Origin of the sequence: Kribbella sp. NBC_01245 (assembly GCF_036226525.1) — a bacterium.
Taxonomy (GTDB): Bacteria; Actinomycetota; Actinomycetes; order Propionibacteriales; family Kribbellaceae; genus Kribbella.
Window position 1 is genome coordinate 1841230 of sequence record NZ_CP108487.1, and the last position, 115343, is coordinate 1956572.

Here is a 115343-nt window from a genome sequence, read left to right on the forward strand (position 1 = left end):
AACGCCGCCGCGGTCAACCCGGACTTCTCGAACCGCGCCTTACTAACGTTCCGAGTCATCACCCCAGCCGCCGCAACCCGCTCGAACACGGTCGGATGCGGCTGCCACCGGCGCGGATCCACCGGCGAATCCCAAGACAACGCGTTCAGCAGCCCACCCGTCTCAGGAACGATCGAGCTGTACCCAACGATGCCGTGCGCTCCCGGCGGCAGCCCCGTACCGAGACTGCTGAGACTGACCGCAGTCGTCGACGGCACACCCGCCGTAAGACGCCGACCAGTCGGCAGCAACGACGCGAGGTACGGCGCGGCGTCCGCGTTGGCGTGCAGGAGGTTCCAGCCGAGGCCGTCGAGCAGCAGTACGGCGTACCGCGGGTTCTCGGGGAGGTCGAGGGTGTTGGTATCGCCTGGGACCTTGAGGGCGCCCGCGACGGACGGCAGCACGTCCGCGAGGGAGGCGCCGCCGTACTCGGGTCTGACCGTGTCCATAGGTCAGCGCGCAGCGGTGGCCGCGGAGAGCGCGGTGGAGAAGTCGAGGACCTGCTGGATGCCGTCGGCGCCATCGACGGCCGCGCTGATCCGCAGCGAGATGTCGTCGGCCGCGACGGAGCCGGTGAAACCGTGATCGGCTTCGCAGTTCGGGTCGGCGCAGACGGCGGGCTCGAGGTCGACGCGATTCACCATGCCCCAGCCGATCGTCAGCACCACTTCACCGGTCGCGGCGGCCGGGTCGGAGCCGTTCGACGAGTAACCGGCCGGGTTCGGCACGACGCGGTTGACCACGACCGCGTTCACCCGCTGCAAGGGGATGGCCTCGGTCGAGGTGGACGCATACGGCGCGCGGATCAGGTCGTCGGCCGCGTGCTCGTCAGTGTGGCCCACGATCAGCCGGGTCGGGGTCAGCGCCAGGATGGTGATGTGGCGCCGGACCTCGTCGCGGTCGAACGTCGGCTCGTGCTGCAGCACGAAAGCCCGGATGGGTTCACCGGCAACCGCCACGGCGAGTGAGTCCGATACGACGTCTGGGTAGTAGCCACACCGATCGATCGCGGCACGCAACTCGGTTGAGGCGTCTGCGAGCTCCGGGACCGGCGCATTCAGGTCACGCATGACCTCATCCTCGCACGCGCCGGGCCCGTCACCCGTCAGTTACCCCTTGCGGTCAGTTCGCGCTGGCCTTCCGGAGCACGGGCGCGCCGGCGGCTCCCGCGGCCGAAACGAGCACCAGACCGACGATTACCTGACCGGCCAGCAGCAGCGCGCCAGCACTGCCTTCGCCGAGCGGCAGCGTGCCCGCGTTGGCCAGGAGGCCACAGAAAGCGCCCATCGCGATGGTCGGCAATCCGACCACGATGACCGGCAGTACGGCGGCCAGGCGGGCGGAACGCTCGATCACCTTCAGCGGTACGCCGGACCGTCGCAACGCCTTCGCCGGCCCCGCCTGGTCCAACGCCGTGCCGACCGCGCCTGCGGCGGTGGACGCCGCACCGGTGACGAAGACCACGCCGAGCAGGAGCAGTACGCCGATCTTGAGGTCGAGCAACATCCCCGCGTCGAACAGGTCGCGCTCCGCGTCAGTCATCGGCACACTCCCCGGCGATACGTCGTACAGCGCCGTGCGAGTCTGCTCACGCTCGGCCTTCGGGAAGGTGACGTAGACCTGCTGCTCCTTGCCGTACGACTGGCCGGCCTCGGCTTTACCGTTCAACCCGGCGTCCTTGAGCCGCTGCTCCACCAGTTGGTCCGCCACCTGGGCCGACTGCGCCCGCACGGTGACCTCGAACGCGTTGTCCGCGCCATTGCCGTGAAGGTTGAACGGCATCACCACCGAGAGGAAGCCCGACACGAATCCGGCCAGTACGAGCGCCGCCACCGGCCGGAACGCCGCCTTCGGGTCATCCGCCAGCCGTCGCCCGGCGAGCAGCGTCGCCGGGTTGTTCGCCGTACGAGCCAAGATCCGGCCGAAGCGGTCGATCACGAACGGCCCGCCGATCCGTACGGCGAACGCGCCCATCGCGATCCCGATGATGATCGGCAACAACGCCGCCGTGTTGCCGCCGACCATCAGCAGCAGAATCGGCCCGGCCGCGAGCAGCACCAGCCGGAACGGCGTGACCTTCTTGCGGGTATGACCACGCGTGACACCGAGCGGCGTGATGCTCACCCGGCCCAGACCGATCATCGCGCTCAGCACCGACAAAACCGGCACCAGGATCATCACGAGTACGACGAGCCAGGGCGACACGGTCAGATCGCTCACGAACCACCTGCCGCCGCCGAGCGGGATATGCGCGATCAACGGCGAAAGCGCGGTGTAGGCGATCAACCCGGCGGCAGCGCCCGCCACCGCGAGGATGGCCTGTTCCACCGCGCTGAGGCGGAGGACCTGCGTGCGAGTGGCGCCGGCCAGGCGGAGTGCGGCCAGTCGGTGTTCGCGTCGTTTGGCGGCGACGCCCGCGGCCTGACCGACGAGGCTCAGGACCGGGAAGATCACCAGGGCCAAACCGAAACCAACGAGCCAGATCAGCACCTGGATCCGTTGGTCCATGGCATCGCCGCTCCAGCTGGTGACCTCCATGCCAGTGTCGTCCGGCCTGGCCTCGACGCCCCGGATGACCACCTGTTCGTCCGGGGAGGAAAGGCCCGCATCACCGATGACGCCGGTGGGCTTGGGCACGTGGTACCGCTGGCTGAGCTGCTTTCCCAGCTCGCTCTTCCAGAGTTTGGCCGTGGCCGGGGAGACCCAGACCTCACCAGGTTTCGGCGTGTGCGGCAGGCCCGGCGGCGGGACCAGCCCCTGGTTGCGGCTCTGGTCGGTGACCGCCAGGTCGAGCCGGAGCACGGACTTGCCGTCGGCAACATCCTTGACCTCGTAGATCTTGCCGACCACCGGAGCACCGTCGGTCGCACGCGTTGCGCGCCAGCCGATCCGGTCGGAGCGGTCGAGCAGGCCGAGCGAACCCGCGATCAGGAACGTGATGAGCAGGCTGACGACCGCGGTCGCGCCGAAGGCGGCCAGGTTCGCGGCACGACCACCTTGGCCTGGCCGCCGGACGAACCGGACGGCGAGTTCCCACATTCTCATCGCTGGCTCACCCGGCCGTCGACGATGCGGACGGTCCGGTGGCAGCGGGCCGCGACCTGGTCGTCGTGCGTGACGACCACGACCGCCGCGCCGCGATGTGTGGCGGCGCCGATCAGCAGGTCGATGACGTGCGCGCCGGTCGCCGCGTCGAGCGCGCCCGTCGGCTCGTCGGCGAAGACCACCTGCGGCTCGCCGACCAGCGCACGGGCGATCGCGACCCGCTGGGCCTGACCGCCGGAAAGCTCACCGGGACGACGTTTCGACTCGGCGGCGAGGCCTACCTGCGCGAGCACCGTACGGGCGCGGGCGATCGCCTGGCGACGCGGTACGCCGTCGACCATCAACGGCAGCGCGACGTTCTCCTCGGCGGGCAGCTCGGCCAGCAGTTGGTTGTCCTGGAAGACGAACCCGAGCTGCTGCCGCCGAAGCTTGGTCCGCGCGGCGTCGCCGAGGTTGTCGACCCGCTGCCCGGCGAGCCAGACCTCACCGCTGTCAGGCGTGAGAATGCCCGCGAGTACGTGCAAAAGCGTCGTCTTGCCGTTACCGCTCGGGCCCATCACGGCGAGCGCTTCGCCGGCCCGGACCTCGACGTCGACCCCGGCGAGGCCGACCACCTCGCCGTAGTACTTCACCAAGCCTCGGCCGCCGAGCACGGCCTCCGTTGGGACGTATGGGGGCTGGGTCTGGACCGCCTGGGGATTCTGGAAGCTCATACCCAGAAGCCTCGCGAAATCGGCCTCGGCTCTCATCGGCCCTCGGTCGCGACTTCCCGCGACGAATGACACCCCTGGACGGACCCCGGCGTCATCCCCAGGTACTACACCCGCTCATCCCGCGGGGTGATCCCTCACCGCCGACGGGTAGGCGGAGCGATAACTCTGCAACGTGACGGCAGGCGTGGTGACGGCCTCAGCGGCCAGCATCCCTCGTACGACGGCCCGGGCCAGCGTCCTCGCGCCCGCGGCGAAAACCGTCTCCAGTGATACCAGGTCGGCGAGGTTCGACACCGACCACTTCGCGACCTCTGGTGGCGCTGTCGACAGGCCGAACACCGTGTCGCCGTCCAGCAGGGTGTGGATCGGATCAACCGACCGCGCCAACCCGTCATGCCCGACCATCGCGAGCCGGGTCGCCCCCACCTTGTCCAGCGGCGCGTCCGTCGCGATGACCGCGATGACCGTGTTCATCCCCGGCAACGGCCCAGGCGGTGCCTCCGGCGGACCTTCCACCGGCGTCGCCAGGCCCGCGAACTCACCGTCGATCCCGGCCCGCTCCCCCAGCATTCGCCCGGTCTCGTCCACCGCCGACCCGACGGCGTTGACCACCACCAGCGCTCCAACGGTAAATCCGTTCGCCAGCCGCACGCTCGCCGTACCGACGCCGCCCTTCAACCGCCCGGCCCGCGCCCCCGCCCCGGCACCAACGTTGCCCTCGGCAACCGGTCCGGCCGCGGCGGCCGAGATCGCGCGCCGCCCCCAATCGGCATCGGGACGCGCCCGGAACGAACCACCCCGGCCCAGATCGAACAGCACCGCCGCCGGCACGATCGGCACCACCTCGCTCGGATCCGGCCCGACCCGGACTCCTTCGCCGCGTTCCTCCAGCCAGGCCATCACGCCCGAGGCGGCGTCCAGGCCGTACGCGCTGCCGCCGGTCAGGACGATCGCGTTCACGCCGGGATTCGAGTTGACCGGATCGAGCAGGTCCGTCTCGCGCGTGCCCGGCGCGCCGCCGCGAACGTCCACCCCGGCAACCGCCGTACCGGGCAGGTAGATCACGGTCGTACCGGTCAAATAGGGCTCGTCCGTGCGCTCGTACTGCCCGATCAGGACACCCGGCACATCGGTGATCGCATTCTGCATATGCCTTGTCTATCAAGGAAAATCCGTTGCGGTGGGAAAGTACGGTGAACCCATGCGATCCGTGAATCTCGCCGGCCTACTGGCCGAACCGGAAAGACTGCGCACCTTCGCCGCCATCGTGCTCGGCGCCACCCAGCCCGAGCAGATCGCCACCGACGCCGGCTTGTCCGTCGGCACCGTGCGCACGGCCGTACGACGCCTCCAGGTCGGCGGTCTCGTCACCACCGGCCCGGGCGGATTCGAGCCGGTCGCCGACGCGTTCAAGGACGCCACTCGCGCCGATCGCCCGGAGCGCGAGCCCCTCGACGACGACCCGGCGACCGACGCGCTGCTGCAGGCCTGTATCCGCGACGGCCGGATCACCACGATGCCGACGTTCCCCGCCAAGCAGAAGGTCGTGATCGGGTATCTCGCCAGGCTGTTCGAGCCGGACCGCGACTACCCCGAGTCGGAGGTCAACGAGATCCTGCACGCGTGGTACGACGACCACGCGCAGCTGCGCCGATTCCTGGTCGACTGGGGCTTCCTCACCCGCGCCAACTCGACGTACCGCAAGGTTTGACCACCTCTGCCCTGCAAAGGTGACGAGTCCGGACACTCGGTCTACAAGAACTCTCAGTCGGTACGGGACATCGACGACATATTCGTGCCGAGTTACTGGAGATGACTATGACGGCGATCGATGAATGGACGCGGAGCATGCGCGATTCGCTTCTCGAACTGGAGCGGGTGTTCGAGCCTCGCTTCGGGTATCCGTTCGACCCGGCGAACAACTTCGTAAGCGAGCCTGGATCGACCGTTGATCTTCACGGCCGGCTGCCGGACGCCCTTGTTGACTTCTACTCGACCGTGGGCGAGGTGTCCCTTCCGGATGTCCATAACGGCTACTTCATTCACCCTGTCCAAGCGGTCCTGGATGCCGACGAGACACTTCCTGCTCGCGTCGAGGACGGCGTCGGCAAGGAGGTGGTGACCTTTGGGTCTGATGGCGGCGGAGGCTTGTTCTGTGTGGCAGTCCCGGACGGCGCCGTTTACTACCTTCCGACCGGGCGAGTGGACGATGGGGTGTTCTATGGCGGAGGGGACAAACCCAGTGTCGTCGCCACAGACTTTGCGGGCTTCTTGGCGCGGCTCTTGGCGGTAGTGCGCGAGTTTGCCGCCACTGGCAGTACGGCCGGCATCAGCTGAACCCGGGCTGCTTAGCCGAGGCGGCGGACGGGGGTGTCTTGGCGGGGTTTTTCGTTTGGCGCGATGCGGATGGCGGTGTCGAGCACGGTGGCGCCGTCCGGGCCGACGAGCACTGAGCGCAGCTCGATCCGGACGACTTCCTCGAGGTCGAGCGCGAGTCGGCCGACGCGGTGCAGCAGGGCCTCGATCGAGGCGATGTCGACCGGATCCGTACCGCGGTAGCCGAACAGCATCGGCGCCGCCCGGACCTCGCGGACCATCTCGGCCGCGTCGGCCAGGGTCAGCGGCGGCATACGGTACGAGCGGTCGCCCAGGAGGTCCGTCGCGACACCCGACAGGCCGAACGACACGACCGGCCCGTACGACACGTCCTCGATCGCGTCGATCACGACGGGCACGCCCGGCGGCACCATCTTCTGTACGACGAATTGCGCGCGGCCCGGGTCCGACGCCACGCCGAAGGTCGACGTCATCTCGCCCCACGCCTCGCGCATGTCGCCCTCGTCGTGGATGTGCCGCCAGATGTCCGCGAGGTCGGGCCGCATCCGCCATTGCTCGGCCGTCGCCTTGAGGATGACCTCCCAGCCGAGATCCGCGGCACGCGCGACGGCCTCGTCCGCGGACAACACCGGGTACGACGGGAGGACGCTGACGTCGTAGAAGCTGAGCAGGTGCTGCCGCTCATCCGGATCGAGGTCGGCGCCTTGCGGATTGCGTTGCAGGTATTCGGCGACGAACGCCTCGGCGCCGGCCGTGTCGATGTCAGGCAGGTCCGGGATATCGCTGTCGGCCCGCAACCGCCACTCGCCGTACCCCGTCGCCTTCGCGAGGGCGCCCACGGCGTACTGGGGTGAGGAGTACGACGGGATGGACCCGCGCGCGGCGCCGCCGTGTTCGTCGGGCACACGGAGTAGATCGGGCACACTCCGCGAGGCCATGAACGACGAGACGACGGGCTTGTCCGAATCGGCGGCGGCCGTCGCGAGGACGCGCGCCACCTCCTCACCCGTGGTGTGGATCGGCGGCGCGAAGATCACCACCACCGAGTGGACCCGGTCATCGGCGAAGACCTCGCCGAGAACCGTGCCGAAGTCGTCCGCGGACGCGTTGGCGCCGAGCGTCATCGGGTCGCCGACGATCTCGAGGCCGTGCATCGCGGCGGCGTCCATCGCGAGCAGGGTGAGCGCGTCGGAATTGCTGACGATCGCGACGTTCCGCCCGCGCGGCAACGGCTGGTGCGCGAGCAGCTGGGCCACGTCGAACATCTCGCCAGTCGTGTCGACCCCGATCAGGCCGCTTTGACGTAGCAGGGCGTCGGAGGTTGCCGGGGGCAACTGGCTGCGCCGTACGGTATGCCCGAGCGGTACGCCCTGGGTGGCGCGGCCGGAACGCAGCGCGATGACAGGTTTGCGACCCGCGAGGCGACGGGCTACGCGGCTGAATTTGCGCGGATTGCCGAGGGATTCCAGGTAGAGCAGGACGACCTCGGTGGCCTCGTCGGAGTACCAGTACTGCATGAGGTCGTTGCCTGAGACATCGGCCCGGTTGCCCGCGGAGACGAAACTGGACAGACCGATACCGCGCGCGACCACATCCGCCAGGATCGCGACGCCGAGTGCGCCCGATTGGCAGAAGAAGGCGACGCGGCCGCGATCCGGCATCAACGGCGAGAGTGTCGCATTGAGGGAGATCGCGGGGTCGGTGTTGATCAGGCCGAGGCAGTTGGGGCCGATGACGCGCATGCCGTAGGACCGGGCCAGCCCGACCAGGCGGCGCTGGCGGCGACGGCCCTCCTCCCCGACCTCGGCGAACCCGCTTGAGACGACGACCAGCCCGCGCACGCCTTTGGCCGCGCAATCGAGCACCACGTCGACCACGGACTCAGCAGGTACGGCGACCACGGCGAGGTCGATCGAACCGTCGATATCGCGGATGGCCGGATACGCCTGCACGCCTTCGACCTCACCACCCGCGGCGTTCACGGCGTACAGCTTGCCGGTGAAACCGCCGTCGCGGAGATTGCGCAACAGGGCGTTGCCGATCGTGCCCTCACGGCGACTGGCGCCGATCACGGCCACGCTCGACGGGGTCATCAGGCGCTCGATCGACTTCGCCTCGGACCGCTGCTCGCGCGACTGCATCACGCCGAACGACGTATCGGTGGGCGCAATATCGAACTCGACCACGATCACGCCGTCCTCGAACTCGCGCGCGACCTTGTACCCGGCTTCGGTGAAGACGGTGATCATCTTGCGGTTGTCCGGCAGCACCTCGGCGGTGAACTTCGTGATGCCCTGCTCGCGGGCCGCCTGCGCGAGGTGCTCGAGCAACAGTTGCCCGAGGCCCCGGCCCTGATGCGCGTCCTCGATCAGGAACGCCACCTCGGCCGTATGCGGGTCGGTCCGCTCGTAACGCCCGACGCCGATCATCTCGTTCCCGACGGTGACGATCAGCGCGAGCCGCCCCTCGTAGTCCACCTGCGTGAACCTCGCCACATCCCGGCTGGACAACTCCGGGTACGGCGCGAAGAACCGGTAGTACTTCGACTGCTCCGAAACGCGGGCGTAAAACGCCACCAGCAACTCCGCGTCATCGGCCGTAATCGGCCGCAAATGCGCAGTCGAGCCGTCCCGGAGCACGACGTCCGCCTCCAGCACTCCCGGATAGTCCACCCGCTCCACCCCAGTCACGCCGCCAGCGTACTCACCCCCACCCCCATCCCCCCGCAATATCCACCTCCCCACCTCCAGCCCTCCTCGCCCCGCCCCCTCGTCACGGTCGGACCCGAAATGCGGACCCCAACCCTCTTTGCCCCGCGAGTGGTCGCGTCATACCCGCCCACTCGCGAACCCATGACGCCCACCTGTGGATCCCCCAGCCACGGTCGGACGCAGAATGCGGGCCGCCACCGGTGAACACCCCGGCCCGGTCGGACGCGAAATGCGGACCTCCGGGCGAATCTGGGGATAACTCTCCCGCGAGGTGCCTTGTTGTGTCGCGCGTGTGCAAACACAAGGAGGCACCTCGCGGCAGTGTTTTACACAAATCGACCCGAACGTGTGCGCTTCGAGGCCGGGAGCCGGGGGCTCAGCGTCCACAGGCCGCATTCCGCGTCCGACCGTCGCACGAGTTTCCACAGGGGGGCCGCATTCCACGTCCGACCGTCGCAGGCGTTTCGGCACGAGCGGACTCGTCAAGACGCGACCACTCGCGGCGGAGTTCGGGCACGGCCCGCCCAGCGCGTGGATGGTCGGCGTCAGCCCAGCCACGGTCGGACGCAGTATGCGGGCCACCACCGGGAGACCGCCCTGCCACGGTCGGACGTGGAATGCGGGCCGCAACCGGTCGACAACCCGGCACCGTCGGACGCGGAATGCGGACCTCGGGGCGGATCTGGGGATAACTCTTCCGCGAGGTGGCTTGTTGTGTGGCAGGTGTGCAAGCGCAAGGAGGCGCCTCGCGGGAGGGTTTTGCACAATTGGCCTGGATGTGTGCGCTTTGGGGCTTGGTGCCGGGGGCTCGGCGTCCACAGGCCGCATTCCACGTCCGACCGTCGCACGAGTTTCCACAGGGGGCGCATTTCGCGTCCGACCGTCGTAGGGGTTTCGGCGCGAGTGGGCGCGTCGAGACGTGGCCGCTCGCGGCGGGGTTCGGGTACGGGTTTCCACGAGGGGCGTATTTCGCGTCCGACCGTGGCGAGGGGGCGAGGGGTGGGGTTGTTGAACGTGGGTGGCTGGTGGGTAATAGTGCGGGCATGAGCGCGGAGCTGAGTACGTCGGAGACCACGCGGAGCTTCAGGGCGGCTCGGGACTTTTTGGTGGCGCATCGGGAGGAGTACGAGACGGCGTATCGGGAGTTTCGGTGGCCGGAGTTCGAGCGGTTCAACTGGGCCAAGGACTGGTTCGACGCGCTGGCGGTGGAACAGCCCGAGGTGGCGGCGCTGACGATCGTTGAAGAGGACGGCGCGGTTCGGACGCTGACGTACGCCGAGATGGCCGAGCGGTCGAGGCGCGTGGCCGGCTGGCTTTCGGCGAACGGCCTCAAGCAGGGTGATCGCGTACTGATCGTCCTAGGCAACGTCGTACCGCTGTGGGAGATCATGCTGGCCTGTATCCGGCTTGGCGCCGTAATGATCCCCGCGACAACTCTCCTCACTGACGCCGACCTAGCCGACCGCATCACCCGCGGCGAGGTCCGCTGCGTAGTAACCGCCTCGGCGGACATAGACCGCTATGCCGGCATCGCCGACCAGTGCCTTCGCGTAGCCGTCGGAGAGCTCGACGGGAGCCACGCCCAGGCAGACGCTGCCGCGGGTTGGCTGAGGTACGACGAGACCGTGGAGTACGCGGACGACGTACCGGATGTTGACACCGCTGCGGACGACCCGATGCTGCTCTACTTCACCTCCGGCACCACTAGCCAGCCGAAGCTCGTGGAGCACAGCCACGTCAGCTATCCCGTCGGACACCTCTCGACGATGTACTGGATCGGCCTGCAGCCCGGAGACATCCACCTCAACGTCTCGTCACCCGGTTGGGCCAAACACTCCTGGAGCAACGTATTCGCGCCATGGAATGCAGGAGCGACCGTCTTCATCTACAACTACACCCGGTTCGACGCGGCCAAGATGCTCGACGTGCTGGCGACGTACGGCGTGACCACGTTCTGCGCTCCCCCGACGGTCTGGCGGATGCTGATCCAGGCCGACCTGTCCGCCGTCGACGTGGCGATTCGCGAGTGCATCTCGGCCGGTGAGCCGCTCAACCCCGAGGTGATCGAGCAGGTCCGCTCGGCCTGGGACATCACCATCCGGGACGGTTTCGGCCAGACCGAGACGACCGCGCAGATCGGCAACTCCCCCGGCCAGCCGGTCAAACCCGGGTCGATGGGCCGGCCGACGCCCGGTTACGCGATCGCCCTGATCGACCCGGCCACGGACGAGATCGGCGACGACGGCGAGATCTGCATCGAGCTCGGGCCGCGACCGGTCGCCCTGATGCGCGGTTACCGCGACGCGCCCGTGCTGACCGATGAGGTGATGCGCGGCGGTTTCTACCACACCGGTGATGTCGCCAGCCGGGACGAGGACGGCTACATCACGTACGTCGGCCGGGCGGATGACGTGTTCAAGGCGAGCGACTACAGGATCTCGCCGTTCGAGCTCGAGTCGGTGCTGATCGAGCACCCGGCCGTCGCCGAGGCGGCCGTGGTGCCCTCGCCCGACCCGGTCCGGCTCGCGGTGCCGAAGGCGTACGTCGTCCTCGCGGGCGGGTACGAGCCGAGCCGGGAGCTGGCCGGCGAGATCCTGGCGTATTGCCGGGAGCACCTCGCGGCGTACAAACGGATCCGGCGGATCGAGTTCGCCGAACTGCCGAAGACCATCTCCGGCAAGATCCGCCGGGTCGAACTGCGCACGAGCGAGGCCGAAAGAACCGATCGAGGCGAATACTCGTACGACGAGGCCGATTTCCGGGACGAGTAAAAACTTGCGGCACACGTAAACCTGGCGGCGGTCCGGCGAGTAGAGAAGGTGTACGCCGACACGTCAGGGGTGGGGATGGGCCGACCGGACTGGGAGTCCGAGTACGTCGACTTCTTCGTGGCACGGGCCCCGGCGCTGCGCCGAACGGCCTACCTGATGTGCGGTGACTGGCAGATCGCGGAGGACCTGGTCCAGACCACCTTCGTGCGGCTCTACGTGCATTGGCGCCGCGTCCGCCAGGAGACGGTCGATGCGTACGCGCGCCGGATCCTCACCAACTTGTTCCTCTCGCGACGGCGTACGGCGCATCGCGAGCTGGTGACGGCCGAACCGCCTGACCGGCACGACCCCGCGCCGGAGTTCGGCGGCTGGCTCGAACTGGCCGACGCGCTTTCCGGCCTGACCGACCGCCAGCGCGCGATCGTGGCCCTGCGGTACGTCGACGACCTGCCGGTGGCGGAAGTCGCCGAGTTGCTGGGGATCGCCGAAGGCACCGTGAAGAGCCACCCGAACCGTGCGCTGCAGGCATTACGGTCGGCGCTGGAGACGCAGCTCGAAAGGCCGACGCGATGATCGACGACCCGATCCTCCGCGACGCGCTCGACGCCCATCTGCGAGGCGAACCCCCGATGCGGCTCACGCCCGAGACGGTGGTGCGGTCCGGACGCCGCCGCCGGGCCGTGCGGCAGACCGCCACGGCGGCGTTCAGCGCGTTGACCGTTGCCATCATCGCCCTCGGCATCCACGCGGCAGCCACGTCGAACATCAGCCAGCCCGCCAAACCCGACGTGAGCTCGCCGTCCGACGTAGAGCAGCCAGAACTGCTTCCAGGCATCGGGAACGACCCGAAGTACACAGACTCACTTGCGAGCGTCATACCGTCTGTGGTCCGGGTATCGCTCCCGTACTCGCCACTGTCGCTCAGGAACATCTACCCGAGCGACTGGCTCCGTGACAATGCCCTGGCGCCGGAGCAGGCTCACAACGCCACCGACTGGCATGCGATCTACCAGGTCGGTCTGCAGCCCTGGCACGAGTTGTGGGTCAGTGCGTACCTCAATCCGCCGGACAAGGCTTCGACGGCTGCTAAGGCCCATGCCGCCTGCAAGTCGGTCAGGCCGATCTGTTTGGTGTCAAAGGCGTCCGACACCAACCAGGTGTCGTCCGGCTCCTACTTCGTCGTACAGGTGACTTTCATCGGCAACGGCACTTGGGCCCGCTCAGTCATCAACGTGCGGTACGGCGATCGCTCGGTGACGGTCCAGGAGCAGGTTGTCGCGACGGGTCTGGCCGACGCCAAGAAGAAGTTCGCCATTCCGCTCGGCCGGATGAAGCAACTCGCGGAGGATCCGAGGCTGTTCGTCCCTGAGCCGCAGGTGCGTCCACCAGCAGGGCGCCGCTGAGGCGATCACCGTTGCTCGACGCGGCCGAGCAGGACTGAGACGCGCACCTCTTCGACGAACGGGCCCGGTCCGATCGCGCGTTCGACCTGCTGCGCGAACGACGGCCGGTCGGCGCGCGCGGGCAACAACTCGACCGGCAGGGCCGAGCACACCCCGCCGACGATCTGGTCGAGCGTGAGCTCGTCGGCGTACTCGACCTGCGCCGCGCATACGACGTACCGGGTCTTCTCCAGGCCGGCGCGATAGACCTCTTGGGTCGCGTCATCCGTGCCGCAGGCGTACGTGAGTTCGGTATCGAGCCAGTGTTCGAGGTATCCGCGCAACGCCTCGGACCATGGGGTGTCCTGGAGCCAAAGCGGCGTGCCGTTGGTGACGATGGCGATGCCCCCGCCGTCGCGGATCAACGGCCGCGCGGTACGGAACAGGTCCTCGTGGTTCATCCAGTGCAGCGCCTGGCCGATTGTCACCGCGCCGAGCGCCCGGCGTCCGATCAACGCGCCCAAGGCCGGCAGGTCCTGGTCGGAGCCGATCATCCAGCTGGTGTTGCGCGGCGCTCGCGCCTTCGCGTGCAGCAGCATGTCCGGCTCGGGGTCCATCCCGACCACCGCGCCGACTCGCTCCGCCAGCGGCAGGGTCAACTGGCCGGTGCCACAACCGAGATCGAGTACGACGTCGTCGCCGGTCAGCGCGAACTCGTCGACGATCCGATCGAGGATTTCGGCCGGATACCCGCGCCGGTATCGCTGGTAGAAGTCCGCCACCTCGCCACTGAAACCAAGAGCCGTCGCCATACCTCCCAGCCTGCCGCCTGGGTTGCCGCGATTCGGCCGGTTTAACTGACAGCAGACGGTGTTCAATGACCTGATGTGGCATGACACCGGGCTCGGCCTCGCGGCGGTCGTGGTACTTCCCCTGCTCGTGGTGATAGCCATCGTCGCGTCACGGCTGGCGTCTCTTGAACACGAGCGCGGTCTGCTGACGGCAGCACTGCGTGCGCTGGTGCAGCTCGCGGTGGTGGGTGCGCTTGTCGGGTTCGCCTTGCAGTCGATGCTCGGCGCGCTCGCCTTCATCACGGTGATGCTGGTCGTCGCCACGATCACGAGCACCCGGCGGTTGTCCTCGCTCGTGCCCGTGCCGGGGTTGTTCCTGCACTGCGCGATCGCCATCGCCGTACCGGCCGCGCTTGTGTTGACACTCCTCCTGCTGCCGGGCGTCGTACCGCGTAACCCGGCGACTCTGCTGCCGACCGGCGGCATCATCATCGGCGGCGCTATGAACGCGACTACGCTGGCCGGGCGGCGATTGCTGTCTGAATATGCCCATCGGTACGGCGAATTCGAGGCGGGTCTGTCGATCGGGCTGCTGCCCGCGCAGGCCTTCCGTCTCGTCGCGGGTCCGACCGCCGGCGACGCGCTGCTGCCCGCCCTCGATCAGACCCGCACGGTCGGATTGGTCACGCTGCCGGGAGCCTTCGTCGGGATGGTGCTGGGTGGTGCGTCACCGACGGCCGCGGCCGCGTTGCAACTCGTGGTGCTGATCTCGCTGCTCGCCGCCCAGGCGCTCGCCATCCTGACCATCAAGGAACTCCTCGCCCGCTCGCCCCTTCCGGACGGGCGTACCGTGAACGCATGACCGAAGACGGATCCATCTTCCAGAGAATCGACGAACTCGTCGACGAGGAGCGCACCCTCCGCAGCAAACTCGCCGACCGCGAGATCACCGCCGAGGAGGAGCACAGCCGCCTCAAACACCTCGAGTCCGAACTCGACCGCTGCTGGGACCTCCTCCGCCAACGCCGAGCCAAACGCGAATTCGGCGAAGACCCCACCACCGCCGAACCCCGCCCCGCCGACGTCGTCAACAAATACCTCAACTAGCCCCACCACACCCGGCACCCCGGCCCTGTCCGGCGCTTCGGCGCGCGCGCCCCACGGGTTGCGTTGATTCGTCTGCATCCGCTCGCCCACTCCGCGGCGGGTCAGATGTACGGCAACGTAGGCGGGCGGATTCGGACGAATCAACGCCGACGCCTGCCCGGAATCAGCTATCGGGCCGGGTTTTTGGTGGGCACCCGTCCCCCTGAGTTCTTCCGAATTGTCAGGCCGGCCCGGGCCGCGTCAAGGGTCTAGATCGGCTAGCGCCGACGCTGACGCGCCCTTGACCCGACCCGAACCGGCCAAAGGCAGCGGGCTATCAGGGGGACGGGTGAGGTCTGACCGGGTGTGGTCTCCCGCGCGCTGCCGCGTCGGGTGGTGCTGTCACGGATGGTCGGCGGGGCATCTTCCTGAGCGGACTGGACGTTTTCGGGCCCTGAAAACGTCCAGTCCGGTCAGGAAGATGCGAGCGGCCTTCGATGTGCGTCGAGTCGTGGATTGGGGTGTCGGAAAGGCTTTGCTGGCCGCGCAAATCCACGACTCGGCGAGTGGCGGACCGCCACGCAGGCACAACCCGCGGGTGAAGCGGTTCAACCCGGCGAAACCGCACTTGTGCCTGCCTGCCGGTCCGGCCCGGACACCAGCGCAGCCACAACCCTCGAATGAAGCGCTTCAACCCGGCCGAATCGGCGGTTGTGGCTGCGCTGGTGAACACAGGCGGACCGCCAGCACCACACAACCCACAACTGAACCGTTTCAACCAGGGCGAAACGGCACTTGTGTAGGGCTGGCCGTCCGCTGCGGACCTGCACAACCACACGACGCCCCGAAAACGCCCGTCTCGGCAGAAACCGGCCGTCGTGTGGGCGTGCACGTCCGCGACCGACCGCCAGGTCCACAAGCCGACCGACCAAACGCGACCACTCGCCGCAGACCTACGCGCAGGCACGGCAAAGACCCTCCCGCAGCACACACGAATGACCAGACCCGACCACTCGCGGGCAGAGACCTCGCGCCAGCACAGACGAGTGACCGGACGCGACCACTCGCGGGCGGAGGTCTCGCGGCGGCGCAGACGAATGGCCAGGGGCGGCAGCACTTGGCGAAGAGTCGGCGCGGGAGCGTGCTGCGGATCGTGGCGCGGTAGCGTTCCGCAACCACCGCACCCGGGCAGACCCCACCCGTCCCCCTGATAGCTGCCGCCCTTGGCCGGTTCGGGTCGGGTCAAGGGCGCGTCAGCGTCGGCGGTAGCCGATGAAGCCCTTGACGCGGCCCGGACCGGCCTGACAATTCGGAAGAACTCAGGGGGACGGGTGCCCATCGAAAGACCGAACCAGCGTTGATGCCGAGCAGGCGATTAGCGTTGATTCGTCCGAATCCGCCCGCCTACGCCGGTGGCCAATCGACGCGCCGCGGAATGGGCGAGCGGATGCAGACGAATCAACGCAGAAGGGAAGGGGTTCGAGGGGTGAAGGGGGCGAGGGGTTAGGGGGTTTTGACCAGCGTGGGGGTGGGCGCGAGCTTCCGGGGGCGGGACCAGCGGGTCATGGTGGGGCGTTCTACTAGGGCGTAGAGGGCCCAGCCGGCTAGGAGGGTGGCTAGGAAGAGGGCGAGGGTTACGAGGAGTGCGACCGGGGTGGAGAAGGGGTCGGACGGGAAGAGCGTGCGGCCGTAGAAGATGACTACGCCTTGGCAGATGTAGAAGCCGAAGGAGATTTCGCCTAGCCAGCGCCACTTTCGGCCGTTTACGCCCGTGTTCTCGCCCCGGATATCCGCCGTCGCGAACGCCCCGATGACCAGCACGATCGGCAGAATCGTCGCCACCGAAAACCCGTAAACGAACGGCGCCTTCAGCGCAACGACGTACCCGAGAATCATCGCCGGAATCGACCATCGGATGTCGATGCGCGGGAAGCGGCCAGCCATCACGGCACGCGCGACCAACATCCCAACGATGAACTCGAACAAGCGCGGCACCGGGAAGATGTAGCCGAACCAGAACTGGGTCACCGAGATCGGCGTGATCGGCGACTTAGGCGAGTCGGAGATGACGTACTGCGTGACGATCTGGACGAGCACCATGCAGACCACCATCACGCCGGTCCACAGCCACAGCCGGTTCGCCGCGATCCGCCGGATCGGCCTGATCAGCAAGGGAAACGACAGGTAGAACAGCAATTCGCTGCACAACGTCCACGACGGCGGGTTCACGCTCACGTACACATCACCCTGCGGGAACATCGAGTGCAGCAGAAAGATGTTCGGGATCCACGCGCCCGGCCGCGTGATCGCCCCAGCGAAGAGCACCATCGCCAGCGCGAACATGACCAAATGGTTCGGGAAGATCTTCAGCAACCGCCGCCGGTAGAACGGCAACGCGCCCTCCCCCGGCGTCGCCGACCACGTGATGACGAAACCGCTCAGCACGAAGAAGAACGACACCCCGAGATAGCCGGCCTTGCTGAAGAGCACCTCCAGGAACGACGCGAGGCCCTCGTTGGCGAACGGGTTCACGGCGGTGTTCGGCGGCACCGGCGAGTTCGACAACGTGACGTGGAAGCAGAACACCAGCAGCGCCGCGATGAACCGCAACCCCGTCAGCGAATGCAGCGGCGGCCTCTTAGCGACGACTTCAGGAGCCATCGGACACCGCCTGCGGGGTCTCGTTGCGATAGACCATGACCTTCGCGTCCTTGGCGACGTAGTAGTTCTGCACCGAGTACGCGATGGTGGCGAAGTCGAGCCGCCCGTCCCCGTTGAAGTCGGCCGTCGCGATCCGGGCCACCGACTCGTCGGCAACTCGCCACTTCGCCCAGATCCCCTTCTGCGCGTCGATCGCCTTGTAGTAGATGACGCCCTGCCACGGCCACGGCCCACGCAGCGCGACCAGGAACTCGTCATCCCCGTCGCCGTCGAAGTCCGCGCACACGATCTGGTGACCCGGCCCCTCACCGTTCTCGTTGGGATCGCCGAAGACGTCCAGGATCGTGCGCTGCCAGACGCCCGCCTCGTCCTTCACGTAAACGCCGACGGTATTACCGTGGAATGGCTCCAGCGCCGCGACGTACGCGAAAGGATCGCCGCCGAGGGCGCCCGCGTTGAGGTCACCACTACCGCGGAAGCCGGTCTGCTCGAACTGGGTCAGCTCGCCGGTCCCGATCAGCTCCTTCTGCCATTCGCCGATGGCCTCGTCGAACCACAACCAGGTGACGCCTTCGTCCGAAGCGAGCAGGATCGACTCGAGGTCCGAACCGGGGATCAGACCCGAGCGCTTCTCCGCGCCGTGGATCATCCGGAACGACGTGTCGTCGATGACCGTCTTCTCCCACTCCTCGGCGGCGTACACGTCGTCGGGCTGGGTGAAGAGCACGACCGGCAGTAGGGCGTGGACGTCGGCCTTCGCGACGATGGGCAGGCCGATCACCTCGAGCCGTTCGGTCTGGGTGAAGTGCCCGACGCGCAGGCGGTGCATCCCGGTGGCGCGGCCGATGTAGTGCTTCTTCCAGCGTTCTTCGGACTTGCCGGCGTTGCCCGGGTTCTCGATCCAGTCGATCTTGCCGCCGGCCTCATCCGGGTCGTGGATGGTACCGATCGGGCCGTACAGCTCGTAGCAGACGACGACATCGGGATGACCGTTGCCGCTGATGTCCGCGTAGTCGGCGCCGACCGGCATCCGGTAGCCGTCGGTCACGAGGCGGCGGGGCCAGCCGGGCTCGTTGGCGTACCAGTAGATCTCGCCGAGGCGAAGGCCGTACCCGAACAGGTCCGGGCGGCCATCGCCGTCGATGTCCGGCGCCTCCAGCCAGTAGCCGTCCCGGAGTTGCTCGGCGACGATCTCAGCGGTGAATTTGGGCGGTGTCACCATGATTTCCCTCTCCTAAAAATCGAACTGATCTAGACGGCGTGGTACTCGACGGCAAGCCAGACGCAGTCCGTGTCAGCGCGGTACTGATGCCACGGATACGTGAAGCCGCCATCCGGGCGACGACGGCAGAACGGCACCGGCGGGGTGTGGCCAGGGCTCATCAGCAAGTCCTCGTACAAGGTGTCGTGGTCCTTCGCCTTGAACTTCTGCATCCGCCCATAGCCGTGGATCTGCGAGTGGATCTCGATGAACTCGTGCACGTTGTGGATCGCGCAATCCGTCCCGGCCGGCGCGAACCACAGATTGACCGACACCCGAAACGGCCTCACCCCAGCGGGAACCGGCTCCCCCAGCGCCTCAGCCGGGTCGAACTCGAAAACGCCGAGGTCCTCCAGCGGACCGCGGTAGAGCAGCGTCTCGCGCGGAAATCCCGGAAGCAGGTCCGCGAAGAGATGCCACCCCGGCTCGTCCACAATCCCGGCTATACCGTCCGAGTCGAGCACCTTGAACACCAACGCCGACTCGCCACTTTCCACCACGGTGTCCTGCAAAACCGTCGACGAGAACGCCGGAATAGGCCGGACCCACGAACCCGCGTACAACGGCGTCAACCGCGGGTTCACCACAATCGCCCGGCCCTCGATCGCGAAGTCCTTCGGCCCATCGACGTACGACGCCTCGATGAACGCGTTGGACCAGTCCAAAAGGCGTACGTCCCCGCCCATCACGCCACCGACGCCACGAGCTCGGGTGCCGGCAAGATCCGGCTACCAGGTACGAACGGCATCACCGCGGGCCCGTCCCCGAAGAAGTGCGCGAGTGCGCCGACAACCCGATCGGTCGCCTTGCCATCGCCGTACGGGTTGGCCGCCGTCGACATCCGTGCGTACAACTCCGGATCGCGCAGCAGACCCTTGACCTCCGCGGCGACCCTCTCGCGCGTACGCCCGACCAGACGCGCCGTACCAGCGGCCACGGCCTCCGGGCGTTCGGTGATATCGCGCAACACCAACGTCGGCTTGCCCAGCGCGGGGCCTTCCTCCTCGGCGCCACTGCTGTCCGACAGGATGATGTCGCTGCGCAGCATCAACCGGCAGAACGAGACGTACGGCAGCGGGTCCACGATGTCGACGTTGGGCAGACCGTCGATCTCGGCCAGCATGGCCTTGCGCACAACGGGATTACGATGCAGCGGTACGACGACCCGCACCGCCTCGTCGGTCGCGACCTCGCGGATGGCGGCGCCGATCTCGTGCAGCATGCTCCACGATTCGCGGCGGTGTGCCGAGGCGAGGATGACCCGGCGCGGGTCCTCGTCCAGGTCCTCCAGCGACGGGTGTCCGTAGTCGACCGCCTGCCCACTGGCCCAGCGCAGTGCGTCGATCACGGTGTTACCGGTCACGACGATCTTCGACTCGTTGATGCCCTCGCGAATCAGGTTCGCGTAGTTCCCGGGCGTAGGCGCGAGGTGCAGCTCGCTGATCTGCGCGACCAGGCGGCGGTTGGCCTCCTCGGGGAACGGCGAGTACAGGTTGCCGCTGCGCAAACCGGCTTCGATGTGCACGACCGGGATCTGGTGATGGAACCCGGCCAGGCCGCCGGCCAGCGTGGTGGCGGTGTCGCCGTGCACCATCACGGCTTCCACACCGGCGTCGGTCAACGGGCCGGCCAGACCGCTCAACGCGCGGTGCGTGACCTGCGAAAGCGTCTGCTTGTCGGTCATCACGCCGAGATCGACATCGGCGCTGATACCGAACGCCGCGAGCGTCTCGTCGAGCATCTGGCGGTGCTGGCCGGTGGACAGCACCAGCGGGTTGTATCGGGGATCGTCCTGCAGCGCCCGGATCACGGGCGCGCACTTGATGGCTTCGGGGCGGGTGCCGAGGATGACAGCTACCTTGCGCATGGCGTCCTTCTTCCGGCCGCGGAGCAGTGCCCGCGGCAATGGGATGACGAGAATGTGAACGTTTGACTGGTACTGGCTGGGTCAGGCTCGGGCGTGTTCGGGCCGCCCGCGCGCAGGCATACTTGCGGGCATGGACAAACCTGCTGAGTTGGGCGACTTCCTGCGCACGCGGCGCGCGCGGCTACAGCCGACGGCCGTCGGCCTGACCTCCTATGGCGCTCGCCGGGTCCCGGGGCTGCGCCGCGAGGAGCTGGCGCAGCTGGCCGGCGTGAGTGTGGCGTACTACACCCGGCTCGAGCAGGGGCAGAGCCAGAACGCGTCGGACGACGTCCTGGACGCCATCGCCCGCGCCTTGCAGCTCAGCGAGGACGAGACGATGCACCTGCGCAACCTCGCGCGGCCGCTCCGCCGCAAGCGCCGTCCGGCACCTCGCCCGGAGGCGGCCCGGCCGGGCACCAAACAGCTGATCGAGGCGATGGACGGTATCGCCGCGGTGGCGATGGACCGACGCAGCGACGTACTGGCGTGGAACGAGTTGGGTCATCAGCTGCTGGCCGGCCACTACGACGCCGACAGCCCGTACTCCGCCGAGACCCGGCCGAACCTGACCAGGATGCTCTTCCTCGACGAGCACACCCGCGAGCTGTACTCCCGCTGGGACGAGGAGGCCAAGCGCTCGGTCGCGTCGTTGCGACTCGTCGCGGGTCGCCATCCGGACGACCTGCACCTGGCCGAGCTGATCGGCGAGCTGTCGATGAAGAGCACCGAGTTCGCCGGGCTCTGGTCGCGCCACCCGGTGCTCAACTGCACCTTCGGTACCAAGCACTTCCAGCACCCGGTCGTCGGTCAGCTCGAGCTCTCCTTCGAGGTGGCCCAGCTTCCCGACGACTCGGCGCACCGGATCCTGATGTACAGCGCGACCCCTGGAACGGCGTCCGAGGCCGCACTGCGGCTGCTGCTGTCGGGTGCAGACGACCTGAGCGGCTACAGCGCCGACAGGGCACACCGGGAGGTTTGACATCGGACGGGTCCTCACAAGGGGTCAGGCCGGTTGGATGGACAACGCGTGGCGGAAGTAGTTGGTCGGGTCGTACCGCCGCTTGACCTGCTGCAGCCGCGGGTAGTTGTCCTTGAAGTAGAGGGTTGACCACGGCACGCCGGACTTGTTGTGCCGGCTGTCGGCCATGTCGTTGTCGGGGTAGTTGATGTAGCAGCCGTCGGAGTTCGTGCCGGGGACAGGGACTCCCCCGGTCGTCGCGAAGAACTCCGAGAAGATGTCGCGCACCCAGCCGACGTAGAACTGGTCGTCGGACTCCTTCTCCCAGAAGGTCTGGAAGCACATCTTGAAGATCGTGTCGCGCTGGGCGTTGGCGGTCGCGTTCGGCCGGACGGCGTTCACCTGGCCGCCGAAGGAGAACAGCACCAGCATCGTGTCCGGGTTCTGGAAGTCCGGCCGGGTCATGTGCTTGTAGACGGCCGCGATCTGCTGCTCGGTGAAGTTCTTCAACATGTACGCCGACTTGTGCACGCCACGCGAAGTCGGGTTGGTGATGGTCGGGTTGTTCGTCCCCACCAGCCGGGTCGCCTGCAACCACGGCAGCACGCGCGGTTCGGCGAAGCCAGGCAGTACGCCGATCTCCGCCAGCGGTTTGGTCACCTCCTGCGGCGTGATGTCCACGCCTTCGGTGATGGCCGCCAGGTAGTCGTCGAGAATCGCGCGGGCGTTCGGAATGTCGTTCGGAACCTGAGTGAACATGCCCAGGCTGCCGTGTGCCTTCGAGCTCACGTTGAACAGGCTGCTCAGGTGCACGTTCGGCGACTTGGGCGAGGCGTTGCGCTCGTGCCAGGCGCCGAAGTTCTTCAGCAGCCGGGTGAACTTGGCCTGCGTCAACTGCTCCCACGGGAACTCGATCGCGCTGATCAGCACGGTCGACGGCGGGTTCATCAGCTGGTCGGACGGATTGTTGCCCTTGGCATCGGGTGAGCGGAACCAGTACTTGGTGACAACACCGAAGTTGCCGCCGCCGGCACCAGTGTGGCCCCACCAGAGATCGCGGTTCGGGTCGTTGGGCTCGCGCGTCGCGACCACCGTGCGGACCTGGCCACCGTGGCCCACGACAACGACCTCGACGGCGTACAGGTGATCGACGGTCAAGCCGTGCCCCCGCGACAGCAGGCCATAGCCGCCGCCCGAGATGTGCCCGCCGACACCGACGCTGTAGCAGATACCGCCGGGAATCGTGACGTTCCAACCCTTGAAGAGCGACTCGTACACGTTGATCAACCGGGCACCCGCCTCGACCGCGAAGGCCTTGCGGACCTGGTCGTAGTACACCCGCGTCATCTGCGAGACGTCGAGCACGACCTCGATCTCGGGATTGCAGACGAAGTCGGAGAAGCAGTGACCGCCACCGCGGACCGAGACCCGCTTGCCGGCCCGAACCGCATCCCGCACGGCCCGCTCGGCATCCTCGGTGGACGTGATCAACCGGATGTAGTCCGGCTGGGAGACGAAGCGCTGGTTGTTACCGGTCGACAGCTCGCGATACCGCGGGTCATCCGGCCGGATCGTCGGCCCACCCGGTACGGCGCTCGCCGCCGCCGCGTCGGCACCGGCGGCCGCCGCGACCTGCGCCGCGGCGGTGGTGTCCGTCGCCGGTCCGGCAAAGGCCGCGCCGCTCGACGCGGCGGCCACGCCACCGACCGCTGCCGCGGCGGTGCCGAAGAGAACGGATCTGCGCTGCACACCTGTTTCGGGCATGGTTCAACCCCTCATTGGCTCGATTAGGAAAAGAAAACCGGAACGCCCTGACAGCTTCGGGACAGACCTCGCCCAGCGATTCCGGAGTGATTTTCAAATCCGCAAATATCCCCAGTGCGAATCCGAAAGTAATCGCCCGCCCCCAGCGGCCGTAAGTCACTCACTTACTTCAGTACCAGAATCTCTGGATCATCACAGTTTCGTCAAGCTAACTCTGAGGAATGCACTGTGACGAAGATCACTGTAAATTCGCCGACAATCAATTGTGCTCTAAAATACGCGCCAGCCTCCCGAAATTGTTACCAGAGCGTTCACTCCAGATTTCCGTACGGCGTTATGGTTTTACGCACGCAGAAAAGCCCGCCGACAGGCAAACGCCTATCGACAGGTGGAGTAATTCAACATTTGTTCATTCGGCTATTTCGGCCCATACCAAAATGGCCGTCGCCCTCCCCAAAGGGCAGCGCCGATCGGCCCAACCCCAGGGGCCGCCGTCAGCCTAAGTCAAATCACACGCCGGCGACCGTTTCGGTCCGTTCTGCGGACAGGGTGGTGCCTTGCACGCCGCGCGCCCGGCGATCCAGTGCGCCCGAAAACGCTGCTACCGCAAGGCCTGCCAGCGCAAGGCTGGCGCCGACCCAGTTGGGTGACGTGTAGCCGAGCTGTGCGCTGATGGCCAGACCACCGAGCCACGCGCCGATCGCATTCCCCAGATTGAACGCGGCGATATTGGCAGCCGAGGCCAGCGCGGGTGCGCCCTCGGCCTTGTCCATCACACGCATCTGCAAAGCCGGCACGGTGGCGAATCCGGCGATACCGAACAACAGGATCGTCACCACTGAAAGCGGCTTGCTGTGCGCGGTCCATACGAACACCAATAAAACGCTTGCAAGAGCCGCCAGGATGACATAAAGGCTCGGCATCAGATTGCGATCGGCCGCCTTACCGCCGAACACATTACCCAGACACAGACCGGCCCCGAAGACGATCAACAACCAGGTCACCGAACCCGACGAGAATCCGGCCACATCGGTCATCATCGGAGCGATATAGGTGAACGACGCGAATACACCGGCGAAACCAAGCGTGGTCATAAGTAATGCCAGCCACACCTGTGGTCTGCGGAATACCGCCAGCTCGCCCCGGATACTGCTCTCCTCCCGTGGCTGCGGTGGCACCAGCACGATCAGGCCGATCATGCCGACAATGCCGATGGCCGTGACCGCCCAGAAGGTCGAGCGCCAGCCGAACTGCTGGCCGAGAGCGGTTCCCATCGGCACACCCAGCACATTCGCGATGGTCAGACCGGTGAACATCATCGCGATCGCGCTGGCGCGTTTGTTCGGCGCGACCAGGTTGGCCGCCACCACCGAGCCGATGCCGAAGAACGCGCCATGGCACAACGCCGTGACGGCCCGGCCGGTCATCAGCAGCGCGTAGCTGCCGGCGATCGCGCAGACCGCGTTGCCGAGAATGAACACGCTCATCAGGCCGACCAGCATCGTCTTGCGCGGCAGGCGTGATCCCGCCAGCGTCATCACCGGCGCACCGATCACCACACTCAGCGCGTAACCGGAGATCAGCAGTCCGGCCGTCGGGATGGAAACACTCAGGTCGGTCGCGATCTCCGGTAGCAGGCCGACGATGACGAACTCCGTCGTACCGATACCGAACGCACCGATGGCCAGTGCGAGCAGGGCGAGATTCACGCGGGTCTCCCTCGAGATCAGGTGCGGCGGCCCCATCGTGCCGCAACGACTCGCGCGCTGTCTGACCCTACGAGTGTTAGGCACCCCAGTAGTGGGCTGCACAGGGTTCTGGTTGCCGAGCGCCAACTCCAGGAGTCTCGACGGCAGGAGCAAGTCCCATTGGAAGGAACACCTGCATGTCCACCGTTGAAGAAGTCGGCAGCGACACCAATCCGCCCGATCTCAACACCGAAACGAGAATGACCGGCCGGCAGCGGCTGGCGCTCGTCCTGTTGCTCACGGCGAGCTTCACCCTCGCCGTCGACTTCTCGATCCTGAACGTGACGCTGCCGACGATCGGCGCCGACGTCGGCTTCAGCCTGGAGAACCTGCAATGGATCGCGACCTCGTTCGCGCTCTGCGCCGCCGGATTCACCCTGCTGTTCGGTCGCGTCGCCGACCTGTTCGGCCGTCGCCGCCTCTTCCTCGGCGGCATGGCGCTGCTCGGTATCGCCTCGCTCGTCGGTGGTATCGCGACCTCACCCGCGATGCTGCTGTCGGCCCGCGTCGCGCAGGGCCTGGCCACCGCCGCCGTCACCCCAGCCGCGCTGTCGCTGCTGACCACCTCGTTCCCCGAGGGCCGGCTGCGGGAGAAGGCCCTCGGCCTCAACGGCGCGCTGATGGCGGCCGGCTTCACCACTGGCGCGATCCTCGGCGGCGTACTCACCGACCTGCTGAGCTGGCGCTGGGCCTTCTTCATCAACGTGCCGGTCGCCGTGGCCGTGCTGTCGCTCGCGCCGATGGTGCTCAAGGAGAGCCGTCCGGCCGAGCGGCCCAAGCTCGACATCCCCGGCGCCATCACCGTGACCACGGGTCTGCTCGCCATCGTCTTCGGTCTGACCACCGCCGGTGAGAAGTCCTGGACCGATCCGCTGGCCCTTGGCTCGCTCGCCGTCGGTGCCGTACTGCTCGCCATCTTCTGGGTCGTCGAGCAGAAGGTCGCCGCGCCGCTGGTGCCCGTCGCGTTCCTGCGCAAGGCCAACATCGGCTGGGGCAACTTCGCTGGTCTGCTGGCCTTCATCACCGAGACCTCGCTGGTCTTCCTGCTCACGCTCTACCTGCAGAAGACGCTCGGCTTCACCCCGCTCGGTGCGGGCCTATCGTTCGCCGTACTCGGCGCCGGCACCGTGATCGGCGGTATGGTCGCGCCCAAGGTGATCGGCCGGATCGGTTCGAAGAACGCGATCGTCGCGGGCTTCCTGCTGCAGGCCGTCGCCACCGTTTCGCTGGTGCTGCTCGGTCAGGACTCGGCCTGGATGGCGCTGCTCCTGGTCGCCACGTTCGTCGGTGGTGTGGCCAACCTGGTCGCCATCGTCGGCTTCATGGTCACCGCGACCACCGGCATGCCGGATGAGGAGCAGGGGCTCGCGACCGGTCTGGCCACGATGAGCCAGCAGGTCGGTATCACCATGGGTATCCCGATCATGAGCGCGATCGCGACCGCCCGGGTGCACTCGCTCGGCGGGGAGAACGCATCGACCGTACTGAGCGGTGTCACCACGGCGATCTGGGTCAACACCGGGCTGTGCGTGCTCGCGGCCGCTCTCGTCGCCGTGTTCCTGCGGCAGGCGAAGCGCGCCTGAGCGTGGAGGTTTCGTGGGGTTCGCTGGTCGTCAGAGATGTACCCGCACGGATCTACCGCCCGGTCGATGACTGGCGTGGCTGGCTCGTCTGGGTACATGGCGGCAGCTGGACCCGTGGGTCCGTGGCCGGGTGGCACGAAGTCTGTGCCGACCTGGCCCGGCTCACGGGCAGCACCGTGATCAGCGTGGACTACCGGCTCGCCCCTCGGCATCCGCATCCCGCCGCTCTCGAGGATGTGCTCAGGGTGCTGGAATGGGTGACCGCGCAGGCCAGTGACGAAGAAGTATCGGTCGGCGGGGACAGCGCCGGCGGCACCATCGCCGCCTGCGCCGCGCTGACCTGGCGGGACCGCGGCCGTCAACTGGCGGCCCAGGTCCTCGCCTATCCCCCGATGGACCCGCAGTGCCGCGCGGCGTCGTACGACTGGGAGGTCTTCCCGACCCGGGCCGGCCTGATGGCCTCCTGGCGGGCCTATCTGGGCAGCGAAAACGGCTCTGGTTACAGCAGTCCGTTCGAGGCGGACGACTTGAGTGGTACGGCGCCGGCGCTGCTGGTCGTCGGGGAATACGACCCTGTTCGCGACGACGTCGAGGAATACGGGATGCGCCTGCTGACCGACGGAGTCGCCGTACGGCTGGAAGTGCTACCGGGCGTACCGCACGGCGCGATCCTCGCGCCCGGGCCGATGCGCGACTGGGTCGGATCGGCGTTCAGAGAATTGAGTTCGACCAAGGAGACACAATGACCAACCCGCATAACGAGGCCCTGCTGCGGCACTTCGCCGATCTACGCGATCGCAAGCACGGCGAAGCGGCCGTAACCCGCGAGGACAAGGAGAAGCTGTTCGCCGACACCGTCGAGTTGCTCGACCCGGTCGCGCGGCAAGCGCTCGACGAGCTGAACGCGGACCTCTTGCTCGGACAGGGCACCGTCACGGCCAGCGGTCTGGGCCGGACGCCGGACGGAGGGGTTGCGGCGATCTGGGCCCTGTCGTGGGCCGAGCAGCTCGACGCCGGGATCAACCCGATCGCGATCCGCGCGCACTACGGCCGCGGATTCCACCACCCGCATCTCAGTGGTGCGACGGTCGGCGAGTGGCCGCTCAACGTCTTCACGCCGGAGCAGGCCGCCGAGGAGTTGCCGACGATGCGGGCGATCGCGGCCGCGGATATCCACAATCTGGTGTTCCAGGCGGACTACCGGATCGTGCCGGCGACGATGAACGGCAGCCGCGTGTGACGCCGCGGCTCTCGATCCTCGACCAGTCCCCGATCGGCGAGGGCAGTACGCCAGCCGAGGCCTTGCGCGCCTCGGTCGAGCTCGCGAAGGCGGCGGATGCGCTCGGGGTGACGCGCTACTGGGTGGCCGAGCACCACGGCTCCCCCGGTTTCGCCGGTACGGCGCCGGAGATCCTCGTGCCGATCATCCTGGGCGCGACCCGGCGGATGCGCGTCGGTTCGGGTGGCGTGCTGTTGCCGCGTTATCCCGCGACGAAGGTGGCCGAGGTGTTCAGCATCCTGGCCGACCTCTATCCCGGCCGGGTCGACCTCGGCCTCGGTCGGGCCGGTGGACCGCCGGAGCATTTCCCGCAGGACGTGGCCGACCTCAAGCGCTGGCTCGGGGATGACCCGCAGATCTGGTTGCTCGGCGCCGGTACGACGTCCGGGGAGCTCGCGGCGGAACTCGGTACGGCGTTCGCGTTCGCGCATTTCCTCAATCCGCCACCGGGTGTCGAGGCGATGGAGGCGTACCACGCGCAATCGCCCGCGCCCGTCTCAGCCTTGGCCGTGCGGGTGCTCGTGGCCGATACGCAGACCCGGGCCGACGATCTGGCCCGCAGTCTGCTGTTGTGGCGAAGCCGGAAGGACCTCGGTGACGATCGGCCCCTGCCGTCGATCGAGACCGCGCGGAATCACCGATGGACCAGCACCGAGTTGGAGCGTGCGTCGTACAACAGTCATGCGTTGATCTCGGGAACGCCCGAGCAGGTGCGACCGGTTTTGCTGGACCTGGCGCAGCTGCACGGGACGGACGAGCTGGTGGCGAACGTACTCACGCATGACCCGGCAGACCGGCTGCGGACGTACGAGCTGCTCGCGGAAGTGCTCGCGAGTGCCGCCGCTCCGACCAGGGGCGGCACTCGCCTCGTCAGTCCTTGATGCCGGATTGAGTGACGCCCTGGATCAAGTAGCGCTGGAGGAAGGCGAAGATCAGGACGAGTGGCAGGATCGAGACGGCTGCCGCCATGAACAACTGGTGGATGTTGATCGTCTGGGCCGTGATGAAGGTGGACATCGCGACCTGGACGGTCCACGAGGACGAGTCCTGGCCGATCACCAGCGGCCAGATGAACGAGTTCCAGTTGCCGATGAAAGTGATCGCCGCGATGGCCGCGAAGAACGGCAACGAGTTCGGCACGACGATCCTCCAGAAGGTGCCGAGATAGCCCGCACCATCCACTCGCGCGGCCTCCTCCAGCTCCCGGGGAAAGCCCAGGAAGTACTGCCGGAAGAGGAACGCGGCGAATCCGCTGAACAGCGTCGGGATGATCAGACCCCGCAACGAACTCACCCAACCGAGCGACGACACCACGATGAAGCTCGGAATGAACGTCACCGCCGCCGGGATCATCAACGTGCCGACGATCGCGTAGAAGATCTTCTCCGCGTGCTGGTAGGGAATTCGGGCGAGCCCGTAGCCGGCCATCGATGCCAGCAGCAACTGTCCGCCGGTGCCGAGAACGCCGACCACGGCCGAGTTCCACAACGCCCGCGCCATCGGCACGTTCTCGTCGCTGAACAACTCGCCGAAGTTGCCCCACTGCAGATCCGTCGGGAAGAACTTCCAGTCCGGCGCGGTGATATCGGCGTCGGTCGACAACGCGTTCCGCAATACCAGGTAGAACGGCAGCATGAACAGGATCGTCGCGATGATCAACGCGATCCAGCGCAACACCGCGCCAACGACGCCCAGCGGCGTACGGGTGTAGCCGATCGGCTGCGGCGTGCCCGCGGTCCTCTCGAGAGCAGCCATCAGTCGTTCGCCTTCCCGAAGCCGAAGATCTTGTTCTGCAACAGGGTGAGCAACATGATGATCACCGCCAGGATCAACGCACCAGCGCTACCGCGGCCGAGGTCCTGGATCGAGCCGAGCGAGACCGTGTACAGATAGACCAACGGCGGCCGTGCGTAGTTCGCAGTGCTGCCGATGAGGTTGTAGAACTCGTCGAACGCCTGGTACGCCGCGATCAGGTTGAGCAGCAGTACGGCGATCGACGTCGCACGCAATTGCGGCAAGGTGATGAACCGGAAGGTCTGCCAACCAGGCTTGGCCCCATCGACGTACGCCGCCTCATAGAGCGTCGGCGAGATCCGTTGCAGGCCGGCGATGAACAGGATCATGTAGAACCCGAGCTGCAACCAGAGCCGCACGGTCACGATGGGCAGCCAGAACCAAGGCGGGTCCGACGTCGACAACCACGCGATCTGGTCGACGCCGAACCAACCCAGCACCGTGTTGGCCAGGCCGAAGCGGACGCCGTTGAAGATCGACAGCTTCCAGATCAGCGAGGCCACGACGTACGAGCAGGCCGTTGGCAGGAAGAAGACCGAGCGGAAGAACACCCGCGCGACCTTCACCTGATTGACCAGCAGCGCCAGCGCGAGCGACAACACGAACGTCAGCGGCACGATGAACACCGCGAAGATCGAGAACGTACCCAGGCTGGACAGGAAGTTCGGATCGGTCAGCATGTCGACGTAGTTCTGCAAACCGACGAACTTCGTCGGCGTGACCGTGTTCTGAGCCTCGAAGAAGCTCAGCACCAGGCTCCACAGGATCGGCAGATACGAGAACACCAGCAGCCCGGCCACGAACGGTCCGACGAACACCCAGAACCAGAAGGTGTTGCCCTTGATGCCTTTGCTTTTGGACGCTGTGGGGTTGGTGGTTTCGTCGACTGAGGCCGGCCTGATGGCAGACCGGACGCTCACCCGAACAGCCTCGACAGCTCGGTCGTCACGGTCTTCTCGGCCTTCGTGATCTCGGCCGCCGGGTCAGCGCCCTTCTTGATCACGTTGGTCAGCATGTCGTTGTACGCCGAGGCCATCTTCGGGGTCCAGGCCGGATTGTCGACGACGCCGTGATCCGTGTTCAGCTTGACCGCCTCGGCGGCCGGGCCGGTCTGCAACTTCGCGGCCTTCGCGGCCAGGCTCTTGCGCGGCGGAATGTGGAAGCCGTAGCTCAGGCACCAGTCCTCCTGCAGCTCGGTCTTGTCGATCCACAGCCACTTCACGAACGCCTTCGCGGCCTCGACGTCCTTGCTCTTCGCCGAGACGAACGTGCTCCAACCGCCGGACGTGACCACAGCTCGCCCCTGTGCGTCGAGCGCCGGGTACGGGAAGACGCCGAAGTCGTCACCAAGGGCCTTCTGGATACCCGGCATCGCCCATAGGCCGCACCACTGCATCGCGGTCAGCCCCTGGGTGAAGGCACTCGGGTCGGCCCAGTCAGCGGGCGCACCCAGCAGCAGGCTCTTGTCGGCGTACATCTGCCGCACCTTGGAGAAGGCCTGAGCCGCCCGCTCCCCGGTGAAGCCCGGCTTGTTGTCCTCGGTCAGCAGGCTGCCGCCCGACGAGTTGACGCTCGGGATGCCGAGCACCAGGCCGCCGTCGTTGCCGATGAACAGGCCCTTCACCTTGTCGGTGGTGAGCGCCTTCGCCGCCGCGACCAGCTCGTCGACGGTGGTCGGCGGCTTGACGCCCGCCTTGTCGAACAGGCTCTTGCGGTAGTAGATCATCTGCGGGTCGTCGATCATCTTGATGCCGTAGACCTTGCCGTCCACGGTGTTGGCCCGCAGGGCGCCATCGTTGAAGTCGCTCTTGGTCTCGGCCAGGATGTCGTCGAGTGGAACGACCTGGCCGCTCTTGACCATCGCGTAGTTCAGCTGGCTCTCGAAGACGTCCGGCCCCTGGTTCGAGAGCAGGCCCGACGCGAGCTTGGAGCCGTAGTCGCCCGGCGTCCACGCGACCGAGACGCCCGCGTCGGCGTACTCCTTGGCATAGCGAAGGGCCGCCTGCTGCGTACCCGCCTCGCCGTACTGGTGGTACCACTGCGACAGCGCGGCCTTGTCGCCTCCACCACCCGCGGCCGGGCGACCACTGTTGCTGCCACACGCGGCCGCGAACGCGGCGAACGCGGTGATTGCGCCGGCGCGAAGCAGGTCTCGCCGGGTCATCCCTGCTGTTGGCTTGGGTACGGGCACGGCACTCACCTCCGGTAACGGCGCCGCGGAACCGGCGGCGCGGAACGGTCCCAGAGAGTTACTTCACCAGGTTAAGTAGCTCTGTGGTGGCGCACACGTTACAACGAAGTCCAACATCCGGCCAGGATCCCCAGATTACGAATCAGCGTGCATCGTTTGAGGACCGGTTGGTCAGCGGTCATCGGCGAGCTGGACGTCTTGGGTGTCTTGGGTTGCGGCCCAGCTGGCCAGGAGCTTGAGGGCGTCGGCTGTGGGAGTGCCGGGTGGGGCGGTGTAGACGAGCAGGGTGAGGCCTGGGTCGGAGGGGAACTCCATCGCCTCGAAGTTGAGGTCGAGGTCGCCGACGACCGGGTGATGGAGTTTCTTGAAGCCGGTCCGGTGGAAACGCACGTTGTGCGCCGCCCAGCGGGTGCGGAACACCTCGCTGCGGGTGGACAACTCCCCGATCAGCTCGGTCAGTGCCTTGTCGTGCGGGCTGCGGCCGGCTTCCGAGCGCAGGATGGCGGCGACGTCGTCAGCCGCGCGCTCCCAGTCGACGAAGAACTCCTGCGATGCGGGATTGAGGTAGACGAAGCGCGCGGCGTTCGCCGGCCGGTGCGGATCGGCCAGCATCGGCGCGTAAAGCGCTCGCGCCAGTTGGTTTGCGGCGAGCAGGTCGTGGCGGTCGTTGCGCACCCACGCCGGCGCGTCGGTGATCGCGTCGAGGACGTGCTGGATCGCGGGCCGCACCCCCTTGGCCGTCGTACGGCGTCGACGCTGTGAGGGCGGGACCGCCTCGGCCTTGCGGGCCAGGTCGAACAAGTGGTCCTGCTCGGCCTCGTCGAGCTGAAGCGCGCGGCTGATGCCCTCAATCACGCTGTGCGAGACCCCGGCCAGACTCCCACGCTCGATCCGGACGTAGTAGTCGATGCTGACCCCGGCCAGCAGCGCGACCTCCTCGCGGCGCAGGCCCTTCACCCGGCGATTCCCGCCGCCGTACATGGGCAGGCCCGCCTGCTCCGGCGTGATCCGCGCCCGCCGTGAGCTGAGGAACTCGCGAATCTCGGCTCGATCGTCCACTGCACCCACCGTACGACGGCGAGACCGGCGCAAGGAGGCACTGTCAGTACCTCCTGCGCTTGGTCACAAGGGCCCGATGATGGGCGACACGCCGTGTCACAAGGGCCCGATGAACGGAATACACGGCCGGAAGTGGGTTAGGCGAAGGTTTCGCCGGCTTCGGCCATTTTGACTAGGAGCGCGGGGGGCTCGAAGCGGTTGCCGTACGTCGTGGCGAGTTCGCGGGTGCGGGTGAGGAAGCCGGGGAGGCCGCCTTCGTAGGCGTTGATGTACTGGAGGGCGCCTCCGTGCAAGGGCGGGAAGCCGATACCGAAGATCGAGCCGATGTTGGCGTCGGCCGTCGAGCGCAGCACGCCTTCCTCCACACACTTCACCGTCTCGAGCGACATCGCGAACGCCATCCGCTCACCGAGATCCCCGAACGGTACGTCGACGTCGTCCTTCACGAAGTTCTCCCACAGACCCGGCCAGAGCACCTTCGGCCCGTCTTCGGGATAGTCGTAGAACCCGGCGCCGGCCGCCTTGCCCTTGCGGCCGAACTCGTTCACCATCCGGTCGGTCACGTCCATCCCGGCGTGGTCGTCGAACGCCCCCGCACCACCACCGGCCGCGCGGGCCGCGTCGCGGATCTTCTGCGGCAGCGTCAACGTAACCTCGTCGAGCATCGCGAGCGGCGGCGCCGGGAAACCGAACTGGGTCGCGGCCCGTTCGATCGTGACCGGGTTGATGCCCTCGGCAATCATCGCGGCACCTTCCATCACCAGCGTGCCGAAGACGCGGGAGGTGAAGAAGCCGCGGCTGTCGTTCACCACGATCGGCGTCTTGCGGATCTGCCGCACCACGTCGTACGCCTTCGCGAGCGTCACATCGGAGGTCTTCTCCCCCACGATCAGCTCGACCAGCGGCATCTTGTCGACCGGCGAGAAGAAGTGCATGCCGATGAAGTCGTCCGGGCGATCGATGCCGTCCGCAAGCGAAGTGATCGGCAGCGTCGAGGTGTTCGAGCAGAGCAGCGCGTCGGGCTCGATCACGCCGGCGATCTCGGCGAAGACCTTCTGCTTCAGCTCCTCGCTCTCGAACACCGCCTCGATGACCAGATCGCACCCGGCCAAGTCGTTCGGCTCGGCCGTCGGCGTGATCAGGCTGAGCAGCGCCTCGGCCTTCTCCGGAGTCGCGCGGCCCTTCTTGACCTGCTTGGCGAGGATCTTCTCGGAGTACGCCTTACCCTTCTCGGCGGCCTCGAGCGAGACGTCCTTCAGGACGACCTCGATCCCGACCTTCGCGCAGACGTACGCGATACCGGCGCCCATCATGCCCGCACCGAGTACGCCGACCTTGCGCGCGCGGTACTTCGGCACGTTCGCCGGACGGGACGCGCCGGCGTTGATCGCCTGCAATTCGAAGAAGAAGGCGTTGATCATGTTCTTGGCGATCTGGCCCGAGGCGAGCTCGACGAAGTACCGCGACTCGATCCGGCTGGCCGTCGCGAAGTCGACCTGCGTGCCTTCGACCGCCGCGCTCATGATCGCCTTCGGCGCGGGATAGGGCGCGCCCTTGAGCTGCTTGCGCAGGTTCGCCGGGAACGCCGGCAGGAACGCGGCGAGCTTCGGCGAGGACGGCGTACCGCCCGGGATCTTGTAGCCGTCGCGATCCCACGGCTGCTTGGCCTCGCCCTGGAACTCCTTCACCCAGCGGTACGCCGCGTCGAGCAGCTGGTCCCGCGGCACGACCTCGTCCACGATGCCGACCGATTGCGCGTGCTTCGGCTTCATCCGCTGGCCTTGCAGCAGCACCTTCATCAGCGCGTCCTGCAGCCCGAGCATCCGGACCGTACGCGTCACGCCGCCGCCACCGGGCAGCAGTCCGAGCGTCACCTCGGGTACGCCGATCTCGATGCGGTCGTCGTCTGCCACGATCCGGTGGTGACAGGCGAGCGCGATTTCCAGACCGCCGCCGAGGGCAGCACCGTTGATCGCGGCAACTACCGGGACACCGAGGGTCTCGATGACGCGGAGCTGGCGCTTGACCTCTTCCAGCGTCTCGAAGACCTCAGCCGCGTTCTCCGGCTTGATCTGACGCAGCATCTCCAGGTTGCCACCGGCGAAGAACGTGTCCTTCGCGCTGGTGATGACCACACCGGTGATCGCGTCCTTCTCGGTCTGCAACCGCTCGACGGTCTCGGCCATGGCGGCGATGTACCGGTCGTTCATCGTGTTCGCGCCGGCTTCAGGGTCGTCCATCGTCAGCGTGACGACGCCGTCGGCATTGCTCCAGGAGATCATCGGTAATCCGGCGTGGGAACCCCGTCCTTCAGGGCGGGGTGGAAACGCCGGTCCCTCCTTTCGGAAAAGTGTCGGTGGCGGTCGCCACCATTGGTGGTGTGTCCAGGTACCGGCTTGTCCCGACCCCCGCGCAGGAGACTGCGCTGCTGGGGCACTGCGGCCACGCCCGATACGTATGGAACCTGGGACTCGAACAACGGCTGATGTGGCGACCAGGACGGCCACCCACCCCCGGATATGTGGTCCAGGCGGCGCAGCTGACCGAAGTCCGCGCGGCGGAGCCGTGGCTGGCTGCCGGGTCGCAGATGGTGCAGCAGCAGGCGCTGCGCGACCTGGATCAGGCGTGGCGGAACTTCTGGGGCGGTACCCATTCCAGGCCGACTTGGCGCAGCGCCGGCAAGCATGAGGGGTTCCGGATTGTCGGGCCACAGGCACAACGTGTCGAGCGGCTCAACCGGAAATGGGGCCGGGTCCAGGTCCCGAAGGTCGGCTGGATCAGGTTCCGCTGGTCGCGGCAGATACCGGATGCGAAGTCGTACCGGATCACCCTTGACCGGATCGGCCGGTGGCACATCGCCTTCGCGGCCATCCCCGACCCGATCCCGGCACCCGGGACCGGTGAGGTGGTCGGGGTGGACCGGGGTGTTGCCGCGTCGGCCGCGCTGTCCACCGGTGTGCTGCTCGCGTGTCCCGGGCTGCGTGCTACCGAGCAGGCGCGGTTGAAGCGGCTGCAACGGAGGCTGGCCCGTTGTCAGCGCGGGTCGAAGCGGCGTGGCAGGTTGAAGGTGGCGATCGCCCGGCTCAAGGCGCGGGAGAGGGATCGGCGCAAGGATTGGGTCGAGAAGCTCAGCACTGACCTGGCCCGCCGGTTCGACGTGATCCGGGTCGAGGCCCTCAAGATCCGCAACATGACCCGCTCGGCGCGCGGCACCGTCGAGCAGCCGGGCCGGAACGTGCGGCAGAAGGCCGGGCTGAACCGCGGCATCCTCGCCCAGGGATGGGGACTGCTCGTCCAGCGTCTTGAACACAAGGCGCCGGGCCGGGTCGAGCGGGTCAACGCGGCGTATACGAGTCAGACGTGTGCGGAGTGCGGGCATTGCGCGTCGGAGAACCGCGAGAGCCAAGCGGTGTTCCGATGCCGGGTCTGCGGTCACACCGCGCATGCTGATGTGAATGCAGCACGGAACATCGCGGCCGGACGAGCCGTGACCGCACGCCGAGGCACGAGGTCTGTGCCGTTGAAGCGTGAACCTCATCTCGCTACCTCCACGTAGTGCGATGGAATCCCCCGCCTCCGGGCGAGGGAGGACGTCAAGCGAGCCTCTCGATAATCGTTGCGACGCCCATACCGCCGCCGACGCACAGGGTGGCCAGGCCGTAGCGGAGTTCGCGCCGCTCCAGCTCGTCCAGCAGGGTTCCGATCAGCATGGCGCCGGTCGCACCGAGCGGGTGACCGAGCGCGATCGCGCCGCCGTTCACGTTGACCTTCTCGTGCGGCACGCCGAGGTCCTTCATGAAGTGCAGCACGGCGGCGGCGAACGCCTCGTTCATCTCGAACAGGTCGATATCGCCGACCTCGAGACCGGCCTTCGCCAGCGCCTTGCGGGCGGCCGGCGCCGGACCGGTCAGCATGATCGTCGGCTCGGCACCACTGACGGCGGCGGCGACCACCCGGCCGCGCGGCGCCTGCCCGATCGCCTCACCGGCCTTCTCGTTGCCGATGGCAACCAGCGCAGCGCCGTCGACGATGCCCGACGAGTTGCCGGCGTGGTGCACGTGGTTGATCCGCTCGACCGTGACGTACTTCTCCAGCGCCACCGAGTCGAACCCGCCATGCTCACCGATCGCCGCGAACGACGCCGGCAGGCCGGCCAGGGTCTCGACGGTCGTGCCGGGACGGACCAGCTGGTCGTTGTCCAGGATCGGCAGGCCGTTACGGTCGACGACCGGCACCACCGAGCGGGTGAAGTATCCGTTGGCCCACGCCTTCGCGGCCCGCGCGTGCGACTCCGCGGCGTACGTGTCGACGTCGGTCCGCGAGTAGCCGTCGATCGTCGCGATCAGGTCGGCGCTGATGCCCTGCGGGATGAAGCTGGTGTTGATCGCGGTCTCCGGGTCCATCGCCCAGGCGCCGCCGTCCGACCCCATCGGCACCCGCGACATCGACTCGACACCACCCGCGAGGATGAGGTCCTCCCAGCCGGACCGGATCCGCTGCGCCGCCTGGTTCACGGCTTCGAGGCCGGACGCGCAGAAGCGGTTGAGCTGTACGCCGCCGGTCGTCTCGGGATAACCCGCCGCCAGCACCGCCGTCCGGGCGATGTCCATGCCCTGATCGCCGATCGGCGTGACGACACCGAGCACGACGTCATCGATGACGGCCGGGTCGAGCTCGGGATGGCGCTCGCGCAGTTCGGTGAGCAGGCCGGTGATCAGCTGGATCGGCTTGACCTCGTGCAACGCGCCGGCGGCCTTGCCCCTGCCTCGAGGTGTCCGGATCGCGTCATAGAGAAAGGCATCGGATGGTGCGGTCATGGTGATCCCGTCGGTCGACCGGTAACGGATGATCTGATTGTGACAGTTCCACTGTCACGGTGGTCAAGTGGGTCCCACTATGATCTGCGCCATGTCAATCGAACGGCCACTGGACCGGGTCGCCACCTCCGACACCGCCTCGGACGCCTCGCGCGCCTCGGACGCCTCGGGTGTCGGGTCCAGCGTTGGCTCCGGCGTCGGTGGTGCGGGCGTCTCCGCTTCGGCGGACGCCGGTACGGCGACACTGACCGTCGACGAGTTGTCCGCGCGGGTCGGGATGACGGTCCGGACTTTACGGTTCTACGCGGGCCGCGGGCTCATTCCACCGCCGGTACGACGTGGGCGTGTCGGCTACTACGGGCCCGAGCACATCGCGCGGCTCGACCTGGTCCGCGAGCTCCAGGCGCACGGATTCACCCTGTCGGCCATCGAGGGATACCTCGAGCGCATCCCGGCCGACGCGACTCCGCAAGACATCGCCCTACACCGCACACTCCTCACGCCGTGGATGCGGGATCTCCCCGAGACTTTGGACCGCAAGGCGCTCGTACGGCGTACCGGGCGAGACCTGTCCGACGACGACATCGAGATGCTCGTGGCCCTGGGCGTGGTCGAACCGACGCCCGACGACGACGTCTTCCAGGTCGCGACAGCCCACCTCAGCCTCGGCGTCGAACTCCTCGACCTGGAACTCCCCGTCGAGGCCGCCCTCGCAGCCGGACGCATCTTCTCCGAACACGGCCGCGCCATCGCGGAAGAACTGACCGAGGTCTTCCGCACCACCGTCTGGCCGCACTTCCGCGACGGCGGCAGCACCCCGGAGCACCTGCAGCAGCTCATCGAACGGTTCAAGCCCGTCACGATCCAAGGCCTCGTCCTCGCCTACGAACGCGCCGTCGGCGAAACCCAACGCGACACCATCCGCCGCACCACCAACCGCCCCAAACGCTAAGCGTCAGCCGCCTTCTTTCTTCCTCATTTCTGCCGCGAGTGGTCGCATCTGGTCCCGCGACGAGCCGGTAGAGGTCGGCGTGATGGACCAGATGCGACCACTCGCGGCAGAAAAAGAACTCAGCCGTTCGGGAGTTTGAGATAGCTGAGGCCTTGTAGGTCCAAGTAGGTGTCAGTGTCGGTCTTCACCACCCTCATCAGTACGGCGTCGCAACCCGGGCAACGCGCGACGAGACCGGGCGCATCGACGTACAACCGGACCTCCGCGAAAACGCCGGTCTGCCCGCAACCACCGCAACGGGCGGACGCGCTGGTGATGTCGACGGCGAACACCTCGCGCAGCGCACCGGCCGCGGCATTCCCGTCCAGATAAGTGCTCATCTGCCTCCTCCACTCGGGCCGAACCGCTCGGTCCTGACTTGTGCCGGGTCATGCCCTGCCGCGACCAGCAGATCCGCGACCGTCTCCACGAACGGCGTCGGACCGCACACGTACACCGTTGCGCCAACGTCCGGCGACCAGGCCGACCGCGCCAGCACCTCAGCGTCGATCCGGCCTATTCGTTCACCGGCCGGGCCTTCGCGGGTGTAGGCGAAGGCGATCTCCGACTTACTCCTCGCCAGCTCCCCGGCGTAGAGGACGGACTCGGGTCGCCGCACCGAGTACAGCAAGCGCACGTCCGGCTGGCGCCCAGCCAATTCGGCAGCGCGCAGGATCGCCATCAGCGGCACCATGCCCGAGCCGCCGCCGATCAGCTGGATCGGGCCAGGCTGCTCCGGCCGCCAGACGAACCAGCCGCCGACCGGCCCGCGGATCTCCAGCGGATCGCCCACTCCGATGACCTGCCCGAGGTACGGCGAGACCTCGCCATCCGGCACCTGCTCCACCGTCAAGTCGACCTTCGCACCACCCGCTGGCGAGGACGGCCAGGCTGAGGCGATCGAGTAGGACCGCATTGCGCGATAGCCGTCCGGCGCGGTGAGCCGCACGTCGACGTGTTGCCCAGCGAGATGACCTGGCCAGTCCGGCACGTCCAGCACCAGCGTGCGGGCCGTCTGCGTCTCCTCCCGAACCGCGCTGACCGTGGCGACGCGCCAGGTCAGTCGCCCGCGTAGCGCTGTTCCCGCCATGGGTCCCCGTATTCGTGGTAGCCGACGGTCTCCCAGAAACCAGGCTCGTCGGTATCGGACAGGACGATCCCCCGCACCCACTTGGCGCTCTTCCACAGGTATAGATGAGGAACCAGCAGCCGCGCCGGTCCACCATGCTCCGGCGCGAGATCCTCACCGTCGAACTTGTGCGCGATCCACGCCTGACCATCGAGCAGATCCTCGACCGGCAGGTTGGTCGTGTAGCCGCCGTAACACTGCACCAACGCGTAGTCCGCCGCGCTCTCGACGTCCTCCAGCAGGACATCGAGCGAGACGCCCTGCCACGAGGTGCCGAGTTTGGACCAGCGCGTCACGCAGTGCAGGTCCTGCACGGTCTGCTCCTGCGGCAAGCCGGTGAACGCCTGCCAGTCCCACCGATGCACCTCACCGGTCTCGGTCGTGACCGTGAACTCCCAGTGCTCCGGCCGGATCTGCGGTGTCGGACCGGCCGACAACACCGGAAAGTCCTCGGTCAGATACTGCCCCGGCGGCAGCTCTGGACCACTGCGGCGACGGCCGGTGAAACCCGGCGAAACGATCCCCATCACGACCTCCTTCGGTCGAGCATGAGTCAATCAGATCGCCCCGACAATTTCTGCCGGACCTGGTCACAGACCCATCGTGCGCCCGATGATTTCCTTCATCACCTCGGTGGTGCCGCCGTAGATGGTCTGCACACGCGTGTCGAGGTAGGCCTTCGCGATCGGGTACTCCGTCATGAACCCGTAGCCGCCGTACAACTGCAGGCACTTGTCGACGACCTTCTTCTGCAGCTCGGTCGTCCACCACTTCGCCATCGCGGCCTCGGAGACGGTCAAGGTGCCAGCGTTGAGCTCGGTGATGCAGCGATCAACGAAGACCCGCGCGATCTGGGTCTCGGTCGCCAGTTCGGCCAGGACGAACCGGCTGTTCTGGAAGGACCCAATCGGCCGGCCGAACGCCGTACGTCCCTTCACGTACTCCACGGTCGACGCCACCACGTTCTCGCAGGCCGCGGCCGCAACGACGGCGATGGTCAGACGCTCCTGCGGCAGCTTCTCCATCAGGTAGATGAAGCCCTTGCCCTCTTCGCCGAGCAGGTTCGCGGCCGGTACGCGGACGTTGTCGAAGAACAGCTCGGCGGTGTCCTGCGCCTTGAGGCCGATCTTGTCCAGGTTGCGTCCGCGCTCGAAGCCGGGCATCCCGCGCTCGACCACGATCAGGGAGATGCCCTGGTAGCCCGCGGCCGGGTCTGTCTTCGCGACGACGATCACAAGGTCGGCCAGGATGCCGTTGGAGATAAAGGTCTTCTGGCCGTTGATGACGTACGAGTCGCCGTCGCGCACGGCCGTCGTCTGGATGCCCTGCAGGTCGCTCCCGGCGCCCGGCTCGGTCATCGCGATCGCGGTGATGGTCTCACCCGAGCAGAAGCCGGGCAGCCAGCGCGCCTTCTGCTCGTCGTTCGCGTAGTCGAGCAGGTAGGCCGAGTTGATATCGGTGTGAATCGTGAAGCCCGGACCACTCGCTTTCGCCCGGGTGATCTCCTCGATCAACACCGCGTTGAAACGGAAATCCCGCACGCCACCTCCGCCGTACTGCTCGGGCATCATGAACCCGAGCAAGCCCTGCTCCCCCGCCGCCGCCCACAACTCGCGCGGCACGATCCCGGCCTCTTCCCAACCGGCGTGATGCGGCACGATCTCCTTGTCGCAAAAGGCCCGGACACTCTCCCGGAACGCGTCATGGTCGGCATTGAAGATCTGACGTTCCACGCGAACTCCTCAGTCGTACGGCGGTTTGATGCAGCGACTCTCGTGCTACGGGTCTCGTGCTGCGGGTCACGGCTTGTGCGGGTCTCGGCCTGTGCGGGTCTCGGCCTGTGCGGGTCTCGGCCTGTGCGGGTTTCGTGCTGCGCGGGTCTCGGCTTGTGCGGGTGTGACGGTGGTCTGAGTCATCGAGTGGTCAGGTTGTACGGCGGTCGGGTGGTCAGGTTGTACGGCGGTCGGGTGGTCAGGCCTGTACGGCGGCGCCGGTGGCGAGTAGTTCGTCCACGGCCGTGACGCCCCAATCCGTCAGCGCCTCGCGGGTGTGCTGCCCCGGGCGCGCGGGCGGTTGACCGATGGCGCTCGGCGTACGGCTGAACCGCGGCGCGGGCGCCGGCTGTCGTACGCCCTCGTGCTCGACAAAGGTGCCACGGGCAACCACATGCGGATGTTCGTTGGCCAACGGCAGCACCGGCGATACACAGGCGTCCGTACCATCGAAGATCTCGGCCCATTCGGCTCGGGTCTTGGTCGCGAAGGCCTCCGCGAACACCTTGCGCAATTCCGGCCAGTTGTTCACGTCGTACCGATCGGGCGCGGCGACCCCCAGCAGCCGGATCAACTCGTCGTAGAACGCAGGCTCGAGCGCGCCGACCGCCATATGCAACCCGTCGGCCGTCTCGTACACGTCATAGAACGGCGCACCCGTGTCGAGCAGATTCGCCCCACGCTCCTGACGCCAACTCCCGGCCGCGAGCCCACCGAGCAGCTGGGTCGTCAGGTGTGCGGCACCATCCACGATCGCCGCGTCGACCGTCTGCCCCTGACCACTCGCGCGAGCCTCGACCAACGCCGCGAGCACACCCACGACGAGGTAGAGCGAACCACCACCAAAGTCCCCCAGGAAGTTGACCGGCACCTGCGGCGGACCACCCGCACGCCCAATCGCACCCAGCGCGCCAGAGATCGCCAAATAGTCGATGTCATGCCCAGCCGACTGCGCCAGCGGTCCCTCCTGCCCCCACCCAGTCATCCGCCCGTACACCAGGCGCGGATTGATCGCCCGACACTCCTCCGGCCCCAAGCCCAACCGCTCGGCAACCCCCGGCCGAAACCCTTCGATCAGCACGTCAGCCCGCGCCACCAACTCGCGAACCGCGATGATCGCCTCGGGCTTCTTGAGGTCCATCGCGACACTCCGCCGCCCCCGGTTGAGCAACTCCAACTCCGGCGGCCCAAGCATCAACCCACCCCCGGGCCGCTCGATCCGGACCACGTCGGCCCCCATCTCGGCCAACATCATGCAGGCAAACGGCGCCGGCCCAATCCCAGCCAACTCCACCACCCGAACCCCACTCAACGCACCCATACCCGCATTGTGACAGTACAACTGTCACAGTAGTCAACCCGCCACCCCGCCTTCGGACACGTGACGGTCGCCCAACCCCCTCACCCCCGGCGCCCCACCTCCCCTTCGCCCTCGCCTCCTCCCGGCGTGTCGCCACTCTCATCATCGGGCCCTAGTGACGCGGCGTGTCGCGGTTCATCGGTCCGTTCTGACCACGCACGGAAGCTTTGGCAGCAAAGGCCAGCCAGCTACGCACCTTTGCATTCATTCGTCGGAATCCGCCCTCGCCCGTCCGCTCAGCTGTGCTGGACCGCGGTGGCTGAGAGGGCGGATTCCGACGAATGAATGCAAAGAGGGTTGGCCCGCGCCGTTGGGTCGCAAGCCTCCGACGACACGTCGAGGGATGGTCACAAGGGACCGATGAACCGCGACACGCCGCGTCACAAGGGCCCGATGAGCGGGGTTTCACCGGCGGCCCGGGCGTGTCGGGAGGGAGGGCGCGGCACCGGGCCAAGCGGCGGGCGGGCGCCGGGGTTAGGCCGATGGGGCGCCGGTGTTGGGCGATGCGCGTTGGGGTTAGGCGGTGGGGGCGCCGGGTGGGATGAAGGGGAGGTTTGGTGGGGCGCCTTGTTCGATGAGGGCTAGTAGGGACTTGGTGTCTAGGTGGTCTTCGATGGCGTCGGCTAGGCGGTCTAGGCGTTGTTCGCGGAGGGTGGCGAAGGACGTGCGGCCGTCGGGGGCGGGTTTGCCGGTTAGGGCGGCCACCTCGGTTAGGAAGGCGTGGCGGGCCGCGTCGTCGTCGAGGAGGCCGTGCCAGATGGTGCCCCAGGTTGCGCCAGAGCGGCAGCCGCCGGGGAAGGGCTCGGCATCGGCGACGACCGAGACGACGCCGTGGTGGATCTCGTACGCCGTGGGCGCCGGCCGGGCCAGGGTCTTCTCGCGTTCAAAAACCGTTGCTACCGGCAACAACTCGAGCCCGTTAGAACGGCCGCCACCCTCAACGCCGTACGGGTCGTCAATGAGCCCACCGAGGATCTGGTAGCCGCCGCAGATCCCGAGCACCGGCCGACCGGCGGCACCCCGCGCGACGACCGCCTCCGCGAGCCCGGTCGACCGCAACCAGGCCAAGTCGGCAGCAGTCGCGCGCGAACCGGGCAGCACCACGAGATCGGCATCCCGCACATCCGCCGGATCGGCTGTAAAGAACACGCTCGTCGACGGTTCGACCGCAAGCGCATCCAAATCCGTGAAGTTGCTGATCCGCGGAAACCGCACCACCGCGATCGTCAACGCCCCACCAGCCGTCGCGCGACGCCCGGGAACGTCGAGCGCGTCCTCGGAGTCGAGGTACAGATCGGGCAACCACGGGAGTACGCCGTACGTCGGTCGCCCGGTGGCATTACCAAGCATGTCGATCGCCGGCTGCAACAACGTCTGATCCCCGCGGAACTTGTTGATCACATACCCGCTGACCAACGCCTGGTCCTCGGCCGAGAGCAACGCAACCGTGCCGAATAGCGAAGCGAAAACCCCACCCCGATCGATATCCCCCACCACGATCACCGGCGCCGAGATATGCCGCGCCAGCCCCATGTTCACGTAATCCGACTCCCGCAGGTTGATCTCGGTCGGACTCCCCGCGCCCTCGCACACCACCACGTCATACCGCGAGGCCAAATCGTCGTACGCCGCAAACGCCGCCTTCGCCAACGCGGCCCGCTCGGTGAGGAAACCGCGCGAGGACAACTCCCCCCACGGCTCCCCCATCAGTACGACGTGGCTCCGCCGGTCGCTGCCGGGTTTGAGCAGCACCGGGTTCATCGCGGCCTCGGGCTCCGCGCCGGCGGCGACGGCCTGGATCCACTGGGCCCGGCCGATCTCGGCGCCGTCCGCGCAGACCATCGAGTTGTTCGACATGTTCTGCGCCTTGTACGGCGCGACGCGCACCCCCTGGCGCGCCAGCCAGCGGCACAGCCCGGTCACCACGGTCGTCTTACCCGCGTCGGACGTCGTACCGGCGACCAGGATCGAGTTCACCGCCGTAGGCTATTCCACCAGCTTTCCGGCGGTATCCACGTCCCTCATCAACGCGGAGATCTCAGCCGGGATCGGCGGGAGCTCTTCCCGCGTCAGCACGCCCGGACCAGACCAGACGAGGTTCACCTGCAACGACGGATCCAACGTGGGGAAGTCCGACCGGTTGTGGCAGCCGCGCGTCTCGCGCCGTTCGATGGCGGCCTCGATCGTCGCCCGGGCCGCGAGCGCCGCCGACTTGAGGTCGAAGGCGTGCGCGAGGTCCTGGAAGCCGGCGATGTCCGGATGCACCCCCACCTTGGTCATCCGCTCGCCGAGCGCATCCAACTCGGCCAATCCCGCGAGCAGACCAGCCTCGTCGCGCACCACGCCTGCGTGCTCGGTCATCGTGTTCCGCAAGACCCGTTGCAAGGACCGCACGTTCTCCGGACCGTCCGACGCGAGCAATACGTCGACCTCGGCCCGCGCCTCATCCAAAGCCGAGGCGGATCGCCGCTGAGACTCCAGACCGGCGGAGTACGCCGCCGCGGCCTCGCCCACGATCCGCCCGAAGACCAGCAGTTCGATCAGCGAGTTCCCGCCGAGCCGGTTCGCGCCGTGCAACCCGCTGGACGCCTCACCGATCGCGTACAGCCCTTCGACATCCGTGCTGTGGTCCTCCGGCCGCACCCACACTCCGCCCATCGAGTAGTGCGCGGTCGGCGCGATCTCGATCGGCGTGGTGGTGATGTCGAGCATCTGCAGCTCGAGCAACGTCTGGTAGACCCGCGGCAGCCGCTGCATGATCGTCTCGCGCGGCAGGTGTGACACGTCGAGCCAGACGCCGCCGTTCGGCGTACCGCGCCCTTCCTTGATCTCCAGGTACGCCGCGAGCGCCACGCGATCCCGGGTCGAGAGCTCCATCCGCTCCGGGTCGTACCGCTCCATGAACCGTTCGCCCAGCGCGTTGCGGAGCACGCCACCCTCACCACGAGCCGCCTCGGAGACGAGGGTGCCGGCCGCGTTCTCGGGCTCGATCAGGCCGGACGGGTGGAATTGCACGAGCTCGGGATCGCGAATACGCCCGCCGGCCTCGACCGCGAGACGGAACGAGTCGCCGGTGTTCTCGTCGCGCCGCGAGGAGGTCCGCCGCCAGATCCGGTTGTGCCCGCCGGCCGCGAGGATGACGGCGTCCGCGTGGATGACGTACCGGGTGCCGTCGTTCAGGTCGAAGCCGTACGCGCCGAAGATCACGTTGTCCCGGACCAGCAGCTTCGTGATGTAGACCGTGTCGAGCACCGGCACATCCAGCTGCGCGGCCCGGTTGATCAGCGTGCGCTGGATCTCCAGCCCGGTGTAGTCACCCGCGAACGCCGTACGACGATAGGTGTGCGCGCCGAAGAACCGCTGCGAGATCCGCCCGTCCTCCTCCCGGGCGAACGGCATCCCGTACCGCTCGAGGTCCTCGATCCCGCGCGCCGCACCCCGCGTCACGATCTCGACCGTGTGCGGATTGGCGAGCAGGTAGCTCTCCTTCAACGTATCGGCCGCGTGCTGCTGCCAGCTGTCGTCCGGGTCCACCGTGGCCAAGGCGGCGTTGATGCCACCGGCCGCCAGCGACGTGTGCGTATCGGCTTTCGGACGCTTGCCCACGGCAACAACATCGACACCACGTTCGGCGAGTTCGATCACCGCCCGCAATCCCGAGCCGCCGGTTCCGATCACCAGTACCGATGTCGCGATGCGCCGTTCCGCGGTGTTCAAGGCAGTCTCCAATCGACCGATGGGTTCGGTCCTCAGAGCAGAAGACCGCCCACGCCCAGCCTTTGTGACACCGAACCTCGCCGCAATGGCGAGCCTCACATCCGCAGCGCGTCCATCATCACTGCCAACGTCAGACCGTCAGGCGGCGAAGACCTGGGAGTCGTCGGCGAAGGCCTTGAACTCGAGGGCGTTGCCGGCCGGGTCGAGCAGGAACATCGTCCACTGCTCGCCGGTTTGACCCTCGAAACGCACGTAGGGCTCGATGACGAACTCGGTGCCCGCCTCGCGCAGCCGCTCGGCGAGCTGCTGGAATCCCTCGATCGTCAGGATCAGCCCGAAGTGCGGCACCGGGACGTCGTGGCCGTCGACCGGGTTGTGGATTCGCTGCGCGCGGGCCGGCGCGAGGTGGGTCACGAACTGGTGGCCGTGCAGGTTCCAGTCCACCCACGTGTCCGCGCTGCGGCCCTGCTCGAGGCCAAGGACTTCACCGTAGAAGTGGCGTGCGGCGGCGAGGTCGTCGACCGGCACGGCCAGGTGGAAGCGCGGGATCGGCGAGTCGAGAACGGTCATGGCGATACCTTCCTGAGTGGTTGCGATGTCTGAATGTTAACATTGCGACAATCGAGGGAAGGTAGGCGTCCATGAGCGACCAACTGGCCCCCGCTCGCCGTCGCGGTCTGGCCGACGAGGTGGCGGACAACATCCGGGAGGCCATCTTCAGTGGGGTCTACGGTCCTGGCACGCAGTTGCGCGAGGTCGAGCTCGCGGGCGCGTTGGACGTCAGCCGCGGCCCGATTCGCGAGGCGCTGCTCCGGCTCGAACGCGAGGGTCTGGTCCGTAGCGCCTGGCACCGCGGCGCCACGGTGACCACGCTGTCTCCTGACGACATCGCGGAACTCGACAGTCTGCGCGGCGCGCTCGAGCAGCTCGCCGTCCAGGAGGCGATTGCCAACGCCTCGGACGAGGATCTCGCGGCCATCGAGTCGGCGGCCGACCGGATGGACCGCGCCGAGGACGCGCACGCGATGGTGCGCTGCGACATCGCGTTCCACGATTCCGTTTACGCCGCCACCCGGCATCGGCGCCTGCAGGAGGCCTGGGAGGCGATCCGTTGCCAGGTGCACTTGTTCCTGCTGACGCGGATCGGCGTCAGCACGGAGGGATACCTCGGGTTCATCCCGCACGAACACCGCGAGCTCGTCGCCGCGTTGCGCTCCCGCGACACCGAAGCCGCCCTCAAGCTGTTCGCCACGCACCGCCGTCATGCCGTCGAAGTACTCACCCGGCCGAACTAGCGCAGGGCGCTAGGAGGGGATTGCGGCCCGGATGCCCCCTGTGATTTGGCATCCGGGCCGCGCCCCTCTCCCCCGGTCTGCGCCGGTTAGGAGTTCGAATCGCCGTCCGGCAGACGCACAGACCGATCGACGATGCTGCTGATCCACCGCTCGTCTTGCTCTCGGCACACTTCCGACGCCCGTACCCCAGGCCGCGGCAATCGCAAACGTCCGACCTCACTTTGTCGTTCATTCGTCGGAATCCGCCCTCTCCCAGCGAACGGACAGGTGCGGGTCGGCGACGGCAAGAGGGCGGATTCCGACGAATGAACGACAAAGTGGGATTGGGACCGCACTAAGGTGGAGGTATGGAGAACGAGATCACCGTTGGCGATTCCCGCGAGCACAGCAGGTATGAGGCGCACGACGCCGACGGCAACCTGATGGGCTTTGCCGACTACCGGCTCTCGGGTGCCACGATCACCTTCGTGCATGCGGAAACGCTGCCCGAGTACCGCGGCCGTGGTGTCGCCGGACGGATCGCGCGCAAGTCGCTGGACGACGCGCGCGAGGCCGGTCTTCGCGTCAAACCTGCGTGCCCGTTCTACCGGGACTACCTCTCCGAGCACCAGGAGTACGCCGACCTGGTCGACGCCGACGGCCCCGACACCCTCGACGCCGAAGAGCTCGAAGGGGCCGACGCTGACGAGGAAGGGACCGTCGCGCGGTGAGCAAGCTCGACTGGCAACCCGCAACGGCTCATCCCGAACTGCTGGCCGAACCGGTCCGCAAGGCGATCGAGAGCATTCCCGCACAAGTCGCCCCCATCGACCCGGGCCTCGCCGACACAGCAGCGTTCTGCGCCGAGTACGACGTACAGCTGGCCGAGTCGGCGAACTGCGTGATCGTGCACGGCAAACGCGCGGGCGAATCGACGTACGCCGCAGTGCTGGTGCTCGCCACCCATCGCGCCGACGTCAACGGCGTGATCCGCAAACACCTCGGCGTCCGGAAGATCTCGTTCGCCGCGCAGGATGACGCCGTTGGCTCGACCGGCATGGGGTACGGCGGCATCACGCCGGTCGGTCTGCCCGCCGATTGGCCGATCCTGGTCGACGCAGCCGTCGCGGCAGCCGGGCCCGTCGTCATCGGCAGCGGACTGCGCGCCTCAAAGCTGCTCGTCGACGGCGCAGACCTGGCCAAACTCCCCAGCGCCGAAGTGCTCGACCTCGCCAACCCCGTAGGCGAATAGCGGCGGGTACTTGACTGGCTGACCGCTCGGAAAGGGTTGGCCAATGGATGAGCGGGTGATGGTGTTCGCGCCGGCGCCGCAGTTGACGGTGACGGTCGAGCAGGTCGCCGATGAGCCCGAGCTGCATCTGCACGCCGGCGGGCAGGGACTTTGGCAGGCCCGGATGATCGTTTCGCTGGGTGTGCCGGTGACGTTCTGCGCGATTGTCGGCGACGGTGAGGTTGGCCGAGTGCTGACCTCGCTGATCGAGGCCGAGGGCTTGGACCTCAAGGCGGTTCACCGCCAGGCCGACAGCGGCTGGTACATCCACGACCGGCGCGACAAAGAACGGCAGACCATCGCCGAACACCCAGGTACGCCGTTGGGCCGGCACGACGGCGACGAGTTGTACGCCGTGGCGCTGGCCGAAGGCTTACGCGCCGGGTGGTGCCTGCTCAGCGGTGCGGCCGATCCCGCGCTGGTATCGCCCGAGACTTACCGACGGCTCGGCATGGACCTGCAACACAATGGCGCGCAGGTCGCGGCAGACCTCAGCGGTGACCACTTGGACGCCATACTCGATGCTGGCCCGACGTTCCTCAAGGTGAGCGATGAGGAGCTGTACGCCGATGGCCTCGCCGAGGAGGGCGACGGCGATACCGGTGTCGTCAAGGCGATCCACCGGCTGCGCGAGCGGGGTGCCGACACGATCATCATCAGCCGGGCCGAGAAACCCGCCATCGCGTTCATCGAGGACGAGGTGGTGGAGGTACGGCTCTCCGATCTCACCGTCAAGGATCACCGTGGCGCGGGCGATTCGATGACGGCCGGCGTGGTCGCCGTACTGGCGAAGGGTGGCGACATCCGGGCGGCCATTCGCGCCGGGGCCGCGGCGGGTGCACTCAACGTGACCCGGCACGGCCTCGGCACCGGACGCCCGGATGCCATCGCGGAACTCGAGAAGCGGATCCAGCTGGAGCCGCTAGAGACGTAGGTCAGGCGATGGTGTGGGTGACGTCGATGTTGCCGCGGGTTGCGTTCGAGTACGGGCAGACGCTGTCGGCCGTGGCGACGAGCTGCTCGGCGACCTCACGCTCGAGACCCGGCAGCGTCACCACCAGGCGGACCTGGAGACCGTAGCCGGCGCCACCGTTGATCGGGCCGATGCCGACCTCAGCCTCAACGGTCGAGTCCCCGGCCTCCTGGCGAGCCTTGCGCGCGACGAGCTTCAGCGCGCTGTGGAAGCAGGCCGCGAACCCGGCGGCGAACAGCTGCTCGGGGTTGGTGCCCTCGCCGGAACCGCCCATCTCCTTCGGCGGCGCGACCGTGACCTCGAGCTTGAAGTCGTCGGTGGTGACGCGACCGTCGCGCCCACCCTCGGCGGTCGCACGGGCGGTGTAGATGACCTTGTCCAAAGACATCGGGTAGTTCTCCTTCAAAAGATGGGGGAAATCAGCGGGCGGGGTCGAGCACGAGCTTGCCGACACTGCGGCGCTCGCGAAGATCAAGGTGAGCCTGGGCGATATCGCTCATCGCGTACTCCCCACCGACGAGCGGCTTCAGCTCGCCCTTGGCGGTGAGGTCCATCAGCTCGGCCAGCGGCTCGGCGAGCATCGACGGGGTCGAGAAGCAGTCGGCCAGCCAGAAACCGGCGATCGTCTTCGAGCCCTTCATCAGCCGCCCGGTCTCGACCGGCTTGGCCGCCTCGCGCGAGGCGGCGCCGAACGTCACCAGCCGGCCGAACTTGGCCAGCGCGTCAACGGACTCGTCGAACGTCGGACCGCCGACCATCTCCAGCACGATGTCGACGGGCTTGCCGTCGTTCGCCTCGATGATCCGGTCCTTCAGGCCCTCGGGGTTGCCGTCGATCGCGACGTCGGCGCCGAGCTCGAGGGTCTGCTTGCGCTTCTCCTCGCTCGACGCGGTCGCGATCACGCGGCCGGCGCCCCAGCGCTTGGCGAGCTGGATCGCGATCGAACCGACACCACCGGCACCGGCGTGCACCAGCACGGTGTCGCCTTCCTTCAAGTGGGTCGAGGTCTTGAGTAGGTGCCAGGCCGTCGTGCCCTGCAGCACGATGGCGAGCGCGTCGCCGTCGCTGACCTCGTCAGGTACGTCGTACGCGAAAGGCGCATAGGCGACAGCCTTCTCGGCGTACCCACCCCCGCCGACCAGGGCCACGACGCGACGACCGTCATCCGTACGGCCGACCACCTCACCGCCCGGGATCATCGGCAGCGTGGCGCGCTGGAGATAGCTGTTCTCCACCTGATGGGTGTCGGCGTAGTTGATACCGGCGCGATCGACGTGGATCAGCACCTGCCCGTCGCCCGGCTTCGGCTCCTCGACATCGCTGATGGTGAGTACCTCTGGGCCACCGAACTCGGTGATCTGCACGGCTCGCACGACGCTCTTCCCTTCCGATGAAGTGCTGGTGATTTGTTCCTCTACGTTGTACTGTACACCGTACGTTATGAGTTCGAAAGGAGACCTACGTCATGCCCAGGACACCGCGGAACACGCTCAATCCGGAGCTGATCGTCGAGGCCGCGCTGGGGTTGATGGAGGCGAAAGGAACCAACGCGTTCAGTCTGCGCGGCGTCGCCGGTGAGCTGGGTGTAGGCCCGATGGCGATCTACACCTACTTCCGTAACAAGGACGAGCTGTACGACGCTGTACGCGATCACCTGCTCGCGACGGGCGCGCCTACTCCCGGCGAGGGGTCGTGGCAGGACCAGGTGCGGTCGATCTGCGGCGGCCTGCGGGCGTTGATGCTGCAACATCCTTGCCTGGTGCAACTACTCGGCGGGCGGCCGTTGAGCGGCCAGGAGACGGCAGGTCTGGCGGAGAGCCATCTGAAGGTATTGCGATCGGCAGGCTTCGAGGCCGAGGACGCGGCACGGGCGCATACGGCCTTGTTCACGTACGTTTTGGGCGCGACGTCGTGGGAGATCCAGCTCCGGGCCGAGCGCCAGGATCCCGAGGGGCGGCGCCGGTTGCGGGCGACGATGGAGTCGCTCTCGTCGACCGACTACCCGACTGTGGTCGAGCTCGCGCCGGAGCTCTCGCTTACTACTGGTGGGACCGAGCAGTTCGACTTCGGCCTGGACCTGCTGCTGGAAGGCCTTGCGGCAAAGCTCAAATGAGCATGGTGGTGACGGCAGTGACGCCGATGACGACGATGAGGCCGCGCAAGGCGAGCGGTGGAAGGCGGCGGCCGTAGCGGCCTCCGATCAGCCCGCCAACGGTCGAACCAAAGGCGATCAGGGCGACCGCGAGCCAATCGACGTCTGCCACAAAGATGAACAGGATCGCGGCGACGCCGTTCACGACCGTGGCCAGCACGTTCTTGAGGCCGTTCATGCGTTGCAGGTTCGGGTCGAGGCCGATACCCAGGATCGCCATCAGCAGCACACCTTGGGCCGCGCCGAAGTAGCCGCCGTACACCCCGGTGACGAAGACCGCCGGAATGACCCACCAGGCGCCACGATGGCCGCCGCCGTTCGGCAGGTTGATCTTCCGCGACAGCCAGGGCTGCAGCACGACCAGGGTGCAGCCGAGCAGGATGAGGCCGGGAACGATCGCGTCGAAGGCGGATCCGGGCAGTCTCAGCAGCAGTACTACCCCGACGACTGCCCCGGCGAGCGATGCCGGGACCAGCCGAAGAATGCGACCACGCTGGCCGGACAGCTCACGGCGATACCCGATCACGCCGGCCGCCGTACCGGGCGCGAGGCCGATGGTGTTGCTCACGTTCGCCAGCACCGGCGGTAGACCGGCCGCCAGCAACGCGGGGAAGGTGAGCAGAGTGCCCGATCCCACGACCGCGTTGATGGTGCCCGCGCCGAGCCCGGCAGCCAGCACGAGGACCGCCTCGAACCATGTCATCGTCGTCAGACTCTACGCACCTGGACAGCGATTTCCTTATCGGTCTCGTCACTCGGATCGCAGGGTGTTGGTCACACCACAGCGCCCGGCACCTCGAAGGAGGCACCGGGCGCTGTGGTGTGAACTCAGACCTGGTCTTGTGGAGGTGTTGCCGGCGGGATCGGCTTGCCCGAACCGACCGCCGCCTTCTGCGCGGCGGCGATCGCCTCCTGTACGGCGTTGTCCGCCTCGGCGACGGCCTGGTCCGGCGCGGCTCCGCTCTCGACCTCGGGCGTCGACGCCGGGCTCTCGAGCTCGGGCTCCGGGAACGGGCCTTCGGCCTTCTGCGGGATACCGGCGATCTGGCCGACGGCACTGCCGAGGCCTTCCATCGCCTTGCCGATCTCGCTCGGGATGATCCACAGCTTGTTCGAGTCGCCCTGGGCGATCGACGGCAGCATCTGCAGGTACTGGTAGGCGAGCAGACCCTGGTCCGGCTTGCCCGCGTGGATCGCGTTGAAGACGGTCGTGATGGCCTGCGCCTCACCCTGCGCCTTCAGGATCCGGGCCTCCCGCTCGGCCTGCGCGCGCAGGATGCGGGACTCCCGGTCACCCTGGGCGGTCAGAATGGCCGACTGCTTCTGGCCTTCCGCCGAGAGCACGGCCGACTGGCGCATACCTTCGGCGGTGAGGATCGCGGCGCGCTTGTCCCGGTCGGCGCGCATCTGCTTCTCCATCGAGTCCTGGATGGAGGGAGGCGGGTCGATCGAACGCAGCTCGACCCGGTTGACCCGGATACCCCACTTGCCAGTGGCCTCGTCGAGCACGTAGCGCAGCTTCTCGTTGATCTCCTCGCGACTGGTCAGAGTCTGCTCGAGGTCCATGCCACCGATGATGTTTCGCAGCGTCGTCATGGTCAGCTGCTCGATGGCCTGGATGTAGTTGGAGATCTCGTACGTCGCGCGAACCGGGTCGTTGACCTGGAAGTAGATGACGGAGTCGATCGACACCATCAGGTTGTCCTCGGTGATGACACCCTGCGGTGGGAACGCGACGACCTGCTCGCGCATATCGATGGTGTAGCGAACCTTGTCGACGAACGGCATCAACAGGTTCAGGCCGGGCTGCAAGCCGACCTTGAACTTGCCGAACCGCTCCACGATGCCGACCGTCTGCTGCTGCACCACCCGGACGGATTTGATCAAGGTCACGATCACCAGAATGGCGATCAGTGCCAGGATGACGATGAACGCCTCCACGAAGTCCTCCAACTCAAAAGCCTCTGAGAACCGACAGTCTTTCCTATCGACGGGCCAGCGACCACCGTGGTTCCTTACGATCCGGCTACAGGTCTCGGCTCGTTGGGTTAGCTCGTCGCGTCAGCTTGTTGGTGCCGACGGCAACTTGGCTCGCTCTACGGACGGTACGTCGACCTCGGCGATTCGCAATCCCCACGCCGTCGCGGGCTGCACGAGTGCCTCGGCGATGGCCGTCCGGATCCGGCCACGCCCGGCCAGCGCGCCGTACTCGTCGAGTGTGCCGACAACCTGCCGGGCCGCGATCGTAGCCACCTGCTCGAGGCCTTGGTGGAAGTTCGCTATCTCGTAGACGGCCTTAGGCGCGTCGATGACCTGGAAGTGGATGACGGGTTCGATCTCCACCCAGGTGCCTTCGTTGTTGGCCAGCGGTATCTTCGGCATGCGGAGCACCATCGGCTGCAGGCTGACGCGATGCGCGACCTTGTCCACAAAGGGAATCCGGAAGGCCAGGCCCGGTTGCAACGCGGTCTGGAATTTGCCGAGTCGCTCGACCAATGCGACGGTGTTCGGCGGGACGCGGGTGATGGACGCCGCGACCAGCACGAGCACCAGCAGGACGAGCACGACGATTGCCGTCAGCACGGATCAGCCAAGCTCGGGATGGGTCGGCGGCAGGTCACCGATCGGATAGACCACCGCGGTAGCGCCGTCGATCGCCATCACCTCGACGCGCGTGCCGGCGGGAATCGTCGCGGTCTCGTCGTACGGCCGGGCCGTCCACAGCTCACCACCGAGCCGGATCGAGCCGACGGCGTCCGGGTGGATCTCCTTCACGACCACGCCGCTGCGGCCGATCTCGTGCGCGCTGCCGGTCTTCAACTCGCCGTGATGGTGCAACTTCTTCACCAGCAAGGGCCTGATCGCGCCCAGCATCGCGGCCGCGGTGATGATGCCGAGGACGATCTGCAGCCAGACCAGGCCGGGAAAGAGCACCGCGACGCCGGTGGCGGCCAAGGCGCCCGCGGCGATCATCAGCAGGGTGAAATCCAGGGTCGCGAGCTCAGCGAGGGCAAGCGCGGCCGCGATGGCGGCCCAGATCGCCCACGGGTTATCTCCCAGCCAATTCATGCCGCCAGACTAGCCGGGTTCCGGTCCGCCGAGCCCCCCTCAAACGGCGCGGCGCCGTACGTCGGGAAGTCTTTAGACAGCGCGGGCGTCGTACGGCGGAGTGGTCTAGACGGCGCGGGCGGAGTAGCGGTCGTTCGCGTACTCCAGGGCCAACGACAGGCCGAACGTCTCGCTGAGGGTCTGCGAGGTCAGCGCCTGGTCCATCGGGCCGGCCGAGACGACCTTGCCCTCCTTGAGCAGCAGAGCATGCGTGAAGCCCGGCGGGATCTCCTCGACGTGGTGCGTGACCAGCACCATCGCGGGCGCGCCGTCGGCCGTCGCGATACTCGACAGCGACCGGACCAGCTGCTCGCGGCCGGCCAGGTCGAGCCCCGCGGCCGGTTCGTCGAGCAGCATCAACTCGGGATCGGTCATCAGGGCGCGAGCGATCTGGACGCGTTTGCGCTCGCCCTCCGACAAGGTGCCGAACGTGCGCTCGGCGAGATGCCCGATGCCGAGATCCTTCAGCAGACTCGCGGCCCGCTCGTGGTCCAGCTCGTCGTACTCCTCGCGCCAACGACCAAGCACGGCGTACGACGCGGAGACCACGACGTCGGCCACGCGCTCGGACTTCGGCAAGCGATCGGCGAGGGCGGCACTGGTGAGGCCGATCCGCGGACGCAACTCGAACACGTCGACCGTGCCGAGTACATCGCCGAGCAGCCCGGCAACCCCTGTAGTCGGGTGGATCTGGGCCGCGAGCACCTGCAGCAACGTGGTCTTGCCGGCGCCATTCGGCCCGATCACGACCCATCGATCGGCCTCGTCGACCGTCCAGTCGATGCCGTCCACCAAGTGCGAGCCGCCCCGCACCACCGAGACACCCGCCAGCTCCACCACCGAAGTCATGGACCAAAACCTACGGGGTCGCCTCCATCCACTCACAGGAGGGCCGCGCGGTTGGCCGGGATGAGATGATCTCCGACGTGCTGACCACTGCTGCCTCGGTGCGTTTCACCGTCTGGACCAACGCGATGCTGACCGGTGCCTGCGACCCGGACACGGCCGCGCGAAAGATCCTCGGCGACGACGTCGGCCACCACGTCTCCGGACTCGCGGCCCACCCCACCCCCGCGACGTTGCCGGTGGCCCTCAACCTCATCCGTACGGCGGGCGCGACCGAGGCCTACCTCGCCCTCCCCGTGGCAGGCGACCCGATCGGCCTCGCAGGCCCGGCGCCCTTCAACGAGGCGGCGCTCGAATCTGGCGAAGCCGTCGTAGTCGCAGGCGCCTCAATCGGCCTGATCCCCGCGTACGTCGGCCCAGCCGTCCAGTGGACCGTCATGCCGGCAACCGCCCCACCTCCCCCGGACCTAGGCGAGGCCGACCGCGCCCTGCGCCTGGCGCTAATCGACGCAGCGGAATCCCTAGCCGCCCTAGACGTCGCGAAATGGAAACCCGAGATCGCGGACGCCCTGCTCGACATCCGCAAAATCGGCCGCAGCGACGGCGACGACCTCGCCCCCGGCTACGAACCACGCGCCGTCAAGGCCGCCGCAACCGCCCGCCGCTGCCTAGCCATCGCCGAGGCCGCGCTAGAGGACGACGGCGCCGCCATCACCCGAGTCGACGCCGACGCCCGCCGCCACGCCGTACTAGCCCTAGCCTCCGCCGCCCGCCGCGCCCTAGTAGCCGCCTGCAGCCCACCCGTACCCAACCTCCGCTGACTCGGCCGGGGACGCGGCGCAGCTGGGCGTTCGACGTGCTGTACGGCTAGGGATTTCGGTGGCGCGGTGGACGCGGATTGGCGGTATCGTTCGAAGTGTCACACCGCTGAATTTCGGAGCGGCGTGTTCGCTTGCCCTAGACCCCGGCGGCGCTCAACGGAGTGCCTATTGCAGGGAGTCGGGCCGTGTCTCTCACACGCACTGAAGACCATCAGCCGCTGGTCGCCGATAGTTACCGCGACAGTTCCGGTACCCCAGAGGCGGACGTGATGGTAGCTGCCGGGTTCGCGCAGCTGGCAGTGGAGCTGTACGACGCGGCAGACATGGCTGAAACGGTGGACCGGGTACTGCAGTACGCGCTGCGGGCCACCGGATGCGATTGCGCCGGAGTAGTCATGGCTCACCGCGGGACGGGCCTGCAGACGGTCGGCGTCACGGACCGGCGGGGGCAGCAGGCCGACCGGTTGCAGCTGCAGTACGGCGAGGGCCCGTGTGTGCCGGTGAACTGGGAGCACCACACCGTCTTGGTCTGCGACACCGCTGTCGACGGCCGGTGGCCGCGGTGGAGTCCAGAGGTAGCCGAGCTCGGTCTGCGCAGCGTGCTCACAGTCTGGCTCTTCACTACCCGGTCAACCCTGGGCGCGCTGAACCTGTATGGGATCCACCCTGGCCAGTTCAGCGCCGTCGACGAGACCAACGCGCGCCTGTTGGCCCGGCACGCCTCGGTCGCGGTCGCAACCGTCCGGGAGGCATCGACTTTGGCGCAGGCGGTGGCGGCCCGCACGCTCATCGGCCAGGCTCAGGGCCTGTTGATGGAGCGGTTCGCGATCGACGCCGACCAGGCGTTCGCGGTGCTGCGCCGCTATTCGCAAGACAACAACGTCAAGCTACGGATTGTCGCGGACGAGTTGGTCAGCACCCGTCGGCTCCCACCAGAGCACCAGCCGGTACCGCCAACGGACCTCCGGTGACCACCTGATCGATGAGTTGGCCTTGGTTGGCGGTGCGAAGCGGGAGGCGGTGTGGTCAGGTGTCATCGATACGGGTTCGGCAGATCCTGGCCGACGTCATGGCCGGCGAAGAAGACGGACTTCCGGAGCGACTGTGCCGTGCTTGTGCTGTGGCGATACCGGTCACTGGAGTGGGGTTGGCGTTGATGACCCCGGCAGGTCACGGCGGCAGCATCACGACTACGGACGGTGCAGCTGCGGTGATGGAGGACCTCCAGCAGACCTTGGGTGAGGGGCCGTGTATGGATGCCTCCCGGGACGGGCGGCCGGTGTTGCAGTCCGATCTGGCCGTCACGGGGATGTCTCGGTGGCCGAGCTTCACCGCCTGCGCACTCGAGGCGGGGATCGCCGCCGTCTTCGCGTTCCCGTTGCAGGTCGGGGCGATCCGGCTGGGGCTGCTCAACCTGTACCGCCACACGACCGGTTCGCTGGACAGGCACCAGCTGGCCGAGGCGCTGGCCTTCGCGGAGGCCGCGACCACGATGTTGTTGCGCCTGCAGGACAAGAGACCGTCGGGCCAGCCGCTGCACCCCCGGCTGGCCGAGGCCGTCGGGAGCCGCCGTGAGATTCATCAGGCGACTGGGATGATCACGGTGCAAGCGGCGGTCGGACTGGCCGAGGCGCTGCTGCTGCTACAGGCCCACGCCTATAGCAGCGAACGTCCACTGATCGACGTGGCCAAGGACGTGGTCGCCCGGCGACTACGCTTCGCGCCCGAAGACGATCATCATGAATAGGGAGCACCCGGTCACCGGTCACGAAATATCAGGAAAGAGATTGCCATGAGCAGGGAGCAGCGATTGGCCGGCGTGTTCGTCGAGCTCGCGGACACCCTCGTCGCCGATTTCGACGTGATCGACTTTCTGCACACGCTGACCGAACGCAGCGTCGAACTGCTGCAGGCCGACGCGGCCGGTCTGATCCTCGTCGACTCGCAGGGCGGGCTGCAGGTGCTGGCGTCAACCACCGACCAGGCCCGGGTGCTGGAGCTGTTCGAGCTGCAAGCCTCCGAGGGGCCCTGTCTGGATTGCTTCACCACCGCGCAGCCGGTGGTGAACATCGACCTGGTCGAGGTCGAGGCCCGCTGGCCGCGCTTCCATGCCGCGACCACCGCGGCCGGTTTCCGGTCCGTGCATGCTCTACCGCTGCGGCTGCGCGGTCAGGTCATCGGGGCCATGAACCTGTTCTGCCGGGACCAGTCCAGCCTCAGCGACGACGACCTCGCGGTGGGCCAGGCTTTGTCGGACGTCGCCACCATCGGTCTACTGCAGGAACGCACCGTGCGCCACGGCGAGATCGTCGCCGAACAACTCCAAGTGGCGCTGAACAGCCGCATCCTGATCGAACAGGCCAAAGGAGTGCTGGCCGAGCGAACCGGGGTCGGCGTGGACGCGGCCTTCGCCGTGCTGCGCGCCTACGCGCGCCACAACGGACACAAGCTCAGTGCGGTCGCCGCCGCAGTGATCGACGGCTCCCTGGACGGGGCGATGTCGCAGTCCCTCGGGCAAAGCAAGTAGCGACGAGCTGCTGAGCCCGGCGCGCCACCGGCCGTGGTCAGTGTTTGGCGTTGCGGGACCAAACGAAGCAATAGACGCCGAAGGCGGCGATGCCCAGTGCGGTCATGGTGAGGAGTACCCGGCCGTATGGCTGGTCTCGCAGCATGCGTAGCGCAGGGTCGAGCCCGCCGGCCTTTCTCGAGTCGTGGGCGAGCGCGGCCCAACCGAACAAGGCGCCGACGATCCCGAGCGCGACGCCCTTGGCTGCGTAGCCGACGCGTCCGAGAACGATGGTGCCCGACCCGACGCCGCTGGTCAGGTCGTCGGTGAACTTCGCGGTGGCCGCCTTATACAGGTGGCGGACACCGATCGCGAGGATCACCAGCCCGACGCCGGCGACCAAGATCCGGCCGAACGGCGCCGCCATCAGCCTGGCGGTAGCAGATTTCTCATTGCCGCCACTCGATGATCCAGTGGCCATCATGGCCGCGCTGACACCGATCGCCAGGTAGACCGCCGCACGCCCGAGCGACGACAACTGCTTGCCGACCCGGTCCTTGCCCTGCTTGTCGCGGTGCCCGACCGTAGCCTCGACCAGCTGCCAGACCACCAGCGCGAACAGACCGACCGCGACCACCCACAGCAGTACACCGCCGAACGGCTTGCTGGCGAGCTCTTCCAGCGCACCCTGTTGGGAGGCCTTCTCGTTGGTACGCCCCCACGCCAACTGGCCGGCAATCCACGCAATCAGAAGGTGCACCACGCCGTAGGCGATCAGGCCGACGGTGACCAGCCCCCGGTAGACGCCGCTCCGCTGCGCCTTGCCGCCAACCTGTTCGATCTTGTCGCCCGCGGCCCGCGCCGCACCGCCGGCAGAATCGCCTGAAGTCATGTCAACCCACTCACCGGTCGAAGGGATGCACAGCTGAGATTCACTGACGCTGTCGGCGGTCGCGGACCAGCTTGCGCAGCTGGGTCACGCGTGCGGTGCCGACCACCATGGCAACGACTCCGACGCCGACGCCCGCGATCAGCAGCGCCAGCGCCAGCGGCACGGACCCGTTCATCCACAGGAAGCTGACTTCGACGCGGCGGGTGTTCTGCAGCATGAAGATGATCAACACCACGAGGGTCAGCACGGCCGCGCAGATCCCGACCCAGGCGCCACCCATGCGAGTGCGGGGCACCGGGCTCGCCGGCGTCATGGTTGATGAGGGCTTGGCCGGGTCGATCGTCTCAGGTTTCGGAGCGCCGGCCACCGCGGGATCAGGAACCGTCGGTGACGTACCGGTGTGCGAGCTACGAGTGCGACGCAAGACGGACATGACGTCTCCCATGGAGGGAGCCGGTGTGGCAGGCATCTCAGGAGTGGGATGTCGTCGGTCCCGGACACCCCGATCCTACGCCCGTTGAGACGCGGGGTCCGGCGGGTGAACGGGGCACGAAATTCTGGTGCCCGAGTGTTGAGATGGCGGGTCCGGTGGGCGGACCAGAACCGGGGCTTCGGTAGATTCAGGTATGCCATGAATGCGCAGCCGCCGGTCACCTCAGAAGCCTCACCGAATCGCCCGACCCTGCTGGTCACCCTGACCGGTACGGATCGTCCGGGCCTGACCTCGGCGGTGCTCACCACACTGGCCGGGAAGAACCTCGAGGTGATCGACGCCGAGCAGGTGGTGCTGCGTGGTCATCTCGTCCTCGGTGTGCTGCTCAACGCACCCCGCGACGACTCGTCGCTGAAGGCGGAGCTGGCCCAACTCGCCGCCGACCTGGACGTCGAGATCGAGGTCAACGTCGGTCTCGGCGACAACGAGCCGCGTCGCAAAGGCCGTAGCGGTGTCACCGTCATCGGCCATCCCCTCACCGCCGCTCAACTCGCCGCGATCGCCGGCCGCATCGCCGATACGGGCGCCAACATCGACCGCATCAGCCGCATGGCGCGGTACCCGGTGACGGCCATCGAGATCGCGGTCTCGGGTGCCGACCCGGAATCCCTGCGTACGGTCCTCGCGCTCGAAGGTGTCGCCCAAGGCGTCGACGTCGCCGTACAGGCCGGCGGTCTCTACCGGCGGTCCAAGCGGCTGATCGTGATGGACGTCGACTCGACCCTGATCCAGGGCGAGGTGATCGAGATGCTCGCCGCCCACGCTGGCCGCGAGGCCGAGGTCGCCGCTGTCACCGAGCAGGCGATGCGCGGTGAACTCGATTTCGCCGACTCCCTTCGCTCGCGCGTTGCGACTTTGAAGGGCCTCGACGCCTCGGTCCTCGACAAGGTGTACGACGCGATCGAGCTCGCGCCCGGCGCCCGTACGTTGGTCCGAACCCTCAAGCGCCTCGGCTACCACTTCGCCATCGTGAGCGGCGGCTTCAGTCACATCACCGACCGCCTCGCGGCCGACCTCGGCATCGACTTCGCCATGGCCAACGAACTCGAGATCGTCGACGGCCTGCTCACCGGCCGCGTCATCGGCGACATCGTCGACCGGGCGGGTAAGGCGACGGCGTTACGCCGGTTCGCCACGTCGCTGGACATCCCGTTGTCCCAGACGGTCGCGATCGGCGACGGCGCCAACGACCTCGACATGCTCGCCGCCGCGGGGCTGGGCGTCGCGTTCAACGCCAAGCCCATCGTCCGCGACGCCGCCGACACCCACCTCTCGGTCCCCTACCTCGACACGATCCTCTACCTCCTCGGCATCAAACGCGAAGAGGTCGAAGCCGCCGACGCCGACCACCACCACTGATCACTTCAGCGGGTTGGGTGGCTGCGGCGTTCTCCAGCCGTCGCAACCACCCTCGCCGTCAGCTGATCACTTGACCTCGCACGGCAGCCCCATGCTCTCGTAGCCACCGTCGGACTTGTGCCGCCACAGCTGCGCACAGACGTTGGTGCCGTTTGCGGGCTGGTCGTTCCAGAGGGTCTCGCGGTTGCCGCCGAAGTACTGGTAGCCACCGGTCGAGCGGTGAACGCCCGGGTAGAAGATGTCCATGTGGTACGTGCCGTTCGGGCCACAGTTGTGCTGCGTGTAGACGTGGCCGTCACGGAAGCTGACGTACGCGCAGCCGTTCTGACCCGCCGAGGCCGTCGTGGCCATAGTGACCGTCGAAGCGACAACAACGGCACCGGCAAATGCGGCGCGGACGAGGGTCTTGCCGATCATGGTGAAACCTCCCTTTGAGATCCGGACAGTGCTGCGATGAGGCCTCATCACGCGATCGGACCGATCGAGCAGTGAAGCTAGCAACGCCTTTCCGCCCCCGAAAACCCCTTTCGGTACCCATGAAAACCAGGTCATAACTCCACTGAAACGTCCGCTTGAACTATTCGATTGAGATCGAACCCGCAACTTTTCCGCCTCCTACGGCATCGCGCCGCGACAGTGGCGGGATGCCGACAGGTGACGAAGTGTTGACGGTGGGTGATGAGAGCGCTTTCATGTGGCTGTGCCGGTACGACGGTCGCGGACAACCGCCCTGCGGCGTGTGCCGGCGGGATCTGGAGGTCGGCTCATGCGCATACGGTTTCGCCAGATGTTCAACCGGCAGCAGATGTTCAACCGGCAGCGGACGGCGTTGATCGCGGGAGCGGCGGCGTTGGTGGTTGCCGTTCCGGTGGGGATTGCCGCGCAAGCGAGTGTGCCGCCACCTCCGCCGGGCTGGACGATGGTTTGGAGCGACGACTTCACCGGTGGCGCGAATACGTTGCCTTCGTCGGCCAACTGGATCATCGACCTCGGCCATAGCTATCCGGGCGGCCCGGCCAACTGGGGTACGGGCGAGAAGCAGAGCTTTACCAACAGCACGCAGAACGTCGCCCACGACGGCGCCGGCAATCTCCGCATCACCCCGCTGCGCGATGGCGCGGGCAACTGGACGTCGGCCCGGATCGAGACTCAGCGCAGCAACTTCCGGCCACCAGCGGGCGGCGTACTGGCGATCGAGGGCCGGATCCAGATGCCCAACGTCACCGGCAATGCCGCGCTCGGCTATTGGCCCGCTTTCTGGGCACTCGGATCGCCCTACCGCGGCAACTACTGGAACTGGCCGGGCATTGGCGAGTTCGACATCATGGAGAACGTCAACGGCATCAACTCGGTCTGGGCCGTTCTGCACTGCGGCGTCAACCCCGGCGGCCCGTGTAACGAGACCTCCGGCATCGGCGCCAACCGGGCCTGCCCGGGTTCGAGCTGCCAGTCGGCCTTCCACACTTACCGGTTCGAGTGGGACACGAGCATCAGTCCGAACCAGCTCCGGTGGTACGTCGACGGCCAGCAGTTCCACAGCGTCAGCCAGTCTCAGCTCCCAGCGGACACCTGGGCCAACATGACGAACCACGCGGGGTACTTCATCCTGCTGAACGTCTCGATCGGCGGAGCCTTCCCCGACGCCCTGGCCGGCCCCACGCCGACAGCGGCAACAGTGCCGGGCCGTCCCATGCTTGTGGACTACGTGGCCGTCTCAACGCGTGGAGGTGGCACGCAACCGCCTACGACTCCCCCGCCGGGTGGTGGCGGTAGTGCGTACAGCACCATCCAGGCCGAGTCGTACAACCAGCAAGGCGGTGTGATGGTCGAAGGCACAACCGACAGCGGTGGCGGCCAGAACCTCGGCGCTATCGGCAACGGCGACTGGGCGCTCTACCAACGGATCGACTTCGGCAGTACGGCGGCCAGGCAGTTCAACGCACGAGTGGCGTCCGGAGCGGGCGGTGGCGTCAGTGGCCTAGTAGAAGTCCGTCTGGACAGTAGAAGCAACCCACCGATTGGCAGCTTCGCCATAGCCAACACCGGGGGCTGGCAGAGCTGGCGAACCGTCCCAGCCAACATCAGCGGCGTAACCGGCGTACACGACGTCTACCTCACCTTCACCAGCGGGCAGCCGTCAGACTTCGTCAACGTCAACTGGTTCACCTTCGCCAGGTAGACCATGCGGAAGCTCATAGCGGTAGTAGCGCTGGTAGCCCTCACAGCCTGCTCAAACCAAGGCAGCCAGCATGTAGACCACAGCGCTCACGGCGGCGCTCCTGACCCGGAACAAGCGGCAGCGATGGTCGCCCAGCAACAGGCACCTGTACGCGGCTCAGAGTTCCGTGCCGAATGCAGAAGCAGTCACCGAGCCGGAGACGACCCCATCGTCTTCCCAGGCCAGTCTGGCGGATCACACATCCACGAGTTCTTCGGTAACCGCACCACCAACGCCAACTCGACACTGCAGTCCCTGCGCCTCGGTGGCACCAACTGCGACCCGGTGGCGGACAAGTCGGCCTACTGGGTCCCCACCCTCTACAAGAACGGCCAACCCGTAGCACCCGAGCGAGTGACCATCTACTACCAAGGCATCACCGAGAATACGAAGGCCGTCGCCTACCCACAGGGCCTCCGTTACGTCATAGGCAATGCCCTGGCCACCAGTCCGGACCAGAACCCCGCAGCCCGCTGGTCCTGCGTAGGTCAGACCCCGTCGAGTCGGGACTTCCTGAACTGTCCGGCCGGCACCAAGCTCGAGAACTACCTGGACTTCCCGACGTGCTGGGATGGCTCCAGGCTCGACTCCCCGAACCACAAGGACCACATGGCGTTCGCGATCGGTAGTACGTGCCCGGCCAGCCACCCGGTTGTCGTACCGCGTCTGGAGTTCCTGATCACGTATCCGGTCAATGGGACGGGCCTGACGCTTGCAGGCACTCGTAACGGGACCAACGTCCTCACGGCACCCGGCTACACCTTCCACGGCGACTTCCTGAACGTGTGGGATCCCGCCGAGCTGGAACGTCGCGTCAGCGGCTGTATCCGGGCCGGCTACGTCTGCGGCACGGACGGCAACCCCATCCAGCAGTAGACAGCAGCAGCCGCCGCAGGATGGCGACTCCGGTCTGGTCGATCGGAGTCGCCATACCATCCCTGGAGGCCGGAGCACCTATCCTTCGCGTATGTCTGAACAGCATGGCGAGAGACAGGTGGCGGGCCGGGGGGCCCTGTTTGCGATCGGTGGCGCGGAGGACAAGCTCAAGAAGCGGATGGTCCTCCAGGAGTTCGTCGACGCCGCAGGTGGCTCTGAGGCCCGCATCGTGGTGGTACCGACAGCGTCGGCTCTAGGGCCCGACGTGGTCGACGTGTACTCCGCGCTCTTCTCGGCGCTTGGCGCGAAGCAGGTCGTCGGAGTGCGTCCCGAGACTCGTGAGGACGCAGAGGACCCGGCGTTCGTCGAGCCCTTGCACACGGCCACTGGCATCTTCATGACCGGTGGTAACCAGCTCAAGCTGTCCGGCGTCGTCTCCGGTACGGCGTTCGGCAAGGCCGTCACCGACGCGCACGCCCGTGGCGCCACAGTCGGTGGTACGTCGGCCGGCGCGAGCATTCTCGCCGAGCACATGATCGCGTTCGGCCGCGCGGGCGCCACCCCGCGGCAGCGGATGAGCCAGCTCGCGAGCGGCCTCGGCCTGGTCCAGGGCGCGATCGTCGACCAGCACTTCGCCCAGCGAAACCGGTACGGCCGACTGCTCTCCCTGGTGGCGCAGTCCCCCGGGCTGCTCGGCATCGGCGTCGACGAGGACACGGCCGCCGTCGTCCATGGCGATCACCTCGAGGTCGTCGGCCGAGGTGCCGTCACGATCTTCGATGGCAGCCACATCACCACCAACGCCCACCACGCGAAGCGTTCCGAGACCCTGCTGGCGTCGGGCGTCGTACTGCACGTCCTGCCGGCCGGCGCGACGTTCAACCTCAAGGCCCGGGCACTCGTGTCGTACGGCGGTCAGCCCCCGGCCGAAGAGCTCGAGGAGATCGAGCGGGCCGAGGCCGACCTCAGGGCGCTCGCGGCCGAGATCGCGGCGGACGGCGTCTCCCCGGCGTACTACGCCGAGCGCAAGCGCCGTGCGGCCAGTCGCAGGCCGAAGAAGGCCGCCGAGATCGTCGTACCGGAAGACAACCCTCCAAAAATAGACAGTGGGAGCGCATGAACGAAGAGCAGGGCACCCGGCCCAGCCCCGACCTGAAGATCATCGAGACGCGGGTCTACCGCGGTCCGAATATCTGGAGTTACGAGCCGGCCATCCATCTGGTGGTCGATCTCGGCTCGCTGGAGGATTTCCCGTCGAACACGATCGACGGCTTCACCGAGGGTCTCCTGGCGCATCTTCCCCGGTTGGATCAGCATCATTGCTCGCGCGGCAAGAAGGGCGGCTTCATCGAGCGCCTGGACGAAGGGACCTGGCTCGGCCATATCGCCGAGCACGTGTCACTCCAGCTGCAGCAGGAGGCCGGGCACGATATGCGCCGCGGCAAGACCCGGCAGGTCAAAGGCGTGCCCGGGCGGTACAACATCATCTACTCGTACGCCGATGAGGCCGTCGGTCTGGCGGCCGGCGAGCTCGCCGTACGGTTCGTCAACCACCTCGTCCAGCCGGAACCCGACTTCGACTTCACCACCGAGCTCGAGCGGTTCATCAAGCAGGCCGAGCGAACCGCCTTCGGCCCGTCCACGCAGGCCATCGTCGAAGAGGCGATGTCGCGGGACATCCCGTGGATCCGGCTGAACAAGTTCTCGCTGGTCCAGCTCGGCCAGGGTGTGCACGCGAAGCGGATCCGGGCCACGATGACGTCCGAGACCGGCTCGATCGCGGTGGACGTTGCCGGCGACAAGGACCTCACCACCCGGCTGCTCGCCTCGGCGGGCCTGCCCGTGCCCCGGTCGGACTCGGTCCGTACCGTCGAGGACGCGGTCAGCGTGGCGAACAAGATCGGTTATCCCGTCGTCTGCAAGCCCCTCGACGGCAACCACGGCCGCGGCGTCTGCCTGAACCTGCAGAGCGCCGACGACGTACGCGAGGCCTTCCCGATCGCGGCCGACCAGTCCCGGCGCGGCTGGGTCATCGTCGAGAACTTCGTCACCGGCAAGGACTACCGCTGCCTGATCATCAACGGGCGGATGGAGGCCATCGCCGAGCGCGTCCCGGCCCACGTCGTCGGTAACGGCGAGCACTCGGTAGCCGAGCTGGTCGAGATCACCAACGCCGATCCGCGCCGAGGTGTCGGGCACGAGAAGATCCTGACCCGGATCACGATCAACGCCGCCGCGGTCGAGCTGGTCCGCACTCAGGGCTTCGAGATGGACGACATCCCGCCCGCGGACACGATGGTGAAACTGACGCTCACCGGCAACATGTCCACCGGTGGCATCTCGATCGACCGCACCTTCGAGGCGCACCCGGAGAACGTCGAGATCGCCGAAGAGGCCGCCCGGATGATCGGTCTCGACATCGCCGGCATCGACTTCATCTGTCCCGATATCGCCCAGCCGGTGCGTGAGACCGGTGGCGCGATCTGCGAGGTCAACGCCGCGCCGGGCTTCCGGATGCACACCCACCCGACCATCGGCGACCCGCAGTACATCGCGAAACCCGTGGTGGACATGCTGTTCCCGCCGGGTGCGCCGAGCCGGATCCCGATCGTGGCCGTCACCGGTACGAACGGTAAGACGACCACCTCCCGGATGATCAGCCACGTCTTCAAGGGCCTCGGTCACAAGGTCGGCATGACCTCAACCGACGGCGTCGTGATCGACGAGCGACTGGTCATCCGCGCGGACGCGTCCGGCCCGAAGTCGGCCCGGATGGTCTTGCAGAACCCGCGCGTCGACCTGGCCGTGTTCGAGGTGGCTCGCGGCGGCATCCTGCGCGAGGGCCTCGGCTATGAGCGCAACGACGTCGCCGTCGTACTCAACATCCAGCCCGACCACCTCGGCATGCGCGGTATCGACACCCTCGAACAGCTCGCCGACGTGAAGGCCGTCCTGGTCGAGGCCGTGCCCCGGACCGGCTTCGCCGTACTGAATGCCGACGATCCACTGGTACGTCGGATGCGCAGGCGGTGCTCCGGTCAGATCGTCTGGTTCAGCGTCGCGGAGGCCGGCAGCGAGGTCCGCGAGTACATCGAGAGCCATTGCCGTCGCGGCGGCCGGGCCGTCGTCCTCGACCGGTCCGACCTCGGCGACATGATCGTGGTGAAGCACGGACGCCGTTCGATGCAGCTGGCCTGGACGCACCTGCTGCCGTCGACCTTCGGCGGCCGGGCCATGATGAACGTGCAGAACGCGATGGCCGCCGCGGCCGCCGCCTTCGCCGCGGGAGCTCCGCTGCACGACATCCGGCAGGGCCTGCGCACGTTCGCGACGTCGTACTACCTGTCCCCCGGCCGGTTGAACGAGATCCAGGTCGACGGGCGCACGGTCATCGTCGACTACTGCCACAACGCGCCGGCGATGCGGATGCTGGGCGATTTCGTGGACAAGCTCGGCGACAACCTCGGCCAGTCGTCAGACCTCGGCCGGCCGTCCCGGATCGGCGTGATCGCGACAGCCGGCGACCGGCGCGACGACGACATGCGCGAACTGGGCGAGGTCGCCGCGCAGCACTTCGACGTGGTGATCGTGCGGGAGGACGTCCGGTTGCGCGGGCGAAAGGCAGGCGAGTCGGCCGAGTTGATCACCGAAGGCGTACGTCGGGCGATGGAGAACGGCGCCCGGTGCCGACAGGTCGAGGCCGTGCTGGACGAGCTCACGGCGGTCCGGCACGCGCTGACCCGGTCCAACCCGGGCGATCTGGTCATCCTTTGCGTTGACCAGCACCAGACCGTTCTGGCCGAGCTCGAGTCCGTCTCGCACCTGGCCCAGGCCGGCGCGCGCTCGGGTGACGAAGGCGGCGACCCCGACTTCGTCAAGCCGGAAGGTGAACCAACCGACGCGAGTTAGCGTCAACGTCATCGGAGTCCCACCTCGTTGTTGGGATGAGGAAGGGACACCGATGACTTATCAATCCGTATCCGGGCGGGATCCGGGCGACGGCTTCGACGCCTTCGTCCGGGCCCGCTGGACCGCGACCGCGCGACTCGCCTATGCGCTCACGCTCGACCATCAGAAGGCCGAGGATCTCGCGCAGGAGTCGTTCGCGAAACTCTGGTTCCACTGGAAGAAAGTCGGCGCGGAGAACCCGGACGGGTATCTGCGCCGCGTGGTCACCACCACGTTCTTGTCCGGACGGCGCCGCCGGTGGATCGGCGAGCGCCCGACCGCCGTACTGCCGGATCACCCGGTCGGGCCTGAGACTGGCCGCATCGATGACCAGCAGGCGCTGCGGCAGGCCATGGCCCGGCTCAGTCCGCGCCAGCGTGCCGCCGTCTATCTCCGGTATGCCGAGGATCTGCCTGAGCAGGTCGTCGCCGAGCTGATCGGCTGTTCCGTCGGCACCGTCAAGACCCATGCGAGCCGGGGTCTGGCCGCACTGCGCGGCGACAACGCGCTCGATCCCAACACATTTGACGAGCCCGGCGCGTTCGCCGGGATCGCGGAAGGCCGTGCCTGATGACCGATGACTTGAAGAGGTTCTTCGACAACCTGACGGACGCGCGGCCGGAGCCGGTTGATCCGGCTGCGCGCGTGCTGGCTCGCGTACGGTCCAAGAGGCAACGACGTCGTACGGCGATGGTGGTGGGCGCGGCTGCCGTAAGCGTGCTCGCGATCACGGCCGTACCGGCGGTCGGGAGTCTCGGCAATGGGCCGGGCGTGAGCGATGCCCCCGGCCCGGCGCCCACGTCCCCAGCGACTCCGGTGCAATCGCCTTCGCCGGTTCCGACGCCATATAAGACGCCGACCAGCGGGATCCCGACGCCGGTCCCGACGCCGTACAAGACGCCGACCAACTCGCTCCCGACGCCTTACCCGACGGCAACTCCGTCCGACCGGCCCGCCACGCCGACGCCGTACCCCACGCCGACGAAGACGCCAACCAGCTCAATCCCGACGCCGACGCGACCCCCGACGGCCATCCCGACGCCGTACCCGACCCCCACGAAGCCGCCGGCCACGCCGTACCCCACACCCTCGAAGGCCCCCGCCACACCAACGCCTTCGAAGTAACCGCCAGCCGGTAGTTCTTTTGCGTTCATTCGTCGCAATCCGCCCTCTCACGCCGCGGACCTGTACAGGTGAGCGGACAGCAGAGGGCGGATTGCGACGAATGAACGCAAAGAACGGGGTTAGGACCGGCGTGGGAGGAGGAGGCGGCGGGGTGGTTCTTCGCGGTCGATCCAGTCGAGGTCGCCGGGGAGGAACGCGTCGTTGCCTCGTCCCTCCAACGCCGCATCCGGCACGGGCGGCGGAGGCGGTGGCAGGGCGCGGACCTTCATCGCGGTCATCGGGATCGCGAGGAAGAACGCGGCCGTCAGCCAAGGCCAGTACGACAGCAGGAACGGGCCGAACGCGTTGAAGAACGCATCCGACGCACCATCCGCGATCGCGTCCACTGCAAGGCCTTTGCCGAGATCGGCCGCCACCCGTTCGCACGCGTCGATGAAGGCGAACGACGCGACAAACACCGCGGTCAACGGCAACCAGAAGTAGCCCGCGTGCCACCCGGTCCGCCAAATCGCCACGTGCATCAACACCGCAAGCCCGATCGCGATCAGCAATCCGTTGAACTCCCAAGTCCAACGCCAAGCACCCAGCGCCTCTTCGGGCAACACGATGTAGGACGCGAGCGGCAAAGCCAGGGCAAACGCCGCCGGCACCGACCGACGACTACCGAAGGCGCCCGCCAATGAGCCCACCACGCTCGAAACCGAAAGCACGATCCAAAGACCGCGATCCCCAACGAACGAGTGGTCGCTGAACCACCACGCCGCGGACGCCAGCACCAACCCGAGCCCCAGCGCCAAACGGAAGCGGCCGACCAGTAGGCCGACCGCCACCCCACCGGTGAACCCACCGATGATCAGCACGTCGACCCCGGAAGACGGCACCAGTGTCCCGGGACTCTCCGGCAGGCCGCTCAGGTACGACGGGGCGAAGCCCACCACGAACCAGGCGGCGATTGCCGACGGGACAGACCACAGTGCGCGCAGCATGAGGACCTCTGGCACTGGCCGTCTGCAGGCGAAGAACCGGTCAGTGCTGTGCTCGTTCGACCTTGTTCTTCAAGGTCTCCGGACTATCGACGGTAGCTCCCTCGGACCGCAACCAGGCGTCAAGACTCGCCCGATCCTGCAAGGACATCACGGCCACCACATCGCCGTCCTTGGCCTCACCGAACAGGAAACCGGCCGCCTCCAGCTCGGACGGAAAGGCCGGTACGTCCTCGACGCCGACCGAACGGGTGCCGATCCGGAAGGCTTCTTCGAGCTCGCGGGGATCGCGACCTCGCAGGTAGTCGCCCTTATGGCCGATCACCACCCGGTCCGCGACGCGCGCGCCCATCTCCCCCATCGCCGTGACCATGTCGTCGGCGCGGTCGCCCGGCGATCCGAGTGCCAGCAACAAGCGGGATCCCGGCGCGCGGACGCCGTTCATGATCTCCAGCAGCGCCTCGAGCCCGGCCTCGTTGTGCGCCAGGTCGATCACCACGGTGAAGTCGCGCACCGAGTACATGTTCATCCGGCCCGGGTTGTGCTCCGGCCCCGGGCGGAACGAGCTCAGGCCCTCCACGACCGCGCTCTTCGGCAAACCGAGACCGAGTGCGGCCGAGGCGGCGGCGAGTGCGTTCTCCACGTTGAACCGGGACAACCCGGCCAACGTCATCGGTACGTCGACCACCTTCAGCAAAGGCGTCGGGTCGTCCGACGCGGAAAGCACGGTGATCCAGCCATCGAGCACGGTCGTCGCGCGGCCGCCCTCGTCGAGCACGGTCCGGATCGACGGCGAGTCGGCATCCCGGGAGAACACCCAGCACTTCGCCGGCGAACCCAGCCGCATCGCGAACGTCCGCGGGTCGTCGCCGTTCACCACGCACCAACCGCGCGGCCGGGTGATCTTGGTGACGACGGCCTTCACCTCGGCCAACTGGTCGACCGTGTCGATACCGCCGAGGCCGAGGTGGTCCGCGGAGATGTTGGTGACCACGGACACGTCGTTCCAGGCGACACCGATACCGCGCCGGAGGATGCCGCCACGAGCCGTCTCGGTCACCGCCAGCTGCAGACCCGGATGGGCCAGCACGGTCCCGGCGCCGGATGGGCCCGAGTAATCGCCGTACTTCACGAGCTCACCATCGACGTACACGCCGTCGGTGCTCGACCAGCCCACGTGCAGCCCGGCGGCACGACCGATGTGCGCGATCATCCGGGACGTCGTGGTCTTGCCATTGGTCCCGGTGATCGCGACTACGGGGATCTTCGGCCGCAGGGTCGGCGGCGGATTGCCGGGCGGTTCATCGCGAACCGTCGAGCCCGCGGCCGTGACCACCTCGACCAATTCCTCGTCGGGCCGCCCGAACGCGTCGACCACCTCGGCGATCGCGCGCCCAAGCGCCTTCGCCCGATCCTCATGCACCCAAGGGAACGCGACCACCACACGCCGTACGTCGTTCTCGGGGCGGACGCGGACACCGATCCGGCCGATCCCCGATTCGCGCGCGAGGCGCCGGACGATATGGCCGACGACCCGGATCGCGAAGCGTTGCCGGAAGCCGGAGCCGATCCGGCCCGGCCGGGTGCTGCCCAGCCCGAGTGCCGAGGCGAACGCCTTCGCCTCGGGTGCCGGTGCGTCCATCAACGCGGTGAGGTCCAGCGTCAGCTTGACCGCGGCACGGCTGAAGTAGAGGTTGGCCCCGTCCAGAACGCGGAGCTCAACGAGAGAGGTGGTGCTCATTGGCTATCTGAATGCCCCTTCTGGGCGTGGAGGGTGTCAAGCACCCATCGCGTGGAAGCCGCCGTCGACGTGCACGATCTCGCCGGTGGTAGCGGGGAAGAAGTCGCTCAGCAGGGCCACGATGGCCTTGCCCGCGGGCTCCAGGTCGGACGGGTCCCAGCCGAGCGGGGCCTGGTCCAGCCACGGGCCCTCGAACTTCTCGAAGCCCGGAATCGCCTTCGCGGCCAGGGTCTTCAGCGGCCCGGCGGAGACGAGGTTGCAGCGGATGCCGTTGGCGCCGAGATCGCGCGCGAGGTACCGCGAGGTGGACTCCAGCGCGGCCTTGGCCACACCCATCCAGTCGTACCCAGGCCAGGCCACAGTCGCGTCGAACGTGACACCGACGACGCTGCCGCCCGGGCTCATCAACGGCGCACAGGCCATCGCGAGGGACTTCAGCGAGTACGCCGAAACGTGCAGCGCGTGCGAGACGTCCTCCCACGGACCCTCGAGGAACTTGCCGCCGAGGATCGTCTCGGGATTGCCGTACGCGATGGAGTGCACGACGCCGTCGAGTCCGTCGACGTGTTCGCGCACTGCGTCGGCCAGGCCCGCGAGGTGCTCGGGGTTGCTGACGTCGAGCTCCAGCACGGGTGCGGGCGCAGGCAGCCGCCCGGCGATCCGCTTGGTGATGTTCAGCGCGCGGCCGAAGTTCGAGATCAGGACCGTCGCGCCCTGCTCCTGCGCGACCTTGGCGGTGGCGAAGCCGATCGAGGAGTCCAGCGTCACCCCGGCGACCAGGATCCGTTTACCGTCGAGAATGCCCACGAATAAAGCCTTTCCTAGAGCTGAGGGTGGTCAGTTGCCCATACCGATGCCGCCGTCGACCGGGATCACCGCGCCGGTTATGTAGCCGGCCTCCTCGGACGCGATCCAGCGCACGGCGTTCGCGATCTCGGTGGTCAGGCCGAAGCGGCCGAGCGGGATCTGGCCGAGGTACTGCTTCTGCGTCTCCTCCGGCAGTACGGCGGTCATGTCCGTCTCGACGAACCCGGGCGCCACGACGTTCGTGGTGATGCCACGGGAGCCGAGCTCACGCGCCATCGACCGGGCCATGCCGATCAGGCCGGCCTTGCTGGCGGCGTAGTTGACCTGGCCGGGCGAACCGAGCATGCCGACGACCGACGAGATGAAGACGATCCGGCCGCGCTTGAGCCGCAGCATGCCCTTGGAGGCGCGCTTGGCGACCCGGAACGAGCCGGTGAGGTTGGTATCGATGACCGACTGCCAGTCGTCCTCGGACATCCGCAGTAGCAGCGTGTCCCGGGTGATGCCGGCGTTCGCGATCAGCACCTCGACCGGGCCGTGCGCGGCCTCGATCTCGGTGAACGCGGCGTCGACCTGCTCCGGCACGGTGATGTCGCACTTCACGCCGAGAAAGCCCTTCGGCGGCTCACCGCTGCGGTAGGTGACCGCGACCTTGTCGCCCGCCTCGGCGAACGCCGTCGCGATGGCCAGGCCGATCCCCCGGTTGCCACCGGTGACCAGTACCGATCTGCCCACGGATTCATCCTCACTCTCGTCCAACGGAGCCGTCGCGCCGAACGCTATCGCCGTACCACCCGGTACGACGAAGCCGGGCGGTCCGTTTCACGTTTTAGGCAGTGCGGATCAGCTGTCTTCGAGGCGGAAACCGACCTTCAGGCCGACCTGGTAGTGGTCGATCTGGTTGTCCACGATGTGCCCGCGGATCTGGGTCACCTCGAACCAGTCCAGGTGCCGCAGGGTCTCACCGGCACGCTTGATGCCGTTGGTGATCGCCTGATCGACGCCCTCCTTCGACGTACCAACGATCTCGGTCACTCGGTAGGTGCGGTCGGACATGACGACTCTCCTTCGACTCGGCCCGCCGACGTCAAAGCGCCGTACGGGAATTCGGCTGGTCCGGCGATCGCGGTGTTGGCATCGCGGCGTACCGTGATCTTGTCGAGGAGGATAGATGTCGAAGTGGAGCCGCCGGGGCGACGAGCCGGTGATCGCGGTCACGAGTGCGCAACCAGCTCACTCCGAGGAGCTGGACAGCCGGATCGCGCGCTATGCCTGGATGATGTCGCTGCGCATCGTCTGCTTCATCCTCGCGGTCGTGACGCCGTCACCCTGGCGCTGGGGGTTCGTGGTGGGAGCCGTTTTCCTGCCGTCGGTGGCCGTCGTTCTGGCCAACGCACGCAAGACCGCGAGAGCCAAGAAGACCATCCCCTACATCGCTCCGGACCGTCCTCAGCTCGACACGAAAAAGTGATCCGTGTCGGGACTGGATTCTGAAGACACATCCATGTCAGAATCTCCCGCGTGCTCTGAAACACCTCGATGGAATTTCAGAGCATGGTGATGCGGCGTCGGACGGCTCCCCCCGTGGCTGTCCGACGTCGCTTCATTTTGCCCGGGGCGCATTGGTGAAATAGCAACGACAATTGCTGTCCCGTCAGGAAATGCTTCAGGAGAACACACCATGACGCTCGATCCCGCCGAATCCGGCGAGCTGCCCACCACGTGTTCCGCGCGAGGCTGCGGCAATCCGGCGACTTGGCGACTGCTCTGGAACAACCCCAAGATCCACACGCCAGAACGGCGAAAGACCTGGCTCGCTTGCGATGAGCACAAGCAGAGCCTGTCGGACTTCCTGGGCGCGCGTTCGTTCTTACGCGAGGTCGAACCGTTCTAAAAGGCGGCCTTTTCCTACTATTCCGGAAGACTTTCCCGAGCGGGTATTAACCGCCGATGGCCGACATCGGCCGAACGGGTTGCAGGAACGACGGATCGTTGATGCCATGACCGGGCAGCTTTCCGCGCATCGCGGCCCGCCAGCGCTCGGCCAGTTCGAGGTCGTCGGCGCCATCGCGAAGCGCCGTCCGCAGGTCCGACTCGGTCCGCGCGAACAGGCAGTCCCGGACTTGGCCGTCGGCCGTCAGCCGGACGCGGTCACAGTCCCCGCAGAACGGCCGCGTGACCGAGGCGATGATGCCGACGGTCGCCGGTCCGTCGCCAACCGTGAACAACTCCGCGGGCGCACTCCCTCTCGACGCCGCGTCGGTCGGCTGCAGGGCGAACGGGATGGCCAGCATGTCGAGAATCTCGTCGGCCGTCACCATGTCGGCGCGGCTCCAACCGTGCTGCGCGTCCAGCGGCATCTGCTCGATGAAGCGCAGGTCGTACCCGTGGTCCAGGCAGAACTGCAACAACTCCGGCGCCTGCTGGTCATTCACCCCGCGCATCAGTACGGCGTTGACCTTCACCGGCGTCAGACCGGCGCTCTGCGCGGCTTTCAGACCTTCGAGCACATCCTTGAGCCGGTCGCGCCGGGTCAACTCCTGGAAGGTCTCCGTGCGGACCGTGTCGAGGCTGACGTTGACGCGGTCGAGGCCGGCCTCCTTCAGCGCCTCGGCCTGCCGGGCAAGCCCGATGCCGTTGGTTGTGACGGAGATCTCAGGCCGCGGATTGAGCGCAGCCGTCCGGGCGACGATGCCGACCACGCCACGGCGCAGCAGCGGCTCGCCACCGGTGAACCGGATCTCCGTGACACCGAGTTGCTCGACCGCGATCGTGACCAGGCGAACGAGCTCGTCATCGGTCAGCAGCTCGGGCTTCGCCAGCCAGTCGAGCCCTTCTTCGGGCATGCAGTAGCTGCAGCGAAGGTTGCAGCGGTCCGTCAGGGACACGCGCAGATCCGTCGCGACCCGGCCGAAGCCGTCCGCGAGTCCGGTGCTGAGCCTCACAGGATTGTTCACCGTCACCTGCCTCTCGGGTACTAGCCTACGGCCCCGCGCCGACAACACCCCTTGGGCGCTGACCGGCCGGTGAGACGGATGGCTTAGGTTCAGGGTGTGCGCAAACTGCTCACCCTCCGTTGGCTGACCGCCGCCGCGATGATCGTCGTACTCGCGATCGTCTGTTTCGAGCTCGGCGAATGGCAGCTGTCCCGGCTCGATGAGCGTCGCGATCGCAACGAGATCACCCGGTCCAACCTGGCCGCGAAACCCGTGCCGGTGCAGGAGATCGTGGGCACGCAGAAGCTGGTCGGTGAGGCACACGACTGGCGTACGGCGACCGCGACCGGGGTGTACGACGAGAGCCGGCAACTGGTCATCCGGTACCGGAACGTGTCGGATCGACGCGGGTTCGAGATCGTCACGCCCCTGCGTCTGGCCGATGGCAGCGTGTTACTGGTCGATCGCGGTTTCCTGCCGCGCGGCAACAACAGCTCGGAGGTGCCGCCGATCCCGGCCGCGCCCGCCGGCGAGGTCACGGTGACCGGACGGTTACGCCGCAGTGAGCGCGGCGGGGACACCAAGGGCGTCGTACCGGTGGATGGCAGTGCACGGTTGATCAACGCGCCGGCCATCTCGAAGGCGACCGGGCAGCCGTTGATCGACGGGTATCTGCTGGCCGATTCCCAAGTCCCCGCGGCGGATCCGGCGTTCCGGCAACTACCGGCGCCGGAGATCGACAGCGGGCCACACTTTTTCTATGCGCTGCAATGGTTCTTGTTCGCGCTCCTCGCCCTGGGCGGACTGGTCTACTTCACGAGAAGGGACGTACGCGGTGACGGAACGCCCGCAGCCTCAGCCTCGGTCGGGCCAGAGGCGGTTGCCGCCGGATCGGCGGATCGAGGACTACGCGCTGATCGGGGACATGCAGACGGCGGCCCTGGTCTCGATTGACGGCTCGATCGACTGGTTATGCTTTCCGCGCTTCGACTCCCCCGCGTGTTTCGCCGCTCTCCTCGGCACGGAGGACAACGGGCACTGGCGGATCCACCCGCGCGATGGTTCGGCGACGAGCAGCCGGCGGTACCGCGGTGACACGCTCATCCTCGAAACCGACTGGGTGACCCCGACCGGGACCGTCCGGGTGATCGACTTCATGCCGCCGCGTGACGCCGCGCCCGACGTCGTCCGCATCGTGCAGGGCATCTCCGGCCGGGTCGCGATGCGGTCCGAGCTGCGCCTGCGGTTCGACTACGGCCACGTCGTGCCGTGGGTCCGCCAGGTCGACGGCCAGGTCGTCGCGGTCGCCGGGCCGGACGCGGTCGCCCTGCGCAGCGACGTACACCAGTACGGCAAGGACTTCGCGACGTACGGCGACTTCGAGGTGGCGCCCGGCGACCAGGCCTGGTTCGTGCTCACCTGGCATGCGTCGCACGAGCCGTTGCCCCGGCCGGCCAACGCGATGGACAGCCTGGCGCAGACCGAGACCTACTGGACCGAGTGGATCTCGCAGGCCAAGGACGCGGGCACGGCCTCGGAGGAGGTCACGCGTTCGCTGCTCACGTTGAAGGCGCTTACGTATTCGCCGTCGGGCGGCATGGTCGCCGCGCCGACGACGTCGCTGCCGGAGGACCTCGGCGGCGAACGTAACTGGGACTACCGGTTCTGCTGGTTGCGCGACGCAACGATGACGCTGGCCGCGCTGATCCGCTCGGGCTTCACCGAAGAGGCCGAGGCCTGGCGCGATTGGTTGCTGCGGGCAATCGCCGGCTCGCCGAAGGACATCCAGATCATGTACGGCGTAACGGGCGAGCGTCGTCTGACGGAGCTCTCGGCGAACTGGTTGCCGGGGTTTGCCGGGTCGACGCCCGTGCGCCTTGGGAACGCGGCGGCCGACCAGTTGCAGCTGGACGTGTTCGGCGAGGTGATGGACGTGCTCGCGCTCGCCCGCGAGAGCGATATCGGTCCGAGTGACGACGCGTGGGCGATGCAGGGCGGGCTGATGCGCCACCTCGAGGGCATCTGGCAGTTGCCGGATGAGGGCATCTGGGAGGTGCGTGGCGGGCGGCAGCAGTTCACGTACTCGAAGGTGATGACCTGGGTCGCGTTCGACCGGGCGGCCCGTGCGGTCGACCGGTTCGGTATGCGTGGTCCGGTTCGGGAGTGGCGTGCGACGGCCGACGAGATCCATCGCCAGATCTGCGCCGAGGCGTACGACCCCTCGCGGAACACGTTCACTCAGGCGTACGGGAGCAAAGCGCTCGACGCGTCCGTGCTGCTCATCCCGCAGGTCGGGTTCCTGCCGCCGACTGATCCGCGCGTGGTCGGCACGATCGAGGCCGTGCAGCGCGAGCTGGCCGCCGACGGATTCACTCGGCGCTATCTGGTCGAGCACACCGACGACGGTCTGCATGGTGACGAGGGCGCCTTCCTGATCTGCTCGTTCTGGCTCGCTGATTCGCTGGCGATGATCGGGCGGATCGGCGAGGCGCGGACCTTGTACGACAAGCTGGTTGCCCTCCGCAACGATGTCGGGTTGCTCGCCGAGGAGTACGACCCGGTGTCGAGGCGCATGCTCGGCAACTTCCCCCAAGCCTTCTCGCACCTCGGTCTGATCAACACCGCGTGGCACCTCAACGAAAAGGAGGCCGCCTGTACGCCGCTCCGCCCGTCCTCCCACTAGCCCTTGTAGCCATAGCCTCCGTCTATCGCGCTACCTGCCGCGGCACGTGATTTGGGCACGGTTCCGGGCAGTTTCTCGGGCGGTTTCGGGACGGGCGTAGGTTGGCTTGCGGGTGTGAGGCAGGATTGGCCCGTGGACCTTCGACTGCGGGATCGAACGTATATCGTCACCGGCGCCAGCGGAGGGCTCGGTTTCGCGACCGCGCAAGCCCTCGTCGACGAAGGCGCCCGGCTGGTGATCTCCAGCCGTGACGAGGCGTCGATCAGCCGCGCCGCCGCCACCCTGGGTACAAGCCGGGTGGTCGGGATCGCCACCGACAACGCCGACCCCGAAGGCGCCGAGCGCCTCGTAGCGACCGCCGTCGCCAAATGGGGCAGCCTGCACGGCGCCCTGATCAGCGTCGGCGGCCCGACCCCCGGCACCGCCATGGACACCACCGAGGACGACTGGCGCAACGCCTTCGACAGCGTCTTCCTGGGCGGACTGCGGATCGCCCGCGCCGTCGCGCGCTCCGGCGAGGAGGGTACGTCGATCGCCTTCGTACTCTCGTCCTCGGTCAAATCCCCCATCGGCGGCCTCGCCATCTCCAACGGCCTCCGCCCCGGTCTCGCGATGGTCGCCAAAACCCTCGCCGACGAACTCGGCCCCTCCGGCACCCGCGTGAACGGCCTCCTCCCCGGCCGCATCTCCACCGACCGCCTCAAGCAACTCGACGGCAAAACCGGCAACCCGGAAGAAGCCCGCCGCCAAGCCGAAAAGCTAATCCCACTCCGCCGCTACGGCACCCCCGAAGAGTTCGGCCAAGTAGCCGCCTTCGTCCTCTCCCCCGTCGCCTCCTACCTAACCGGCGCCATGATCCCCGTAGACGGCGGCGCCCTCCGCACCCTCTAGGCCGTCCCCCTCAAAGTCGTCCCCTCAAATCCGCTCATCGGTCCCTTCTGACGCGGCGTGTCGCGGTTCATCGGACCCTTTTGACCAAAGGCTGACGGGCGGTCTGCCGGCCTCTTGTGCGGGTGGTGTTGGTGGCACCCGTCCCCCTGAGTTCTTCCGAATTGTCAGGCCGGCCCGGGCCGCGTCAAGGGCTCCATCGGCTAACGCCGACGCTGACGCGCCCTTGACCCACCCCGAACCGGCCAAGGGCGGCAGCTATCAGACATCCCTAGTGCTAGGGAGTCAAGCGGCGGTGGTTTTGGTGCGGTGGGCCCAGGCGGTGTGGGTGTCGTAGTGGGTGCCGGTTTTGAGGCAGCCGTGGAGGAGGCCGACGAGCCGGTTGGCGAGTTGTCGTAGCGCGGCGTGGTGGCCGTGGCCGCGGGTGCGGAGTTCGTCGTAGTAGGCGCGGGTGTGTGGGTCACGCAGGATGGCGGCGCCGGCTTGCTGGTCGAGGGCGTTGACGAGCCGGTTGTTGTGGACGAACCGGGCGTGCACCGTTTTCAGCCTTCCGGATTGGCGGGTGAGGGGTGCGGTGCCGGCGTAGTTCTTGCGGGATTTCGCGTCGGCGTAGCGGCCTGGGGCGTCGCCGAATTCTGCCAGCACCCGGGCGCCGAGGATCGGTCCGAGGCCGGGCAGGCTGCGGTAGATCTCAACGTCCGGGTGCCGGCCAAAATAGGCCTCGACCCCTGCCTGCAGGCCGGTGATCTCGGTGTTCAGGGCCTGCAGGATCGCCACCGTGGAACGGACCGTGGCGGCGTAGGCGTCGGCCACGATCTCGGACTGGCCGAGTTGCTCGGTGCGCAGCGCGGCCTGAATCGCGGCGGCCCGGCTGGGCAGATCACCGCGCCGGCGAGCCGTTTTCAGCGCGGCGGTGATCTGGCCGGTGGTGAGTTTCGCCGCGGCCGCCGGGGTGGCCGCTTTGGCCAGCAACGCCAGCACATCAGGACTGGTCAACGTCAACGTCCCTTGCTGATACGCCTCCAGCGCGGCCGGGAAGTAGTCCAGCAACGCCGACCGCATCCGCAGCATGTGCCGGGTCCGTTCCTGGATCAGCGATTGATGCGCCCGGGTCAGCACCTTCACCCCGGCCGCGAGCTGCGAATCGGCCTCGGTGGCCACGAGTTGGTGACGCCGGGTCCGGACCATGTCGGCCAGGCTGTGCGCGTCGGTCTTGTCGTCCTTGGCACCCGACAACGACACCACCTCACGATGTCTCGCGGCCAGTTTCGGGTTCACCCCGAACACCACATAACCCGCCGCGATCAACGCGGCCACCCACGGACCCCGCTCGGTCTCGATCCCGACCATCACCTGGCCGGGGCCACCATCATCAGGCAAGTGTTGCGCGATCAGCTCATGGAACTTCACCATCCCCTGGACCCCCTCGGGGACCCGGCGAATGCCCAGCACCCGGCCCTGATCGTCTTGGACCTCGAGGTCATGATGATCTTCGGCCCAGTCGTCACCAACGAACAACACGATGAATTTCTCCCGTCACGCACTCGATGAGTGTCTGAGTAGCCCGCAGGAGATTCCGGCGCCCTAATGGATCAGTGCTCACACCACCCGAAAAGCGGCAGGCACGACACCCCATCAGCCATTCACATCTCCCGACCACCAGCAAGGGCACGCTCTGATACCAGGACTCAAAGCCCGGGGGTACGGAGTGCTCACCTACCAGCGACCACAGACACCGAGTCTGCCAGCGACCGACCCGATAACACCCATTAGGGGGACGGGTGAGGTCTGACCGGGTGTGGTGGTTGTGAGACGCTGCCGCGCCGGCTCTTCGCCAAGTGCTGCCGCCCTGGTCATTCGTCTGCGCTGCCACGAGACCTCTGCCTGCGAGTGGTCGCGTCCGGTCACTCGTCTGTGCTGCCGCAGGAGCCCGCGAGTGGCCGCGTCCGGTCATTCGTCTGCGCTGCCGCGAGGCCTCCGCCCGCGCGCGCTCGGGTCTGGTCATTCGTCTGTGCTGCTGCGAGTGGTCGCGTCAGGTCAGTCGTCTGTGCTGGCACGAGACCTCCGCCCGCGAGCGGTCGGGGCTGGTCATGCGTCTGTGCTGCGGAGGGTCTTTGCCGTGCCTGCGCGTAGGTCTGCCGCGAGTGGTCGCGTTTGGTCGGTCGGCTTGTGGACCTGGCGGTCGGTCGCGGACGTGCACGCCCACACGACGGCCGGTTTCTGCCGAGACGGGCGTTTTCGGGGCGTCGTGTGGTTGTGCAGGTCCGCAGCGGACGGCCAGCCCTACACAAGTGCCGTTTCGCCCTGGTTGAAACGGTTCAGTTGTGGGTTGTGTGGTGCTGGCGGTCCGCCTGTGTTCACCAGCGCAGCCACAACCGCCGATTCGGCCGGGTTGAAGCGCTTCATTCGAGGGTTGTGGCTGCGCTGGTGTCCGGGCCGGACCGGCAGGCAGGCACAAGTGCGGTTTCGCCGGGTTGAACCGCTTCACCCGCGGGTTGTGCCTGCGTGGCGGTCCGCCACTCGCCGAGTCGTGGATTTGCGCGGCCAGCAAAGCCTTTCCGACACCACAATCCACGACTCGACGCACATCGAAGGCCGCGCGCATCTTCCTGACCGGACTGGACGTTTTCAGGGCCCGAAAACGTCCAGTCCGCTCAGGAAGATGGCGCCCGGACACGGCAACGCCCGGCCCAACCCGGCGTGCAGCATCCGGTGAACCCGGCGCGGCAGCGCCACGCGGACCACACCCGGTCAGACCTCACCCGTCCCCCTGATAGCCCGCTGCCTTTGGCCGGTTCGGGCCGGGTCAAGGGCGCGTCAGCGTCGGCGGCAGCCGATGAAGCCCTTGACGCGGCCCGAACCGGCCTGACAATTCGCAAGACTTCAGGGGGACGGGCGCCCACCAAAAACCCGGCCAAAAGTTCATACCTGGCAGGCGATTAGCGTTGATTCGTCCGAATCCGCCCGCCTACGTTGCCGTACATCTGACCCGCCGCGGAATGGGCGAGCGGATGCAGACCAATCAACGCAACCCGAGGGCGCGCGCGCCACAGCACGGAAGGGCGCGCGTCACCGCACGGGGGAAGGGCGCGAGCGTCACCCGCACGGGGAAGGGTGCGAGCGTTCACGCAAGGGACTGGCGAATGGCGGCCTGCCGCGTCACAAGGGACCGATGAACCGCGACGCGCCGCGTCAGAAGGGACCGATGAACGGAAAGTGGGGGGTTACTCGTCGCGGGGGCGGTCTTTGGCGCGGGAGGGTTGGACTCGGAGGGGTTCGCCGGGCATTTTGGGGTATTCGGGTGGGTATGGGAGGTCGGCTTCGCCGTGGTCGCGTTCGTGTTTGGCGGCGAGGTCCAGGAGGGGTTCTAACGAGAACGCCTTCTCCCCCACGGCCGCATGCAGATCGCCGACCTCCAAGAAGCGCGCCGGCATGGTCAAGACGTCAAAGTCGTCAGGCGTGACATCAGGGATTTCCTCCCACATCAGCGGAGCTGAGACCCGCGCGCGGGCATTCGGCCGCACCGAGTACGCCGACGCGATCGTCCGGTCCCGCGCCATCTGGTTGTAGTCGATGAAGACGCGTTCCCCGCGCTCTTCCTTCCACCAGTTCACGGTCACCTGCTCGGGCATGCGCCGCGACAACTCACGCCCGACCGCAATCACCGCCCGCCTGGCCTCGACAAAAGACCACCGCGGCTCGATCGGGACGTACACGTGCAACCCCCGACCACCAGACGTCTTAGGGAACCCCTCCAACCCGAACTCCGCCAACAGCTCCCGCAACACCGGCGCCACCACGGCCGCGTCGGCGAACGACGTACCCGGCTGGGGGTCGAGGTCGATCCGGAGTTGGTCCGGACACTCGACCTCGGGCCGACGTACCGGCCAAGGGTGGAACGTCAGAGTCCCGAGGTTGACCGCCCAGGCGACCGCCCCCAACTCCGTCGGACAGAGCTCATCGGCGGGTCGCCCACTGGGGAACTTGATGGTGACGGTCTCGACCCAGTCAGGCGCGCCTTTGGCGATGCGCTTCTGGTAGAACGCGTCGCCCTTGTTGTCCATCCGGGTGGAGAGTTTCGCGCCCTCGAACCAGCCGCCGGGCCAGCGCTCGAGCGTGGTCGGGCGGTCCTTCAAGGCGCCGAGAATGCCGTCGCCCACCGCGAGGAAATAGTTGACGATGTCCAACTTGGTCAGACCGCGATCGGCGAAATACGGCTTGTCGGGATTACTCACCCGGACCGTTCTGCCGGCGATCTCCAACTCGATAGCTTTCGTGGCCGCCATGGTCCGACCGTATCGCCGTTCCGTAGCAACGCTGCGCAAAAGACGCGATTTGAAGGTAATCCCGCCACATTCCCGAGAGCATTCACGAACTCTGGCCACTCCAGGTGACTCGGGGGTAACCTGCGGAAACCTCGATCCGGACGTGAGGCGCCTGGGTCACTCTCGAAGGAGCATGGGGATGAAGAAATCCGCCCTCCTCGCTGCCGCCACCGCTGTGGCGACCGCGACCGCACTCGGGCTTACCGGCCCGGCCACCGCGAGCGGAGCGCCACAAGCCGCTCCCAACCCCACCCCGGCCGAAGCAGTGGCCCGGGCCAAGGCGACCGTTTCGGACCACCTCAGCGCATTGCGTGCCACCGGCGCGGACGCGTTCCTGGTGCGCAACGTCCTCGTCGACAAAGACGGCTCCAGCCATGTCCGGATGGACCGTACGATCGCGGGTCTGCCCGTGCTCGGCGGCGACGTCGTCGTCCATCAGGCCAAGGACGGCTCGTTCAAGGGCGCCAGCCTCTCGCAGACCGGCTCGGCAAACATTTCCCGTACGCCAAAGCTGGGCCTGGCGCAGGCCACGACCAAGGCCCTGCTCAAGGGGTACAAGGCCGAGGGCAAACCGCGTCTGGTGATCGAGGCCCGCAAGGGTTCGCCGCGACTGGCGTACCAGGTCAGGTCGAACGGCGTCCAGCCGGACGGCACGCCCAGCGACGTCTCCACCACGGTGGACGCGCTGACGGGTGCGACGCTGGTGCGCGAGCAGCACATCCACACAGCCGGTGGTGACGGCCAAAGCCTCTACTCGGGCCTGGTCGGCATCGACACGACCCCGGCGACCGGCGGGTTCACGCTGACCGACCCGGTGCGCGGCAACGGTTTCACCACCGACGCGCAGAACAAGACCGACTCGATCTGGTGCCAGATCTTCGGCTTCGGCTGCCCCGTGGCCGCCCCGTTCACCGATGCCGACAACCACTGGGGCAACGGCCTGAACACCAACCGCCAGTCCGCCGCCGTCGACGCCCACTACGGCGCCGCGAAGACCTTCGACTACTTCAAGGTCAACTACGGCCGGAACGGCATCTTCAACGACGGCAAGGGCGTCGAGAGCCGGGTGCACTACGGCAGCAACTACGTCAACGCCTTCTGGGACGGCAAGCGGATGACGTACGGCGATGGTGACGGCGTGGTGGCCGGCCCGCTGGTCTCGATCGACGTCGCCGGGCACGAGATGTCCCACGGTGTCACCACGGCCACCGCGAACCTGACCTACTCCGGCGAGTCCGGCGGTCTGAACGAGGCGACCAGCGACATCTTCGGCACCTTCGTCGAGTTCTACGCCAACAACACCTCCGACCCGGGTGACTACTACATCGGCGAGGAGATCATGAAGGACCGCCCGGCCCTTCGGTACATGGACAAGCCGAGCAGGGACGGCAACTCCAAGGACTGCTGGTACTCCGGTATCGGCAACATCGACGTGCACTACTCCTCGGGTCCCGCGAACCACTTCGCGTACCTGCTGGCCGAGGGCACGGGCGCCAAGGTGTTCGCCGGGCTGAACCACAACTCGACCACCTGCAACGGCACCACCCTGACCGGCATCGGCCGGGACAAGGTCGGCAAGATCTGGTACCGCGCGCTGACCACGTACTTCACCACCGGCACCACCTACGCCCAGGCCCGCACCGGCACGCTCAACGCCGCCAGGGACCTGTACGGCGCCGGCAGCCCGGAGCAGAACGCCGTCGCGGCGGCCTGGTCCGGCGTCAGCGTCAACTGATCGTTTGAAGTCACGCGCCCGGAGAGCCGAACCCAAGGTTCTCCGGGCGCAACGGGAAATCGGTGCCGCTTGTTCACCAATTGGACCTCGACGCCAGGAAAATGTGGTGTGAGAATCCCCCGCATGTCCGCCCTGCAACGACCGCGGCGCCTCGGCGCCCTAGCGGTCACCACATCCCTTGTCTTAACCGGCGTCACAGCTCTCGGCATCACCCCGTCGCTGGCTGCGTCGTCCACCGTCGTGATCACCGAGGTGTACGGCGGTGGCGGCAACTCCGGCGCGTCGTACACGCATGACTTCATCGAGCTGACCAACAACAGCTCGTCTCCCGTCGACCTGGCCGGCTGGTCCATCCAGTACGCGTCCGCGACCGGTAGCAGCTGGACCAACAAGATCATCCTCAGCGGCACGATCGCCCCGGGCGGCGTTTACCTCGCGCAGGGTGCATCCGGCGGCGTGAACGGCCTGCCGCTACCCACCCCCGACGCCACCGGCAGCGTGAACATGTCCGCTACGGCCGGCAAGGTGGCGCTCGTCTCCTCGACGACCAGCCTGACCTGTGCGACGGGCTGTACGACGTTGCCGGGAGTCGTCGATTTCGTGGGCTACGGCGCCACGGCCAGCGACAGCGAGACGGCGCCCGCGCCCGCACCGTCGAACACGACCTCGGTGACGCGCAAGGTGCCGACCACCGACGGCGACAACAACTCGACCGAGTTCGCGGCCGTCGCGCCGACGCCGAAGGCCCTGACCAGCACTCCCCCGGACCCGGACCCGGTCGACGCGCGGATCCACGACATCCAGGGCGCGGCCCACCTCTCGCCGCTGAACGGCAAGCTGGTCGGCAACGTCACGGGCGTCGTAACCGCCAAGACCACCAACGGCTTCTGGTTCCAGGACACCGAGCCCGACGCCGACCCGGCCACCAGCGAAGGCCTGTTCGTCTTCACCGGTTCGGCCCCGACCGTTGTCGTCGGCAACAGTGTTGTTGTCAAGGGCAAGGTCACGGAGTTCCGGCCGGGTGGTTCGGGTGGCAGCGACAACCTGACCACCACCGAACTCACGCAGCCCGAAATCACGGTCACCGGTACGACGTCGGTGCCCACGGCAACAATCGTCGGCCCGGGTGGACGCGTGCCTCCGGCCAAGGTGATCGAGGACGACTCGACCGGTGACGTCGAAACCACCGGGACCTACGAGCCGGCCACCGACGGCATCGACTTCTGGGAGTCCCTCGAGGGCATGTGGCTCGGCCTCGACCAGCCCGGCGTGACCGGTCTGCGCAGCAACTTCGGCGAGCTGCCCGTCGTACCGGCTGGATCCGCCACGCGGACCACTCGCGGCGGGATCGTGCTGCTGGAGGACGACAACAACCCCGAGCGGATCATGCTGGACGACGTACTCGCGCCGATCCCGACCGCGAAGGTGGGCGACAAGCTCGCGGGCGTCGTGACGGGGGTGCTCGACTACTCGTTCGGCAACTTCAAGTTCCAGGTGAGCCAGACCCCGACCGTGGTGGACGGCGGCCTGCAGCGCGAGAAGACCAAGGCCTCGGCGGCGACGCAGATCTCGGTGGCGACGTTCAACGTGGAGAACCTTGACCCGAGCGACGGGCCGGAGAAGTTCAACGGGCTAGCCCAGGCGATCGTGCACAACCTGGCCTCGCCGGACATCCTGGCGCTGGAAGAGGTCCAGGACAACGATGGCGCGGTCAACAGCGGTACCACCGCGGCCGACGTCACGCTGAACACACTGACCGCGGCCATCACCGCGGCGGGCGGGCCGAAGTACGAATGGCGTCAGATCGACCCGGTCAACAACGCCGAGGGTGGTGAGCCGGGTGGCAACATCCGGGTGGCCTTCCTGGTCCGCAAGGACCGGCCGGTGAAGTTCGTGGACCGGCCGGGTGGCGGTTCGACCGTCGACACCACGATCGTCAGCAAGTACGGCAAGCTCCAGCTCAGCGCCTCCCCCGGCCGCGTCGACCCGGCCAACCCTGCCTGGGCCGCCGCTCGGGTGCCGCTCGCGGGCGAGTTCACCTGGCATGGCGAGACGCTGTTCGTGGTGGCGAACCACTTCAGCTCCAAGGGCGGGGATGACCCGTTGTGGGGTCGCACCCAGCCGCCGGTTCGTAGCAGTGAGGTCAAGCGCCACGAGCAGGCCCGGTCGGTCCGGAACTTCGTGGACGAGATCCTCACGAAGAACGCTCGTGCGAATGTGATCGTGCTCGGCGATATCAACGACTTCGACTTCGCCGAGACCACGGACATCTTGGTAGGAAGCGGTAATACCGCTCTGATTGATCTACCGCGTACGTTGAAAGATGCGGAACGGTACAGCTACGTGTTCGAGGGCAACAGCCAGATCCTCGACCAGATCCTGATGTCCAACAACCTGCTGTCCGGTCACGCGTACGACATCGTGCACATGAACAGCGAGTTCCCGGACCAGATCAGCGACCACGACCCACAGGTCGTGCGTGTCACCCCCATCCCGTGGTGGTGGCCCTGGCCGTGACCTCGCACTGAGCGAGAGAGGTCCGGCATGACAGACGACACCCAGCGCAAGTACGTGGTGGAGAAGTCGGACGATGAATGGCGTGCCCAGCTGTCCCCGGCGGAGTACCAGGTGCTCCGCCGGGCCGGCACCGAGCCGGCCTTCGTCGGCGAGTACACCGATACCAAGACCATCGGCGTCTACCGGTGCCGGGCCTGCCAGGCCGAGCTGTTCCGCAGCGAGACCAAGTTCGACTCGCACTGTGGCTGGCCGTCGTTCTTCGCGCCCTTGGCCGAGGAGCGAGTGGAGTACATCGAGGACGTCACGATGGGCATGAAGCGGGTCGAGGTGCGCTGCGCCAACTGCGGCAGCCACCTCGGCCACGTCTTCGAAGGCGAGGGCTATGGCACGCCCACCGACCTCCGCTACTGCATCAACTCGATCAGCCTGACCCTCGACCCGGCCTGATCACCGCTTGCCGATGACGACCGTGGCACCACGGTCGTCGTCGTACGTCGACCAGGCCGTCAGGCCGTTGACCGTCATCACCGCGACGGCTTCAGCGGCCTGACGGTCACTCGTCTCGACCAGCAAGTGCCCGCCATCCGCAAGCCACGCAGCCGCCTCGGCGGCAACCCGACGGAGTACGTCGAGACCGTCCACGCCGCCATCCAGCGCGACGCGCGGCTCGTGCAACCGGGCCTCCGGTGGCATGAGGGCGACCGCCTCGGACGGTACGTACGGCACGTTGGCCAGCAGTACGTCGACTCGCCCCTTGAGGTCCGTCGGCAACGGTTCGAACAGGTCTCCCTCGAAAACGCGCCCGCCAACCGCCTCGACGTTGCGCCGGGCACAGCGCACGGCCGCCGGCTCCACATCGGCCGCAACGAGCTCGACGTCATCCGACGCTGCCGCCAACGCGATCCCCAACGCGCCCGAACCGCAGCACAGATCAACCACGACGGCAGGCCGCGGCACCAGTTTCAGGGCCTCTTCGACCAGGAATTCCGACCGGCGGCGAGGGACGAACACCCCAGGGTCGAGCGATACCCGCAGCTCACGGAACAAAGCCCAGCCGACGATCTGCTCGAGCGGCACGCCCTCGACCCGGCGATCGATCATCGCGGTCAAGGCCGCCGGGGTCGTGGCGGTGCTGATCAGGAGATCCGCTTCGTCCTCGGCGAAAACGCAGCCGGCGGTGCGGAGAACATCGATAACGGTGGAACGTGAGTTCATCAGAGCCCTTCGAAGTACCCGATTCGGGGCTCTCGACGACTCAGACCAGACCGGTCCGAGGTGAGAGCGCCCACCCTGCGCTAGCGGTAATGGGTCCCACCTCCTTCAGATCATTCGACTCATTCAACCGGACGCCGGAAAGCCTACCTTTTGGTCCGCGGGCGGCCACAACTGGTCCACATGGTCACGCGGGAAGGAGGACCCGCACCTGGTCCCGGATCTCTTGCACGATGTCGTCGACCGGCTTGGCGATGTTGATCGTCGCCGCCATGCTGACGAACATGATCGCGGAGACGATATGCGCCCGCGCCGCGGCGTCCTTCGCGCTGTTGCGCCCGTCACGAAGCAGCACGTCGACGATCGCCTCCTCGGTCCGCACGGTCAGACCGAGGGCCTCGCTGTGGTGGGGCTCCTCGGGGTCGCCGAAGACCATCTCCCGCAGGTAAGTCCGCCCGTTGTCGATCTGTTTACGGTTGCACTCGACCACCGGGCGAACGATCGCCATCACCGCATCGAGCGGGTCGGCGATGCCCTCGGCCGCCGACTTCCCTTCGTCGAGCGCGTCGGCGTACGTGGAGTTCTGCACGAGCAGTAGCAACTCACCCTTGGTCTTGGCGTAGAGGAACAGCGTGCCCGCACCGATATCGGCCTTGTCGGCGATCTCCTGGGTGGTGACCTCATCGACGCCGCGCTCGGCGAAGAGCTCTCGGGCGGCGGCGGTGATGCGGTCGAGCTTCTCCTGCTTGTTCCGCTCGCGCCGTCCGACTGGCTGGGAGGCGACTGGCATGGCTGCCGTCCTTCGCTGCTGTGTGAACTCGAATCTGCCGGCTCATTCTTCCATGGCGACCACGGGCATTTTCGGCGAGCGATGCCGCTACGGCAGGTAGTGCGAAAGTTCCACGCCGTCTTTCACGTAGGTCAGCGTCTCGGACACGTCGTAGGCATGGACGGCGGCGGTGAAGGGAGCCAACGCGCCCGACATGCTCTCGATCTCAGAGCTCTTGAAGAAGGACGCTCGCGCCGCCGGATCCTCGAAGCCCAGGACGAGCGACGCGTGGAACCGCTGGTCTGCCGGGTTGTCGTGCGCGACGTTCGGGGTGTTCCAGAGCCGCTGGTTCCAGGGCATGAAGACCTGGGTTCTCAGTTCCGTCAGCACGCCCGTGTTCGCGAGCGCGGGCACGAGCTCGCGCGTGAGGAACCTCCGGAATGCGCCGGTCCTGACGCCTTCTCGCTTGCGGAGGTAGATCAGGCTCCGCGCTCCCGTCGGCTCCCCGCGACCCACGTCGTACCAGCGCGCCGAACTCGGCGGCCCGGCGTACAGCAGGGTGCGCCGAAACACGTTCACTTCGTCCTTGTACGCCAGCTTGGTCTGCTTGCGGCCCAGCAGTGGGGACAGGACGGATGCCATCGTGACTTCGGCGACGCCGTCGATCCTGCGCTCGGCTGGGATGGCCGTCTCGACTCCGGTGATGGCCGGCCATAGCCCTGGGTTGTGCTCCGCCAGATGGATCTGGCGGTATTCATCGAACCCTGGGGTCGCGGAGATGATCTTCGAGTGCGGGCCTTTCCAGTAGTCCATGCCCGTCTGCCGCGGTTGGTCGGTGCGCGTCCACAGCAGAATCGATGAGGCGAAGGGTTTCTTGGAGTTGGGATAGGTCGTGGTCATGTTCTTGCCTTCGTCCAGTGGGGAGCGGTCAGCGGGTCAGGAACTCGACGGCGACAGGGGCGAACTTCTCGTGGAACTGGAAGATGCCGCCGTGCCCGGAGTCGGGGTAGATGACCAGCTCCGAGCCCTTGATGCGGCGGTGCAGGTCTTCGGAGAGCACCGAGGGCACCATCCGGTCGTTGTCGCCGTTCGCGATCAGGGTGGGCTGCGTGAGCTTCGACAGATCAGCGGGGGCGGAGCGTCCGAACTTCTTGATCGCCTTCAGCTGCGTCTGCATCGCGCGCAACTTGAAGTCCGCGTCACGGTCGCGGGTGCGCTCCTGCAAGCGCTGCACGAACGCCTTCGCGGCGGCCTTACCGGCGGCGTTGCGGTTGAAGAACAGGTACTCCTTCGGGTCCGACCGGGTCAGGGTCGACCGCAGAATGTCCCGGTAGGTGATGCCGGCGACCTTGTCGATGTCCTTGCCGCCCCTCGGACCGGTGCCGGTCAGGACGAGCCGGCGGACGAGCTCAGGGTGCTTGACCGCGAGGTCCTGGGCGATGAAGCCGCCTAGGGAGAAAGAGAAGATGTCGATCTTGTCGAAGCCGAGGGCCTTGATGAAGGTGTAGGCGTCGTCGGCCATGGCCTCGACGCTGTCGGGAACGTGGCCGGTGGAGGCGCCAACGCCGCGGTTGTCGAAGGTGATGACGTGGTGAGTCTTCGCGATGGGGTCGACGATCCGGGGATCCCAGTTGTCGAGGGTCGCCGCGAGGTGCACGAAGAAGACGACGGGGACCCCGCCCTTCGGTCCCAGCTCCCGGTAGGCGTAGGTGACGCCGTTGGCGGTGATGGTGTGGACGGGCGCGTCCTGGTACCTGGTGACGGGTTCGTTCGCTGTGTCGCTGTTGTTCATGGTGTTCTCCCTTTTCTGGTTCGCGAATGGTTCGCGAATGCCGCGTTGGTGAGTGACGTTTCAGGCCCTGGTGATGACGGCCTTGCCGCGGATGCCGCCCTTGTCCAGCGACTGGACGGCCTGCACGGTCTGGTCGAAGTCGAAGACCCGTCCGACGACAGGGCGCACCGCCCCACTGTCGACGAGAGCGCTGATCTGGCGGAGCTGGTCGCCGCTGGCGCGCATGAAGAGGAACTCGTACCTCACGCCGAGGCGCCGGGCCTTGCGGCGGATGCCGCTGCTGAGCGCGGTCATGACCAGCCGGAGCACCGAGTTCGTTCCGAGCTCGCGAGCGAATGCCGCGTCGGGCGGTCCGGCGATTCCGATCGCCTTGCCGCCAGGGCGCAGCACCCGGAGAGACTTCTCGAGGTTCTCCCCGCCGAGGCTGTCCAGCACCAGGTCGTACCCGTCCAGAAGCTGTTCGAAATCCTGGTTGCGGTAGTCGATGACGCTGTCGGCGCCGAGCCCGCGGACGAAGTCGGCGTCATCGGCGCTGACCGTCGTCGCGACCGTGGCGCCGAGGTGCTTGGCGAGCTGGATCGCGACCGTCCCGACGCCGCCGGCGCCGCCGTGGATGAGGACCCGCTGCCCCGGCTGCACCTTGCCCCGCTCAACGAGCGCCTGCCAGGCGGTCAGGGCGACCAGCGGCAGCGAGGCTGCTTCCTCGACCGTGATCGACACCGGCTTGAGTGCCAGGTCGGTCTCTGCCACCGCGATGCGCTCCGCGAAGGTTCCGATCCGCTCCTGGCCGGGCCGGGCGTACACCTCGTCGCCTGGCACGAATCCCCGCACCTTCGCGCCGACGCCGATGACGGTTCCGGCGACATCGTTTCCGAGGATCTGCGGCAGTTTGTACGGAAGGATCTGCTTGAACTCACCCGCGCGAATCTTCTCGTCGAGCACGTTGAGCCCTGCGGCCTGCACCTGTACGAGCACATCGCGCTCGCCGACCACAGGCTCGGGGACATCCACCTCCTGGAGCGGTCCCTTGTATTCCTTGACGACGAACGCGCGCATGGTGACTTCCTTCGTTTCTGAAGACCGTCTGATGACGGGCCGGGTCTCGGCCGAATAAATAAGTCCGAGTACGCTCAATATTGAGCCTACTCATTTATTTTGTCAAGCGAGGGCACCCGAACGCCGAAGGAGGGCGATCGGGCGTTGCCGCGCGGTCAGATGTGACCAGTCGCGGCAGAAGAAGAGGGAGTGGGAAAGGTTAGATCGGTGTGGCGAGGGCGACCGGGTTGCGGTCGGGGTCGGCGACGTACGCCTGGCGCTCGCCCCACGGCATGTTCGCGGGGGCCTGCATGATCTCGTAGCCGGCCTCGCGCATCTTGGCGACCTCGGCCTCGACGTCCTCCACGTACACGAACAGCTCGAAGCGAGGCGCCGTACCGACCGTGACGCCCAGTTGGGCCTCAGGCCAGTTGTAGTCGGCGATACCGAGTGACGATTCGCCACCCAGCTCCAGGCCGACGTAGTGCGGGTCGCCCTCCAGTGGGAACTGGTAGACCGGCTCGTAGCCCAGTTTGGTGTAGAACGCCACAGAGCGCCTCACGTTACTCACGTAGAGCACCGGAAACGCCCTGCGTCTAGTGCCAGACGGACTCATGCGAGGTTGGCGATCAGCTCGATCAGCTCGGTTCGCTTGCCGGTGTAGAAGGGGACTTCCTCGCGCACGTGGCGACGGGCGGTGGAGGCGCGCAGGTCGCGCATCAGGTCGACCATCCGGTGCAGCTCGTCGGCCTCGAACGCCAGCATCCACTCGTAGTCGCCGAGCGCGAACGACGCGACCGTGTTGGCCCGGACGTCCGGGTAGCTGCGAGCCATCTTGCCGTGCTCGGCCAGCATGAAGCGCCGCTCCTCGTCGGGCAGCAGGTACCACTCGTAGGACCGCACGAACGGGTAGACGCAGATGTAGTCGCGCGGCGTCTCGTCGGCGAGGAACGCCGGGATGTGGCTCTTGTTGAACTCGGCCGGACGGTGCAACGCCATCTGCGACCAGACGGGCGTCAGGCTGCGACCGAGCGACGTACGGCGGAGCTTGTGGAACGCCTTCTGCAACGCGTCCGGGGTCGGGGCGTGCCACCAGACCATGAAGTCCGCGTCGGCCCGGAAGCCGGCCACGTCGTACCAGCCGCGGATCACCACGTCGTCGTCCGCGACCGACTCGATCGCCTTGCGAACGCCGGTGGCGAGCACACCGCGATCCACGTCGCCGAGTGGCGAGTGCAGCCGGAAGACCGACCACATCGTGTAGCGGATGACGTCGTTCAGCTCGCGGGCCTTCGGTTTGGCGGTGCCTTCTGCGGTCTCGGTCACCCGTTCATTCTGACCAACGGCCCAAGGTGGTCGCGCACCCGGGTCGCTGCACGCGTGCCTGACGCCACACACGCGGCGATGCCTACACCCTGGTACGCCGCTCCACAGACGGCTAATCCCGGCACTGCCGCCACTGCCCGCTCCACCCGGTCGACGCGGTCTAGGTGGCCTACGGAGTACTGCGGCAGCGCACCGCCCCACCGGGTAACCAGAGAACCTACGACGGGTGTAGTCAGCCCAATCGCGTTGCGGAGGTCTGCCGCGGCTAGTGCGACTAGCTCTTCGTCAGACCGCTGTAGGACGTACTCCTCGCCAAGGCGGCCGACAGAAGCTCGGAGGACTACGAGGTCTCCCCCGGCTTCACCGCTCCACTCCCACTTGGCATGGCTGTACGTCGAGGCCTTGATCGTGCGGCCCTCCACCGACGGCACTAGGAACCCGGAACCACTCGCAGCCTCCGGCCAGGCCTCACGCCGTACGGCAAGGGTGACGATCGCCATGCTCGCGTAGTCGACAGTGGCCAGCTCGGCGCTTGCAGACGGCACTAGGTCGGTAAGCATCCGGCTAGTCGGTAGAGCAGGTGTGGCGACGATTACGGCGTCAGCCTCGACCAGTACGGGCGCAACGGCTGGGCCCGTTTCTAGGGCGAATCCGCTGGCAGTGCGCGAGATACGTCGCACGGTCTGCTTGGTCGAGATCGTCACGCCTCGGGCGGTGAGGTCGTCCTCGAGTGCCGTGATGAGCCGATGGACGCCGCCACGGATCCCGGCGAAAACTGGGCCAGGCTTTTTAGCGCCCCCCTGCATGGCGGCAGTCGCGGCCAGCAGCGACGGCGCCTCGGCCAGCCGCGCGAACAACTCGGGCACGGCGGCCGCGAGCGAGATCTCGTCCGCGCGTCCGGCGTACACCCCGCCGAGCAACGGATCGACCAGCTTGTCGGTGACGGACTGGCCCATCCGCTCAGCGACGTACCGCCCGATCGACACGTCCTCGGTCAACGCGGGCGCCGGCAGATCCACCTCGGCAGCGACGCGGGCCGCGGCCGAAGGGCCGAGCACGTCGGCCACCGCGCGCGCGTCGGTCGGCACGCCCATCACGGTCGGCGGAATGGCGTGAATGCCGTCCGCGATCCACAACCCGGCCTTGGTCGTCGCCGGATGAACCACGTCATCCGTCAGACCAACGGCCTTGATCAGGTCGACCGCCTCGGGGCGCCGGGCCAGCACCGACTCGGCGCCGAGGTCGACCGGAATCCCCTCGAGCACGTCACCCGCGAGCTTGCCGCCGAGCCGAGGCGATCCCTCCAGCACGGTGATCCGGGGCGGGGTGACCCCGGTCGCGAGCGCGTGCGCCGCCGCGAGACCGCTGATCCCACCGCCAACGATGACTACGTGAGGCGTGGTCATCGAGCGGACTTGGCGTGAACGGTCTGGACCACCTTCAGCAGCACGTCGGGATCCGCGTTCGGCGGGACGCCGTGGCCCAGGTTGAAGATGTGCCCGGGAGCGGCCTTGCCCTCGGCCAGGATGCGCTCGATCTCCGCGACCAACGGCCGGTCGCCCGCGAACAGCAGGGCCGGATCCAGGTTGCCCTGCACGGGCTTGGCGGCAGACCCGTCGGCCGTGATCCGCCGTACGGCCTCATCGAGCGGCACGCGCCAGTCGACGCCGACGACGTCCGCCCCGGCGGAGCTCATCAACGGCAGCAGCTCGCCCGTGTTCACGCCGAAATGCACCCGCGGTACGTCGTACGCCGCGAGCGCATCGAAGACCTTCGCGGAATGCGGCAGCACGAACTCGGCGTAGTCCCGCGGCGAGAGCGCCCCCGCCCACGAGTCGAACAGCTGGATCGCGGATGCCCCGGCCTCGACCTGCACGGACAGGTACGCGATCGCGACCTCGGCCAGCCGGTCGGCCAGCGCATGCCACAACTCAGGGTTGCCGTGCATGAGGGCCTTGGTCTTCGCGTGGTCCTTGCTCGGCCCACCCTCCACCAGGTACGACGCCACGGTGAACGGCGCACCCGCGAACCCGATCAGCGGGGTGCCGCCAAGCTGCCGCACGAGCTCCTGCACCGACTCGGTCACGTACGACACGTCGGCAGGCGTCACCGGGCGGATGGCGGTCAGGTCATCGGCGGTTCGCACGGGCTGCGCCACGACCGGACCGACGCCGGGCTTGATCTCGAGGTCGACGCCGACCGCCTTGAGCGGTAACACGATGTCCGAGAAGAAGATGGCGGCGTCGACACCGTAACGGCGGACCGGTTGCAGCGTTATCTCCACGACGAGGTCGGGCCGCATACACGACTCGAGCATCGTCGTGCCCTCGCGGATCGCCCGGTACTCCGGCAGTGAGCGACCCGCCTGGCGCATGAACCAGATCGGGGTGTGCGGCACCGGCTCGCCCCGGGCCGCCAACAGGAAGGCAGAGCTTCTCAGGTCAGAGGTCACGTGAGCGGTCCCGTGATTGGACCTAGGTGATGTGGTCGCAGTAGGTGAAGGCAAGGACACACCTGCCATGATCCCATGCCTGAACATACTTTCCGGCGCGTCGTCAGCGGCGCCGGAGAGTGATCGGCCGTAGGCTGCGAAGCATGGGTGCCCGCAAGCAGGTCGACGCGCCCCCCGCCGAGTTCGCCGAGGCTCTGACGCAGCTGCGCGGGGCGCGGTTCCGGTCCGAGGTGTTCGTCGAAGAGATGCCCGCGCCGCAGCGGATAGCCCCGCATGCGGCCGCGGTCAGTGCCGATGTGACCGTCGATGGTGACGATGTCGCCACCGGCCGGCTGGTGCTGCTCTACGACCCGGCCGGCAACGACGCCTGGCAATCGACTTTCCGCTGTGTCGCCTACGTCCGGGCCGCGGTCGAGCCCGAGATGGTCACCGACGCGCTGCTCGGCGGCGTCGGCTGGACCTGGCTGATGGAGGCGCTGGCGGACCACGGTGCGCACTACCTGGCCCCGAGCGGTACGGTCACCCGCGTGGTATCTGAGAGTTTCGGCGGTATGGCCGATGACGACGCGACGGCGGAGATCGAGATCCGTGCGTCCTGGAGCGTGGACGCCGGCCCGGGCGAGGTGGTCGACGTGACCTCGCATGTCGAGGCGTGGGGTGACGTTCTGTGTACGGCGGCCGGGTTGCCGCCGGTTCCGCCGGGGGTGGTCGCGATGCCGACCCGGCGCGGTCAGCGGGGCCGATGAGCCAGGCCGACAACGAACCGGCAACCCTCGCCGCCCCCGGACCGGAGACGCCGGCCGAGGACCTGACCCCTGATCAGCCGCTGCTGGAGCTCCGCGACGGTCTCTCCGAGGTGATCGAGACCCCGCGCGAGCTGGCCGAGGTGATCGAGGCCTTCCGCGGTGGCAGTGGCCCGGTCGCCGTCGACGCCGAGCGCGCGTCCGGCTATCGCTACTCCCATCGTGCGTACCTGGTGCAGCTGCGGCGCGAAGGCTCCGGCTCCGTGCTGGTGGACCCGATCCCCTTCGGCGACCTCTCGGCGCTGGGCGACGCGATCATCGACGCCGAGTGGATCATTCACGCCGCCAACCAGGACCTGGCCTGCCTGGCCGAGGTCGGCATGGTGCCGCGCGCGATCTTCGACACCGAACTCGCCGGCCGGCTGCTCGGCTACCCGAAGGTCGGGCTGGCCTCACTCGTGAGCGAGGTCCTCGGCTACCGGATGCGCAAGGAGCACTCGGCCGCCGACTGGTCGACCCGGCCGTTACCCGCGCCCTGGCTGGTGTACGCCGCGCTCGACGTCGAGATGCTGATCGAACTGCGCGACGCCATCGAGACCGAGCTGCGCCGCGACGGCAAGTGGGAATGGGCTCAGCAGGAGTTCGCCGCGATCCTCGACGCTCCGCCGAAGGAGCCGAAGCCGGATCCCTGGCGCCGTACTTCCGGTATGCACCGCATCCGCAACCGGCGCGGTCTGGCCGTCGTGCGGGCGTTGTGGGAGGCGCGCGACCAGATCGCCGCCAAGGCCGACATCTCGCCGGGCCGGATCCTGCCGGACTCCGCGATCGTCGAGGCGGCCGCGGCCGTGCCGGCTGATCGCGACACCCTGCAGCGCCTCACCGCGTTCAAGGGGCGTGGCGCGCATCGGCACATGCGGATCTGGTGGGAGGCGGTCGATCACGCCCGCCGGCTGCCCGATACCGAGCTACCCAAACAAGGCGCCCGGTACGACGGACCGCCGCCCGCCCGGGCGTGGGCCGATCGCGATCCGGACGCCGCCGCACGGTTGTCCGCAGCGCGCGCGAGTGTGAGCGAGATCGCCGAGCAGCATCGTCTCCCCACGGAGAACCTGCTCTCCCCCGACACGATTCGCCGCCTCGCCTGGTCCCCACCGGCCGACGCCGACTTGGCCGCGGTCACCGACTTCCTCCGCGCCCACGGCGCACGCACCTGGCAGGTCGCCCTGACCGCGGAGACCCTGACCGACGCCCTCGCTACCGAACCACCGCCGGCCGACCCAACCGTCTGACGCCAGCCTGGCGTCAGACGGTCATCGGTGTCAGGCAGGCAGGTTGGACTCGATCGCGGCGGTGACCTCGGGCGACTCCGGGTCGGTCTTCGTGCGGAAGCGCGCCACTACCTCGCCGGCCGGGGAGACGACGAACTTCTCGAAGTTCCAGCGGACGTCGCCGGCCTCGCCACTCGCGTCAGCCGCCTGAGTCAGCTCGGCGAACAGCGGGCTGCGGTCCGGGCCGTTGACGTCGGCCTTCGCCAGCAGCGGGAAGCTCACGCCGTAGGTCGTCGAGCAGAAGGTGGCGATCTCCTCGGCAGTACCCGGCTCTTGGCCGCCGAACTGGTTGCACGGCACACCAAGCACGGTGAAGCCCCGCTCGGCGTACTGCTGCTGCAGGCGCTCAAGGCCGTTGTACTGCGGGGTGGCGCCGCACTTCGAGGCCACGTTAACCACGAGCAGCGCCTTGCCCTGGTAGTCGGTCAAGCTGGCGTCCTCACCAGTGAGCGTCTGCACCGGGATGTCGTACAAGGTCATCGATAAATCCAATTCAGTTGAGGGGTAGGTGTTTCGCCAGGAAGTCGGTAGTCCGAGCCCACGACTCTCGAGATGCCTCTGGGTGGTGGAAGTCGGGCAAGGTGTTGTCGAACGCATGACCCGCGCCGTCGTACAGCACGAACTCGGTAGCGGGGTTACCGGTCACGGCCGTGCGAATCCGCTCGACCGTCTCCTGGTCGATGTACGCGTCGGCTGTGCCGAAGTGGTGCAGGCTGGGCGCCGTGACCTGCGGTGCGAGGTCAAGCAGGTTCGGCAGGGCAGAGCCGTAGTAGCTCACCAGTACGTCCGGTGAGGTGACGGCCGCCACGTTGAACGCGAGCCCACCGCCGAAGCAGAACCCGATCAGCCCAACACCACCAGTGATCTCGGGCCGCAGGCGTAGCTGGTCTAACGCGGCAGCTGAGTCCGTGACGGCGGTAGGCCAGTCCAGCCGGGAGACGAGGCCCAGAGCCTTCTCCAGGAGATCAGGCGCATTCTCGTCCACGGTGGCGTCGTCCAGGCGCCAGTAGACCTCAGGCGCGAGTACGACGTACCCCAGGGCTGCCAAGTCGGCAGCGCGGGCACGGATGTACGGCGAGATGCCGAAGATCTCCTGCAGCAGCAAGAGCCCTGGGCCGGCCCCGGAAGGTGGCAGCCAAAGGCGAGCCGGCATGCTGCCCGACTCCGTCTCGATGCCGATAACCGTGCTGGCAGCCGCGTCAGAGCCCATGCTGGCAGCGTACGGCGCTACCCGGCTCAACCACGAACCGGCGACTCCTGGTGACGTGGGGCGCGCACGGGTGCCGGCTTCCGCAGGGCCTCGCACTCGGCAATGGCGCCCGCGAGTACGTCGTACAGCAGGTCATCCGGGTTCGGGATGCAGGCCTGGGCGATACCTTCCACCGCGCAGGCGATCGCCCGTGGCGCCGTCCGCTTGGTGTAGTCCGGCCTGCCCCGGTGCGGGCGTGCCGTGAAGGACCGGGCCCAACGCGCTGCCGCCGGCACTTGCGCCAGCGCCGAGGCGGACTTCGGTTGCATGCTGTTCGCCGGTCTGCCCTCAAGCTCCGCGAGCAGTTGCTCCGAGACGAGCAGGGCCACGGCAAGGATGTGCTGGCGCTCCTGCGACACGACGGGCAGGGCGATCCACAACGTCTTCGTGGTGATGCGGGCCGAGAGCCGCGGGTCGTCCGCGGTCAGGCCGATCACCGAGGGGATCAGCGGTGCGAGGCGGTTGCGGTTGGCGTCTGTCGTGCAGTCGTTCACGTCTCGGGCGACAGCCGCGAGCAGCGGGTGCGTACAGGAGGGGTGGTCCGACCACGGCTCCCCCGCCAGGTACGACGCGAACTCCATGAAGCACGCCCCTTTGCGGGGGTTCCGGTGCTTGCCACGCGACAACATCGGCATGGCCAGATCAAAGTTGTTCATGAGGCACTCCAAAGAGGTTCTCCTCAAATCAGAATGCGCTCGATCCCGTCCGCACGCCATCTCTTGTCCCAATCGGGTTGTGAGCAGCGGCACAGGCGGCGCTACTTTGGCTTAGGTGTTACCGACGGGTAGCCTGGGGCCTGCTTCCCACCCGTTCAGACGAGGAGGGCCTTGTGCCCCGAGAGATCCGCGATGTCGTGTTCGTCGACGGTGTGCGCACCCCGTTCGGCAAGGCCAAGGGCCAGTACGCCGAGACGCGCGCCGACGACCTGGTGATCAAGTGCATCCGAGAGCTGCTGCGGCGTAACCCGTCGCTGCCGCCGGAGCGCGTGGACGAGGTGGCGATCGCGGCCACCACCCAGATCGGCGACCAGGGCCTGACCATCGGCCGGACCGCCGCGCTGCTGGCCGGCCTGCCGAAGACCACGCCCGGTTACGCCATCGACCGGATGTGCGCCGGCGCGATGACCGCCGTCACCACCGCCGCGTCCGGGATCGCCTTCGGCGCGTACGACGTGGCCGTGGCCGGTGGCGTCGAGCACATGGGCCGCCACCCGATGGGCGAGGGCGTCGACCCGAACCCGCGCATCATCGCCGAGAAGCTGGTCGACCCGTCGGCCCTGGTGATGGGCTCGACCGCGGAGAACCTGCACGACCGCTACCCCAGCATCACGAAGGCCCGCACCGACGCGTTCGCGGTGGCCTCGCAGGAGAAGGCCGCGAAGGCGTACGCCAACGACATCATCCAGCCGGACCTGGTGCCGATCGCGATCCGCTCCGCCGAGCAGGGCTGGGGTCTCGCGACGTTTGACGAGCCGATGCGCCCCGGCACCACGCTCGAGTCCCTTGCTGCTTTGAAGACGCCGTTCCGCCCGCATGGCCGGATCACCGCCGGCAACTCGGCCGGTATCAACGACGGCGCGACCGCTTCGATCATCGCCTCCGCTGACGCCTGCGAAGAGCTCGGTTTGAAGCCGAAGATGAAGCTCGTGTCGTACGGCTGGGCGGGCGTCGAGCCCGAGGTGATGGGGATCGGCCCGGTCCCCGCGACCGAGAAGGCCCTCAAGCTCGCGGGTCTGACGATCGACGACATCCAGGCGTTCGAGGTGAACGAGGCGTTCGCCGTACAGGTGCTGGCCTTCCTCGAGCACTACGGCATCGCCGACGACGACAGCCGCGTCAACCCGTACGGCGGCGCGATCGCCTTCGGGCACCCGCTGGCCTCGTCCGGCGTGCGGCTGATGGTGCAGCTGGCGAAGCAGTTCGAGCAGCGCCCCGACGTCCGGTACGGCCTGACCACGATGTGCGTGGGCCTCGGTATGGGCGGCACCGTGATCTGGGAGAACCCGAACTTCGAGGGGAACAAGGCATGACCGACCTGCAGAACCTGATCGACGAGGCCGTCGCGATCGAGACCGACGAGGTCGTCACGCTCGCCCCGTCGCGGGACGTCGTCCTGCCCGGTGGTGCCGGCATTCTCGCGCTGATCACGCTCGACAACGGCCACGACCACACCAAGCCGAACACCTTCGGCCCGAAGGGGCTGGCCAACCTCAACACCGCGATCGAGGCGGCGCTGGCGCGCGACGAGGTGAAGGCGATCGGTATCACCGGTAAGCCGTTCATCCTCGCGGCCGGCGCGGACCTCACCGGCGTGCCGAAGCTCGTCGACCGCGAGCAGGCGCTCAACCTGGGCCGGATCGGCCATGGCGTGATGCGCAAGCTGGTCGATGGTGGCAAGCCGTCGTTCGCCTTCGTGAACGGGGTGGCGCTCGGTGGCGGTCTCGAGGTCGCGCTGCACGCGACGTACCGGACCATCTCGGCCGCGGCGGGCATGCTGTCGACGCCCGAGGTGTTCCTTGGCCTGATCCCGGGTTGGGGCGGCAACTTCCTGCTGCCGAACCTGATCGGTGCCGACAAGGCCGTCACGGTCATCGTGGAGAACGCGCTCAACCAGAACAAGATGCTCAGTGGGCCGGCTGCCGTGAAGCTCGGCATCGGCGACGTGTTGCTGGAGCCGGTCGACTTCCTCGAGCAGTCGCTGCTCTGGGCCTCGAAGGTGCTCAAGGGTGAGGTTGTCGTCGAGCGGCCTGAGATCGACCGTGGGGACGCGTGGGATGCGGCTGTTGCCCGAGGCAAGGGTTTCGCGGACGCCAAGGTCAGCGGCGCGGCGCCCGCGCCGTACCGGGCCCTGGAGCTGATCGCGGCCGCCAAGGACAACGATCGCGACCGTGGTTTCGCCGCCGAGGACGAGGCGCTCGCCGACCTCATCATGAGCGAGGAACTGCGCAGCGGGCTGTACACGTTCGACCTGGTGAACAAGCGCGCCAAGCGGCCCGCGGGTGCGCCGGACAAGTCGCTCGCCCGTCCGATCAGCAAGGTCGGCGTGGTTGGTGCGGGTCTGATGGCGGGCCAGCTCGCGCTGCTGTTCGCGCGTCGGCTCGAGGTGCCCGTTGTGCTGACGGACCTCGACCAGGAGCGCGTCGACCGTGGTGTCGGGTATGTGCATGGCGAGATCGACAAGCTGCTTGGTAAGGGTCGTATCAGGGCTGACAAGGCGAATCAGCTCAAGGCGCTGGTTTCGGGTTCCGTCGACCGGCAGGTGTTCGCGGATGCCGACTTCGTGATCGAGGCGGTGTTCGAGGAGCTCGCGCTGAAGAAGTCGATCTTCGCGGACCTGGAGAAGATCATCCGGCCGGACGCGATCCTCGCGACGAATACCTCGTCGCTGTCGATCACGGACATGGCGGCCGATCTGGAGCACCCGGAGCGGGTTGTCGGGTTCCACTTCTTCAACCCGGTCGCGGTGCTGCCGCTGCTCGAGATCATCCGGGCTGCGCAGACCGACGACGCCACGCTCGCGACGGCGTTCGCTGTTGGTAAGGGCCTGAAGAAATCGTGCGTGCTGGTGAAGGACGCGCCTGCGTTCGTCGTGAACCGGCTGCTGACGCGCTTCCTCGGTGAGGTCAGCGCAGCGGTGGACGAGGGTACGCCGGTGCCGGAGGCGGATAAGGCGCTGATGGCCCTTGGTCTGCCGATGCCGCCGTTCGTACTGCTGCAGCTCGTCGGTCTGCCGGTCGCGTTGCACGTCGCGGAGACGATGCACAAGGCTTACCCTTCGCGCTACGCCGTGTCGGAGAACCTCGCGAAGGTCGTTGCCGCGGGCAAGAGCTCGTTCTACATCTGGAGCGCCGAGGGCAAGCCGTCGGTGGACCCGGAGGTCGAGGCGCTCGTCACGGTCGGCTCCACGCCGTCTACGGCCGAAGAGCTCCGCGCCCGGGTCCTCTCGGCGTTGGCCGAGGAGATCCGGATCATGCTCGACGAAGGTGTTGTCGCGGAAGCGCAGGACATCGACCTCTGCATGGCCCTCGGTGCCGGCTGGCCGTTCCACCTCGGCGGCATCACGCCGTACCTGGACCGCTCGGGTATCGCCGAGAAGGTCACCGGCAAGCGTTTCCTGCCCAAGGGCGTGGCCGGCCTGGCCTGACGTATTCCCGACCGTAGGCCTCTAGCGGGGCCAGCGGTTCCCCCTACCGCTGGGGGTCGGTGCGGCGCCGGAAGCCCGCTCCGACCCCCAGCGTCTTTTATGCCGGGATGTTGCGGTGTTCGGTTTCTTCGCGGCCGACGCGGCTTCGCTTGTAGCCGTAGAGGAAGTAGACGACGAAGCCGAGCGCCATCCAGACGGCGAAGCGGAGCCAGGTCTCGATCGACAGGTTGAGCATCAGGTAGACGCAGATCAGGGCCGAGAGGATCGGCAGCACCGGGTTGAGCGGGACCTTGAACGCTCGCTCGATGTCCGGACGCTTGCGACGCAGCAGCGGTACGGCGATCGAGACCACCGTGAACGCGGCCAACGTACCGATGTTGACCATTTCCTCGAGCTTGCCGATAGGCGTCAGACCGGCGACGAGCGCGACCAGGATGCCGATCGTGATGGTCAGCCGGTACGGCGTACCCCAGACCGCATGCGTCTTGCCGAGAGCCGGCGGCATCAGGTGATCGCGGCTCATCGCGAACACGACTCGGGTCGCGCCGATGATCAGCGTCAGCACCACGGTCGTCAGACCCGCGACCGCGCCCGCGGCGATCAACGTGGCGAAGCCCGGCCGCCCGACCCGCTCGAAGGCGGTCGCGAGCGCGGCACTGGTGGAGATGTCGGAATACTTCTGCATACCGGTGATGACGACGCAGACCAGGACGTACAGCACGGTGCAGATCGCCAGCGAACCGAGGATGCCGCGGGGTAGATCGCGCTGCGGGTTCTTCGCCTCTTCCGCGGTCGTCGCGACGACGTCGAAGCCGATGAACGCGAAGAACACCAGCGACGCACCCGCGATCAGACCACTCACGCCGAACGTCGACGGCACGAACCCGAACAACGCCTGGAACAACGGTGTCGTGATCTCCACATTGCCCGACTCGGCCGGAACGCTCGGCGGGATGAACGGCGTCAGGTTCGAGCCCTTGACGTAGAAGAAGCCCGCGATGATCACGAAGAGCACGATGAACAGCTTGATCGCGACGAGTACGAGGTTGACCCGCATCGACTCCTTGATACCGGCCGTCGCCAGCGCGGTCAGCACCAGCACGAGCAGAATCGCCAGCAGGTTGACGTTGCTCTCCGAGCCGATCGAAGCCGGCCAGCTGAGGCCTATCTGTTCCAGGAAGAGCTCGGCATAGGCGGACCAGCCCTGCGCGACGACGCTTGCCCCGAGCATCAACTCGAGCAGCAGGTCCCAGCCGATGATCCAGGCGAAGATCTCGCCCAGGGAGAAGTACGAGAAGGTGTACGCCGAACCGGAGACCGGCACGGTCGAGGAGAACTCGGCATAACAAAGGGCCGCCAATCCACAACAGATGGCGGCCAGCACGAACGAGATCGCGATGGACGGGCCGGCGAACTGCTTGGCCGCCCGTCCGGTCAACGTGAAGATGCCGGCACCGATGATCACACCGATACCGAATACGGTCAGGTCGAGAGCGGTGAGGCGTTTCTTGAGCTGGTACTCCGGCTCATCGGTGTCCGCGATCGATTGCTCGATCGTCTTCGTACGCAGCAGACTCATCTACGCCTCCAAAGTCGACGGAAACTCCCTCGACTCTGAACCGTCAACCCACCCAGGTCAAACCCGCCCGCGGGTCCCCCTGCCACCCGACTTCAATCCCACCCCGGCCGCCACCCGCACCCCGCCACCCACGGTCGGACGCGAAATGCGGACCTCTCCCCCACCACCCCCTCACGGTCGGACGCGAAATGCGGACCTCCCCGCCACATCTCCACGATCGGACGTGGTGTGCACACCCGCGGGCCGATCTGGGGATAGCTCTCCCGCGAGGTGCCCTGTTACGTCGCGCGCGTGCAAACACAAGGAGGCACCTCGCGGGGGGCTTTCCACAAATCCGCCCGTAGGTGTGCGCCTCGGACCTCAGCGCCGTGGGCTCGGCGTCCACAGGGCCGCATTTCGCGTCCGACCGTGCCATGGGTTTCCGCCAGCGAGTGGTCCCGTCATGACGCGACCACTCGCGAGGGCTCAGCGCGCCTGACGTCCGCACCCGAACGGTGGCTGAGGTGGGACCAGATTGCACACGGCCGGGCCGATCTGGGGATAACTGTCCCGCGAGGTGCCTTGTTACGTCGCGCGTGTGCAAGCACAAGGAGGCACCTCGCGGGAGGGTTTTCCACAATTTCGCGCGTACGTGTGCGGTTCGGGGCTTGGTGCCGTGGGCTCGGCGTCCACAGGGCCGCATTCTGCGTCCGACCGTGGGGTTTGTTAGCGGGTGGATCGTTAGCGGGGTGGTTCGTACTTCTTCAGGGCTAGCCAGAGGGTGGCTTCGGTGTAGCCGGTTTGGGCGGTGAGGATGCGGTCGCGGGATGCCTGGTCTACGCCGTCCTTGGCGATCGCGGTGTAGAGCTCGGCCACCTTCTCGATGCCGACCTCCTTCATCAGGAAGCGGACGGCCAGCCAGCTCACGCCGTACACGTCACCGGTCTTGTCGTAGAAGCCCGCGTCGGTCGGCAACGCCTGCAACCCGGGCAACGCCTCAGTGATCACGTCCGACTCCCACTTGCGCACCTCCTCCGGCCCGCTGACGGCCTCGACGCCGCGCCACGAGACGTACTCCGCGACCCCCTCGGCCAACCAAAGCGGCTCGTACCCGCCGAGCCGAGCCGTCGCGATATGCGTGAACTCGTGCGACAGCAGGATCTCGTCCACCCGGTCACGCTCGGCCGGGTTGACCACGACGTACGCGCCGCCGATCTTGCCCTCGGCCGTCACCTCGCCGGGCATCTCCGCGAACGTCGACGTGGCACTCGCGGCCGACTCGATGTCCTCGTCGGCGAAACGCGCGTCGCGGACCTCGGTCTCGTCCAGCGCGACGACCAGCACGGTCCCGGTCCAGGTCATCGGCCAATAGGCCTTCACCTCGTCCAGGGCCTCGGCCGACTCGTCGACGATGTTCCGGGCGCGTTTGGTGTCGCCCTTCTCCACCACCACGAGAACGCGCGGGCCGCGGTGGACCTCGATCCGGCCGAGGTCCCACGCCTCGCGATGGGCCGACGGGCCGAGGTCCAGGTCGAGATCGTTGTCGTCCACGAGGTACCACTTGTTGGCCCGGCGGGCGAACGTATAGCCCAGCTCGGTCGCCACCGGAACGGCGTCCACGCCGGAGATCTGGTAGCGCATCACCACCCGGACGAGGTACGCCGTGGGGCCGTGGTTCTTGATGACGACCTGGTCGAACCGCTCTTCGGCCTGCTGGTACTCCAGCCGCCGGAAGCCCATCTCGACCAGATTCGCGAACAGGATCTGCTGGGCCCGGCGCAGACCGACTTCGCTCGGGTCGATGTCCTGCAGGAAGGCCTTCTCGTCACCACGCTCGACCGCGGCCGCGCGACGGGCCAGGATGTCATCGATCGCCGTACGACGTGCTGCCTCGGCGAGCTGTGCGGCACTCGGTGCCTGCGAGCGGCGGGGGTTGCCGGTGGTGGCACGCGGGATTTCACCGCGATCCTCGACCGCGTAGACGACACCACCGATGCAGAGCGCGACCGCGGCCGCCAGGCCGATCCAGCGGCGTGGCCCGTGGGCTGCCGCGGCGGTCGTCGTTGGTCCGCCGGAGGGGTCGGCCATGGGTGGTGTGACACTCACTTCGGGTCGATTTCCTCCGGTCCGCCCGTCAACTGCCCGGCCACCCTACTTGACGGCGGGGGTTCTGGGGAGCGTGCACTACGTGTCGGGTGTCGTCTTCAGTGCCCGGAACAACCCCGCCTCGGTCACACCTACATGTTCCAGCATGATCCGGTCACGCGCGTTCTGGCTGAACCCGAGTGCCGCGATCTCCTGGTAAAGCGTTGCCACCTCGGTCGGACCGTGTTTGGTGAACAGGTAGTCCGCCGCCAGCCAGCTGAGCGGATACGAACTCCCCGAACGAGCGAAAAACGTCGCGTCCGCAGGCAAAGCCGCCGCCTTCGAGAGGTACTTCGTCCGGACCATCGCGCGGTATTGCGGCAGCGCCAGGTCCTGCTCCCCCTCCATCGGCAGATACTCGACATACGTCGCGACGCCCTCGACCAGCCACCGCGGTGCGTGCGCGCCGTACCGGGCCGCGGCGACGTGCGTGAATTCGTGCGCGAGGCTGCGCGTGTCGAGGCGGTCGCGGTTGCGCGGATTGACCACCACGTACGAGTCGGCACGCTCGCCTTCGGTCGTGACCTCGCCCGGCAGCGTGCGGTAGACCCAGGTCGCCATCGCGAGGGCGTCCTCGGCGTTCCGCTCGACGCTGTAGTCGGCACCACGCACGATCTCGTCGTCCACCGCGATCACCACGCCCGCGCCGATCCAGCCGCCCGGCCAGCGCCTGGTCACCACTTTCACCGCGCTGGACGCCTCGGTCAGCAGGTTCGACGCGAGCTCGGACTGACCTCGCTCGACGACGACCAGGACCCGCGGCGCGCGCTCGACCAGCACGGGCCCGACGTCCCACGCCTCGTGGTGCGACCCGCGCGGCAGCGATCGGTCGAGGTCGTCGTCATCGGTGATGACCCATTTGCCGTCCGGACGCTGCACGAACACGTAACCCACGAGCGTCCGCACGGGCAGCCGGTTGATGCCCTTGATCTGGTAGACCATCACGACCTGCACGGCGTACGTCGTGGGGCCGTGCCGTTCGACGAGCGTCTGGTCGAACTGCTCGCGCTTCTGGTGGTAGCTCAGCCGGCTGAATCCGAACTGGACCAGGTTGTCGTAGAGCGTGCCCTGCTCGGTCTTGAGCTCCGCGTCGGCCGGGTCGATATCGGCCACGAACTGGGCCGCATTCCGCGCCATCACGGCCTTGGACCGGCGGATCAGCACCCGGTCGATCTCGGCGGACCGGGCCTGCACGTCCGGCGGCGGACCGGCCGGCTGGGTCTTCTCCGCCTGCGGCGCGGGCTCGTCGTACGACCGCCAGAACACCGCGCCCGCACCGACGATCGCCACCATCACGAGCATGACGATCGGGATGACCCAGGGCCGTCGGCGCCGCGGCGGGGGCGTCCGCCGACGTGCTCCGGACGTGCGTCGCCCCCGAGACGGTGTCGACTCCGGCGGCGTCGACCGGTCAGGCGTCAACGGCCCGGGCCTCGTGGATCAGGCCCCGGAGGCGCCGCGGGACGCCGTACCAGGTCGACTGGGTTGCTCGGCGGGGCCGTCACCGTGGCTGGCGATCATCTCGATGATGTCGCGGGCGAGTGCCTGTCCGGTCAGACCGATCTCGGCCAGTACGGTCGGGCGTGGCGCGTGGTCGAGAAAGCGCTGCGGGATGCCGAAGTCGCGGATCGGCGTGGACACCCCGGCGTCACGCAGCACCTGCGCGATCGCGACACCACAACCACCGACGCGGCCGTTGTCCTCGACCGTGACGACGAATCGGTGGTCGCGGGCGAGATCGATCAGGGCCGGGTCGACCGGCTTCACCCAACGCGGGTCCACCACGGTCACGCCGAAGCCCTGGGCGCCGAGGCGCTCGGCCACGTCGATCGCGGTCGCGGCCATCGAGCCGACGCCGATCAGCAGCACGTCCTTGCCGGTGGCGGCCAGGATGTCGCAGTCGCCGACCCGGCCGATCGCGTCGATGTCCTCGAAGACGGCACCCTTGGCGAAACGCAGCACGGTCGGGGCGTCGTCCACGTCGACCGCCTCGTTCAGCAGCTCGACCAGGCGGGCGCCATCGCGGGGCGCGGCCAGGCGCAGGCCCGGCACAAGCTGCATGATCGACATGTCCCACATGCCGTTGTGGCTTGGGCCGTCGCTACCGGTCACGCCGGAGCGGTCCAGCACGAAGGTGACGCCGCACTTGTGCAGCGCGACATCCAGCAGGACCTGGTCGAACGCGCGGTTCAGGAAGGTGGCGTAGAGGCCGACGACCGGGTGCAATCCGCCCATCGCGAGGCCCGCGGCGCTCGTGACGGCATGCTGCTCGGCGATGCCGACGTCGAACGTGCGCTCGGGAAAGGCGTCGGAGAACTTGTTCAGACCGGTCGGGTAGAGCATCGCCGCGGTGATCGCGACCACGTCCGGCCGGCGATGGCCGATCGCGACCAGTTCCTCGGCGAACACGTCGGTCCACTCGCGGCCCTTGACCTTGGTCGGCCTGCCGGTGAGCGGGTCGAAGGCGGCCGGCGAGTGGAAGTTGTCCTCGTCGTCCATCTCGGCCGCGTCGTAGCCGAAACCCTTCTTGGTCACCGCGTGCACGATCACCGGACCGCCGAAGGCCTTCGCCTTGGTCAGCGCGGCCTCCATCGCGTTGCGGTCATGCCCGTCGATCGGCCCGACGTACTTCAGGCCGAGATCCTCGAACATGCCCTGCGGCGCGAGCATGTCCTTCAGGCCCTTCTTCACCCCGTGCAGCACCTCGTACATCGGGGCGCCCACCAGCGGCGTACGACCCAGGTTCTTCTTCACCAGGTCGAGGATCTTCTCGTAGCGCGGGTTGGTCCGCAGCCCGGCCAGATGCGTCGCGAGACCGCCGACGGTCGGACTGTACGACCGGCCGTTGTCGTTCACGATGATGACGAGTTTGAGGTCCTTGGCGTCGGCGATGTTGTTCAGCGCCTCCCAGGCCATACCGCCGGTCAGGCCGCCGTCGCCGATCAGCGCGACGACACAGCGGTCCTCACCACGGAGCCGGTACGCCTTGGCGAGACCGTCCGCATACGACAAGGCGGTGGAGGCGTGCGAGTTCTCCACGATGTCGTGCTCGGACTCGGCCTGGCTCGGGTATCCCGAGAGGCCGCCGGCCTGCTTGAGGTTGTCGAAGCCCTTGGCCCGGCCCGTGACGATCTTGTGCACGTACGCCTGGTGGCCGGTGTCGTAGATCAGCCGGTCCTTCGGCGAGTCGAACACCCGGTGCATCGCCAGGGTGATCTCGACCATGCCCAGGTTCGGCCCGAGATGACCGCCGGTCTTCGAGACCTTCTCGACCATGAAGTCGCGGATCTCCACGGCCAGGTCGTCGAGTTGCCGATCCGTCAGGTCCCGCAGGTCCCGTGGTTCGCCGATCGACTCCAGCACGCCCATCCAGCTCCTCCGCCTCGCTCCGAACCGCCCATGACCTCGAACGGTCGAGTCTATGTCCGGGACCGCGCCTTTCCGAATGAATCCCTGCCCCCATCATGCCCGGCCGCAGATCTCACACTTTCGGAGGACCGATCGTGTCCGCCCCTCCCCTCCTCACGCAACCCGACGCGCGCCGTACGACATGGCCCGCGTCGTACACCTTGTCTCCGTTATCCGGACGAGTCGTCGTGTCCTGGTCGCCGGGTGAGATGCCAGTCACCTACAGTCATCGGCATGGAGAAGGTCCGGACACTCTTCTGCAAGTACGACGGCAGGCCGCATCGCCAGATGGACGTCTTCGTCCTCGGCCACGACACCCATGGTCTTTGGGTCGGCTCCGTCCCCGGCGACAAGGCGCGCCGCGGCGACGGCAAATGGGTCGCGGTCGACCACACGCGAGTGCGGCTCTTCCCGCGCGACCAATGGTGGAGCGCCCTGTTCAACGACCATCCACACGAGACCGAGATCTACTGCGACATCGCCACTCCCGCGACGTTCGCCGACAACACCGTCACCTCGGTCGACCTGGACCTCGACATCCGCCGAATGCGCGACGGCTCGGTGCGAGTGATGGACGAGCACGAGTTCGAAGCCCACCAGGTCAAGTACAACTACCCCTCGCACATCGTCGACACAGCCCGCCAAGCCTGCGCCTGGGTAACCACCAACATCACCAGCGCCGAACCCTTCACCACCGCCTACAAGCCCTACCTAGCCAAAGCCCGCGCCCTAACCGCAGCCCTCGCCACCTAGTCCTCGGGCTTGCAGAGCGATTGAGCCCCACCCAGTCGTCGCGGGTCGCAGAGCGGCTAAGCCTCGCCTAGCCGTCGGGGTCGCAAAGCCGTTGAGCCTCGCCTAGTCGCCTAATCCCGCGCGTCAACAACGGCCCCCTTCCAACGCCTGGCGTCACTCTGGCGCCCAGGGTCAGTCCCTGGGCGCCAGAGTGAAGTTCGGCACCGGGTCGCGACCCTCGACCCAGGTCGCCCCGCGCGGAACCGGCGCCTTATTCACGTAGCCGGTCAGACAGCTACTGCACCAAAGCAGCAGCAACGCATCCTCGTCATCCGTACTGCCGCCCTCAAACGGCCGATATCGAAGCACCAACGCCCTGACCCCGCAGCTCGGACACGTCAACCGATGCGCCCGCCCCGGACGAGCCGCGGCCCGCGTAACCCGATCCCCCCACTGCTCCCCCAGGCTCTGCGCCCGCCAGAACATCACGCTCCTCCGCACCCACGGCACCAGAACAACCCTCCACCACTCCTCCATGCGGAGAACTCTCCCGCGAAGTACCTGGTTGTGTCGCGCATCCGCGAACTAAGGTGACGGCCATGTCTCAAGCAGTACCCACGCCACCACACGACGAGGTTGGGCGACTGAGCGCTTTCGACGGGACACCCGCTCGGCAGGTTCGGGCGGTCTTTGACGACGAAACGATCACCGTCTATCAGGCCTACTCCGCAGCGATCGCTACGCCAGCAGCTGCCAACGACTCTTTCGCCGGGACGCCGTTCAAGCTCGATCGCATGACCTGGATCAAGCCCTCGTTCCTGTGGATGATGTATCGCTCAGGCTGGGCCACCAAGCCGGGCCAAGAACACGTCCTGGCTATCCAGGCCACGCGCACCGGTTTCGAAGAAGCCCTCGCCCTCGCCTGCCTCAGTCACTTCGATGCCGAGGTCTATCCCGACCACGCCACCTGGGCGGAACGCAAAGAGGTCAGTCCGGTCCGGGTGCAATGGGACCCCGAACGCAGCATCGCCCTTGAGCCGCTCCAGTGGCGCTCGCTCCAGGTCGGCCTCAGCGGCTCCGCAGCCCTTAACTACAGCAACAACTGGATCGTCCAGATCGACGACGTCACCGAGCAAGTTCACGAGATCCATCAAGCCATTGCCGCCGGACGACCTGAGACCGCCCGAGCCAAACTTCCCACCGAACGGCCCTACCCACTGCCGCGCGACATCGCCACCACCATCGGTGCGAGCTGACTGTCAGTGCCTCGGGCTTCTCAGGCCGGTGCGTCACCGCATTGCGATCCTCGGGCGAGGCGATTGCCGCCGCATCGTGCAGTAAGCGATCGCCGCGGAGCGACGAACACAGGCAAGGTGGACTGGGGGCGGGGGTAGGTTTTGGGGGTGCGCAGAGTTAGGGCGGTTTACCGGAAGTTTGATGGGGCGTTGCACTGGCATGAGTGGATGGGGTGGCTTGGGGAGGATGAGCACGGGGTTTGGCTGGGGGCGCCGGCGGACAACGTGTGCCAGCGGGGTGACGAGCCGGCGGTGATTCTGGCGCAGCCGCACGTGGTGTTGTTCCCGCGCGACAAGTGGTTCACGGCGAGCTTCAACGCGCAGCCGGCCAAGACCGAGATCTATTGCGACATCACTTCGCCAGTGGAGTTCGTGTCCGACGAGTTGATCACGATGGTGGACCTCGATCTGGACGTACTCCGGCGCTGGGACGGCGAGGTGGAGATCGATGACGAGGACGAGTTCGCCGAGCATCAGGTGAAGTACAACTACCCGCCCGAGGTCATCGCGCAGGCGCAGGCATCGTGCGACTGGCTCGCGGCGAACGTGGCGACGGCCGAGCCGTTCCTGTCGGCGTACAAGCCGTACCTCGACATGGCGCGGCTGATCGAGTGGTAAACTATTAGTGGAGACGTAGGCCTTCTAACGCCCATCTCCCAGCTCCCAATTTCAGGTTGAGCCCTCTCCTCCCCGGCCGGTCCCGCGTTGCTAAACCGCCAAGGATCTCGTTTATGGACATGATTCAGGCATTTCCCCGTCAACTCGCGCGGACCCGGCGCTTCACGCTCGGCGTA

107 protein-coding genes (2 of these 107 only partly in view) are annotated in these 115343 nt (G+C 67.4%); 46 read left to right on the plus strand and 61 right to left on the minus strand.

The features are described 5' to 3' along the window. From OG394_RS08080 to OG394_RS08100, 5 genes are all read right to left on the minus strand, one after another. Window positions 1-488, minus strand: partial view of an alkaline phosphatase family protein gene (locus OG394_RS08080; protein ID WP_328994385.1) — the 5' end (the start) only. The gene continues 634 nt to the left of window position 1, outside the view; the window shows 488 of its 1122 coding nt (coding positions 1-488); the start codon lies at window positions 486-488; the stop codon falls past the left edge of the window. Window positions 489-491: 3 nt separating this feature from the next. Beyond that, the gene (locus OG394_RS08085; protein WP_328994386.1) at window positions 492-1109 is read right to left on the minus strand and encodes a DUF5998 family protein; all 618 of its coding nucleotides are present in this window, start codon (window positions 1107-1109) and stop codon (window positions 492-494) included. Between the two features lie 52 nt (window positions 1110-1161). Continuing rightward, window positions 1162-3084, minus strand: coding sequence for an FtsX-like permease family protein (locus tag OG394_RS08090; protein ID WP_328994387.1), 1923 nt, complete (start codon window positions 3082-3084; stop codon window positions 1162-1164). Further along, window positions 3081-3797: an ABC transporter ATP-binding protein gene (locus OG394_RS08095; RefSeq protein WP_328994389.1), complete on the minus strand. Its 717-nt coding sequence runs from the start codon at window positions 3795-3797 to the stop codon at window positions 3081-3083. Before OG394_RS08095 ends, OG394_RS08090 begins: the two co-directional genes overlap by 4 nt. 114 nt (window positions 3798-3911) lie before the next feature. Continuing rightward, the gene (locus OG394_RS08100; protein ID WP_328994390.1) at window positions 3912-4946 is read right to left on the minus strand and encodes a P1 family peptidase; all 1035 of its coding nucleotides are present in this window, start codon (window positions 4944-4946) and stop codon (window positions 3912-3914) included. A 52-nt stretch (window positions 4947-4998) separates the two neighbouring features. On the opposite strand from OG394_RS08100, the gene OG394_RS08105 reads away from it, so the two are divergent. Both OG394_RS08105 and OG394_RS08110 read left to right on the plus strand, forming a co-directional pair. Then, complete coding sequence (locus OG394_RS08105; RefSeq protein WP_328994391.1) at window positions 4999-5508, plus strand: DUF2087 domain-containing protein; 510 nt, start codon at window positions 4999-5001, stop codon at window positions 5506-5508. A gap of 107 nt (window positions 5509-5615) precedes the next feature. Then, entirely contained in the window at window positions 5616-6134 is a 519-nt protein-coding gene (locus OG394_RS08110) for an SMI1/KNR4 family protein (RefSeq protein ID WP_328994392.1), read from the plus strand. 11 nt (window positions 6135-6145) lie between these two features. Here OG394_RS08110 and OG394_RS08115 read toward each other — a convergent pair whose 3' ends face one another. Further along, the gene (locus tag OG394_RS08115) at window positions 6146-8824 is read right to left on the minus strand and encodes a bifunctional acetate--CoA ligase family protein/GNAT family N-acetyltransferase (RefSeq protein WP_328994393.1); all 2679 of its coding nucleotides are present in this window, start codon (window positions 8822-8824) and stop codon (window positions 6146-6148) included. A gap of 1064 nt (window positions 8825-9888) precedes the next feature. On the opposite strand from OG394_RS08115, the gene OG394_RS08120 reads away from it, so the two are divergent. The 3 genes from OG394_RS08120 to OG394_RS08130 all read left to right on the plus strand — a co-directional run bounded on the left by OG394_RS08120 (window position 9889) and on the right by OG394_RS08130 (window position 13019). Further along, the gene (locus OG394_RS08120; RefSeq protein ID WP_328994395.1) at window positions 9889-11616 is read left to right on the plus strand and encodes an AMP-binding protein; all 1728 of its coding nucleotides are present in this window, start codon (window positions 9889-9891) and stop codon (window positions 11614-11616) included. A 75-nt stretch (window positions 11617-11691) separates the two neighbouring features. Next, window positions 11692-12189 (plus strand): SigE family RNA polymerase sigma factor, encoded by a 498-nt coding sequence (locus OG394_RS08125; RefSeq protein WP_328994396.1) that lies wholly within the window; start codon window positions 11692-11694, stop codon window positions 12187-12189. Further along, the gene (locus tag OG394_RS08130; protein WP_328994398.1) at window positions 12186-13019 is read left to right on the plus strand and encodes a hypothetical protein; all 834 of its coding nucleotides are present in this window, start codon (window positions 12186-12188) and stop codon (window positions 13017-13019) included. Before OG394_RS08125 ends, OG394_RS08130 begins: the two co-directional genes overlap by 4 nt. Before the next feature lie 5 nt (window positions 13020-13024). On the opposite strand, the gene OG394_RS08135 is transcribed toward OG394_RS08130, so the two are convergent. After that, window positions 13025-13810, minus strand: coding sequence for a class I SAM-dependent methyltransferase (locus tag OG394_RS08135; protein ID WP_328994399.1), 786 nt, complete (start codon window positions 13808-13810; stop codon window positions 13025-13027). Window positions 13811-13883: 73 nt separating this feature from the next. On the opposite strand from OG394_RS08135, the gene OG394_RS08140 reads away from it, so the two are divergent. Together OG394_RS08140 and OG394_RS08145 are read left to right on the plus strand one after the other, a co-directional pair. Continuing rightward, a complete protein-coding gene (locus OG394_RS08140) occupies window positions 13884-14651 on the plus strand; it encodes an ABC transporter permease (RefSeq protein WP_328994400.1) in 768 nt (255 codons plus the stop codon). After that, entirely contained in the window at window positions 14648-14896 is a 249-nt protein-coding gene (locus OG394_RS08145; protein ID WP_328994401.1) for a DUF2630 family protein, read from the plus strand. The genes OG394_RS08140 and OG394_RS08145 overlap by 4 nt, the downstream gene beginning before the upstream one ends. A 1482-nt stretch (window positions 14897-16378) precedes the next feature. On the opposite strand, the gene OG394_RS08150 is transcribed toward OG394_RS08145, so the two are convergent. The 4 genes from OG394_RS08150 to wecB are packed head-to-tail and all read right to left on the minus strand — an operon-like array spanning window position 16379 to window position 20664. Next, complete coding sequence (locus OG394_RS08150; RefSeq protein ID WP_328994402.1) at window positions 16379-17536, minus strand: acyltransferase family protein; 1158 nt, start codon at window positions 17534-17536, stop codon at window positions 16379-16381. Further along, window positions 17526-18758 (minus strand): FG-GAP repeat domain-containing protein, encoded by a 1233-nt coding sequence (locus OG394_RS08155; RefSeq protein ID WP_328994403.1) that lies wholly within the window; start codon window positions 18756-18758, stop codon window positions 17526-17528. The genes OG394_RS08150 and OG394_RS08155 overlap by 11 nt, the downstream gene beginning before the upstream one ends. 29 nt (window positions 18759-18787) lie before the next feature. Continuing rightward, entirely contained in the window at window positions 18788-19483 is a 696-nt protein-coding gene (locus OG394_RS08160) for a hypothetical protein (protein ID WP_328994404.1), read from the minus strand. Then, complete coding sequence (wecB, locus tag OG394_RS08165) at window positions 19483-20664, minus strand: non-hydrolyzing UDP-N-acetylglucosamine 2-epimerase (protein ID WP_328994406.1); 1182 nt, start codon at window positions 20662-20664, stop codon at window positions 19483-19485. Before wecB ends, OG394_RS08160 begins: the two co-directional genes overlap by 1 nt. Window positions 20665-20794: 130 nt before the next feature. On the opposite strand from wecB, the gene OG394_RS08170 reads away from it, so the two are divergent. Next, complete coding sequence (locus OG394_RS08170; protein WP_328994408.1) at window positions 20795-21682, plus strand: helix-turn-helix domain-containing protein; 888 nt, start codon at window positions 20795-20797, stop codon at window positions 21680-21682. Between the two features lie 24 nt (window positions 21683-21706). On the opposite strand, the gene OG394_RS08175 is transcribed toward OG394_RS08170, so the two are convergent. Both OG394_RS08175 and OG394_RS08180 read right to left on the minus strand, forming a co-directional pair. Next, window positions 21707-23425, minus strand: a complete 1719-nt coding sequence (locus OG394_RS08175; RefSeq protein ID WP_328994410.1) for an FAD-dependent oxidoreductase — start codon at window positions 23423-23425, stop codon at window positions 21707-21709. 509 nt (window positions 23426-23934) lie between these two features. Then, a complete protein-coding gene (locus tag OG394_RS08180; protein ID WP_328994412.1) occupies window positions 23935-25260 on the minus strand; it encodes an MFS transporter in 1326 nt (441 codons plus the stop codon). Window positions 25261-25310: 50 nt separating this feature from the next. Between OG394_RS08180 and OG394_RS08185 the strand changes: the two genes are divergently transcribed. From OG394_RS08185 to OG394_RS08200, 4 genes are read left to right on the plus strand one after another with little or no spacing between them, the layout of a single operon-like run. Next, the gene (locus OG394_RS08185) at window positions 25311-26756 is read left to right on the plus strand and encodes an MFS transporter (RefSeq protein WP_328994414.1); all 1446 of its coding nucleotides are present in this window, start codon (window positions 25311-25313) and stop codon (window positions 26754-26756) included. A gap of 2 nt (window positions 26757-26758) precedes the next feature. Next, entirely contained in the window at window positions 26759-27502 is a 744-nt protein-coding gene (locus OG394_RS08190; protein WP_328994416.1) for an alpha/beta hydrolase, read from the plus strand. Beyond that, the gene (locus tag OG394_RS08195; RefSeq protein ID WP_328994418.1) at window positions 27499-27996 is read left to right on the plus strand and encodes a hypothetical protein; all 498 of its coding nucleotides are present in this window, start codon (window positions 27499-27501) and stop codon (window positions 27994-27996) included. Before OG394_RS08190 ends, OG394_RS08195 begins: the two co-directional genes overlap by 4 nt. Then, the gene (locus OG394_RS08200; RefSeq protein ID WP_328994420.1) at window positions 27993-28916 is read left to right on the plus strand and encodes an MsnO8 family LLM class oxidoreductase; all 924 of its coding nucleotides are present in this window, start codon (window positions 27993-27995) and stop codon (window positions 28914-28916) included. Before OG394_RS08195 ends, OG394_RS08200 begins: the two co-directional genes overlap by 4 nt. Here the strand turns inward: OG394_RS08200 and OG394_RS08205 are convergent. From OG394_RS08205 to OG394_RS08225, 5 genes are all read right to left on the minus strand, one after another. Next, window positions 28906-29790 (minus strand): carbohydrate ABC transporter permease, encoded by an 885-nt coding sequence (locus OG394_RS08205; RefSeq protein WP_328994422.1) that lies wholly within the window; start codon window positions 29788-29790, stop codon window positions 28906-28908. The two genes, OG394_RS08200 and OG394_RS08205, sit on opposite strands and share 11 nt — an antisense overlap. Then, complete coding sequence (locus tag OG394_RS08210; protein ID WP_442914274.1) at window positions 29790-30749, minus strand: carbohydrate ABC transporter permease; 960 nt, start codon at window positions 30747-30749, stop codon at window positions 29790-29792. The genes OG394_RS08205 and OG394_RS08210 overlap by 1 nt, the downstream gene beginning before the upstream one ends. Then, complete coding sequence (locus OG394_RS08215) at window positions 30746-32020, minus strand: ABC transporter substrate-binding protein (RefSeq protein ID WP_328994423.1); 1275 nt, start codon at window positions 32018-32020, stop codon at window positions 30746-30748. Before OG394_RS08215 ends, OG394_RS08210 begins: the two co-directional genes overlap by 4 nt. A 171-nt stretch (window positions 32021-32191) precedes the next feature. Further along, complete coding sequence (locus tag OG394_RS08220; protein WP_328994425.1) at window positions 32192-33112, minus strand: helix-turn-helix domain-containing protein; 921 nt, start codon at window positions 33110-33112, stop codon at window positions 32192-32194. Between the two features lie 104 nt (window positions 33113-33216). Beyond that, window positions 33217-35361 carry a 3-hydroxyacyl-CoA dehydrogenase NAD-binding domain-containing protein gene (locus OG394_RS08225; RefSeq protein ID WP_328994427.1) on the minus strand — a complete coding sequence of 715 codons (2145 nt, stop codon included), beginning with the start codon at window positions 35359-35361 and terminating at the stop codon, window positions 33217-33219. Window positions 35362-35459: 98 nt separating this feature from the next. Between OG394_RS08225 and OG394_RS08230 the strand changes: the two genes are divergently transcribed. Beyond that, on the plus strand, window positions 35460-36635 hold the full coding sequence (locus OG394_RS08230; RefSeq protein ID WP_328994429.1) for an RNA-guided endonuclease InsQ/TnpB family protein: 1176 nt from the start codon (window positions 35460-35462) through the stop codon (window positions 36633-36635). Window positions 36636-36672: 37 nt separating this feature from the next. Here the strand turns inward: OG394_RS08230 and OG394_RS08235 are convergent, their stop codons facing one another. Next, window positions 36673-37896, minus strand: coding sequence for an acetyl-CoA C-acetyltransferase (locus OG394_RS08235; RefSeq protein ID WP_328994431.1), 1224 nt, complete (start codon window positions 37894-37896; stop codon window positions 36673-36675). Between the two features lie 91 nt (window positions 37897-37987). Here OG394_RS08235 and OG394_RS08240 point away from each other — a divergent pair, with 91 nt between their 5' ends. Beyond that, window positions 37988-38848 (plus strand): MerR family transcriptional regulator, encoded by an 861-nt coding sequence (locus OG394_RS08240; protein ID WP_328994433.1) that lies wholly within the window; start codon window positions 37988-37990, stop codon window positions 38846-38848. Window positions 38849-38967: 119 nt separating this feature from the next. On the opposite strand, the gene OG394_RS08245 is transcribed toward OG394_RS08240, so the two are convergent. The 8 genes from OG394_RS08245 to OG394_RS08280 all read right to left on the minus strand — a co-directional run bounded on the left by OG394_RS08245 (window position 38968) and on the right by OG394_RS08280 (window position 47435). Then, the gene (locus tag OG394_RS08245) at window positions 38968-39228 is read right to left on the minus strand and encodes a DUF6510 family protein (protein ID WP_328994435.1); all 261 of its coding nucleotides are present in this window, start codon (window positions 39226-39228) and stop codon (window positions 38968-38970) included. After that, entirely contained in the window at window positions 39225-39977 is a 753-nt protein-coding gene (locus OG394_RS08250) for a ferredoxin reductase (RefSeq protein ID WP_328994437.1), read from the minus strand. The genes OG394_RS08245 and OG394_RS08250 overlap by 4 nt, the downstream gene beginning before the upstream one ends. Then, window positions 39947-40543, minus strand: a complete 597-nt coding sequence (locus OG394_RS08255) for a sulfite oxidase-like oxidoreductase (RefSeq protein ID WP_328994439.1) — start codon at window positions 40541-40543, stop codon at window positions 39947-39949. Before OG394_RS08255 ends, OG394_RS08250 begins: the two co-directional genes overlap by 31 nt. Window positions 40544-40606: 63 nt before the next feature. After that, window positions 40607-41749 (minus strand): acyl-CoA dehydrogenase family protein, encoded by a 1143-nt coding sequence (locus OG394_RS08260; RefSeq protein ID WP_328994440.1) that lies wholly within the window; start codon window positions 41747-41749, stop codon window positions 40607-40609. Between the two features lie 238 nt (window positions 41750-41987). After that, window positions 41988-43109 carry a CaiB/BaiF CoA transferase family protein gene (locus OG394_RS08265; RefSeq protein WP_328994441.1) on the minus strand — a complete coding sequence of 374 codons (1122 nt, stop codon included), beginning with the start codon at window positions 43107-43109 and terminating at the stop codon, window positions 41988-41990. 555 nt (window positions 43110-43664) lie between these two features. Further along, complete coding sequence (locus OG394_RS08270; protein WP_328994442.1) at window positions 43665-45125, minus strand: cobyric acid synthase; 1461 nt, start codon at window positions 45123-45125, stop codon at window positions 43665-43667. Between the two features lie 9 nt (window positions 45126-45134). Next, window positions 45135-46865 (minus strand): L-aspartate oxidase, encoded by a 1731-nt coding sequence (locus tag OG394_RS08275; protein ID WP_328994443.1) that lies wholly within the window; start codon window positions 46863-46865, stop codon window positions 45135-45137. Between the two features lie 138 nt (window positions 46866-47003). Continuing rightward, the gene (locus OG394_RS08280; protein ID WP_328994444.1) at window positions 47004-47435 is read right to left on the minus strand and encodes a VOC family protein; all 432 of its coding nucleotides are present in this window, start codon (window positions 47433-47435) and stop codon (window positions 47004-47006) included. Between the two features lie 71 nt (window positions 47436-47506). Here OG394_RS08280 and OG394_RS08285 point away from each other — a divergent pair, with 71 nt between their 5' ends. The 4 genes from OG394_RS08285 (at window position 47507) to OG394_RS08300 (ending at window position 50364) form a co-directional block, all read left to right on the plus strand. Further along, window positions 47507-48160, plus strand: a complete 654-nt coding sequence (locus OG394_RS08285) for a GntR family transcriptional regulator (protein ID WP_328994445.1) — start codon at window positions 47507-47509, stop codon at window positions 48158-48160. Between the two features lie 347 nt (window positions 48161-48507). Continuing rightward, on the plus strand, window positions 48508-48870 hold the full coding sequence (locus OG394_RS08290; protein WP_328994446.1) for a GNAT family N-acetyltransferase: 363 nt from the start codon (window positions 48508-48510) through the stop codon (window positions 48868-48870). Further along, a complete protein-coding gene (locus tag OG394_RS08295) occupies window positions 48867-49391 on the plus strand; it encodes a YbaK/EbsC family protein (RefSeq protein WP_328994447.1) in 525 nt (174 codons plus the stop codon). Before OG394_RS08290 ends, OG394_RS08295 begins: the two co-directional genes overlap by 4 nt. Window positions 49392-49434: 43 nt before the next feature. Next, on the plus strand, window positions 49435-50364 hold the full coding sequence (locus tag OG394_RS08300) for a PfkB family carbohydrate kinase (protein ID WP_328994449.1): 930 nt from the start codon (window positions 49435-49437) through the stop codon (window positions 50362-50364). A 1-nt stretch (window position 50365) separates the two neighbouring features. On the opposite strand, the gene OG394_RS08305 is transcribed toward OG394_RS08300, so the two are convergent. Both OG394_RS08305 and OG394_RS08310 read right to left on the minus strand, forming a co-directional pair. Then, window positions 50366-50791, minus strand: coding sequence for an organic hydroperoxide resistance protein (locus tag OG394_RS08305; protein ID WP_328994451.1), 426 nt, complete (start codon window positions 50789-50791; stop codon window positions 50366-50368). 31 nt (window positions 50792-50822) lie between these two features. Beyond that, on the minus strand, window positions 50823-51776 hold the full coding sequence (locus tag OG394_RS08310; protein ID WP_328994452.1) for a quinone oxidoreductase family protein: 954 nt from the start codon (window positions 51774-51776) through the stop codon (window positions 50823-50825). 92 nt (window positions 51777-51868) lie between these two features. Here OG394_RS08310 and OG394_RS08315 point away from each other — a divergent pair, with 92 nt between their 5' ends. Beyond that, the gene (locus tag OG394_RS08315; RefSeq protein ID WP_328994453.1) at window positions 51869-52516 is read left to right on the plus strand and encodes a TetR/AcrR family transcriptional regulator; all 648 of its coding nucleotides are present in this window, start codon (window positions 51869-51871) and stop codon (window positions 52514-52516) included. Here the strand turns inward: OG394_RS08315 and OG394_RS08320 are convergent. The 5 genes from OG394_RS08320 to OG394_RS08340 form a co-directional block, all read right to left on the minus strand. Beyond that, window positions 52509-53258: a sulfite exporter TauE/SafE family protein gene (locus tag OG394_RS08320; RefSeq protein WP_328994454.1), complete on the minus strand. Its 750-nt coding sequence runs from the start codon at window positions 53256-53258 to the stop codon at window positions 52509-52511. The genes OG394_RS08315 and OG394_RS08320 overlap by 8 nt on opposite strands. Before the next feature lie 125 nt (window positions 53259-53383). Continuing rightward, window positions 53384-54496, minus strand: coding sequence for an SPFH domain-containing protein (locus OG394_RS08325; RefSeq protein ID WP_328996814.1), 1113 nt, complete (start codon window positions 54494-54496; stop codon window positions 53384-53386). Window positions 54497-54616: 120 nt separating this feature from the next. Next, window positions 54617-55138 carry an SPFH domain-containing protein gene (locus OG394_RS08330; RefSeq protein WP_328994456.1) on the minus strand — a complete coding sequence of 174 codons (522 nt, stop codon included), beginning with the start codon at window positions 55136-55138 and terminating at the stop codon, window positions 54617-54619. 3 nt (window positions 55139-55141) lie between these two features. Next, window positions 55142-55624 carry an NfeD family protein gene (locus tag OG394_RS08335; RefSeq protein WP_328994457.1) on the minus strand — a complete coding sequence of 161 codons (483 nt, stop codon included), beginning with the start codon at window positions 55622-55624 and terminating at the stop codon, window positions 55142-55144. Between the two features lie 105 nt (window positions 55625-55729). Beyond that, entirely contained in the window at window positions 55730-56512 is a 783-nt protein-coding gene (locus tag OG394_RS08340; protein ID WP_328994458.1) for an ABC transporter ATP-binding protein, read from the minus strand. A 77-nt stretch (window positions 56513-56589) separates the two neighbouring features. Between OG394_RS08340 and OG394_RS08345 the strand changes: the two genes are divergently transcribed. The 4 genes from OG394_RS08345 to OG394_RS08360 all read left to right on the plus strand — a co-directional run bounded on the left by OG394_RS08345 (window position 56590) and on the right by OG394_RS08360 (window position 59857). Continuing rightward, window positions 56590-57330 (plus strand): hypothetical protein, encoded by a 741-nt coding sequence (locus OG394_RS08345; RefSeq protein ID WP_328994459.1) that lies wholly within the window; start codon window positions 56590-56592, stop codon window positions 57328-57330. A gap of 185 nt (window positions 57331-57515) precedes the next feature. Then, window positions 57516-58301 carry a GAF and ANTAR domain-containing protein gene (locus OG394_RS08350; protein WP_328994460.1) on the plus strand — a complete coding sequence of 262 codons (786 nt, stop codon included), beginning with the start codon at window positions 57516-57518 and terminating at the stop codon, window positions 58299-58301. Between the two features lie 59 nt (window positions 58302-58360). Beyond that, window positions 58361-59077 (plus strand): GAF domain-containing protein, encoded by a 717-nt coding sequence (locus OG394_RS08355; RefSeq protein ID WP_328994461.1) that lies wholly within the window; start codon window positions 58361-58363, stop codon window positions 59075-59077. Between the two features lie 45 nt (window positions 59078-59122). Then, a complete protein-coding gene (locus OG394_RS08360; RefSeq protein WP_328994462.1) occupies window positions 59123-59857 on the plus strand; it encodes a GAF and ANTAR domain-containing protein in 735 nt (244 codons plus the stop codon). Window positions 59858-59894: 37 nt separating this feature from the next. Here OG394_RS08360 and OG394_RS08365 read toward each other — a convergent pair whose 3' ends face one another. Both OG394_RS08365 and OG394_RS08370 read right to left on the minus strand, forming a co-directional pair. Next, a complete protein-coding gene (locus OG394_RS08365; RefSeq protein ID WP_328994464.1) occupies window positions 59895-60728 on the minus strand; it encodes a DUF1206 domain-containing protein in 834 nt (277 codons plus the stop codon). A gap of 40 nt (window positions 60729-60768) precedes the next feature. Continuing rightward, window positions 60769-61161: a hypothetical protein gene (locus tag OG394_RS08370; RefSeq protein ID WP_328994465.1), complete on the minus strand. Its 393-nt coding sequence runs from the start codon at window positions 61159-61161 to the stop codon at window positions 60769-60771. Window positions 61162-61359: 198 nt separating this feature from the next. Between OG394_RS08370 and serB the strand changes: the two genes are divergently transcribed. After that, window positions 61360-62580 (plus strand): phosphoserine phosphatase SerB, encoded by a 1221-nt coding sequence (gene serB / locus OG394_RS08375; RefSeq protein WP_328994466.1) that lies wholly within the window; start codon window positions 61360-61362, stop codon window positions 62578-62580. A 66-nt stretch (window positions 62581-62646) separates the two neighbouring features. On the opposite strand, the gene OG394_RS08380 is transcribed toward serB, so the two are convergent. Then, window positions 62647-62997: a hypothetical protein gene (locus OG394_RS08380; protein ID WP_328994467.1), complete on the minus strand. Its 351-nt coding sequence runs from the start codon at window positions 62995-62997 to the stop codon at window positions 62647-62649. A gap of 349 nt (window positions 62998-63346) precedes the next feature. Between OG394_RS08380 and OG394_RS08385 the strand changes: the two genes are divergently transcribed. The 6 genes from OG394_RS08385 (at window position 63347) to OG394_RS08410 (ending at window position 70747) form a co-directional block, all read left to right on the plus strand. Further along, window positions 63347-64759: a glycoside hydrolase family 16 protein gene (locus tag OG394_RS08385; protein WP_328994468.1), complete on the plus strand. Its 1413-nt coding sequence runs from the start codon at window positions 63347-63349 to the stop codon at window positions 64757-64759. 3 nt (window positions 64760-64762) lie between these two features. Continuing rightward, window positions 64763-65674: a DUF1996 domain-containing protein gene (locus OG394_RS08390; protein ID WP_328994469.1), complete on the plus strand. Its 912-nt coding sequence runs from the start codon at window positions 64763-64765 to the stop codon at window positions 65672-65674. A 91-nt stretch (window positions 65675-65765) separates the two neighbouring features. Next, window positions 65766-66794: a cyanophycinase gene (locus OG394_RS08395; protein ID WP_328994470.1), complete on the plus strand. Its 1029-nt coding sequence runs from the start codon at window positions 65766-65768 to the stop codon at window positions 66792-66794. Further along, entirely contained in the window at window positions 66791-69583 is a 2793-nt protein-coding gene (gene cphA / locus OG394_RS08400; protein WP_328994471.1) for a cyanophycin synthetase, read from the plus strand. The genes OG394_RS08395 and cphA overlap by 4 nt, the downstream gene beginning before the upstream one ends. Before the next feature lie 52 nt (window positions 69584-69635). After that, window positions 69636-70193, plus strand: a complete 558-nt coding sequence (locus tag OG394_RS08405; RefSeq protein ID WP_328994473.1) for a SigE family RNA polymerase sigma factor — start codon at window positions 69636-69638, stop codon at window positions 70191-70193. Next, a complete protein-coding gene (locus OG394_RS08410; protein ID WP_328994474.1) occupies window positions 70193-70747 on the plus strand; it encodes a hypothetical protein in 555 nt (184 codons plus the stop codon). Before OG394_RS08405 ends, OG394_RS08410 begins: the two co-directional genes overlap by 1 nt. A gap of 119 nt (window positions 70748-70866) precedes the next feature. Here OG394_RS08410 and OG394_RS08415 read toward each other — a convergent pair whose 3' ends face one another. The 5 genes from OG394_RS08415 to OG394_RS08435 all read right to left on the minus strand — a co-directional run bounded on the left by OG394_RS08415 (window position 70867) and on the right by OG394_RS08435 (window position 75334). Next, the gene (locus OG394_RS08415) at window positions 70867-71733 is read right to left on the minus strand and encodes a hypothetical protein (protein WP_328994475.1); all 867 of its coding nucleotides are present in this window, start codon (window positions 71731-71733) and stop codon (window positions 70867-70869) included. 40 nt (window positions 71734-71773) lie between these two features. Further along, entirely contained in the window at window positions 71774-73471 is a 1698-nt protein-coding gene (locus tag OG394_RS08420) for a Mur ligase family protein (protein ID WP_328994477.1), read from the minus strand. Between the two features lie 36 nt (window positions 73472-73507). After that, the gene (gene fabI, locus OG394_RS08425; RefSeq protein ID WP_328994478.1) at window positions 73508-74278 is read right to left on the minus strand and encodes an enoyl-ACP reductase FabI; all 771 of its coding nucleotides are present in this window, start codon (window positions 74276-74278) and stop codon (window positions 73508-73510) included. 30 nt (window positions 74279-74308) lie between these two features. Then, window positions 74309-75013 (minus strand): 3-oxoacyl-[acyl-carrier-protein] reductase, encoded by a 705-nt coding sequence (fabG, locus tag OG394_RS08430; RefSeq protein WP_328994479.1) that lies wholly within the window; start codon window positions 75011-75013, stop codon window positions 74309-74311. Between the two features lie 108 nt (window positions 75014-75121). Beyond that, window positions 75122-75334 carry a dodecin gene (locus OG394_RS08435; RefSeq protein ID WP_328994480.1) on the minus strand — a complete coding sequence of 71 codons (213 nt, stop codon included), beginning with the start codon at window positions 75332-75334 and terminating at the stop codon, window positions 75122-75124. A 115-nt stretch (window positions 75335-75449) separates the two neighbouring features. Between OG394_RS08435 and OG394_RS08440 the strand changes: the two genes are divergently transcribed. Continuing rightward, window positions 75450-75749, plus strand: coding sequence for a DUF3099 domain-containing protein (locus OG394_RS08440; RefSeq protein ID WP_328994481.1), 300 nt, complete (start codon window positions 75450-75452; stop codon window positions 75747-75749). 210 nt (window positions 75750-75959) lie between these two features. After that, the gene (locus tag OG394_RS08445; protein ID WP_328994482.1) at window positions 75960-76172 is read left to right on the plus strand and encodes a hypothetical protein; all 213 of its coding nucleotides are present in this window, start codon (window positions 75960-75962) and stop codon (window positions 76170-76172) included. Window positions 76173-76218: 46 nt separating this feature from the next. Here the strand turns inward: OG394_RS08445 and moaA are convergent, their stop codons facing one another. Continuing rightward, complete coding sequence (gene moaA / locus OG394_RS08450; protein WP_442914275.1) at window positions 76219-77241, minus strand: GTP 3',8-cyclase MoaA; 1023 nt, start codon at window positions 77239-77241, stop codon at window positions 76219-76221. 90 nt (window positions 77242-77331) lie between these two features. Here moaA and OG394_RS08455 point away from each other — a divergent pair, with 90 nt between their 5' ends. The 3 genes from OG394_RS08455 to OG394_RS08465 all read left to right on the plus strand — a co-directional run bounded on the left by OG394_RS08455 (window position 77332) and on the right by OG394_RS08465 (window position 80788). Then, window positions 77332-78168: an SURF1 family cytochrome oxidase biogenesis protein gene (locus tag OG394_RS08455; protein WP_328994484.1), complete on the plus strand. Its 837-nt coding sequence runs from the start codon at window positions 77332-77334 to the stop codon at window positions 78166-78168. Then, window positions 78050-79897, plus strand: a complete 1848-nt coding sequence (locus OG394_RS08460; protein ID WP_328994485.1) for a glycoside hydrolase family 15 protein — start codon at window positions 78050-78052, stop codon at window positions 79895-79897. The genes OG394_RS08455 and OG394_RS08460 overlap by 119 nt, the downstream gene beginning before the upstream one ends. Before the next feature lie 132 nt (window positions 79898-80029). After that, window positions 80030-80788, plus strand: a complete 759-nt coding sequence (locus OG394_RS08465) for an SDR family oxidoreductase (protein WP_328994486.1) — start codon at window positions 80030-80032, stop codon at window positions 80786-80788. A gap of 282 nt (window positions 80789-81070) precedes the next feature. Here OG394_RS08465 and OG394_RS08470 read toward each other — a convergent pair whose 3' ends face one another. Both OG394_RS08470 and ligD read right to left on the minus strand, forming a co-directional pair. Then, the gene (locus OG394_RS08470) at window positions 81071-82306 is read right to left on the minus strand and encodes an IS110 family transposase (RefSeq protein ID WP_328992274.1); all 1236 of its coding nucleotides are present in this window, start codon (window positions 82304-82306) and stop codon (window positions 81071-81073) included. 1703 nt (window positions 82307-84009) lie between these two features. Beyond that, complete coding sequence (gene ligD, locus OG394_RS08475; RefSeq protein WP_328994487.1) at window positions 84010-85071, minus strand: non-homologous end-joining DNA ligase; 1062 nt, start codon at window positions 85069-85071, stop codon at window positions 84010-84012. Window positions 85072-85249: 178 nt separating this feature from the next. Here ligD and OG394_RS08480 point away from each other — a divergent pair, with 178 nt between their 5' ends. The 3 genes from OG394_RS08480 (at window position 85250) to msrB (ending at window position 89809) form a co-directional block, all read left to right on the plus strand. Further along, window positions 85250-86845 carry a M4 family metallopeptidase gene (locus OG394_RS08480; RefSeq protein ID WP_328994489.1) on the plus strand — a complete coding sequence of 532 codons (1596 nt, stop codon included), beginning with the start codon at window positions 85250-85252 and terminating at the stop codon, window positions 86843-86845. 123 nt (window positions 86846-86968) lie between these two features. Continuing rightward, on the plus strand, window positions 86969-89362 hold the full coding sequence (locus OG394_RS08485) for a lamin tail domain-containing protein (RefSeq protein ID WP_328994491.1): 2394 nt from the start codon (window positions 86969-86971) through the stop codon (window positions 89360-89362). A 27-nt stretch (window positions 89363-89389) separates the two neighbouring features. Continuing rightward, entirely contained in the window at window positions 89390-89809 is a 420-nt protein-coding gene (gene msrB, locus OG394_RS08490) for a peptide-methionine (R)-S-oxide reductase MsrB (protein WP_328994492.1), read from the plus strand. Here msrB and OG394_RS08495 read toward each other — a convergent pair whose 3' ends face one another. The 9 genes from OG394_RS08495 to hemE form a co-directional block, all read right to left on the minus strand. Beyond that, window positions 89810-90577: a putative protein N(5)-glutamine methyltransferase gene (locus tag OG394_RS08495; protein ID WP_328994493.1), complete on the minus strand. Its 768-nt coding sequence runs from the start codon at window positions 90575-90577 to the stop codon at window positions 89810-89812. It abuts the gene before it with no gap. Window positions 90578-90761: 184 nt separating this feature from the next. Further along, a complete protein-coding gene (locus OG394_RS08500; RefSeq protein WP_328994494.1) occupies window positions 90762-91364 on the minus strand; it encodes a TetR/AcrR family transcriptional regulator in 603 nt (200 codons plus the stop codon). Window positions 91365-91451: 87 nt separating this feature from the next. Beyond that, on the minus strand, window positions 91452-92243 hold the full coding sequence (locus tag OG394_RS08505; protein ID WP_328994495.1) for a hypothetical protein: 792 nt from the start codon (window positions 92241-92243) through the stop codon (window positions 91452-91454). A 28-nt stretch (window positions 92244-92271) separates the two neighbouring features. Further along, window positions 92272-93135, minus strand: coding sequence for an alpha/beta fold hydrolase (locus tag OG394_RS08510; protein ID WP_328994497.1), 864 nt, complete (start codon window positions 93133-93135; stop codon window positions 92272-92274). A 60-nt stretch (window positions 93136-93195) separates the two neighbouring features. Then, entirely contained in the window at window positions 93196-94191 is a 996-nt protein-coding gene (locus tag OG394_RS08515; protein WP_328994499.1) for an NADP-dependent oxidoreductase, read from the minus strand. Between the two features lie 199 nt (window positions 94192-94390). Then, window positions 94391-94786 (minus strand): VOC family protein, encoded by a 396-nt coding sequence (locus OG394_RS08520; RefSeq protein WP_328994500.1) that lies wholly within the window; start codon window positions 94784-94786, stop codon window positions 94391-94393. Next, on the minus strand, window positions 94783-95496 hold the full coding sequence (hemQ, locus tag OG394_RS08525; protein ID WP_328994501.1) for a hydrogen peroxide-dependent heme synthase: 714 nt from the start codon (window positions 95494-95496) through the stop codon (window positions 94783-94785). The genes OG394_RS08520 and hemQ overlap by 4 nt, the downstream gene beginning before the upstream one ends. Further along, window positions 95493-96902, minus strand: coding sequence for a protoporphyrinogen oxidase (hemG, locus tag OG394_RS08530; RefSeq protein WP_328994502.1), 1410 nt, complete (start codon window positions 96900-96902; stop codon window positions 95493-95495). The genes hemQ and hemG overlap by 4 nt, the downstream gene beginning before the upstream one ends. Beyond that, window positions 96899-97948, minus strand: a complete 1050-nt coding sequence (hemE, locus tag OG394_RS08535) for a uroporphyrinogen decarboxylase (protein ID WP_328994503.1) — start codon at window positions 97946-97948, stop codon at window positions 96899-96901. Before hemE ends, hemG begins: the two co-directional genes overlap by 4 nt. Window positions 97949-98091: 143 nt before the next feature. Between hemE and OG394_RS08540 the strand changes: the two genes are divergently transcribed. Together OG394_RS08540 and OG394_RS08545 are read left to right on the plus strand one after the other, a co-directional pair. Next, window positions 98092-98694: a DUF3000 domain-containing protein gene (locus OG394_RS08540; protein WP_328994504.1), complete on the plus strand. Its 603-nt coding sequence runs from the start codon at window positions 98092-98094 to the stop codon at window positions 98692-98694. Continuing rightward, complete coding sequence (locus OG394_RS08545) at window positions 98691-99980, plus strand: ribonuclease D (protein ID WP_328994505.1); 1290 nt, start codon at window positions 98691-98693, stop codon at window positions 99978-99980. Before OG394_RS08540 ends, OG394_RS08545 begins: the two co-directional genes overlap by 4 nt. A 30-nt stretch (window positions 99981-100010) precedes the next feature. Here OG394_RS08545 and OG394_RS08550 read toward each other — a convergent pair whose 3' ends face one another. Genes OG394_RS08550 through OG394_RS08560 form a run of 3 tightly spaced genes read right to left on the minus strand, consistent with a single transcriptional unit; the run spans window position 100011 to window position 101924 of the window. Next, complete coding sequence (locus OG394_RS08550; protein WP_328994506.1) at window positions 100011-100499, minus strand: glutathione peroxidase; 489 nt, start codon at window positions 100497-100499, stop codon at window positions 100011-100013. A gap of 13 nt (window positions 100500-100512) precedes the next feature. Continuing rightward, window positions 100513-101229 (minus strand): dienelactone hydrolase family protein, encoded by a 717-nt coding sequence (locus tag OG394_RS08555; protein ID WP_328994507.1) that lies wholly within the window; start codon window positions 101227-101229, stop codon window positions 100513-100515. Window positions 101230-101255: 26 nt separating this feature from the next. Next, window positions 101256-101924, minus strand: a complete 669-nt coding sequence (locus tag OG394_RS08560; protein ID WP_328994508.1) for a hypothetical protein — start codon at window positions 101922-101924, stop codon at window positions 101256-101258. A 173-nt stretch (window positions 101925-102097) separates the two neighbouring features. Here OG394_RS08560 and OG394_RS08565 point away from each other — a divergent pair, with 173 nt between their 5' ends. Further along, on the plus strand, window positions 102098-103297 hold the full coding sequence (locus OG394_RS08565) for a thiolase family protein (RefSeq protein ID WP_328994509.1): 1200 nt from the start codon (window positions 102098-102100) through the stop codon (window positions 103295-103297). Continuing rightward, entirely contained in the window at window positions 103294-105411 is a 2118-nt protein-coding gene (locus OG394_RS08570) for a 3-hydroxyacyl-CoA dehydrogenase NAD-binding domain-containing protein (protein ID WP_328994510.1), read from the plus strand. The genes OG394_RS08565 and OG394_RS08570 overlap by 4 nt, the downstream gene beginning before the upstream one ends. A gap of 97 nt (window positions 105412-105508) precedes the next feature. On the opposite strand, the gene OG394_RS08575 is transcribed toward OG394_RS08570, so the two are convergent. The 4 genes from OG394_RS08575 to dxs all read right to left on the minus strand — a co-directional run bounded on the left by OG394_RS08575 (window position 105509) and on the right by dxs (window position 112483). Next, window positions 105509-106990, minus strand: a complete 1482-nt coding sequence (locus OG394_RS08575; protein ID WP_328994511.1) for an amino acid permease — start codon at window positions 106988-106990, stop codon at window positions 105509-105511. Window positions 106991-107710: 720 nt separating this feature from the next. Then, the gene (locus OG394_RS08580; protein ID WP_328994512.1) at window positions 107711-109075 is read right to left on the minus strand and encodes a hypothetical protein; all 1365 of its coding nucleotides are present in this window, start codon (window positions 109073-109075) and stop codon (window positions 107711-107713) included. A 78-nt stretch (window positions 109076-109153) separates the two neighbouring features. Beyond that, the gene (locus OG394_RS08585) at window positions 109154-110416 is read right to left on the minus strand and encodes a hypothetical protein (protein WP_328994513.1); all 1263 of its coding nucleotides are present in this window, start codon (window positions 110414-110416) and stop codon (window positions 109154-109156) included. Window positions 110417-110554: 138 nt separating this feature from the next. After that, complete coding sequence (dxs, locus tag OG394_RS08590) at window positions 110555-112483, minus strand: 1-deoxy-D-xylulose-5-phosphate synthase (protein ID WP_328994514.1); 1929 nt, start codon at window positions 112481-112483, stop codon at window positions 110555-110557. A gap of 273 nt (window positions 112484-112756) precedes the next feature. Between dxs and OG394_RS08595 the strand changes: the two genes are divergently transcribed. The 4 genes from OG394_RS08595 to OG394_RS08610 form a co-directional block, all read left to right on the plus strand. Then, entirely contained in the window at window positions 112757-113275 is a 519-nt protein-coding gene (locus OG394_RS08595; protein WP_328994515.1) for a DUF402 domain-containing protein, read from the plus strand. Between the two features lie 578 nt (window positions 113276-113853). Beyond that, window positions 113854-114510 (plus strand): DUF4291 domain-containing protein, encoded by a 657-nt coding sequence (locus tag OG394_RS08600; RefSeq protein WP_328994516.1) that lies wholly within the window; start codon window positions 113854-113856, stop codon window positions 114508-114510. A gap of 207 nt (window positions 114511-114717) precedes the next feature. Continuing rightward, the gene (locus OG394_RS08605) at window positions 114718-115167 is read left to right on the plus strand and encodes a DUF402 domain-containing protein (protein ID WP_328994517.1); all 450 of its coding nucleotides are present in this window, start codon (window positions 114718-114720) and stop codon (window positions 115165-115167) included. A gap of 113 nt (window positions 115168-115280) precedes the next feature. Continuing rightward, window positions 115281-115343, plus strand: the start of a protein-coding gene (locus OG394_RS08610) for a S9 family peptidase (RefSeq protein WP_328994518.1). The gene runs 2001 nt beyond the window's last position; the window shows 63 of its 2064 coding nt (coding positions 1-63); it begins with the start codon at window positions 115281-115283; its stop codon lies off the right edge, out of view.

Bases quoted from the DNA above. Each gene is read 5' to 3' on its own strand.
- OG394_RS08380 (WP_328994467.1), bottom strand. From the start codon at position 62,997: ATGATCGGCAAGACCCTCGTCCGCGCCGCATTTGCCGGTGCCGTTGTT.
- OG394_RS08440 (WP_328994481.1), top strand. From the start codon at position 75,450: ATGTCGAAGTGGAGCCGCCGGGGCGACGAGCCGGTGATCGCGGTCACG.
- OG394_RS08340 (WP_328994458.1), bottom strand. From the start codon at position 56,512: ATGACTTCGGTGGTGGAGCTGGCGGGTGTCTCGGTGGTGCGGGGCGGC.
- OG394_RS08145 (WP_328994401.1), top strand. From the start codon at position 14,648: ATGACCGAAGACGGATCCATCTTCCAGAGAATCGACGAACTCGTCGAC.
- OG394_RS08445 (WP_328994482.1), top strand. From the start codon at position 75,960: ATGACGCTCGATCCCGCCGAATCCGGCGAGCTGCCCACCACGTGTTCC.
- OG394_RS08150 (WP_328994402.1), bottom strand. From the start codon at position 17,536: ATGGCTCCTGAAGTCGTCGCTAAGAGGCCGCCGCTGCATTCGCTGACG.
- OG394_RS08100 (WP_328994390.1), bottom strand. From the start codon at position 4,946: ATGCAGAATGCGATCACCGATGTGCCGGGTGTCCTGATCGGGCAGTAC.
- OG394_RS08120 (WP_328994395.1), top strand. From the start codon at position 9,889: ATGAGCGCGGAGCTGAGTACGTCGGAGACCACGCGGAGCTTCAGGGCG.
- OG394_RS08605 (WP_328994517.1), top strand. From the start codon at position 114,718: ATGGGGTGGCTTGGGGAGGATGAGCACGGGGTTTGGCTGGGGGCGCCG.
- OG394_RS08390 (WP_328994469.1), top strand. From the start codon at position 64,763: ATGCGGAAGCTCATAGCGGTAGTAGCGCTGGTAGCCCTCACAGCCTGC.
- OG394_RS08570 (WP_328994510.1), top strand. From the start codon at position 103,294: ATGACCGACCTGCAGAACCTGATCGACGAGGCCGTCGCGATCGAGACC.
- OG394_RS08235 (WP_328994431.1), bottom strand. From the start codon at position 37,896: ATGACCGCACCATCCGATGCCTTTCTCTATGACGCGATCCGGACACCT.
- OG394_RS08385 (WP_328994468.1), top strand. From the start codon at position 63,347: ATGCGCATACGGTTTCGCCAGATGTTCAACCGGCAGCAGATGTTCAAC.
- OG394_RS08555 (WP_328994507.1), bottom strand. From the start codon at position 101,229: ATGGGCTCTGACGCGGCTGCCAGCACGGTTATCGGCATCGAGACGGAG.
- OG394_RS08505 (WP_328994495.1), bottom strand. From the start codon at position 92,243: ATGACCACGACCTATCCCAACTCCAAGAAACCCTTCGCCTCATCGATT.
- OG394_RS08560 (WP_328994508.1), bottom strand. From the start codon at position 101,924: ATGAACAACTTTGATCTGGCCATGCCGATGTTGTCGCGTGGCAAGCAC.
- OG394_RS08185 (WP_328994414.1), top strand. From the start codon at position 25,311: ATGTCCACCGTTGAAGAAGTCGGCAGCGACACCAATCCGCCCGATCTC.
- OG394_RS08305 (WP_328994451.1), bottom strand. From the start codon at position 50,791: ATGTCTTTGGACAAGGTCATCTACACCGCCCGTGCGACCGCCGAGGGT.
- serB (WP_328994466.1), top strand. From the start codon at position 61,360: ATGAATGCGCAGCCGCCGGTCACCTCAGAAGCCTCACCGAATCGCCCG.
- OG394_RS08315 (WP_328994453.1), top strand. From the start codon at position 51,869: ATGCCCAGGACACCGCGGAACACGCTCAATCCGGAGCTGATCGTCGAG.
- dxs (WP_328994514.1), bottom strand. From the start codon at position 112,483: ATGGGCGTGCTGGAGTCGATCGGCGAACCACGGGACCTGCGGGACCTG.
- OG394_RS08290 (WP_328994446.1), top strand. From the start codon at position 48,508: ATGGAGAACGAGATCACCGTTGGCGATTCCCGCGAGCACAGCAGGTAT.
- OG394_RS08170 (WP_328994408.1), top strand. From the start codon at position 20,795: ATGGACAAACCTGCTGAGTTGGGCGACTTCCTGCGCACGCGGCGCGCG.
- OG394_RS08335 (WP_328994457.1), bottom strand. From the start codon at position 55,624: ATGAATTGGCTGGGAGATAACCCGTGGGCGATCTGGGCCGCCATCGCG.
- OG394_RS08090 (WP_328994387.1), bottom strand. From the start codon at position 3,084: ATGAGAATGTGGGAACTCGCCGTCCGGTTCGTCCGGCGGCCAGGCCAA.
- OG394_RS08480 (WP_328994489.1), top strand. From the start codon at position 85,250: ATGAAGAAATCCGCCCTCCTCGCTGCCGCCACCGCTGTGGCGACCGCG.
- OG394_RS08495 (WP_328994493.1), bottom strand. From the start codon at position 90,577: ATGAACTCACGTTCCACCGTTATCGATGTTCTCCGCACCGCCGGCTGC.
- OG394_RS08095 (WP_328994389.1), bottom strand. From the start codon at position 3,797: ATGAGCTTCCAGAATCCCCAGGCGGTCCAGACCCAGCCCCCATACGTC.
- OG394_RS08540 (WP_328994504.1), top strand. From the start codon at position 98,092: ATGGGTGCCCGCAAGCAGGTCGACGCGCCCCCCGCCGAGTTCGCCGAG.
- OG394_RS08175 (WP_328994410.1), bottom strand. From the start codon at position 23,425: ATGCCCGAAACAGGTGTGCAGCGCAGATCCGTTCTCTTCGGCACCGCC.
- OG394_RS08195 (WP_328994418.1), top strand. From the start codon at position 27,499: ATGACCAACCCGCATAACGAGGCCCTGCTGCGGCACTTCGCCGATCTA.
- OG394_RS08520 (WP_328994500.1), bottom strand. From the start codon at position 94,786: ATGAGTCCGTCTGGCACTAGACGCAGGGCGTTTCCGGTGCTCTACGTG.
- OG394_RS08585 (WP_328994513.1), bottom strand. From the start codon at position 110,416: ATGCTCGTGATGGTGGCGATCGTCGGTGCGGGCGCGGTGTTCTGGCGG.
- OG394_RS08250 (WP_328994437.1), bottom strand. From the start codon at position 39,977: ATGGCGGGAACAGCGCTACGCGGGCGACTGACCTGGCGCGTCGCCACG.
- OG394_RS08395 (WP_328994470.1), top strand. From the start codon at position 65,766: ATGTCTGAACAGCATGGCGAGAGACAGGTGGCGGGCCGGGGGGCCCTG.
- OG394_RS08130 (WP_328994398.1), top strand. From the start codon at position 12,186: ATGATCGACGACCCGATCCTCCGCGACGCGCTCGACGCCCATCTGCGA.
- OG394_RS08515 (WP_328994499.1), bottom strand. From the start codon at position 94,191: ATGCGCGCGTTCGTCGTCAAGGAATACAAGGGACCGCTCCAGGAGGTG.
- OG394_RS08155 (WP_328994403.1), bottom strand. From the start codon at position 18,758: ATGGTGACACCGCCCAAATTCACCGCTGAGATCGTCGCCGAGCAACTC.
- OG394_RS08245 (WP_328994435.1), bottom strand. From the start codon at position 39,228: ATGAGCACTTATCTGGACGGGAATGCCGCGGCCGGTGCGCTGCGCGAG.
- hemG (WP_328994502.1), bottom strand. From the start codon at position 96,902: ATGACCACGCCTCACGTAGTCATCGTTGGCGGTGGGATCAGCGGTCTC.
- OG394_RS08205 (WP_328994422.1), bottom strand. From the start codon at position 29,790: ATGGCTGCTCTCGAGAGGACCGCGGGCACGCCGCAGCCGATCGGCTAC.
- OG394_RS08435 (WP_328994480.1), bottom strand. From the start codon at position 75,334: ATGTCCGACCGCACCTACCGAGTGACCGAGATCGTTGGTACGTCGAAG.
- OG394_RS08545 (WP_328994505.1), top strand. From the start codon at position 98,691: ATGAGCCAGGCCGACAACGAACCGGCAACCCTCGCCGCCCCCGGACCG.
- OG394_RS08575 (WP_328994511.1), bottom strand. From the start codon at position 106,990: ATGAGTCTGCTGCGTACGAAGACGATCGAGCAATCGATCGCGGACACC.
- cphA (WP_328994471.1), top strand. From the start codon at position 66,791: ATGAACGAAGAGCAGGGCACCCGGCCCAGCCCCGACCTGAAGATCATC.
- OG394_RS08135 (WP_328994399.1), bottom strand. From the start codon at position 13,810: ATGGCGACGGCTCTTGGTTTCAGTGGCGAGGTGGCGGACTTCTACCAG.
- OG394_RS08085 (WP_328994386.1), bottom strand. From the start codon at position 1,109: ATGCGTGACCTGAATGCGCCGGTCCCGGAGCTCGCAGACGCCTCAACC.
- OG394_RS08595 (WP_328994515.1), top strand. From the start codon at position 112,757: ATGGAGAAGGTCCGGACACTCTTCTGCAAGTACGACGGCAGGCCGCAT.
- OG394_RS08285 (WP_328994445.1), top strand. From the start codon at position 47,507: ATGAGCGACCAACTGGCCCCCGCTCGCCGTCGCGGTCTGGCCGACGAG.
- OG394_RS08265 (WP_328994441.1), bottom strand. From the start codon at position 43,109: ATGGGTGCGTTGAGTGGGGTTCGGGTGGTGGAGTTGGCTGGGATTGGG.
- OG394_RS08510 (WP_328994497.1), bottom strand. From the start codon at position 93,135: ATGAACAACAGCGACACAGCGAACGAACCCGTCACCAGGTACCAGGAC.
- OG394_RS08420 (WP_328994477.1), bottom strand. From the start codon at position 73,471: ATGAGCACCACCTCTCTCGTTGAGCTCCGCGTTCTGGACGGGGCCAAC.
- OG394_RS08110 (WP_328994392.1), top strand. From the start codon at position 5,616: ATGACGGCGATCGATGAATGGACGCGGAGCATGCGCGATTCGCTTCTC.
- OG394_RS08370 (WP_328994465.1), bottom strand. From the start codon at position 61,161: ATGTCCGTCTTGCGTCGCACTCGTAGCTCGCACACCGGTACGTCACCG.
- OG394_RS08550 (WP_328994506.1), bottom strand. From the start codon at position 100,499: ATGACCTTGTACGACATCCCGGTGCAGACGCTCACTGGTGAGGACGCC.
- OG394_RS08125 (WP_328994396.1), top strand. From the start codon at position 11,692: ATGGGCCGACCGGACTGGGAGTCCGAGTACGTCGACTTCTTCGTGGCA.
- OG394_RS08280 (WP_328994444.1), bottom strand. From the start codon at position 47,435: ATGACCGTTCTCGACTCGCCGATCCCGCGCTTCCACCTGGCCGTGCCG.
- OG394_RS08140 (WP_328994400.1), top strand. From the start codon at position 13,884: ATGTGGCATGACACCGGGCTCGGCCTCGCGGCGGTCGTGGTACTTCCC.
- OG394_RS08320 (WP_328994454.1), bottom strand. From the start codon at position 53,258: ATGACATGGTTCGAGGCGGTCCTCGTGCTGGCTGCCGGGCTCGGCGCG.
- OG394_RS08405 (WP_328994473.1), top strand. From the start codon at position 69,636: ATGACTTATCAATCCGTATCCGGGCGGGATCCGGGCGACGGCTTCGAC.
- OG394_RS08360 (WP_328994462.1), top strand. From the start codon at position 59,123: ATGAGCAGGGAGCAGCGATTGGCCGGCGTGTTCGTCGAGCTCGCGGAC.
- wecB (WP_328994406.1), bottom strand. From the start codon at position 20,664: ATGCGCAAGGTAGCTGTCATCCTCGGCACCCGCCCCGAAGCCATCAAG.
- OG394_RS08240 (WP_328994433.1), top strand. From the start codon at position 37,988: ATGTCAATCGAACGGCCACTGGACCGGGTCGCCACCTCCGACACCGCC.
- OG394_RS08105 (WP_328994391.1), top strand. From the start codon at position 4,999: ATGCGATCCGTGAATCTCGCCGGCCTACTGGCCGAACCGGAAAGACTG.
- OG394_RS08160 (WP_328994404.1), bottom strand. From the start codon at position 19,483: ATGGGCGGGGACGTACGCCTTTTGGACTGGTCCAACGCGTTCATCGAG.
- OG394_RS08225 (WP_328994427.1), bottom strand. From the start codon at position 35,361: ATGATCTCCTGGAGCAATGCCGACGGCGTCGTCACGCTGACGATGGAC.
- OG394_RS08365 (WP_328994464.1), bottom strand. From the start codon at position 60,728: ATGACTTCAGGCGATTCTGCCGGCGGTGCGGCGCGGGCCGCGGGCGAC.
- OG394_RS08300 (WP_328994449.1), top strand. From the start codon at position 49,435: ATGGATGAGCGGGTGATGGTGTTCGCGCCGGCGCCGCAGTTGACGGTG.
- OG394_RS08410 (WP_328994474.1), top strand. From the start codon at position 70,193: ATGACCGATGACTTGAAGAGGTTCTTCGACAACCTGACGGACGCGCGG.
- ligD (WP_328994487.1), bottom strand. From the start codon at position 85,071: ATGGCGGCCACGAAAGCTATCGAGTTGGAGATCGCCGGCAGAACGGTC.
- OG394_RS08415 (WP_328994475.1), bottom strand. From the start codon at position 71,733: ATGCTGCGCGCACTGTGGTCTGTCCCGTCGGCAATCGCCGCCTGGTTC.
- OG394_RS08500 (WP_328994494.1), bottom strand. From the start codon at position 91,364: ATGCCAGTCGCCTCCCAGCCAGTCGGACGGCGCGAGCGGAACAAGCAG.
- OG394_RS08600 (WP_328994516.1), top strand. From the start codon at position 113,854: ATGTCTCAAGCAGTACCCACGCCACCACACGACGAGGTTGGGCGACTG.
- OG394_RS08255 (WP_328994439.1), bottom strand. From the start codon at position 40,543: ATGGGGATCGTTTCGCCGGGTTTCACCGGCCGTCGCCGCAGTGGTCCA.
- msrB (WP_328994492.1), top strand. From the start codon at position 89,390: ATGACAGACGACACCCAGCGCAAGTACGTGGTGGAGAAGTCGGACGAT.
- OG394_RS08485 (WP_328994491.1), top strand. From the start codon at position 86,969: ATGTCCGCCCTGCAACGACCGCGGCGCCTCGGCGCCCTAGCGGTCACC.